This is a genomic window from Noviherbaspirillum aridicola (genome assembly GCF_019656455.1).
Taxonomy (GTDB): domain Bacteria; phylum Pseudomonadota; class Gammaproteobacteria; order Burkholderiales; family Burkholderiaceae_D; genus Noviherbaspirillum; species Noviherbaspirillum aridicola.
This window is the reverse complement of record NZ_BPMK01000010.1, coordinates 1-113,143: the sequence shown is the minus strand read 5'-3', so window position 1 is coordinate 113,143 and position 113,143 is coordinate 1. Positions and strand designations below refer to the sequence as shown.

Genomic DNA, 113,143 nt, shown 5'->3' with positions numbered 1-113,143 from the left:
TTATTGGTGATTAACCCTTGAGCGTGTCGAGATCCTGCACATTGATGGTGTCCAGGTTACGGAACATCACCACCAGGATGGCGAGACCGATTGCGGCTTCCGCTGCAGCGACAGTCAGGATGAAGAAAACGAAAATCTGGCCCGCGGCGTCGCCGAGGTAATGCGAGAAGGCGATGAAGTTCATGTTTACCGCCAGCAGCATCAGCTCGATGGCCATCAGCAGGACGATAATGTTTTTGCGGTTCAGGAAGATGCCAATGACGGCGATGGCGAACAGGATCGCGCCCAGTACCAGGAAGTGTGCAAGTGTGAGAGCCACGGCGGTATCCCCTTATTGTTTTTCGGCGCTTGCCGCCGCGGTTGCGGCAGTGCCGTTGGCGCGGTTGGATTCCGCTTTCATGCTGACCATGCGCACGCGGTCATTGCGGCGCACCTTGACTGCCTGTGCCGGATCGAAGTACTTCGTGTCCTTCCGGCGGCGCAGCGTGAGCGCGACGGCGGCGACGATGGCCAGCAGCAGGATCACGGCGGCGATTTCGAATGCGTAGATGTACTCGGTGTAGATCAGCAGGCCGAGTTCCTTGGTGCCGCCAATGTTGGCGGCTGCCGCCGGCGCCTGCGCGGACGGATCCCAGAAGCCGTGCAGCAGCACGGCTGCCATCTGCAGCGCGATCAGCACGCCGACCACCGCAGCGAGCGGGAAGTGGCTCCAGAACCCTTCGCGCAGCTTGCCGATGTCGATGTCGACCATCATCACCACGAACAGGAACAGCACCATCACCGCGCCGACGTAGACCAGCACGAGCACGATGGCGAGAAACTCCGCCCTCAGCAGCAGCCAGACCGCGGCCGCCGAAAAGAACGACAGCACCAGGAACAGCGCCGCATGTACCGGGTTGCGCGCGGTGACGACGCGCGTCGCCGCGAACACCAGAATCAGCGAAAACGCATAGAAAAGAACAGTTGTGATATCCATAGTCGACCAGAAGAGTCAGCGCACCGGCTTGCCGGATCAGCGATAAGCGGCATCCACCGCACGGTTGGCGGCGATGTCCTTCTCGTAGCGATCGCCGACTGCCAGCAACATCTCCTTGGTGAAGTAGAGGTCGCCGCGCTTTTCGCCGTGATACTCGAGAATGTTCGTTTCGACGATCGAGTCGACCGGGCAGGATTCTTCGCAGAAGCCGCAGAAGATGCACTTGGTCAGGTCGATGTCATAGCGGGTGGTACGGCGGGTGCCGTCGTCGCGCTCTGTCGATTCGATGGTGATCGCCATGGCCGGGCAAACCGCTTCGCACAGCTTGCACGCGATGCAGCGCTCTTCGCCGTTCGGATAGCGGCGCAGCGCATGCAGTCCGCGGAAGCGAGGTGACAGCGGGGTCTTCTCTTCCGGGAACTGCACGGTGATCTTCCGCGCGAACATGTAGCGGCCGGTAAGAGCCAGTCCCTTGACCAGCTCCTTCAGCATCAGGCTGCCGAAAAAGTCTTTGATGGCTTCCATGATTTACTTCCAAATATTCCAGGGTGTCTGAATCCAGGCAGCCACGATCACCAGGTAGGCCAGGGTCAGCGGAATGAATACTTTCCAGCCGAGGCGCATGATCTGGTCATAGCGGTAGCGCGGGAACGAGGCGCGCGCCCAGATGAACAGGGAAACGACGAAGAAGGTCTTGAGGCCGAGCCAGATCCATCCCGGGATGAACTCCAGGAAGCCGAACGGCGCCGACCAGCCGCCGAGGAACATCAGCGAGGCCAGCATCGAGATCAGGATCATGTTCGCGTATTCGGCGAGGAAGAACATCGCGAACGACATGCCGGAGTACTCGACCATGTGGCCGGCGACGATTTCCGATTCGCCTTCCACCACGTCGAACGGATGGCGGTTGGTTTCGGCGATGCCCGAGATCACGTAGATCACGAAGATCGGCAGCAGCGGCAGCCAGTTCCAGGACAGGACGTTCAGGCCCATGGAAGCGAAGCGGCCCTGGGTCTGCTGATTGACGATGTCGAGGAAGTTCAGGCTGCCCGACACCATCAGCACGATGACCAGGGCGAAGCCCATCGCGATCTCGTACGACACCATTTGCGCCGAGGCGCGCATCGCGCCGAGGAAGGCGTACTTCGAGTTGGACGCCCAGCCGGCGATGATCACGCCGTAGACTTCCATCGAGGTGATCGCCATCACGAACAGCAGGCCGGCATTGACGTTGGCCAGCACCGTCTCCGGGCCGAAGGGCACGACCGCCCAGGCAGCCAGCGCCGGCATGATGGTCATGATCGGTGCGATCACGAACAGCGCCTTGTTGGCCTTGGCCGGCACCACGATTTCCTTGAGCAGCAGCTTGACCGCGTCGGCGATCGGCTGCAGCAGGCCGGCGGGACCGACACGGTTCGGGCCGAGACGGATGTGCATCCAGCCGATCATCTTCCGCTCCCAGAGCGTCAGATAGGCCACGCAGCCCATCAGCGGCAGCACCACCGCGACGATCTTGACGAGGTTCCAGACGAGGGGCCAGACGCCGCCGAAGACGTCGGTGCCGGTCGAGTTGATGGTAGCAAGCAGGTCCATTAGGCTTTCTCCACGCTGATCGGGCCGAACATCGCGCCGAGCGATGCGGTCGACGGATGGGCGGCCGACACGCGCACCGTGCTGGCGGGCAGCCTGGCGTCGATGGCGGCTTCGAGCACGGCACTGCCCTGCCCCTGCACGACCTTGATCTTGTCGCCCGCGGCAACGCCGAGCTTTTCAGCCAGTGCCGGCGACAGCGCGGCCTTGGGCGCGCGGGCATCGGTGGTCAGCTGCAGCGACTCGGCGCGGCGCACGATGGCGTCGCTGAAATAGATCGGCACATCGGCGATCCGCTCGACACCGTCCGCAACAGTCTTGCCCGCCTGCGGGGCCAGCCTGGCCAGGTTGTTCAGGCGCGGCAGCAGGTCAGCCTCTTCCGACACCTTGGTGCCGAGCACTTCGGCGCGGATCTCTTCCGATGCTTCGTAGTTGAAGCCGGACAGGTCGAGCAGGTTGCCGAGCACGCGCAGCACCTTCCACGCCGGACGGGTTTCGCCGAGCGGCTTGACGGTGCCGTTGAAGCCCTGGGCGCGGCCTTCGCAGTTGACGAAGGTGCCGGCGGTTTCCGAGAATGGCGCGACCGGCAGCAGCACGTCGGCGTAGTCCAGGCCATGCTTGTACGAGCTCATCATTACCACCATCGATGCCTGCTGCAGCGCTGCGCGTGCAGCCTGCGGGTCGTGGCAGTCGAGTTCCGGCTCGGCATGCAGCACGACATATGCCTTGCGCGGCTGAGCGAAGAACTGCTGGACGTTGGCGCCATTGGACGGCAGCGCGTTGGCGATGTAGCCGCCGACGCTGTTGGCCGCTTCGGTCAGGTAGCCGAAGCTGGCACCGATCGTCTGCGCGATCCATTCGGCGGCGGCATGCAGCTGCGCGGCCTGCGGATGCTGGGCGGCGGCGTTGCCGAGGAAGATGCCGCGACGCTCGCCCGACAGCAGGCTGTCGGCGACGCGCTTTGCAGCCTCGCCCGCTTCAATGCCTTCGAAGCCGGCCGGCGCGGCCACGCCCTTCATCTGGGCGACGGCCACCACGACTTCGGACAGCGCGGACAGCCACTCGGACGGGGCCTTGATCAGGCGGTTGGCGACAGGCATCAGCTGGTCGTCGTCGGTCGCGTGCAGGATGCTGATCCTGCTGCCGCGCTTGGCGGCATGGCGCAGACGGGCGGCCAGCAGCGGGTGGTCCTTGCGCAGGAAGGAGCCGATCAGGAACGCGCGCTCGAGCTTGCCGAAGTCGTCGATCGACAGACCGAGCCAGGGCGCGACCTTGCCGGTCAGGCCGAAATCGGACTGGCGCAGACGGAAGTCGACATTCTCCGTACCGAGGCCGCGCATCAGCTTCTGCAGCAGGGTCAGCTCTTCCAGGGTCGAATACGGTGCGGCCAGGGCGGCCAGCGCGTCGGCGCCGTGGTTCTTGCGGATGTCGTTCAGGCCGTGGGCGACATACTCCAGCGCGGTCTGCCAGTCGGTCTCGATCCATTTGCCGTCCTGCTTGACCATCGGCACGGTCAGGCGATCGGCGCTGTTGAGGCCTTCATAGGAGAAGCGGTCGCGGTCGGAAAGCCAGCATTCGTTGACGTTTTCGTTCTCGAGGGGCAGCACGCGCATCACCTTGCCGCCCTTGACCTGCACCATCAGATTGGCGCCGAGGGCGTCGTGCGGGCTGACCGAACGGCGGCGCGACAGCTCCCAGGTGCGGGCGGTGTAGCGGAAAGGCTTGGAGGTCAGCGCACCGACCGGGCACAGGTCGATCATGTTGCCCGACAGCTCGGAGTCGACGCTGTTGCCGACGAAGGTGGTGATTTCCGAATGCTCGCCGCGGTTGAGCATGCCGAATTCCATCACGCCGGCGATCTCCTGGCCGAAGCGCACGCAGCGCGTGCAGTGGATGCAGCGGGCCATCTCGCGCATGGAGATCAGCGGGCCGGCGTCCTTGGGCGGCACCACGCGCTTGTCTTCGTCGTAGCGCGAGGCGGACGGGCCGTAGCCGACCGCCAGATCCTGCAGCTGGCACTCGCCGCCCTGGTCGCAGATCGGGCAATCCAGCGGGTGATTGATGAGCAGGAATTCCATCACGCTCTTCTGCGCCTTGATCGCCTTGTCGCTGGCGGTGCGCACGATCATGCCGTTGGTGACGGGAGTCGCGCAGGCCGGCAGCGGCTTGGGCGCCTTCTCGACCTCGACCAGGCACATGCGGCAGTTGGCCGCGATGGACAGCTTCTTGTGGTAGCAAAAATGCGGGATGTAGGTGCCGAGCTTGTTGGCAGCTTCCATCACCATGCTGCCTTCTTGCACCTCTACCTTCTTGCCGTCGATTTCTAATTCAACCATGGCTTCTGCCTGAGTATCCTGTAGGGTTCGCTGGCCGGCTCAAACGTATGCCGGGACCAGGCAATGCTTGTGTTCGATGTGGTATTCGAACTCTTCGCGGAAGTTCTTCACGAATGCGCGCACCGGCATCGCGGCGGCGTCGCCGAGCGCGCAGATGGTGCGGCCCTGAATGTTGTCCGCGATCGAGTTCAGCATGTCGAGGTCGTCCGCCCTGCCCTGGCCGTGCTCGATCCTGTGCACCATGCGGTACAGCCAGCCGGTGCCTTCGCGGCACGGCGTGCACTGACCGCAGGACTCTTCGTAATAGAAGTAGGACAGGCGCAGCAGCGACTTCACCATGCAACGGGTCTCGTCCATGACGATGACCGCGCCCGAGCCGAGCATGGAGCCCGCCTTGGCGATCGAGTCATAGTCCATGTCGGTGTTCATCATCACTTCGCCGGTCAGCACCGGCATCGACGAACCACCCGGGATGACGGCCTTGATCTTCTTCCCGTCGCGCATGCCGCCGGCGAGTTCAAGCAGCTTGGCGAACGGCGTGCCGAGCGGGACTTCGTAATTGCCCGGCTTGGTCACGTCGCCGGAGATCGAAAAGATCTTCGTGCCGCCGTTGTTCGGCTTGCCCAGCGCCGCGTAGGCTTCACCGCCCATGCGCATGATGAACGGCACCGCGGCAAAGGTCTCGGTGTTGTTGATCGTGGTCGGCTTGCCGTACAGGCCGAAGCTCGCCGGGAAAGGCGGCTTGAAGCGCGGCTGCCCCTTCTTGCCCTCGAGCGACTCCAGCAATGCAGTCTCTTCGCCGCAGATGTAGGCGCCATAGCCGTGGAAGGCGTGCAACTGGAAGTTGAAGTCGCTGCCCATGATGCCGTCGCCGAGGAAGCCGGCGGCGCGCGCCTCTTCCAGCGCCTGCTCGAAGCGCTCGTACTCGGCCCAGATCTCGCCGTGGATGTAGTTGTAGCCGGCCGAGATGCCCATCGCGTACGCGCCGATCGTCATGCCCTCGATCAGGGCATGCGGGTTGTAGCGGATGATGTCACGGTCCTTGAACGTGCCCGGCTCGCCCTCGTCGGTATTGCAGACCAGGTATTTCTGACCCGGGAACTGGCGCGGCATGAAGCTCCACTTCAGGCCGGTCGGGAAACCCGCGCCTCCGCGGCCGCGCAGCGACGATGCCTTGAGCTCGGCGATGACCTGCTCCGGTGGAATCTTTTCGGTCAGGATGCGGCGCAGCGCCTCGTAGCCACCACGCTTGACGTAGTCGGCCAGGTGCCAGTTGTTGCCGTCCAGTCCGGCCAGAATCAGCGGATTGATGTGACGGTTGTGCAGGCTGGTCATTTCTTCAATTCCTCCACCAGCGCATCGAGCTTCTCTTTCGACATGTGGCTGCACATGCGCTTGTTGTTCACCAGCAGAACCGGTGCATCGCCGCAGGCACCCATGCACTCGCCCTCGATCAGGGTGATCTTGCCGTCGGGCGTGGTGTCCTTGAAATCGATGCCGAGCTTCTGCTTCAGGTATTCCGCGGCGCGTTCGCCGCCGGAGAGCGCGCAAGGCAGGTTCGTGCAGACCGACACCTTGTGCTGCCCTACCGGCTTGGTGTTGTACATGTTGTAGAAGGTCGCGACTTCCTGCACCGCGATCGGCGCCATGCCGATGTAGTCGGCCACGTCCTTCATCACTTCCGGCGACAGCCAGCCCTTCTCGTCCTGGGCGATCGCAAGCGCCGCCATGACGGCGGACTGACGCTGGTCGGCCGGGAATTTCGCGAGTTCGCGATCGATCTTCTTGTACGCTTCTTGACTTAACAGCATATGCTCAGCCATTCATGCGCGAGTTACGCGCGGGTTATCGGTCAATCTCACCGAACACGATGTCTTGCGTGCCGATGATGGTCACGGCGTCGGCGATCATATGGCCCTTGGCCATTTCGTCGAGTCCCTGCAGGTGCGCGAAGCCGGGCGCGCGGATCTTCAGTCGGTACGGCTTGTTCGCACCGTCGGCGACGATGTAGATGCCGAACTCGCCCTTCGGATGTTCGATGCCGACATAGGCCTCGCCTTCGGGCACGTGCATGCCTTCGCTGAAGAGCTTGAAGTGGTGGATCAGCTCTTCCATGTTGGTCTTCATGCTCACGCGGTCGGGCGGCGCCACCTTGTGGTTGTCAACCATGACCGGACCCGGATTATTGCGCAGCCACTCGATGCACTGCTTGATGATCCGGTTGGACTGACGCATCTCTTCGACGCGCACCAGGTAGCGGTCATAGCAGTCGCCGTTGACGCCCACCGGGATATCGAAGTCGAGCAGATCGTAGACCTCGTACGGCTGCTTCTTGCGCAGGTCCCACTCGATGCCGGAGCCACGAAGCATCGGGCCGGTGAAACCCATTGCCATCGCACGCTCGGGCGAGACCACGCCGACGCCGACGAGACGCTGCTTCCAGATGCGGTTGTCGGTCAGAAGGGTTTCGTACTCGTCGACATAACCGGGGAAACGATTGGTGAAATCCTCGATGAAGTCCAGCAGCGAGCCCTGGCGGTTTTCGTTGAGCTGACGGATCGCCTTCTCGTTGCGCACCGACGATGCCTTGTACTGCGGCATGCGGTCCGGCAGATCGCGGTAGACTCCGCCCGGACGGTAGTAGGCCGCGTGCATGCGGGCGCCGGACACCGCCTCGTAGCAATCCATCAGGTCTTCGCGCTCGCGGAAAGCGTAGAGGAAGACGGCCATGGCGCCGACGTCGAGACCGTGCGCACCGATCCACAGCAGGTGGTTCAGGATGCGCGTGATCTCATCGAACATCACCCGTATATATTGGGCGCGCAACGGAACTTCAATACCGAGCAGCTTCTCGACTGCGAGCACATAGCCGTGCTCGTTGCACATCATCGACACATAGTCGAGACGGTCCATGTAGGGCACGGACTGCAGGAATGTCTTCTGCTCGGCGAGCTTTTCGGTCGCACGATGCAGCAGACCGATATGCGGGTCCGCGCGCTGGATGACTTCACCGTCCAGCTCAAGCACGAGACGCAGCACGCCGTGCGCTGCCGGATGCTGCGGACCGAAGTTCAGTGTGTAATTCTTGATCTCTGCCATTTATTTCATCCCGTATTTCTCTTCGCGGATCACGCGCGGAATGATTTCGCGCGGCTCGATCGTCACGGGTTGGTATATCACGCGCTTCTGCTCGGCGTCGTAACGCATTTCCACGTAGCCGGAGACCGGGAAGTCCTTGCGGAACGGATGCCCGATGAAGCCGTAGTCGGTAAGGATGCGGCGCAGGTCGTTGTGTCCTTCGAACAGGATGCCGAACAGGTCGAAGGCTTCGCGCTCGTACCAGTTGGCCGAGGGCCAGATCTCCGTCACCGACGGCACCACCGGCATCTCGTCGTCCGGGGCGAATACACGCACGCGCAGGCGCCAGTTATGGGTAATGGACAGCAGATGGGACACCACGGCGAAGCGCGGACCGTCCCAGAGGCCGTCGCCATAGGTCGAGTAATCCACGCCGCACAGGTCGAGCAGCTCTTCGAAACGGAGCTCGGCGTGGTCGCGCAGCACGCTCATGGCGGAAAGATAGTCGGCGTGACCCACCACCACGGTGATTTCACCGAGCGCCACCTTGATGTCGCGCAGCCGATCTCCGAGGGCGTTCTTCAGTGCCGCTTCGAGAACTTCAATTTTCGTCGTCATATCCTGGCGCCCCTTCGTCAGCGGGCGATGGTATTGGTTCGCTTGATCTTGTTCTGCAGCTGCATGATGCCGTACAGCAGAGCCTCGGCAGTCGGCGGGCAGCCCGGCACGTAGACGTCGACCGGCACGATACGGTCGCAGCCGCGCACGACGGAATACGAGTAGTGGTAGTAGCCACCACCGTTGGCGCAGGTGCCCATCGAAATCACCCAGCGCGGCTCCGCCATCTGGTCGTAGACCTTGCGCAGCGCGGGGGCCATCTTGTTGCAGAGGGTGCCGGCCACGATCATCACGTCGGACTGACGCGGCGAGGGACGAAACACGACGCCGAAGCGGTCCAGGTCGTAGCGCGACGCGCCGGCATGCATCATCTCGACGGCACAGCAGGCCAGACCGAAAGTCATCGGCCACAGCGAGCCAGTACGGGTCCAGTTGATCAGCTTGTCAGCTGTCGTCGTGATGAAACCCTCATTCATTACACCTTCAATTGACATGACTTACTCCAGTCCTTTACTCCCAGTCGAGAGCGCCCTTTTTCCAGATGTACCAGAAGCCAACGAGGAATTCGGCAATGAAGATCATCATCGTCACGAAGCCCGGCCAGCCGAGGTCGCGCATGGCGACGCCCCAGGGGAAGAAAAATGCGGTTTCCAGATCGAACAGAATGAAGAGGATGGCCACCAGGTAGTAGCGCACGTCGAACTTCATGCGCGCATCCTCGAATGCCTCGAAGCCGCACTCGTACGGCGAGAGCTTCTCCACATCGGGCTTGTGCGGCGCGAGCACGCGACCCAGCACCTGAGGCACGACCCCTACGCCGATGCCGACGAGGATGAAGAGAAGAATGGGGAAATAGTTTGCGAGGTTCACGATGTGGGCCTGAGGTTGGTTAGTTGAATGATTTGCAAATCAAACCAAAATTCCTCGTTAAAAAGCCAGCTCGGGGAACCCCTTGCTGGCTCTTTATGATTTGGTGCCGACGGCGAGACTCGAACTCGCACAGCTTTCGCCACTACCCCCTCAAGATAGCGTGTCTACCAATTTCACCACGTCGGCTAAAGACTGCTATTGTACTCTGAACTCCCCTCTTTGTTCAATGCACAATTACCATCACACAAGCATTAAAACGAAATTATTTGGGGATCTGGTTCGCCTGCCCGCCCTGACCACCTTGGTTGGCGGGAGCAGGTGCGGTGGGAGCCGCGGGCGCACCTGCAGCCGGAGCCTGCTGCTGCGCCGGCGCGGCGGGCAGATTCTCCATCACACCACCGCTGGCGGGCGCGCGATTGTTGCCGATGAAAGCCAGGCCCAGGGTCGCCGCAAAGAAGACGGCGGCGGCAACACCGGTGGTCTTCGACAGGAAGTTGGAAGAACCGGAAGCGCCGAACAGGCTGCCGGACGCGCCGGAGCCGAAAGCCGCCCCCATATCCGCACCCTTGCCATGCTGCAGAAGCACCAGGCCGATGATTGTGAGTGCGGACAGCACCTGGACGACTACGATGACGGTGGACAATGCGTTCATGAATAACCTTTAAACTAAAAAATTCTTTCCGCTCACGCGGCAGCCACGATGGCAAGGAAGTCGGCCGCCTTGAGCGAAGCGCCGCCGATGAGGCCGCCGTCGATGTCGGCCATGGCCAGCAGGTCGCGCGCATTATCCGGCTTCATGCTGCCGCCGTAGAGGATCTGGACCCTGGCGGCCGCCGCGGCGTTTTTTGCGGCGAGTCTCGTACGCAGCATCTGGTGGACATCCTGCGCCATCTGCGGAGTGGCGGTCTTGCCAGTGCCGATCGCCCATACGGGTTCGTAGGCCACGACGATGCGCTCGACTTCAGCTTCGTTCAGTTCGGACAACACCGCATCGATCTGGCGCCCGACCACTGCATCGGTCTGCCCCGCCTCACGCTCTTCGAGCGACTCGCCGACGCAGACGATCGGGATCAGGCCCGAGCGCAGCGCGCGCACCGTCTTGAGCGCGACGATTTCATCTGATTCGCGATGATAGGTGCGGCGCTCGGAGTGACCGACGATCACGTAGGCACAGGAGAAATCCTTGAGCATTGCCGCGGACACCTCGCCGGTGTAGGCGCCGGCCTCATGCACCGACAGGTCCTGCCCGCCCCACTTCACCCCGGTCGAGGCAAGTGCGGACTGGCACTGGGCGAAATACGGGGCCGGCACGCACACGGCCACCTCGCAGGCGGCGCTGCCGAGTCCGGCCTTGATCCCATCCAGCAAAGCCGCGTTGGTGGTCGTGCTGCCGTTCATCTTCCAGTTACCTGCAATCAGTTTGCGACGCATATTGGGCCGGGAATAAAGAAAACCCTTGATTCTAGCGTCTCGCGCCAAGTACGGTCAAACCTGACGAACGCACTTCGACCTTGCGCAAAGCGGAAACGTTCCCGCTTCCCGGAGGCTCACGCATCGCTCACCGAGAGAATGATCTTGCCGGTATGCGTGCTGCTTTCCATCAGCTGGTGCGCCTGTGCCGCCTGCTCGAGGGGGAATACCTTGTAGATGACCGGCTTGATGCGACCTGCCTCCAGCAGGGGCCAAACTTTTTCCTGCAGCCGGGCTGCAATGGCGGCCTTGAACTCGATCGGACGCGGGCGCAGCGTCGAGCCGGTGACGGTAAGCCGGCGGCGCAGTATCTGGCCGAAATCGAGCTCGCCTTTCGCACCGCCGAGCACTGCGATGATGACCAGGCGACCGTCGTCGGCGATGCATTCCAGCTCGCGGCCGACGTAGGAACCGGCGACCATGTCGAGCACCACGTTGACGCCGCGGCCTGCGGTTTCCTCCTTGATCACCTTGACGAAGTCCTCGGTACGGTAATTGATGCCCCGTTCCGCGCCGAGCGCTTCGCAGGCCCTGCATTTTTCATCGCTGCCGGCGGTGGCGAAAACCCGATGACCGAAAGCGGAGGCCATCTGGATAGCGGTCACGCCGATGCCGGATGTTCCGCCCTGCACGAGCAGACTCTCTCCCGGCTTCAGGCCGGCACGATCGAACACATTGCTCCACACCGTAAAGAAGGTCTCGGGCAGCGAGGCGGCCTCGACCGCGCTCAAGCCTTTCGGCACCGGGAGGCATTGGGCGAGCGGCGCGGTGCAATACTCGGCATAACCTCCACCCTGAACGAGCGCGCAGACCATGTCGCCCTTGCGCAGATGAGAGCCGGTCAGATCGCCGTCCACAATCTCGCCGGCGATCTCGAGACCGGGCAGGTCGGAGGCGCCCGGCGGCACCGGGTAATGGCCGAGCCGCTGGATCACGTCGGGACGATTGACGCCGGCAGCCAGCACGCGGATGAGGACCTCGCCTGCCTTCGGTTGCGGCACGGGCCGCTCGCACATTCTCAGGACTTCCGGGCCACCGGGCTTCTCGATCTCGATCGCTTTCATCGTCGCCATCCTTATAGGGAGAAAACGCGATTGTACGCGAGCTGAGCAAGCCCATCCGGCGCGCCCGGTCCCCTTGATTATTGGCAAGAAGAGCAGTTCGATGAGGGCCGAGAATGCATCCCACTTTTATTGCCCCTACGCAAAATTTGTAACGAGGAAACCTTTCCGAAGTTACAAAATTGCCGGGAACTAACTAGCAGAATGCATTTTCCAAAGGGAAACGCATTACTCACGCACAAGACCATGCGCCACGACACCCTTTCCCCTTCTATCCGCGGTACAAACCAGGATGATGAGCCTTCGCGCTCGTCCACATCCCTGCCCGCAAGTCTCTCTTACCTGGGCGCGCTCGGCGCCGCGCTGCGCGCCGTGCGTCGCCTGTGCAGCGGTTCCCGGGACCAGGACCTGAACACCGTGCTTGAGCAGGCTTGCCGGGCGGTCGTCCAGGAAGGCGGCTTCGCCTCGGCCACGGTGATCCTCCTCGACCACGGCACGAGCAGGTCGGCGGGGGCTTTCGGTGCGGGTGTCGAGTGCGCCGACGATTGCTGCGCGAGTTTCCCCTTCCCGCTGTCGGCCGCCGCCGCCGGGGCGCTGGTGCTTCGCGCCCGGTTACCCGATGGCTTCGAGGGTGCGGCGCTGGGCTTCATCGCCGAAATCGCGCGCGAGATTCACGGCCTCATCGACAACATGGAACGTGAATCCGAACGTCGCGCGCTCGAAGCCGATCTGGTCGACAGCGAGAAATTCACCAGCGCGGTGCTGACCGCCTCGCTCGACAGCATTGTCACGATCAATGCGCGCGGCGAGATCATCAGCTTCAATCAGGCCGCGGAGACGACCTTCGGCTGCAGCGCCCAGGACGTGATCGGCCGCCAGTTTTCCGACATACTCATCCCGCCTGCATTGCGCGAGCGCCACCGGGCGGGCATGGCAAACTACCTGGCGACAGGCACGAGCACCATGCTCAACCGGCGCGTGGAGCTTGTCGCGTGCCGAGCCGACGGCACTCTGTTCCCGGTCGAAATCGCCGTCGTACCGGTGAAGATCGAGGGCAGCACGATCTTCACCGCGTTCATCCGCGACATCTCCGCACTCAAGCAAGCGCAGACCGTACTTCAGAACCGCGCGGCCCGTTACCGGCACCTGATCGAGAAATCGCCCGAGGCCATCATTGTCTGCTGCGAAGGACTGCTCGGTTTGCTCAATCCGGCGGCCTGCCGCATGCTCGGCACGGATCAGCCGGACCGGCTGCTCGGACGCAGCGTCTACGACTTCGTCGATCCGGACTTTCGCCATCACCTGCGCAGCGCGCTCGAGGCGAAAGTGCCGCCTGCCGTGCCGAAGTTCGTCGAGCAGATCTGGATGCGCAGCGACGGGACCCGCTTCAATGCCGAACTCGGCGCCACCCACATCACATTCAACGACAAGCGCGCCATCCAGCTCGTGGTCCGCGACATCACCGAGCGCAAGCGGGCCGAAGCGGTGCAGGTCGGCCAGAACCGCATCCTCAACATGATGGCGACGGGCGCGCCGCTGCCGGAGATCCTGTCGGAGATCGCGCACTTCATCGAGGAGCGGTCGGGGCATGGCATGTGCGCCATCCTGCAACTGAGCGAAGACGGCGGCTCCCTCTCATGCCTTGCCGCTCCCAGCCTCCCGGAAGCCTATGTCGATGCGCTGGGGGACATTGCCGTCGGACCGGGTCAGGGCTCCTGCGGCACAGCCGCTCACCGGATGGCACCGGTCATGGTGACCAGCATCGCCTCGGATCCCTTGTGGCAGTCCTACCGCGAGCAGGCGCTGCTCCACGGTCTGATGGCATGCACCTCCTGGCCGATCTTCGGACGCAACCGCAAGCTCCTTGGCAGCATCGCGCTCTATTTCAGGGAAGAGATGGCACCGGCACCGGCCGACCTGCAACTCTTCAGCGTATGCGCCAATCTTGCAGGCGTGGCGATGGAAAGGCGTGCATCCGAGGAGAAGATTCGCTTTCTCGCCCATTACGACGGACTGACTTCCCTTCCAAACCGGTTCCTGTTCAAGGAATATCTCGACCTGGCGCTACGCAATGCGAAGCGGCACGGCAACAAGTTCGCGCTGTTCTTCCTCGACCTCGACAGCTTCAAGGAAATCAACGACGAACTCGGCCATGACGCCGGCGATCATGTGCTGCGCGAAATCGCCCGGAGGATGCGCGGCGTGCTGCGGCATACCGACAAGATCGCGCGCATGGGCGGCGACGAGTTCTATGTGCTGATCGAAGAATTGAGCGATGGACGCTATGCAAGCGACGTCGCGCGCAAGCTTCTGCAGGAGGCAGCGCGGCCGGTGCGTTTCGGCGCCGCCAATTGCGCGGTCAGCGCCAGCATCGGAATCAGCATCTACCCGGACGACGGGCAGGACGCGCCGACGCTGCTCAAGAACGCGGACGCGGCGATGTACCGCGCAAAGGAATCCGGCAAGAACGGTTTCCGCTTCTATTCTGACGATATGGCGGCCGTCGTGGCCGCCAACGAGCCCGTCGCGCTCCGCGGCCCGGGCAGGCCCGGGCCCGGCACGGCACTTCCTCGCTGAACCGACAAAAAAAATGCCCGCGCCATGGCGCGGGCATTCTTGCGGAGAGGCCGGCGCCGCACGGCGCCGGCAGCCCTCTTACTGCTGCTGTTGGGCCGCTCCGCCCTCTTCGGCGGCAGCTGCCTTCATCGACAGTTTCAGACGGCCACGGTCATCCGTCTCGAGGACCTTGACGCGCACTTGCTGGCCTTCCTTCAGATAGTCGGCCACCGCGTTGACGCGCTCGTTGGCGATCTGGCTGATATGCAGCAGACCGTCCTTGCCCGGCAGGACCTGAACGATTGCGCCGAAGTCGAGCAGCTTGAGCACGGTGCCGTCGTAGGTCTTGCCCACTTCGACCGAGGCGGTCAGCTCTTCGATGCGGCGCTTGGCTTCCTGGCCAGCGGATGCGTCGACCGAAGCGATCGTGACGATGCCTTCGTCGGTGATGTCGATCTGGGTGCCGGTCTCTTCGGTCAGGGCACGAATGACTGCGCCGCCCTTGCCGATCACGTCACGGATCTTTTCCGGGTTGATGCGGATGGTGATCAGGCGCGGCGCGAAATCGGAGAGTTCGGCCTTGCCCTGGGGCATGGCTTCCTGCATCTTCGCCAGGATGTGCATGCGGCCTTCCTTGGCCTGGGCCAGCGCGACCTGCATGATTTCCTTGGTGATGCCCTGGATCTTGATGTCCATCTGCAGCGCGGTGACGCCGGCAGCGGTGCCCGCGACCTTGAAGTCCATGTCGCCGAGATGATCCTCGTCGCCGAGGATGTCGGTCAGTACCGCGAACTTGTTGCCTTCCTTGATCAGGCCCATCGCGATGCCGGCCACGTGGGCCTTCATCGGTACGCCTGCGTCCATCAGCGCCAGGCAGCCGCCGCAGACCGATGCCATCGACGAAGAACCGTTGGACTCGGTGATCTCGGATACCAGGCGCACCGAGTAGCTGAACTCTTCCGGCGACGGCAGTGCTGCCTGCAGGGCGCGCTTGGCGAGGCGTCCGTGACCGATCTCGCGACGCTTGGGCGAACCGACGCGGCCCGTCTCGCCGGTGGCGAACGGGGGCATGTTGTAGTGGAGCATGAAGCGGTCGGAGTATTCACCCATCAGCGCGTCGATCTTCTGCTCGTCGCGCGCGGTGCCGAGGGTCGCCACCACCAGCGCCTGGGTCTCGCCGCGGGTGAACAGTGCCGAGCCGTGGGTACGGGGCAGCACGCTGTTGCGGATCGAGATCGGACGCACGGTACGCGTGTCGCGGCCGTCGATGCGGGGTTCGCCGTCGAGGATCTGGGAACGGACGATCTTCGCTTCGAGGTCGAACAGGATGGTGCCGACTTCAGCGGAATTGGGTGCCTCGGTGCCGGCGGCTGCGGCTTCGGCTGCCAGCGCTGCGCCGACTTCCGCGCTCACGGTATTGAGCTTGGCGGTGCGCGCCTGCTTGTCCTTGGTCTGATACGCATCGCGCAGGCCGGCTTCGGCCAGTTGCGTCACGCGCGCGATCAGCGCTTCGTTCTTGGCGGGCGGCGCCCACTGCACTTCAGGCTTGCCACCGTCGCGCACCAGTTCATGGATGGCGTCGATGACCACCTTCATCTGCTCATGGCCGTACACCACGGCGCCCAGCATGACTTCCTCGGACAGCTGGTCGGCTTCGGATTCGACCATCAGGACGGCCTGCTCGGTGCCGGCCACCACCAGGTCCATCTTGGACTGCGCCATCTGCGAGGTGGTCGGGTTCAGCACATACTGGCCGTCGACATAACCGACGCGGGCGGCGCCCAGCGGGCCGTTGAACGGAATGCCGGCGACGCAGATCGCGGCGGAGGCGCCGATCATCGAAGCGATGTCGGGATCGATTTCGGGATTGACCGACAGCACGTGGATGATCACCTGGACTTCATTCAGGTAGCCTTCCGGGAAAAGCGGACGGATCGGACGGTCGATCAGACGGGAAGTCAGGGTTTCCTTTTCGGAAGGACGACCTTCGCGCTTGAAGAAACCGCCGGGGATACGGCCTGCGGCATAGCTCTTCTCGACATAGTCGACGGTCAGGGGGAAAAAGTCCTGGCCGGGTTTTGCTTCCTTGCGTGCGACCACGGTTGCCAGCACCACGGTATCGTCGATCGATACCATCACGGCGCCGGATGCCTGGCGAGCGATCTCGCCGGTTTCCAGGGTAACGGTGTGTTGACCGTACTGGAAGGTCTTCGTAACTTTATTGAACACGGTGTTTCCTTTCTATTTTTGCCGACAGATTTTCAGGCGCTGTCGTTCACCTCACCACGGACGCTTGCCACGCATGACAACTCGTCTTTACTGCCTGCAACGCTTGCGAATACAAAACCTCAGAATGGCAAAATGCCTGCATCAGGGGACTGACGCAGGCATTTCATCTATAAGCCGGACAGCTGGCGCAATGAATTACTTACGCAGGCCGAGCTTTTCAATCAGAGCGCGATAACGGTTCGCGTCCTTGTCCTTCAGGTAGGACAGCAGGCGCTTGCGGCGATTGACCATCTTGATCAGGCCGCGGCGGGAGTGGTGATCCTTGGCGTGGGCCTTGAAGTGGGTGTTGAGCTCGTTGATGCGTGCGGTCAGCAGTGCAACCTGGACTTCCGGAGAACCGGTGTCGTTGGCGCCGCGGGCGTTTTCCGCAATGATTGCGGCCTTGTTGATGTCTTCTACGGACATGGTTTACCTTTCACATGCGGTGGCCGGAGTCGCAACCCCTCGCTCACCGTGATCGTTGACAAAAAAAACCTGGCTCCGAAGAGCCAAGACGCGCAGTATAGCGGAATTAAATCGGCAATTCAAACACTTAGATAGAAGGACGCCGACTTGCCGGCGGCCATGAAAATTCCTAGAGAGGTAGAACATGATCACCACGGTCCGCGCCTTCCTGCTCACCCTGCTCGTCCTGCTGTCCGGCTGCGCGACGGTGTTGCCGCAGTCGGTCAGCGTGGGCGACAGCGAAGCCGACGTCATCCAGAAGCGCGGCCAGCCGACAAACCGTTACAAGGATGGCAACGTCGACCTGCTCGAGTACATGACCGGTCCCTGGGGCCAGCGAACCTATATGGCGCGACTGGAAAACGGACGCGTCGTCTCGTTCGAGCAGGTGCTGACGGTTCAGAAGTTCGGCACCATCAGGGTGGGCGAGGCCACCAAGGATACGGTGCTGAAGACCATCGGCACGCCGAGCGACACGTCCTACCTGCCCCTGCGCGACCTCGAGGTATGGTCGTATCCCTACAAGGAAAACGAGGTCTGGGACTCGATCATGCATGTGCATTTCGACCAGGCCGGCGTGGTACGGCAGATGCTCAACGGTCCCGATCCGCGTCGCGATCCGGACGTGCGGTTTCCCTTCGGCGGATTCGGCTTCGGCTTCGGACGCCTGTGACGGGCGCGCCGCGCGCGCCCGTCGCTGCCTTACAGCTGCGGATTGAGCCTTTCAGCTTTTGAGTACAGCTTGTTGAGTGCCGACAGGTAAGCCTTGGCCGAGGCCACGACGATGTCCGGGTCCGCGCCGACGCCGTTGACGATGCGGCCGTTCTTCGACAGGCGCATCGTCACCTCGCCCTGCGACTCGGTGCCCGTGGTGATCGCGTTGACCGAGAACAGAAGCAGCTCCGCACCGCTGCGGGCCTCCGCCTCGATCGCGTTCACCGTCGCATCCACCGGGCCGTTGCCTTCGCCGTGGCAGCTCAGCTCCTTGCCGCCCATGCTGAAGACGACCTTGGCGGCCGGACGCTCGCCGGTTTCCGAGTGCTGGGACAGGGAAACGAAACGGTAGTGCTCGTTCTCATGCGAGTGCTGTTCGTCGGAGACCAGTGCCATGATGTCTTCGTCGAAGATCTCGGCCTTGCGGTCGGCCAGCTCCTTGAAGCGCGCAAAGGCGGCGTTGACTTCCTGCTCCGACTCGAGTTCGATGCCGAGCTCTTCCAGGCGCTGCTTGAACGCGTTGCGGCCCGACAGCTTGCCGAGCACGATCTTGTTGGCGGTCCAGCCCACATCCTCGGCGCGCATGATTTCATAGGTGTCGCGCGCCTTGAGCACGCCATCCTGGTGAATGCCGGAGGCATGCGCGAAGGCGTTGGCGCCCACCACGGCCTTGTTCGGCTGCACCGCGAAGCCGGTGATCTGGGATACCAGCTTGGAAGCCGGGACGATCTGGGTGGTGTCGATGCCGACGTCCAGCTTGAAGTGATCCTTGCGGGTCTTCACCGCCATCACGACTTCCTCGAGCGCGGTATTGCCCGCGCGCTCGCCGAGACCGTTGATCGTGCATTCCACCTGGCGCGCCCCGCCGATCATCACCCCGGCGAGGGAATTGGCGACCGCCATGCCGAGGTCGTTATGGCAGTGCACCGACCAGATCGCCTTGTCGGCATTCGGAACGCGTTCGCGCAGGCTCCGGATCATGGCGCCGTACTGCTCCGGGATGCCGTAGCCGACCGTGTCGGGGATATTGATGGTGGTCGCCCCCTCGGCGATGACGGTCTCCAGCACGCGGCAGAGGAAATCCACGTCGGAGCGGCTGCCGTCTTCCGGGCTGAATTCCACGTCGTCGGTGAACTGGCGCGCGAAACGTACCGACAGCCTTGCCTGCTCGAGCACCTGTTCCGGCGACATGCGCAGCTTCTTCTCCATGTGCAGCTTGGACGTGGCGATGAAGGTGTGGATGCGACGGCGGGGGGCCGCGGAGAGTGCTTCCGCCGCGCGCGAAATGTCGCGGTCGTTGGCGCGCGCGAGCGAGCAGACGGTGGAATCCTTGATCACGCTGGCGATGCTCTTGATCGATTCGAAGTCACCGGGCGAGGCGGCGGCAAAGCCGGCTTCGATCACGTCGACCCGCAGTCGCTCGAGCTGGCGTGCGATGCGGATTTTTTCCTCCCTCGTCATCGAGGCGCCCGGGGACTGCTCGCCATCGCGCAAGGTGGTATCGAAGATGATCAATTTGTCGGCCATGCTGCACTCCTTGGTGGTAAGTCGGTAATCGAAGCGTTGATAAATGGTCTTCCGCCTGCCCTTGCCTTTTGGGGCATGAGCGTGAAACTGCACGGATTGTGGGGGTATGGGGATTAGCGCGCGTTAACGCACTAGTAGAAGCAGCGACAGCAGCAGGCCGGACGGCGTGCTGCTGGAGAAAGCGGAGGCGGAAATGTGAATTTCGCGGAACATGCGAAAGAATATAAGCGCAAACGTGGAAAAGTGCAACGACTTGATTCACCGCCGGTTTTCCACGCTTGTCGCCGGCAAGACAGCCTTACTCTTTCGAATCGCTGCCGTCGCCTTCGGTGGTTTCGACAATGCTCACCGGCTTGCCCTTGAACAGGCGCCAGAAATACACGCCATAGCCGGACAGGCCGTACAGCACGAAGATGCCGAACAGGACTTTGGGCGGGTCGCTCGAAATCAGCACGATCACCAGCACGATCAGGAACACCGCGATGAACGGCACCGACTTGCGGAAATTGATTTCCTTGAAACTGTAGAACGGCACGTTGGTGACCATGGTGAGCCCGGCATAGAGCGTGATGGTCCAGGCGAACCAGGTAAGCTCGGTTCCGACCAGGCCTAGGTCTTCCATCAGCCAGATGAATCCGGCCACGAGGGCGGCTGCGGCCGGACTGGGCAAACCCTGGAAGTAGCGCTTGTCCACCACCGCGATGTTGGTATTGAAGCGCGCCAGCCGCAGCGCGGCGCCGGCGCAGTAGACGAACGCGGCCAGCCAGCCCAGCTTGCCCATGCCGCGCAGCGACCATTCATAGACGACGAGCGCAGGCGCGGCGCCGAAGGAAAGCATGTCGGACAGACTGTCGTACTGGGCGCCGAACTCGCTTTGCGTGTTGGTCAGGCGTGCCACCCGTCCGTCGACCGTGTCGAGCAGCATGGCCGCGAAAATGGCGACCGCCGCCACGTCGAACTTCAGGTTCATCGCCATCACGATCGCGAAGAATCCGCAGAACATGTTGGCGGTGGTGAAGGCATTCGGCAAGAGATAGATGGCGCGCGGCCGCGGCGCGGCGGCCGCGGGGTCGGCAGACTGCAGGGAGCGGCGCTGCAGGCGCCGCGCGAACAGGCCGGAACTGCTTTTCGCCTTGCGACGATTGAAGGTGGCCATACGCTTACAGCTCGGCCAGGATGGTCTCGGTCGCCGATACTTTCTCGCCGACCGCCACCTTCGGCGTGGCGGTGAGCGGCAGGTAGACGTCGACGCGGGAGCCGAAGCGGATGAAACCGTAGCGCTGCCCGCGCGCGAGCGTGTCGCCCGCCTTCACGTAGCACAGGATGCGGCGCGCGATCAGACCAGCCACCTGTACGCAGGTGATCGTCTGCCCGTTGCTGGCGGTGATGGTCAGCGCATTGCGCTCATTCTCGATGGAGGCCTTGTCCAGGTCGGCATTGACGAACTTGCCCGGGAAATACTTTGCCGCCTCCACCCGGCCGTCGACCGGCGAGCGATTGGAGTGGACGTTGAACACGTTCATGAAGACGCTGATCTTCAGCGCCTCGCGGTTGGCATAGGGGTCCTGGGTTTTTTCGACCACGACGATGCGCCCATCCGCCGGCGACAGAACGGCGTTGGCCTTCTGCGGCACGGTGCGCGCGGGATCGCGGAAGAACTGCAGCACGAACAGCGCGATGATCCAGAACGGGATGGACCACAGTCCGGCCAGGAGCGTGACGACGACAGCCAGGGCAACCGCGATGCCAAGGAAAGGCCAGCCCTCGCGGGCAATGATGGGATGCGGATAATTGTTCAACTTCGCTCCGAGAAATGATGAAAGATAAAAAGCGTGGCTATTCTAGACGAGGCTTTCACAAAAGTAATCCCTGTGGCGGCCTTCGCGCTCTCCCACGGTATAGGACTTCGTCTGCAATGCTTCGTTTCGGACCGGCTACCTGAAGCGTATCCTGCCGACCAGCCGCGTACCGAGCGTGGTTTCGCCGGGTTCGAAGCTCGGCTCTTCCACCGGAGCATCCATCGCCGATGCGCGCATGGTTTTCATCGCGGCTTCAGGCTGCGGCGCGTAGCTGCCCGACGCTTCGAAATCGATGGTGTCGAGCACCGCCTCACCCGGGTTGCGGCCCATGGCCTTGGCGATCGCGGCGATCTTTTCCTGCAGGTTCTGGTACGCGGCCGCGATCCTCTGCTCTTCCAGCTTGCGCGCGCTGGCCTCGGTCAGGCCGAACTGCAAGCCGTTCAGCGCGAGCAGCTTCTGCGCGGCGGCGACAGTCGCGGGCAGCTTGTCGAGACTGCCGGTCTTCATGTCGAGATACTGGCCCACGCGCCAGCCGGTGGGCTGACGGATCCTCGCCGCCTGGCGCGGCTGCACCGGCTCGTCCGCGTACACCGGGTACGTATAGTAACCGCGGGTCTGGAACACAGCCGCCGGGTCGGCGCGCCTGAGCAGTTCCGTGCCCTGCTTCATCCTCAGGTTGACGCGCGAGGCGGCGGCTGCACGGTCCTTGTCCTGCTCTTCGACCATGAAGACCGCTCGCGCCTCGTCGTTCGGCTGTCTGACTTCGCCGTATGCGGGCACGATCACCAGGGTGCCGGCGGGCTGCGGGGGTTGCGGCGCCTGGGTGGACTGCGCATGGGCGCTGCCGAGGGACGCGGCAAGAGCGAGGATCAGGCTGGCAACGGTCGAACGTGGCATTCGGCTCTCCAAAGAAAAAAGGGTCTGCACGGGCAGACCCTTTATTTTACTCAAGCAGCGTTGCCGATCAGTTCTTCGACTGGTCGACCAGCTTGTTCTTCTTAATCCACGGCATCATCGCGCGCAGCTTCTCGCCGACCTGCTCGATCTGGTGCTCGGAGGTCAGGCGGCGACGCGAGATCAGGGTCGGGGCGCCGGCCTTGTTCTCGAGGATGAAGCTCTTTGCGTATTCGCCGGTCTGGATGTCCTTCAGGCACTGACGCATCGCGTTCTTGGTGTCTTCGGTGACGATGCGCGGGCCGGTCACGTACTCGCCGTACTCGGCGTTGTTCGAGATCGAGTAGTTCATGTTACCGATGCCGCCTTCGTAGATGAGGTCGACGATCAGCTTGAGCTCGTGCAGGCACTCGAAGTAGGCCATTTCCGGCGCATAGCCGGCTTCGACCAGGGTTTCGAAACCGGCCTTGATCAGCTCGACGGTACCGCCGCAGAGCACTGCCTGTTCGCCGAACAGGTCGGTCTCGGTCTCTTCGCGGAAGTTGGTCTCGATGATGCCGGCACGGCCGCCGCCGTTGGCCATCGCGTACGACAGGGCGATGTCGCGGGCGCTGCCGGACTTGTCCTGGTAGACGGCGACCAGGTGGGGCACGCCGCCGCCCTGGGTGTAGGTGCCGCGCACGGTGTGGCCCGGCGCCTTGGGGGCGACCATGATGACGTCGAGGTCGGCGCGCGGCACGACCTGGCCGTAATGGACGTTGAAGCCGTGGGCGAAGGCCAGCACTGCGCCCTGCTTGGCGTTCGGTGCGACGTTTTCGTTGTAGACCTGGGCGATGTTCTCGTCCGGCAGCAGGATCATGATGACGTCCGCGGCCTTGACGGCTTCATTGACTTCGGCAACGTTGAGGCCGGCGTTCTTCGCCTTTTCCCACGATGCGCCGCCCTTGCGCAGGCCGACGGTGACCTTGACGCCGGAGTCGTTCAGGTTCTGCGCGTGCGCATGGCCCTGGGAGCCGTAGCCGATGATGGTGACATTCTTGCCCTTGATGAGGGACAGGTCGCAGTCTTTGTCGTAGAAAACTTTCATGGATCTTCCTGAGGTGTGATTTGCTGGTTGCTTGATTGTTGATCAGACTTTGAGAATGCGCTCGCCGCGGCCGATGCCGGAACCGCCGGTACGGACGGTCTCCAGGATGGCGGTGCGGTCGATCGATTCGATGAAGGCGTCGAGCTTGGATTTGTTGCCCGTCAGTTCGATCGTGTAAGTCTTCTCGGTGACGTCGATGATGCGGCCGCGGAAGATGTCCGCGGTGCGCTTCATTTCTTCGCGTTCCTTGCCGACCGCGCGCACCTTGATGAGCATGAGCTCACGCTCGATGTGCGCGCCTTCGGTCAGGTCGACGACCTTGACCACCTCGATCAGGCGGTTCAGATGCTTGGTGATCTGTTCGATCACGTCGTCCGAGCCGCTGGTGACGATGGTCATCCGGGACAGGGTCGCGTCTTCGGTCGGCGCGACGGTCAGGGTTTCGATGTTGTAGCCGCGGGCGGAAAACAGGCCGACCACGCGCGACAGGGCGCCCGCTTCGTTTTCGAGCAGTACGGAAATGATATGACGCATTACAGATCCTCCGAACCGAGCAGCATTTCAGTCAGACCCTTGCCGGCTTTCACCATCGGCCAGACGTTTTCGGTTTGATCGGTAATGAAGTTCATGAACACCAGCCTGTCCTTCATGCCGAAGGCTTCGCGCAGCGCGCCCTCGACATCGCCCGGCTTTTCGATCTTCATGCCGACATGGCCGAAGGATTCCGCCAGCATGTTGAAGTCGGGCAGCGAGTCCATGTAGGACTCGGAATAGCGGGAGCCGTAGTCGATCTGCTGCCACTGCCGCACCATGCCGAGGAAGCGGTTGTTGAGCAGGATGATCTTCGGCGTCAGGTGGTACTGCTTGCAGGTGGCGAGCTCCTGGATGCACATCTGGATCGAGGCTTCGCCGGTGATGCAGGCAACGGTCGCGCCCGGGTTGGCCATCTGCACGCCCATCGCGTACGGCAGGCCCACGCCCATGGTGCCCAGGCCGCCGGAATTGATCCAGCGGCGCGGCTTGTCGAAGCCGTAGTACTGCGCGGCCCACATCTGGTGCTGGCCGACGTCGGAGGTGATGAAGGCGTCGCCCTTCGTCACTTCCCACAGCTTGCGCACGACTTCCTGCGGCTTGATCACTTCATTGGACGGCGCGAACTTCAGGCATTCGCGGCCGCGCCACTCATTGATCTGGCGCCACCAGGCAGCCAGTGCCGTCTGATTGGGTTTGGTCTCGGCAGCGTCGAGCTGGGACAGCACTTCGACCAGCACGTCCTTGACGTTGCCGACGATGGGAATGTCGACCTTGACCCGCTTGGAGATCGAGGACGGGTCGATGTCGATGTGGATGATCTTGCGCGGATGGCTGCCGAAATGCTTGGGATTGCCGATCACGCGGTCGTCGAAGCGCGCGCCGATGGCGATCAGCACGTCGCAGTGCTGCATGGCCATGTTGGCTTCATAGGTGCCGTGCATGCCGGGCATGCCGACGAACTTGTCGCTGCTCGACGGATACGCGCCCAGTCCCATCAGCGTGTTGGTGCAGGGGTAGCCGAGGCGGTCGACCAGCTTGTTGAGCTCGGCCGAGGCGTTCGCCAGGATCACGCCGCCGCCGGTGTAGATCATCGGACGCTCGGCCGACAGCAGCAGCTGCACCGCCTTGCGGATCTGGCCGGAGTGTCCCTTGTCCACCGGACGATAGGAGCGCATCTCGATCTCCTTCGGATAGGAGAACGCGCATTTCTGGATCGTGATGTCCTTGGGGATGTCGACCAGCACCGGGCCGGGACGGCCGGTGGTGGCGATGTAGAACGCCTTTTTCATCGTCTCCGCGAGGTCGCGCACATCCTTGACGAGGAAGTTGTGCTTGACGCAGGGACGGGTGATGCCGACGGTGTCGCACTCCTGGAATGCATCCTGGCCGATCGCGGTCGACGGCACCTGGCCGGAGATGACCACCATCGGGATGGAATCCATGTAGGCGGTGGCCAGGCCGGTCACCGCATTGGTGACGCCGGGGCCGGAGGTGACGATGGCCACGCCGACCTTCTGCGAGCTGCGCGAGTACGCGTCGGCCGCATGAATGGCCGCCTGTTCATGGCGCACCAGGATGTGCTGGAATTTTTCCTGATTGAAGATCGCGTCGTAGATGTAGAGCACCGCGCCGCCGGGATAGCCGAACACATGTTCGACGCCTTCCTCGGCCAGGCAGCGCACCACTATTTCCGCGCCTGTGAGTTCTGCAGACATTGCTAGTCCTTTCAAGGTCCATTGGAGATTGATCGGATGCTCTCTCCTGTCGAAACCGCTGGGGGGACGTCAGCGCCTGGGCTTCCCTTCTTTGTGCGGTCACGCCGGTTCGTCGCGCACCCGTAGATGCGGTTCAAAGCGGCGCTAAACGCGACTCGTTCAGCCGGGGGATCTGAAGTGCCGGAGCGGACTTCTCACGCTTGTGGCGTGGGTTAGAGCAAACAGCCTTTTACAGCGCGCCTGATCGGTGCGGCATGATGGGCCGCGTCGACGAGACAGTCCTTCGAGGTGCGAAGGGAGTGATAAGTTAATGCGTCGCACAATTTTGGTCAAGTTAAATTCCTCTGAAAATCAAGCGGTTTGCGCAAGCCGAAGGGGCGTTTGCGGCGGTTTTTTGCTAGGATTCGCTGTTTTCATTGATGCCCGGCTTCAATACCCCAGCCCGGAAACCCTTCGTCCGCTTGCATGGCCACTGACAAAGAACTGTCCGACTTTCTCGAGAGCGTGGAGCGCCGAGCGTTCAAGCAGGCGGTTTACGCGGTGCGGAAGGACGAGGCGGCGCTGGATATTGTTCAGGATGCAATGATCAAGCTGGCGGAACGGTACGGCGACAAGCCGGCGCCGGAGCTTCCCCTGCTCTTCCAGCGCATCCTGCAGACCACGATCACCGATTACTTCCGGCGCGAGAAGGTGCGCAGCGGATGGCTCAGCCTGTTCTGGAATTCGGGGCGGGAGGACGACGACGGCGAGGGTCACGACCTGCTCGAGACCTGGGAGCCGGAGGAAGGCACCGCCGCCGCCGAGTCGAGCGCCGACAAGGTGGAACGCAAGCAGGTGCTGGCGGCCATCGAGGCGGAGGTGCAAAAACTCCCGCTGCGTCAACGGCAGGCCTTCCTGCTGCGTTACTGGCAGGATCTGGACGTGGCCGAGACGGCAGCCGCCATGGGCTGCTCGGAGGGCAGCGTGAAAACGCACTGTTCGCGCGCGACCCACGCCCTGGCTGACGCACTGCGCGCAAAGGGGATCACTCTATGAATACCGGACAAGTCAATTTCGCCTACAAGATTCGGCACGCTCTCAACGAGAACCTGGATTCGATCCCGGCACCCGCCGCCGTACGGCTCGCGGCCGCGCGGCGCCTGGCGCTGTCGCGCAGGAAGCCCGACGCAGGCGCGCGGGTACTGGCCTGGCTGCCGCTGCCGGTAACGGCGCGCGGCTTCGCCTCCCGCCCTCACCCCTGGCTGGCGGCCGCGGGCGCGGCGCTGCCGGTGCTGGCGCTGGTGGCGGGACTGGCCGGCATCTTTCACTTCGAGGAACAGCGCAGAATCGACGAGATCGCCGAGATCGACGCCGAGGTGCTGGCCGACGACCTGCCCCTGTCCGCCTATCTCGACAACGGTTTCCATACTTTCCTTTCGCAGCGGGGCGACTGAGATGCGCGCGGCCGCGGCGATCGCCCGTCTGGTTCGGGCAGCATGCTTTCCGCTCCTGCTGGCCGCGATGTCGGCGTCGGCGTCGGCTGTGGCGCAGCCGGCCAATCCGCGCTGGCATGAACTGAGCCCGGCGCAGCAGCAGGCCCTGGCGCCGCTGGCCGAGGAATGGAATCAGCTGGACGCCTACCGCAAGGGTAAATGGCTCGCGATCGGCAACCGCTATGCATCGATGAAGCCCGAGGAACAGCAGCGCGTGCAGGAGCGCATGCGCGAGTGGGTGCGGCTGACGCCGGACGAGCGGCGCCAGGCGCGCGAACGCTTCACCCAGGCCAGGCGCATTGACCGCGAGCAGAAATCCGCGCAATGGGAGCAGTACCAGCAGCTGCCCGAAGAAGAGCGGCAGAAGCTGGCCGAAGAGACCGCCCGTCGCAAGCGGGTGGCCAACCTGCCCCCGCCCGCCAGCCAGCCCCAGCCCCTGCCGCCGATCAAGTCGGCGCCCAAGCCGGTGCTGGAGCAGTCCGTCACCCCGCGCGGCGCCGGCAACTCCGCCCTGCGCCCTCCTCCCCAACCCGGCAAGCAAGGTCAGCCTTGAACATCTCCGACGCAGCAAACCCAACCGCCACGCCTACCCTCAAGAGCCGTCTCGCCAGCATGGTCTATGAATCCATGCTGCTGTTCGGGGTGATCTTTGTCACCGGCTTCCTGTTTTCCTGGCTCTTCGGACAGCGCCATGCGCTCTATCTGCGGCATTTCATGCAGGGCTGGCTGCTGTTCGTGCTGTGCTCGTACTTCGTCTGGTTCTGGACGCACGGCGGTCAGACGCTGGCGATGAAAACCTGGCACGTCAGGCTGGTCGCCGCCGACGGCGGGCCGGTGGGGATCGGCCGCGCGCTGTATCGCTTCCTGCTCTGCTGGCTCTGGATACTGCCCGGCCTGGCGCTGGCCTGGATGTTCGGCGCCAGGGCCTGGATGCTGGTGTTGATTCCCGCCCTGAACATCCTGCTGTGGGCGCTGGCCGTCAGGCTCGATCCCCAGCGCCAGTTCCTGCATGACCGCATCGCCGGCACCCGCCTGGTGCGGATGGAAGACGAATCGGGCAAATCCGTGACCGCCTGACGCCGCGCGCATGGTCGCCCGCATCACCCGGCTGCTGCTGCTGTTCCAGGCGATCGTCGCCGGTGCATTCGGCTGGCTGGTCGCGCAGGCGCTGCCGCCAGGGTCCGGCTGGCTGGGCGCGCCCGCCGCGCTGGCGCTGGTCGTCCTGGTGCGCGGCGCCATCGTCGCCAACAACTTCATGATCGCCGCGCGCACCCGCAGCCACTTGCCAGAGCACTTCCGGATTTCCCGGCCGGCGTTCATCCGGCTGTTTCTGACCGAGTTCGCGGCAAGCATGTGGAGCTCCTCCTTCACCATGCCGTTTCGTGCCTTCCTGCGCCGCATTCCGGAGCAGCCGGAAGGGCTGCCGGTGCTCCTGGTGCACGGCTACGGCTGCAACAGCGGCTACTGGGATGCGATGAGCCGCGCCCTGCTGCACGCGAACATCCTGCACCATGCGGTGAGCCTGGAACCGGTCACCGCCGGGATCGACGATTATGTGCCGCAGGTGCACGAGGCGCTCGAGCGCCTGTGCCGCGAGACAGGCAGCGCGCGCGCCGTGCTGGTCTGCCACAGCATGGGCGGGCTGGTGGCGAGGGCATACCTCCGTGCCCACGGCGCCGGGCGGGTGGCGCGTGTAATCACCCTCGGCACGCCCCATCGCGGCACCGCGCTCGCGCATTTCGGCGTCGGACTCAACAGCCACCAGATGCGCTGGACCGCGAGCGAGCAGGAAGGACTGTGCAGCGAATGGCTGCGCAAGCTGGCCGCCGGCGAGGATCCGGCACTTTACCGCCGCTTCGTGTCGATCTGGTCCCACCACGACAACATCATCTCTCCGCAGTCGTCGTCGCGGCTGGAACGCGCGAAGAACATCGAACTGCATGCCGTCGGCCACGTGGCGCTCGCCCTCGACCGGCGCGTCCAGCGGCTGGTGATCGACGAAATCCGGGCCAGCTCCCGGACGGCTGCGCAAACGGACGTGCAATGATTTCGTTCAACCTCTCGTTTTGAACTTTTACGGCACTTGCGGCACCGAACCGGGTGACCCGCGGGGAACGCGGGCGCACCCCTTTCTACCCGACAAGGAGCCTCCGATGAAAGCTTTGGCCATGGCAGTCGCCGGATTCTGCGGCCTCTTCGTGTCCCTGCCGGCCGCCGCTGCCGATCTCGTGGAGACCGCCCGGACCTCGGGCGGCATGAAGACTTTCATGGCGGCGGCCGAAACCGCCGGCATGGCCGACAAGCTGAAGAATTCCGGTCCGTACACCGTCTTCATTCCCAGCGATTCCGCATTCCGGCAGCTTCCGCAGGAAACACGGGACGCACTGCTCAAGGACAAGGAAAAGGCCGCCGAACTGGTCGCCTACCATGTGATCCCCGGTGCCCTGACCGTTGCCGACGTCAAGCCGGGCAAGGTACAGACCGTGCAGGGCAGCCAGGTCATGCTCACGTCCGACAATGGCAGCGTGACGATGGAGAACGCCAAGGTGATCCAGAGCGACCTGAAGGCCGACAATGGCGTGATCCACGAAATCGACCAGGTGGTGCTGCCGCCGAAATAAAGCGGCCGCCCCGGATTTTCCCGTCCCGTCGCCCGGCGCGTTTCGGCCGGGCGGACAACGGTGTTATGCTTGGCCGCTTCCCCGCCACTGCCGGCGGGCAAGAACAAGACCAATGCTGATACGGGAGGCAGCCAGCATGCAGCAAAAGGCACCGCGCCGGACGCGGGAGCGGATACTCGAACTGTCGCTACGACTGTTCAATGAATTCGGCGAACCCAATGTCACCACCACGGTGATCGCCGAGGAACTGAACATTTCGCCGGGAAACCTGTACTACCACTTCCGCAACAAGGACGACATCGTCGATTCGCTCTTCGCGCAGTTCGAGGCGGAGATCAGCCGCATGCTGTCGGTGCCCGCCGACCGCCGCCCGACGATGCATGACGTCTGGGTCTATCTGCATCACTCCTTCCAGCTGGTGTGGCGCTACCGCTTCTTCTATCGCGACCTGTCCGACCTGCTGTCGCGCAACCGCAAGCTGGAACTTCACTTCAAGGAGATCCTGGCGCACAAGACCAAGGTCGCGCAGCAGCTGTGCGTGGGCCTGCGGGAAGACCGGGCGCTGGAAGCGAGCGACAAGGAAATCGACGCGCTCGCCACCAATATCGTCGTCGTCGGCACCTACTGGCTGTCCTATGAATATGTGCGCAATCCGCGGCGTTATACGGAGCAGGAAGTCATGGCCGACGCCCTCGCGCGCGGCTGCTACCAGATCCTCTCGCTGATCGGCCCTTATCTGCGCGGCGAGACGCGCAAGGTGTTCGAGCAGCTCGTCGAAGAAAACCTGAAGAAACTGAAATGAAATCGCTTTGCGTGTATTGCGGCTCCTCGGTGGGCGCCTCCCCCGCCTATGCCGACGCTGCCCGGGAGCTGGCGCAGCTGATGGTCGGCCAGGACATCGCCCTGGTGTATGGCGGCGGCAATGTCGGTCTGATGGGCGTGATCGCCGACGAGGTGATGCGCCTCGGCGGACATGTGACGGGCGTAATACCGCAGGCCCTGATGGACAAGGAAGTCGGCCATCGCGGCCTGCCCAGGCTGCACATCGTCAAGGACATGCACGAGCGCAAGGCGCTGATGGCGGAGCTGTCGGACGGGTTCGTCGCGATGCCGGGCGGGATCGGCACGCTGGAGGAACTGTTCGAGGTCTTTACCTGGGCGCAGCTCGGCTTCCATGAAAAGCCGATCGGCCTGCTCAACGCCGCGGGTTTTTACGACGGGCTCATCGCCTTCCTCGACCATGTGGTCGCGCAGCGCTTCCTGCGCCGCGAGCAGGCCTCGGTGCTGCTGCACGACGCCTCGCCGCCGGCGCTGCTGCAGAAGATGAAGGACTTCCGGCCGCAGTACTTCGAGAAGATCGTCGATCGCGCCACCGCGGCAAAAATCATCTGATCAGCGCAGCTGCGCCAGGCGGCCGTCGACGAAAGCCTGCAGCTCCGGGCTGAGCGCGCCGCTCGCCTTCGCGCGCCTGAACGCCTCGGCGGCTTCCGCCTTGCGCTGGTCGGCCTGGAGGGAGATGGCCATGCCCATCCACCAGATGCCGTTCTGGGGGGAACGTTGGAGGGCTTTCACATACAGCTCGACGGCTTGCTTGTGACGTTCCGCTCGCTGCTGCAAAGCGGCGAGGAATGCGAGGTAGTCCGGCTGTTCCGACGCATGGGAAAGCGAGTGCTCCAGTGTCTCGACCGCCGGCTGCAATTCTCCTCGCTCCACCTGAATACGGGCTGCAATCATCGCCAGTCCCGCCTGGGAAGGATCGCGAGCCAGCCCTTCCCGGGCAAGACGCAGCGCTTCGTCGCGCCGCGCGGCGTCCAGCAGTATGCTAATCAGCGCCTGGCGCGCCCCGACATGATGAGGGTCGAGATTTAGCGACTGCTCAAGCATAATCGCCGCATCCGTCCCCTTGCCCTGCTGAAGCAAGCCGAGCGCCTTGCGGTATTCATTCTCTGCGCGCTGCGGCGGGGTCAGTTCCTTGACCTGCTTGGCACCCGTGGCGACAGGAGCGGCTCCGGTCTGCTCTGCCCAGGGTGCCGCGACCGACTGCGGCGACTGAGACACGGTGGGGTTCCGCGGCTCGACAACCGGTTCGATGGGCAACGGACGGGCGGGCTCCGGTGGCGCCGCCCTCGGCGCTACCGCCGGTGCAGGCGTTGCGGGCGCAGGAGCCTGCACGACCGGCACGACAGCATCAGGCGCCGATGCCGCAGATGCTCCGGGGACGGACGGCGGCGTCTCTGCACCTCGCACCGGTACCGCAGCCGCCTGGTCAGCCGGAGGCGGCTCCAGCCGCACGTCGAGACGCAACGGCACGCCGGCGACAGCCGGAGATGTTGCGGCGACGGGCGCCGGCCTCAGCAGCATCCAGCCTGCGAGGCCGGCGGACACGATGGCCAGGGCAAGACATACCCACCATGCGGGATGAATGCCGCGCCGTTGAGGGACCGCGCGGATTTGCATGCCTAGTGCATCGTTGCCCGCGACTTCGGACCGGCGTGCATCCAGGTCCTGCAACATCTTGTTGATGAGGCTCATTTCAGGAAAAACCATCCAGTTCCGGTCGCCGCGACGACGACCGACAAGCTGGCCAATGCCCATGGCCAGGCAAACGCGGGGCGCCGGGCAGCGCCGGTATCAGATGCGGCGGCGCGTACGTGACGCGCACACACTCGTTGCTTGCCTTCCCCATAGGCAAGCATCAGTGCCTTGTGACAGAGAACGTTGACCAGGCGGGGGACACCCTTGCTGCACCGGTGAAGCCACTTCAGCGCACCGCGATCGAACAGCCTGCCGCCGCTATAACCCGCCACCGCGAGCCGGTGCGAGACGTAATATTCCAGCTCCTCGGTCCCGAGCGGCCCGAGATGGTATTGGAACGTGATCCGCTGGCGCAACTGGCGTATGGATTCCACATCCAGTTTGCGGTCGAGTTCAGGCTGGCCGAACATGACGATTTGCAGCAGCTTGCGCTTCTCGGTTTCGAGGTTCGTCAACAGTCGCAGCGCCTCAAGGGTGTCAAGCGGCATCGCCTGGGCTTCGTCGAGACAGAGAATGGCACGCTTGCCCTCCCGCGCCAGCGCAAGCAGCCGGAGATTGATTGCCTTGAGCAGTTGATGCTGATCGACGTCCTTTTCCTGCGGAATCTCCAGTTCGTCGGCCAGCGCCAGCATCAGCGTCCTTGGCTCAAGCATCGGATTCGGGATGTAGGCAGTGACGAAATCCGTCCCGAGCGTTGCCATGAACTTCCGGCACATCAGCGTCTTTCCCGTGCCGACCTCGCCGGTGATCTTGATGAAGCCTTCACCGTTCCGTGTCGCCACCAGCAGGGTGTTGAGCGCTTCCTGGTAGCTGGCACAGGCGAAGAAATAGCTCGTGTCGGGGGTGATTCCGAACGGCTGTTCGCGCAAACCGAAATGAGCCTGGTACATGACTGACCGTTATTGCATCGGCGCGGCGCGCGGATCCAGCCTTTGCATGCGCTGCTGACTCTCGAGGATATCCTGCGACCAGTTGCCGCCGCCCTGCACGATGGTGGGTTTGAGCAGGATGACGAGTTCACGCTTTTGCACCGTCTGACTGGTATTCCTGAACAGGTTGCCAACCCCCGGCACGTTGCCGGCTCCGGGTATCTGCGACCGATCCGAAACGGTGGCCTGCCGCATCAGGCCGCCGATCGCGACGATCTGACCGTCCTGTCCGCGCACCACGCTATCGGTTTCAGAGGTATTGCTCGACGCCAGCGGCAGGTTGAGCGAGCCCCCGAGGCTGCCGAGGTCGATCGACTTGTTGACGGTGCTGACCTGGCTGACCGAGGGATGCACATGCAGAATGATATTGCCGCGGTCGTCGATCTGCGGCGTCACATCGAGTACGACGCCGGAAAAGAACGGCTGCAGCGTAACGCTCGGCGTTGTCGTGGTCGAGGTGCCGGTCGTCGTCGTCGCACTGACGTTGGTGACGAAGAACTCGTCAGTGCCAACCTTCAGGACTGCCTTCTGGTTATTGAGCGTTGCGATGCGAGGGCTGGAAAGCACGTGCACGGTGCCCTGGGTCTCCAGAAAGGAGATCAGGGCGGCGAAATTGCTGGTCTGGAAGGCCAGGCCGAACATGGATCCGGCCGCCGCGACCGGGGCGACCAGGCTCGTTCCCGGCACTGCCCCGATGGCGGTGCTGCCGGCGCTGGTTATTGCATTGGGCGTGCCGCCGGCGCCCAGCGTCGTCAACCCTGCGCCTGGAGAAATTAGGCCGAGCGAACCCCGGCTATTACCGTGCGTCCGGAACGCCGCCCAATTGACTCCGGTCTGGTAGCTGTCGTTCAGCTGGACTTCCAGAATCTTCGCTTCCAGTATGACCTGGCGATCGACCGACAACTGGGTAGCCTTGAGGTACGAGGCCACGTTGCGCAGTTCATCTGGCATCGCCCTGACGACCACTACGCCCGCCTGAGGACTTACCACGACACTGCGCCCCTCGGTGCTGCCTCCGACAATCGCTTCCAGGGACGCGCGCAGTTCACCCCAGAAGTCGCTGACCAGCGCCGTCGACACCTTTGCGCTCTCGACGGTACGAGCGGTGCCGCCACCGGCACTGGTCGAGGTATTGGTGGCGTTGCTGGTCGTGGACGAAGGCTGGACATCCCCTACCGACCCGGAACTGACGCGCGTGTCCGAACTACCACGCCGTGCACCCGTGAGGTAATTGACGTGGAAGACTTTAGTCTGCAGCGTCAGCGGCTTGATCACGATGCGTCTTCCATCCACCGTGTAGTCATAGCCATAAAGCTCGCGGATCGCGTCGAGCGCCTCGAACAGGGTCACGTCCTTGAGATTGGCCGATATCGTTCCGCTCACCTCCGGGTGAACCAGCATGTTATACGGTGTGCCGGACACCAGGGACATGAAGAACTGGGCGGCCGGGACGTTGTTGAAAGCGAGGCTGAACCGCTCTTCCAACGGCTGCCTGGGTTTCGGAACCTCAATCTGCATCGGCGGCAGCAGGGCAGCAGCAACCGCATCGGGTTGAGCGGGTGCGACCTTGGCCGCCTTGCTCATCTCGTCGTTGATGAGATCGAACGTCGCCGTACCCGGGGGTTGCGTGGCGCAACCCGTCAGGCTTGCAATCAGTATCGCCAGGATTTTTCTTTGCACGCTGCACCTTCAATCTTTATCTTTCCGGCCGGGCCGGAGGCTACCCGCCGCCGCCGGACGCTTCTCAAGCGTCGGAAACAGCCGCAGGATCTGCGTATCTTTTCCACTACGGAGGACAACTTCCGTTTCGGTTATCCGGACTACCCGGGCATCGCCGACGCGATCGCCGAGCTTCACTGCATGGCCATCGATCACTGCTTCCCTGCGTCCGGATCCAATGATGACGGACTGCAGGACGGGGACGGCGGACATCGACGGCGCGTTATCGGCGGGGGTTTGGCCGGGGATCGAGGCTGGAGGACGGGTGGGGTCCAACAGCACCTGGGCGTGCGTGGCTGACACTGCAGCGGTCAACGCGAAACCAAACAGGCACGATAAAAGCCGCGCGGTCCGGGTCACAGTTTCATCCATTTCGCGTCCAGGCTCAGTGTGAAGATGGTCAGTGTCAGGGTCGACTCGGGTTGCTGGTCGACGCTGAGCCGCGCTTTGCTCCAGAAGAGTTGCGAGGGCATGGCTTCCAGTTGCGCAAGGTAGTTCATGATGTCGAGGTATTGCCCGCGCACGACGATCTCGACACCGTGCCTGTAGACGCCTGCGCCTGGCTGTCCGGCCGTTGCAGCCGTGGACGCGGGCTGACCGGGCAGTAGCGAACTGGCCGGCAGCGTATTCAGGGATACAAGACGCAGCTTGCCATGCCGGCGCAGCATATCCTCCAGCAGCCCCGCCATTTTCTCCGGAGCGATCAGCCCCTGCTGCATGTTCCCCAGCGCGCTTCGCACCTGGCCGAGGTCCTGCTGCAATTGCCGTAGCCGGTCTTTGCTCCCCTGGTCGGGATCGTTCTGCTGCGCCAGGGCCAGCTCCCGTATCTGCGTCTGGATCGCGGCGGTCTGCGTCTGCTCCTGGCGTATGCGCTCGGACAGCTGCTTCTGTGCGCGATACTGCGGATCGAGCAGTAACTGGTTAACCAGCACGATGAGGATAGTCGCGGCGAGCACAAAGATGATGGCCCGCTCGCGCAGACTCCGCGCGTCGAGCTTGAGAGCGATGCGTTCCAGGTGCTGCTTCATTTGCGCCCCGCGTCTGTTGTTTCTTCCTTGCCGCCGCCGGGCTGAGATCGCAGGCTGAACTCGTGCCACCCCAGCGGGCGGCCCGCACGTTCACCCTCACCCGGCGCAGTCGCTTCGCGCATTTCCAGTGCCGAGAAGGACTTGCCCTGCAATACCGGCTCGCGTGCCAGCTGAGCGATATAGGCGGGTACCAGTTCCGGCTGCAGCGTGCGTCCCTGCAGCGCGATCTCGCGACCGGCGCCCTCCAGGGCGAAGCCGGTAAGCCAGACTCCGTTGACCGACTGACGGGCGAATGCGGCCATGTATTCCGAGTACCCGCGAGTATTTCCGAGGTCGCCGCTTCGCAAGATGTCGAACACTTGTTGAAGCGCTTTGAGTTCCGACTCGCCCGCACGGACCTCCTCCTCGAGGACGCTGCTTTTCTGCCTCGTCGATGCCTGGGCGGTGAGTTGGGTGAGCTGAGACTTCGCCAAAGCCAGCTGCGCCGCGCTTGCCTCGGCCTCGCCGCGCAGCATGCGCGCCTGGTAGGCCGCCCATACCGACAGCACAAGGGTGCCGGCGAGCAGCAATCCGAGCGCCTGCAACATCGTGATCGCAGAGAAGTACTTCTTTTGCTTCAGGAAGATCGGATTGAAGAGATTGATCTGCTGGCTCATAAAGCCTTCTCCTCGTGACGCAGCGCGGCGCCGATCGTGAGGAAATGGCGCTGCTGCTCCGATGCTGACCGCAGGGCGGGAACGGCCGACAAGTCGAGGATCTTGTCGAGCGCGACGTGCTCTACCGGAAGATAGAGGTTTGACGAGAGATAATCCCGCAGCTCGCTCGCCGAAGTCGCAAGTGGCGCGAGCATCAGGCTCGACATCGTGACGTAATGGTACTGGCGGTCGAAATGATCGAGCGAGCGCTGAAGTTCGAGCGTAACGCGGTCGTAGGCGCGCTGCCGGGCGTCAGGGCTGTCGTCGGCAAGCTGGTCCGCCGACACATCGATCCGACGCGACAGAAAGAGCTCGCCCTCGTGCGTGATGGTCAGCAAGCCTCCTTCATCACTGAACGAGAGCATCGCCAGTCCACGCGCCTCGGGTTCGAGCAGTGCCGCGATATTTCGTTGCGCCATCTCGGGAATGTCGATCACCCGCAGTGGTACGCGAGCCGTTTCGAAAAGCTTCTGCCTGTCCTCGATCATCTGATTGCGGGCGGCGATCGCATACATCTGGTGGTTCCGCGCCGGCGCGTTCTTGTCTACCGGGATGTCGAGCACATCGACCGTTGCGTCGTCCACCCGATAGTCGAGCATGTCTTTCAGGCGCCAGCGAATCGCCGTCTTCAATTCATCGGGCGCGACGTTCGGAGCATCGACGGACAGGATCTGGTACTCGTCCGCCGCGAGCAAGTTGGAGCACTCGTATCGCGAGGCATGCTGCTCCTTGGCGAGGCGCTCCAGCAGCTCGGCATGTGAAGGGCGTGGGCCGGTTGCGTACCCGACCGCTTCCAGGACCGGAAGTGCCGAAGGCGGCCGTCGAACGCACGCGAAGCTGACGCCTTGTTGCTGCAGGCGGAACGCCAGCCAGCCAGAGATTTTCCTGGCTCTCGTGAAGAAACCCATACGCTCGGATCGATTATGAAGTGCGTCGAAATTAAGTGATTCAACTATTGCTGTCAATCACTTTCTCCCTGAGATAAGTGACTAATTTCCTTGAGGAAAAATTCTCAGATCGCCTAGTACATCTCGCGAACATAAATCACCGGCCCTGCCTTGTAGATTCCGAACGTTGCACGCCCTTTTGTGCTCGGCAACCAGGGCGGCGAAGTCACGCTGACATCCACGCTTCCATGCTGGTTGGGAGCGGCAAGCGCGAAGCACCCGGCCTGCGGACACTTGCCACTGGCAAGTGCGATTGTTGCCGGCGAAGCCGGCGACGCGCCGCTGATGCTGACGTTCGCGGCACTGAGATTCTTGTAATTGGAAAAAGCGACACCGGTAGGCACGACCAGCTGCGTCATGCTGTCCGTCGTGCTCGTGACCCAGCGTGTGCCGTTGAAGAATTGCGCGCTACCGAAGACAGGCAGACGCAGGCGCTCGGAGCCGTAAGCATGGTCGACCAGGAAACGGCCGTTGACGACGGCAATCCCTCCTTCCACCGATGCTGCGCCCCGAAGCGAAGTGATCCCTGCTTCCTCTTCTGCCGTGTCATTGTCGGTTGCGCGCAGGTAGATGTTGGCGGGCGCGGCCGGCGTCGTGCTGGGATAGGGATTGGGCAAGGCGTAACTGGTGGTGCTCACGCTCGCCACGCCCCCGCTGAAAGCGCTTGCGGCGACAACCGGCGGGGACGCCGTGCCGCTGCGCAGCACGCCGCCGCCCGGGTTCTCGGTCGTTATGCTGCCACTCGCATTCCACGCACCCAGTGTCACCGCACGTGCGTAATGACCGCTGTAGTTTTTCGTGATGTTGCCGTGCAGGTTGTAGGCTTTTACCGTCGTGGTGAAAGGCTGGCCAGCGTACACGAATCCATTGAAGGCGGCGGGGCAGCTGATGCCGGTCGGACAAGGCATGCCGCCTGATACCTCCGTATTGAACCAGCTTGGCCGGAATCGCCCGACGTTGCCGCTGCTGCCCCGGATGTCGACCGACACCCCTTGAAAGCTGCTGCTCTGCGCGAGTAATTCAATGACGCCGACTTCGCTCCAGCTGATGTTCGCGTAGTTCGCCACGCCGCTCGAGAAACTGGCGCGGGGCAGCGATAGTGTCCCGCTCAGGTCTCCCGCGCTGGCGTCGGCGTGCGTCGGTGCTTTCAAGACGTATCCAATCCGCACCTCCTCCGCGGGGAGGTCCTTGCCATTGCCCAGACCAAAGCTCGGCGTGACGGGGCCGAAGTCCCCCTGTTCCGGCGTAGGATAGGCGTGTGCGGACACCGTGACGTTGAAGTTTTGGCCCGCCCTTGCAAACTCCGGCCCTCCCCCCTCCAGCCCAGGATCGGCCGGCTCGCTCCCGCACACCGTCGCATTGATGCACGGCTTTACCGAGAAGTTGTAGGGACGGAAAAGAATGTCGTTGCTTGATCCACGAGTGATGATGACGTTGTCGCCGCTGCGCGGATCGGGCACAAGCGCCTTCGCGTAGAGCCTGATCCGGCCACTGTCCAGATACCGCAGATCGATCTTGCCGTGGCCGTTCGCATCAAAATCCACCGCGACGCTGGTGCCGATCTGGCCATCCGTGGGCGCGGCGCCGTACCCGGTCACCGCGCTGCCATTGACTTCAAGCCCTTTCTCGAGCTGGCAGGTGCCCGGGTCGGTGCACTGGTACGCGAATTGAACCGTCTTCCTCGCGGGCGTTCCCGCAAGCAGCGATACGCAGCGGGCAGGGGCGCTTTCCGAAGCTTTCAGCGCGCGAATCGTGATCGCCCTGGGTTCAGGGTGCTGGCTCGCCAGCATGCCGGCGATGAGCGGGCTGGGAGTACCGATCTGATCGACCTGATTGTCCGCATAGAAGCGAATCCCGGTATTGCTGAATGCGATATTCGCGTCTTCCGCCGTTGATTCGGACACCTGGCCGTCGCTGACGGAAATGTTCTGCGTGATGGCGGCGCTTTGCTTCAGGCACAGCCGGATGCCCGATTCATTGCTGGCAAAGGTGTAAGTCGCCACGCCATTGTTACCGCTGTTGGGTGTAAACGTATTGCCGCAGGCCTTCTGGGCACCGCTCGTATCGAAGCACGCGACACTGCAGCTATCGCCACTTGCCAGCCAGCTGCCGCTCGCCGTCGCGCCTGCTGCAGCGGTCACGGTAATGGTGCGGCCATTGGCGGAGACACGGCCGTGGTTGTCATCATGTGCGGTGACCACGACCGGCTCCGCTTCGCAGGTCAGGCCGCTGCCGCTGTGGCTGATCGCATAGTGCTTGATCGTCGACGCGCAGGCGCCGGAGCCGAACGGCGCGCCGACGATCTGTGCAGCAGTCAGCGTAATACCGCAGCTGCCCGTCCCGCCGCTGGTCGCGCCATAGCTGCCCGAGACTGCGGTGGTGCCGGGAGCGCCGCCGGCGGCGCTGCAAGAATTCAGCCGGTCGTTGGCGAGAACGAAGCCGCCGCCGCCGCCGCCGCCCGGGCCGTGCGGGGAGCCGCCACCTGTGTTGCTTCCGCCGTTACCGCCATTCGCCACTATGCTGAGGCCGCCCAATCCGCCTGTGGCAAAAACCATTGCCGCGCCGGCGGCCCCTCCACCGCCGCTGCCGTCATTGAGCACCGAGCTGTTTGCGTTAGCACCACTGACGTTGAAGGTACCGGCGCCGGAAAGCGTTCCCGCGCGCAGCATGATGATGCCGCCGCCCGCGGCGCCGCTGCTGGCAAATCCGTTGGCCGGGGAGCCGGTGCCGTTGTTGGTGGTGCCGGCGCCGCCGCCGCCGCCCATCGTAAGCTGTGAAGCACTCAGGCCTCCTGTCGTCCGCCCTCCCAGACCGCGTCCGAACGAGGCGGCATTGCTCCAGGCATACCCACCGCTCCCGCCAGCGCCGCCGTTGCCGCCGCCGCCGCCGCCGGTGTTTTCATCATTCGCAGTAGGATTGTCGTCAGTGCCGCCTCCGCCGGCATTGGCCGGCGCACCGCGCGCATAACTGCCCTCGGGATAACCTTCAACAGCCGTATCGCGCAGGACGCCCTCGTTGTTGACATAGCGCGGGGTACCGGCGATGCCTTCTCCCTTGGAGCCGTTGGCATTGATCGTAGCGGGAGTTACATAATCGCTGCTGCTTCGGTTAGTTCCGGAACCGACGCCGCCAAGGGTTCTGCCGGCACCACCACGAAAGCCCTTGCCCGTCAGATCAACCGACTGGCCGTTCAGGTTGAGGTTGCCAGCGACATCGAATGCCAGCACCCCGCCAGCACTCCCGTTCCATGGCAGCGCGGATAAGCCAGCGGCGATGGTCGCGGACGAGTAGCTGGGAACCCGGATCAGTTGCGCGGTTTTCTGCCCGGTGGAGCCAAAACCCTGAGCAGTATAGGAATTGACAAGCCCGCTCGTGAGCCCGACCGTATTGCCCGCGACCCAAGCAACCGTCGCATACTCGTACCTTCCTGCATTTACCTGGCTGGCGGCACCGTAGCCGTCGCTGTTGACAGTGCTGATCGTCGCATCCTGCATCTGCATGACAAGCACCAGATCACCACTCGCGAGTGCGGCATTGGCGCCCGCGGCACTGCCGATGCTCACGGTCGTCGAACCCGCTGCTACGCTCTGGGTAAGCGGATAGTAGGTATTGATCACGCCACTGATCGTACCGCTGGCACAGATAGCGGGAGCGCACGCAGTGAAGGTCATCTGGCAGGAACTTGTGCCCCCGGTACGGCACTGCGTCGCCCCGGTGGGGGTGGGAGAAACCGCGCTTGCACCAAGCGTCACCGTTCCCGCGGTCGACCTCGCCAGCGTCGCCGTGGTGCTTCCGCCGGAGAAGGTGAGCGGATTGCTGTTCCAACCCGACGGTGAGAGCGTCAGGCTGACCGACCCGGCGTAAAGTGAACTGCAGTCGGCATTGGCACAAGCCTTCACAGTCACCGTCTCCGGCATGCACGTCTGACCATTCCCATCATGCTCGATGCGGATATGGTTGGGCGGCTGGACTACTGTCGTGGTATCGCTCGCGACGTTGTTTGCCATGACATTGTCGAAACGGGTGCCGGCCGCCTGTGCGCTAACCGTCACGCTGCCCGAGGCATTGGATGCCACGGCGACAGTAAGGGTCAGGGGCGGTGTCGTGGCGTCGACAGCGAGGTTGCCCGTGTAGCTGCATCCGCTCGACGTACATGCCCAGCCTGTACCGGATCCGGACACAAGGGTAATCGATGAGGGCCAGGTCCCCGCGTTGCCCACTGTGATGGGACCAGGCTCGTTGTTCGGCCCGTTATTCGTTACCGACAGCGTGTACGTCGCCGTGCTGCCCGCCACGAGTGGCGTATCGCGGGTCAGGCGAAGCGCGATGTCTGCCGTCGGGACATTTGGCACCGCGATGATCTCCGCCGACAGCAGCACGAGGTCCTGACTGGTGCGATAAATCGTGCGAGCCGAGGTCTGCCCGCCTGCGAGATGCGTGCCGTTGAGTGTGTACGCGTCGAAATCAATACCGTGGGAATTGTCGTCAGAATTGATGTTACTGGCGGAGTTGAACTGATTGTTGGTCGGATTCATGCCGTCGGTCAGAACGACATTGTTGAAGATTAGGCTTTCCGGCTCCGAGCCGCCGCCGATGTCGGGATCGCCCTCCCAGGTAATGTGTCCATGCTTGCCGGTGGCGGTACCGAGCGGATTCGGTGTTCGGAAGTTACCGACGTCCAGGATGATGCTGCTGTCGCTGTAATACTGAAAGCCTTCGTACAGATTGAGCACCCTGAACGTTTCATTCGGATGAGAGTAGACCACCAGCAGAGCCCAGCCGCCGAGAACCGTCGAACTGTCGCACCAAGTGCTGCCATTGCTGACGGTGAGGTTGGCGAGACTGAAGGTGGCGTAAGGATTTGCGGCGACGATGGACGTTACATCGGCGACCCCGCTGAAGAAGTTCCGACTGCCCCCGGTATTGGATGTATAGCGCCGGTTCGTGGCAGCACTGACCGCAGTGCCGTTGAAGGTCACGTTGTAGTCAGGAGTGCTACCCGAACCCGCCCAGTAGAGATATGCCTTCAGCACAGTGGCTCCTGACGGGAATCCGGCAAGCGCAGCAGAGGTCGCCTCCGATCCGGCGGAGGTGGTCGCGCCGCCTACGAGGCGACAGGCGTGGTCGTTGTTTCCGTTGCCGCGGGTACGAAGCGTCTTTTGCGTACCGACGAAGCTGACATTGCCCGCAAAGCTTTCTTTCAAAGCCACCGGCGTGTCGGCAAGCGCCGGCCGCAAGCCAAGCAGGAGTGCCATCAGCGACAGAAACAGCAGGAACCTTTGATATGTCATCCTGTAGATCCTTGAGTCTCGGCGTGGGCGTGCGCCATCAGAAGTCCACCTGCATCGTGCGCTGCACATAATCCGGGGCGCCCGACTGGTTCGGGCAACTGGGCGGCGTCGTCGAGGTTGGCAGATTGCAGGCGATTGCGCGGATACGAAAGCGGTCGGGCATGCCTGCGGTCGCTGCCGGCGTACGCGTGCAGTTGACGGTCACCGTGAACTGGTTCAGGGTGGACCCTTCCGGCAACTGGAACGATACGTCCCCGCCTGCGCAGACCCCTTCGCGGATCTGCCGGTACAGGCCCCACTCGATGCCCGCCCGGGCGGCCTGGTAAGCCCGCGCGCCCTGCACGTCGAGCGCGGACCCCGCATGCTGAACCGAGGAGATGTTGACCATCGCGACCCCGAGCGCGGCGAGCACCACGAGCAAGAATATGGCGCTCACCAGGCTGAATCCGGCGTTCGCCCCGGTCCGCGCGATATGGCTATGCTTCATGGCGTGTTATCCACATGAACCTGGTGAAACAGCGCGATCTCGCCAGCATTGCTGCCCGCGGGCGCAGTCAGGCGCAATGTCAGTCCGACGAGCGCGCTCCGTACATTGGCCAGCTGGTTGTACTCGAAACTGCATCCAGCGACGTCGGTCGCGAGCAGTGCGGAGGTGTTACCCAGCGCCGCCGCCGACGTCGGCTGGTTCTTGCTGATCGCATAGCCCCAGTAGCGGGTCAGCCTGCCGCCGGCGCAGGTATAGGTGACAGGCGTGCTCACCACCTGGAAGCGACGGGTCGGCGAAGTCATCGCGGGCTGCTGCACGGCGAACGGGTTCGAGGCGAGTGTAATGATCCGGTTGCTGTCGTCCACTCCCGCCACCGCCGCGCGGTTGCAGCCAGAAGCGCCGCAGTCGTAGGCATTCGCCGGCTCGAGGTTGGGTCCCAGGTTGTACACCACGATAGAATCGGCGCCGGCGATCACCGGCGGGTTCGGCATCGGGCCAACCACGGAAAACCTGCAGTCCGTCGGCGTGGCGGCACAATCGACCGCGGCTTCGAACTTCAGCGGCCAGCGGTTCGGATTGCCGGCGTCCGCATCTTCTTCCGACAGGTAGCGCCCGCCGGACTTGGTCAGCAAGAGTTCGAGATACTGATTCCCGGTACCGTCCACGGCGATCCGCACGCTATTGGGCAAGGCCAGCCGGAGATCGCGCGACATCCGCCGCAAGGCGATGTCGGCCACGTCGGTCAGGTCCGCCCGCGCCACGCTGTCGGCGTAACCCTGCACGGGCACGCGGATGAACACGGCGATAACGGCGCCAATGATGGCGGTGATGACGATGACCACCACCATCTCGACCAGCGTAAATCCGGATGGCTTTCTGCTTCTGCGCGTCGTCATGGCAGGGCCTGCGGTGCGTAGCGGGTGCGATAGCCGTCGAGAACGACGCTGTCGTTGCCGTTGTTGTATCTGACGGTGACCGTAATGCGCAGCACTTCCATCTGCGCGGGTGTACTGCCTGAGGCAATCCGCCCGCCGACCGGGCCGAGCGCGGCATCCGGCCGGATAGTGACGCTGGCGGTGTAGGCGCCGATCGTGCCGGCATGAGGATTGCCTGCCGCATCGGCCGAATACGGCTCGTCCTTGTCGAACTCGGCCACATAATCGTTGACGTTGTCGAACGGACGGGCATTGCCCGCCTCCGGTCCGGCCTGTTCGGCGGTCGCGCATCCCGCCGCGCTGGTGGCCGTGGCAGCGGCCGGGTCTGCAGGATCGCAGTAGGTAAAGCGCGCAAGCCTCACCTCTTCCATCAGACCTTCCGCAATCGCCAGCGCCTGCTTGCGTTGCAGCGGGTCGGCGCTGCGCTGGGTCGTCAGGCTCAGGACCTGGAGGATGCCCGCAACGCCTATGCCGATGATCACGATGGATATCACCAGCTCGACCAGGGTCACCCCGGACTGCCGGCGAGCGGGTTCGCGGCGGCTATGGCTGAGCATGGACATAGCCGGTTTCCCGCTCGATGTGGAGGTTGCGCGTGAGGCCGTCGCCGCTAACGGCGATCGTCAGCCGATGGTTGAAGCTCGAAGCCGGCGGCACGTCGCCGCTATTGAACGGCGTGCCGAGTGCATCGAAGAAGAAGCGCGGCGTCGGCCCGACATAGCTCGTTCCACCGGCACTGGCGGTATAGCTCACGCCGGAGGGGACGGCCTCGCAGAACCAGGCTGCGTTATTCCCGCAGGCCGCCATGGTGGCTGCGCTGCCGCTGTTCCTGCGCGCGGGCGCGACGACGGGCCGTGCGCAAGCCGCATCATGGCAGAGCGCGATGCTTGCGCCGTCCAGGCGAACGTACACCGGTGCGTTCTGTGCCACCGCCTGTTTTTGCGCGTGGCGAAGCATGGACAGGGTCTGGTCGGACCAGGCCCGGGAATCGAACGTAGTGCGATTGAAAAAACGCGGGACGGCAACGATCGCCAGGATGCCGACGATGATCAGGACGCCGACGAGTTCCACCAGGGTGAAACCCTGGAGGCGTGCATCGCGGGGCCGATACCGTGCTGTGGTCGTCGCATTGCGCATGCTGGGTCGGATGCGGGTCGTGGTCAGCTTGAAAACAGCCGGGCCCGAAACGAAAAAGTCGTGAGCGGTAATGCTCACGACTTTCGTTGGGTTGCAGGGGCTGCGTGAGCTTGCTGTTATTTCGCGCCGATCAGTGTGAACGTGGCAGAGTACTCGTTGTCATCGTTGCTAATCACTGTGCAGTCTATCGATGCACCGCGATTGCCAATCGAGCCTACGCCGGATAGCTTATAGGAGCCTTTTTCAAAAGGGCTAGTGGAGTCAAAGGTGACGCCAGCCTGCAAGAGTTCCGTTGCAACGGCATCATTACAGCCACGGCTCGTATCCACAATCCCTACAACGGAGGTGGCGCTTGCGCCGGTGATAGGACCATTGCTCGCTCCACCCTTAGCGATATTGCCCGCGTAATTCACCGAACTTGCAGAACCGAGCGCACCCGCCACACCTTTTACTGCCGCCGTGCGAGCTTCACCCGACATATCAACAAACTTCGGCAGCGCCGTCGCCGCCAGAATGCCGAGAATGACGATCACCACAACCAGTTCGATCAGAGTAAAACCGGATTGTCCGTGCTTGGTATTTTTCATGTTGACTGCTCCAATATTTGAGTAGAAATCTTGCTTAACCGAACCAGCTGTAAGTAGTCGCCTGCTCAAGGTGGACACCCCCGATCGATTCGCACTGTCCGTCACCGGGCGCCGCTTTTTCGCAGACCAATCTCACGCGAAAAACTATTTTCTTCGGGTCATTATTTCCGCCCCGAAAGTGCCTGTCATTATGCACCACGTAAATGAGATTTTTGGTGATTTTATTGTAGAACCATCGCTTCTCAGCAACGTTTCCGACCGGCAATTCGGTGATCTCGCCGCCGTAATTTTCGGGTCTGCCCGACAGCCAATCCATTGGATTCTGTTCAGCGAACAGACCCAGTTCGTGCTGGCGGCCCTGGGCGATCAGGGACGCGGCCTGCAGGTAGAGCGAGGCGCGCAGCGTGGCGACGGTTCGCTCCATGTCCGCCTTCTCGGCCAGCTCGATGGTGTAGACGATGCGCTCAAGCAGAACCGCGATCAGGATGCAGATCATGGCGACCGCCACCGCCAGCTCCAGGCGTGTGAATCCATGGGGGCGCCGATGCGCCCTTCCGGATAACGCTTGAGCCTCCCGTCTCATGACGACTTCGTTGCCACCTGCGCCAGATCCCAGATCGGCAGGAACACACCGAGCGCGAGGATCAATACCAGAATCCCGAGGCCGATGATAAGGATGGGCTCGATGCGGGCGGACAGGGTCTTCAGCTCGTAGTCAACCTCGCGTTCGTACATGGCCGCGATTTCATTCATCAGTTCGTCCAGTTCACCGGTCTCCTCGCCGACGGCCACCATCTGCAGCACGATGGGCGTAAACACGCCGGCGGTGACCGCCGTACGGAGGATGCTTTCGCCTCTTTCCACGCCGTCGCGCATCTGCTCGACGCGGGCGGCGATGTAAGCGTTGTCGACGGTGTTCGCGACGACGGAGAGCGCCTGCACTACCGGCACGCCGCTTCGGCTGGAAAGGGAAAAGCTGCGCGCGAAACGGGCCAGCGCTCCCTTCTGGATGATGGTGCCGGCAATGGGCAGCCGGAGCTTGATCCGGTCCCAGCGATAGCGCCCATTCGCGGTTCCGACCCAGCCCCGGAATGCGAGCAAGGCCCCGGCAATCCCGGCGAGCAGATACGGCCAGTAGCTGACGGTGAAGTTCGAGGCGGCGATCAGCATCCGCGTCATGATCGGCAGCTCCGCCTTGAAGGCGGCGAACACCTGTGAAAACGCGGGAATCACCCAGATGTTGATCACGGCGATGGCAACCGCCATGGCGATCACCACAAACATCGGGTACCGCATCGCCGACTTGACCCGCGCCTTCATCTCTCGCTCGAATTCAAGATGGTCGTGCAGTCGCAGGAACACTTCTTCCAGCCGGCCCGTCATCTCGCCCACGCGCACCATGCTGACGTAGAACGCGTTGAACACGGCCGGATGCCGGCGCATGGCCGCCGACAGTTCGCGTCCCGATTCCAGTGCATCGCGTATGTCCTTGATCACTCGCGCGAACGTCTTGTTGATCGCCGACTCCTGAAGCCCGGAGAGACCGCGCATGATGGGTACGCCGGCCTTGAGCAGTGTATACATCTGCCGGCTGAAGAGCTGCACGTCGATGGAGCGGACCGGCTGCTCCGCGAGACGGCTCAGCCAGCCGCCCTCGCCGCCCGCCGGCCGCGTGGTTTCGCTGATGTCGACCGGGGTTAGCCCTGTATTGAACAATTGCGTCGCAACCGCGCCGCTGTCAGCGCTTTCGAGCACGCCCCGGACCAGTTCCCCGCGTGCGTCACGGGCCTTATAGGCGAAATACGGCACGGTCCCTCCCTGTCATGACTGTCCGTTTCCTGGCTGAAGCGAGGCTGCGATCCCGCCGAAGAGTCCGGGCTGATCCTGCCCGAGGCGACGAATCTCCTGCGCCACCTCTTCGTATTCATCCGGCGCGTTTTCCCGCAGTCGCTGAAGGTAGACGCTGCCTTCATGCTGGCGCCCCGCCAGTGCGAGCAATATCACATGCCGGTAGACGATATTGGGCTCGGCCCGGTGACGCAATGCCCGCGCTGAAATCGCCAGCTTTCGCTCCAGCGCGTTTTCATTGAGGGCGAAGTTGAAGCAGAGGAGAAACTCGGCAGGACCATCGAAGACGCTTCGTCTTTCGAAATTCTCAATGCTGGCCAATGCGCCGGGATCAACCTCGCTCACGAGCCGGTTCTTCATGTAATGGTGGCTGTAGAGCTGTTCGAGCTGCTGGTACTGTACGAAAAGCACGGCGCTCAGCCCCAGGCCATACACGACCGCGACCGGGGCCGCGATGCGCGCCAGCAGATGCTGGCCGGGCGCGATGATTTTCGTTTCGACGGCACCGAACAGGAATGCGGCGGGCAGCAGGAAATAGGCGTACCACTGCGGGAATTCGAGCAAAGTGTGAATGCCAAACACGGCCAGCATCAGCACCGCGCAGACCCGTTCCAGCGTGACGGCGCCATGCAGAATGCGCATCAATGCCGGCAACAGGATGGCCGCGAACAGCAGTGTCCCGGCCAGTCCCGTCATCGAAAGCAGATCGAACAGCAGATTGTGGGGTGAGGATGGAAAGACGACGCCTTGCTTCGATCCCTCCAGCATGAACTGGTGATAGGCGAACTCCCCGGGTCCGACGCCCAGGATGGGATGTGCGAGAAAAATTGCCCAGGCCTGCTCGATGAGCTTTCGCCGTGGTCCGCCTACCTCTTCCGTGGCAAGTCGCCCGAGCGAGGAACGAAGCGGGTCGAACTGCGCAAGTTCCATGAGTTGGGGCAGAAGCAGGCTGACCAGGTAGTACCCGGCCGGCAGCAGAATCAGCCACTGCCAGCCGCGAGGTCTCGCGGCGGGGTCGATGCGACGCAAGAGGAGGACGCCCGCAATTCCGATACACCCTACCTGCAGCCAGGTCATCCTCGACGTGCTCATGGTCAGCCCGGCCAGAAAAACCGCCGTCAGCAGAACGGCGAGCATGGTCGGCAGGAGGCGCCGCGCGTGGAGATAGCCACAGCCGATCAGCGCCCAGCAGAGGTAGGTGGCCAGATGGTTCTGCTGCCCGAGCGCGCCGTACAGGCTGCCACCGGTTGCAAAGCGGATGAGCGGCACGCTGACGCCGTTATTGGTCAGAAGCTGGACGACCTGAAGCAGCACGTTGAGCACGCCGCCGACGACCGCGGCGGAGCAGACGAGCGGCAACAACCGGGACAGACCAATGTGACGGGCGCAGATCGTCCCGACGCAGGCGCTGAGCAGCGCCAGCAACAGGGCCATCAGGGGCAGGGTCGCGTTCGATGAATGCGTGAACAGTCCAAGCGCCCACTGCAGCGCGATCACCGCGGCCAGTGCGCCGAATACCAGTCCGACAAACGGAATCGGAAGGCTGTCCCCGTGCCGCCGCGCGACAAGCGCCCCGCCACCTGCGGCCAGCAGCATCAGCACCGCAGCCAGCCATTCATTCACAAAACTCTGTATCGGCGAGGCATGCAGCGGCCAGAGAAACGGAAAGAGAAAAGCGGCCGCCACGGCCCCTGTCGCCAGCCACGAGGCGGCCGACCGATCGACACGCGCTTCGCCTGCCGGGAAGCTTGCCCGGGCGCTCGGGATACTGTGTTCCATCAGGCGTCGATCTGGTTGCTTACCCGCATCGCCTCGGCAACCGTAGTCTTGCCGGCCACAATGAGATCGATCGCATGCGAGCGCAAGGTGCGACCGGCCATCTGCGCGTGGGCGACCCGCATGAAGTGCGCAGGGTCGTGGTTATTCGCCGCCTCGGCCACCGCCTCCGTGATCTCCAGCATCTCATAGACGCCAGTACGGCCGCGATAACCCGTGCCGTTGCAGTGAGTGCAACCGCGCCCGCGCACATACCGGTGGGCCTCCACTTGCTCGCCGAGATCGACCCGCAGCCACTCGTGCTCGGTTGGCTTCAGGGTATACGGCTCGGCGCAGCTTTCGCATACCAGGCGGACCAGGCGCTGCGCCAGGACTGCCTGCAGCGAGGTCGCGACCATGTAGCGCGGCACGCCCATGTCGAGCAGGCGCACCGGCGTGCTGGCGGCATCGTTGGTGTGCAGTGTGGACAATACGAGGTGGCCGGTGAGCGCCGCGCGCAGACCGATCTGGGCCGTTTCCTGGTCACGCATCTCGCCCACCAGCACCACATCGGGGTCCTGACGCAGGGCTGCTCTCAGGACGCGGGCGAAGGTCAGCTCGATCTTTTCGTTGACCTGCACCTGATTGACGCCGGGCAGCCGATATTCGACCGGGTCCTCGACCGTGATCAGCTTGCGTTCAGTGGTGTTGAGCTCAGCGAGAGCGCCGTAGAGCGTCGTCGTCTTGCCGCTGCCGGTCGGCCCGGTGACGAGCACCAGGCCGTTAGGCCGCGCAAGAATCGCGCGGAAGCGGTCGACCATCTCTTTCGGCATCCCGATCGAGTCCAGCTTCAGCATCCCGCCGCTCTGGTTCAGCAGTCGCATGACGACGGACTCGCCGTATTGCGTCGGCATGGTGGAAATACGGACATCGACCTGCTGCTGCTTGACCTTGATGGCAAAACGTCCATCCTGCGGCAAGCGCTTTTCCGAGATGTCCAGGCCCGACATGAGCTTGAGCCGAAGCGCCAGCGCCGTGGCGATCTTGATATCCGCCTCGGTCTGCAGATGCAGCATGCCGTCGATGCGAAAGCGGATATGCAGCCGGCTTTCCTGCGGCTCGATATGGACGTCCGACGCGCGCACCTGTGCGGCATCGTCGAAGATCGACTGCAGCAGCTTCACGACCGGGGCATCTTCCAGGCCCGGGGTCCCGCCGAGTCCGCCGAAATCCACGTAGCTGTCGCCCAGGTCCTGCTCCAGCTCGCGCGCGAAGTCGGTGATCTCATCGGTGCGGCGGTAGATGCGGTCGACGGTTTGCAGCAGCTCACCCTCGTTGACCACGGCGAGCGAAATCGGCCTGCGCAACACGCGTGCGATCTCATCGTAGGCGAACAGATCGGTGGGATCGGCCATGCCGATGACGATGTTGTCGCCCTTATCCTCCAGCGCGAGCGCACGGAAGCGCCGCGCCTGCGTCTCCGGCAGCATCCGCACGATTTCAGGGCGGATGTTGTAGAACTTGAGATTAATGTAAGGAATGTTCAGCTGCCGCGCGAGCGCGCCGCAGATCTGCTCTTCCGAGACGAAGCCGTTCTCGACAAAGATGCGCCCGAGCTTGCGCCCGGTCCGCTTTTGCTCGGCCAGCGAAAACTGCAGTTGCTCTTCCGACAGCAGTTTTTGCTGAATGAGGACTTCACCGAGGCGGACCTTCTCGGGCCGGGCCATATGCGCACCTTAACGTGACATGAAAGACCCGCGTATTTTAGCGAGAATCAATTTCCACAGCGAATTGTTTTTATTGGGAAAATTGACAATTGGGCTTAGTTTAATGCCTGACGGAAATCTTCTACCAGGTCATCGGTGTCCTCGATGCCGACCGACACGCGGATCAGCGACTCGGCGATGCCCATGCTCGCGCGCCGCTCCGCTCCCATCTCGTAGAAGATGGTGTGGGCAACGGGAATGACGAGCGTGCGGGTGTCGCCGAGATTGCTCGCCGGGACCGCCAGCGTCAGGCGATTGAGATAGTCGAAGCAGTCGATGCCGTCCCGCAGTTCGAAGCTGAACAGGCTGCCGAAGCCGGAGAACAAATCCGCCGCGAGCTTGTGTTGCGGATGCGACGGCAGGCCGGGATAGTAGACGGCCGCCACACGCGGGTCCGCTTCCAGCATGCGCGCCAGCGCCATCGCGTTGGCGCATTCCCGCTCCATCCGCAGCGCCATGGTCTCGGCGCCGACGGCGATGTGGTGCGCCGCTTCCGGGCCGAGCGAGGCGCCGAAGTCGCGCAGGCTCTTGGCGCGGATCTGGGCCATGCCCCATTGCGAGGGCACGTAGCGCTTGTAGGTGTCGATGATGTTCGGGTAGCGGGTCCAGTCGAACAGGCCGGTGTCCGTCAGCGCGCCGCCCAGCGCGTTGCCGTGGCCGCCAATCGACTTGGTCATGGCATTCACGACCAGGCCGGCGCCGACCATCTTCGGTCGGAACAGATAGGGCGAGGTCATGGTGTTGTCGACCACGTAGAGAATGCCGCGGTCGCGGCATAGCTGGCCGATGCGCTTGAGGTCGGCGACCTGGGTGCGCGGATTGGCGATGGTTTCGACGAACACGATGCGCGTGGCGGGCGTGATCGCGGCTTCCACCTGGGCGACATCGGTCGCGTCCACCATGGAGACCGCCACCCCCTGCCCCGCCACCGTCTGCCACAGGCTGTTGGTGTTACCGAACAGGAAGGCGGACGAGACGACGTGGTCGCCTTCCCGCAGCAGCGCCTGGGCGACGGCGCCGATGGCGGCCATGCCGGTGGCGAAGCAGATGGTGGCGAGACCCTGCTCCATCCGGGTGATCTTGTCCTCGAGCGCCGATACCGTGGGATTGCCCTGGCGGCCGTAGCGGTAGCCGGGCTGCTTGCCCTGGAACACCTCGGCCAGCTGCCGCGCGTCCCGGTAGCCGAAGGTCACCGACGTGTGGATGGGCTTGTGCAGCGAGCCGTGTTCGATCGGCTTCTGGCGGTCGCTGTGCAGGATGGTGGTGGTAAAGCCGTATTTTCTGGAATCGCTCATGATCAACAAAAAACCCGTCCAGCGTGAACTGAAACGGGTTGATGGGGATGTCTTCTCCGTTTAGCTGCACTTGTTCCAGGCCATGGCCCGGGCGCCCGCAAGCAGACTCAAATCGGCGCCACGCCATCCTAACGCAAAACATGGTGATCGCAAAATCGCCGGCCGGCAAAAAATTGCACTTATTCCGGCGCCGGCAATCTAGAGAATGTCAGGAGTATGGTTCCAGGGGACCGCCATCGACATGTCCATCAAGCTCGACCATCTGGCACGACTTCGCGATCTGATCGAATCGATGCCGGACGCCACCGTGGTGGCCGACGCGGCCGGCATCATCGTGCTGGCCAATACCGAAGCGGAGCGTCTGTTCGGCTATCCGGGCGGACAACTCGGCGGCCAGCCGGTCGAGGCGCTGCTGCCGGACCGCCTGCGGCACGCGCATACGCTGCATCGCAGCGGCTATTTCGACCAGCCGCGCACGCGCAACATGGGCGCGGGGCTCGAGCTCTACGGGCGCCGCAGGGACGGCACCGAATTCCCGGTGGAGGTCAGCCTGAGTCCGCTGCGCACCGAGGAAGGCCGCTTCGTGATGAGCGCGGTGCGCGACATCAGCGAGCGCAGGAAGGCGGAGCAGAAATTCCGCGGCCTGCTGGAGTCGGCGCCGGATGCGTTCGTGATCGTCAATCGCGAGGGCGAGATCGTGCTGGTCAATTCACAGACCGAAAAACTGTTCGGCTACCGGCGCGAGGAATTGCTCGGGCACAAAGTGGAGATCCTCGTGCCGGAGCGCTTCCATGCCCGGCATCCCGCCTACCGCGACGGGTTCTTCGATGAGCCGCGCACCCGCGCGATGGGCGCCGGCCTCGAGCTTTACGGGCGCCGCAAGGATGGCAGCGAATTTCCGGTGGAGATCAGCCTGAGCCCGCTGGAGACGGAAGACGGCGTCCTCGTTTCCAGCGCCATCCGCGACATCACCGAGCGCAAGCGCATCGAGCGGGCCTTGCATGAGAAGAACCTGGAGCTGGAAAACGCCAACCTGGCCAAGGACCGCTTCCTCGCCAGCATGTCCCACGAACTCCGCACGCCGCTCAACGCGATCATCGGCTTTACCGGCACCCTGCTGATGCGCCTGCCCGGCCCCCTCACCCCGGACCAGGAAAAGCAGCTGCGCACCGTCCAGGGCAGCGCCCGCCATCTGCTGTCGCTGATCAACGACCTGCTGGACCTGGCCCGCATCGAGGCCGGCAAGGTCGACCTGCACCCGGAGGACATCGAATGCCGCGCACTGGCATGGAGCATCGCCGATACGCTCGCGCCGGCGGCGCGGCAGAAGGGGCTGCAGTTCCGGCTGGAGATGCCCGAGCATCCCATCAACATCCGTTCCGACCGCCGCGCGCTGCATCAGATCATGCTCAATCTCGTCAACAACGCGATCAAGTTCACCGAACAGGGCGAAGTCTGCGTGCGCCTGGCCGAGCGGCATGCGAGCGAGCGCTGCATCGAACTGACCGTCACCGACACCGGGGCGGGCATAACCGAATCCGATCAGGCGCGGCTGTTCCAGGCGTTCACCCAGCTCGACGGCGGCAGCACCCGGCGCTACGAAGGTACCGGACTGGGCTTGTACTTGAGTCAAAAGCTGGCCGACCTGATCGGAGGAAAATTGTCGGTCAGCAGCAGCGTCGGTGCCGGCAGCGCCTTCACCCTGCTGCTGAAGACCGGCGATGCAGCCGGCGCGGAGAGAGGATGAGCGAGCGATGCAACGCATACTGGTAATCGAAGACAATCCGGCCAACATGGAGCTGATGGTCTACCTGCTCGAAGCCTTCGGTTACGAGGCGCTGCCGGCCGCCGACGGCAGACAGGGCCTGGCCCGGGCCCGCAGCGAACTGCCGGCGCTGGTGGTGTGCGACGTCCACCTGCCGCACCTCGACGGCTACGGAGTGGTGCGCGCGTTCAGGGACGACCCGCAGCTGCGCGGCATTCCGGTGATCGCGGTCACCGCGCTGGCCATGTCCGGCGACCGCGAAAAACTGCTGGCCGCCGGCTTCGACGGCTACCTCAGCAAGCCCATAGACCCCGAAGCATTCGTGCCCAGCCTGCGTGAATTCCTGTCCCGCAGGCCGCCACCCGCATTCGTTCAACCACCGGAGAGGCGGCAGGATGGCGACCATACTGATCGTTGACGATCATGTGCTGAACCGGCAGTTCCTGATGGTCCTGCTCGGTTACAGCGGCCACCAGCTGATTGAAGCAACCGACGGCATCGAGGCGCTCGACCGCACGCGCGAGCGCCGCCCCGACCTGATCATCGCCGACATCCTGATGCCGAACATGGATGGCTACCAGTTCGTCGCGCGGCTGCGCGAAGACCCGGTGGTCGGGCGAACGCCGGTGGTGTTCTATACCGCCGCCTATCACGAGCGGGAAGCCGGCAAGATGGCCGCCGCCTGCGGCGTGCGCTGGGTCTTGCCGAAGCCGTCGGAGCCGGAGCTGATCCTGCAGACGGTGCAGGAGGCGCTCGGGGCGCCCGGGACGCCGGATTCTCCGGACACGCCGGGAGAGCCGGCGCTGGCGGAGGCGGCTTTCCATGCGCCGCAGGCGGCGCCGCTCGGCGTTCTCGACAGGCAGCTCAGCACCTATCTGGCCGAACTCGAAACCAGCAGCACGCTGATGTCGCGCATGGTCGACGCCGGCGAGGATACGGATATCGAAGACCTGCAGCAGGTGGTGCGGCGGCTGTCGAACGCGCTGTCCAGCCTGCAGGCGGTGAGCCTGCGCCTGACCGCGCTGATCGACTTCGGCATGGAGCTGGCCGGCGCGCGCGACGCCGGCCGCGTGCTCGACATCAGCTGCCGGGTGGTGCAGGACATCTGCGTGGCGCGCTACGCCGCCATCGGCCTGCTCGACCAGGACCAGGGCAGCCTGCAGCACTATGTCACCCGGGGCATGGCGCGCGGCGAAGACATGCGGCCGCCGCTGGCCGACGCCGGCGTGCTCGGCATGGTGCTCGCAAGCCGCCTCCCGCGGCGCATGGCCGGCCTCGGCGGCTCGCCTGCCGCCCTCGGCCTGCCGCCGTCCCATCCGCCCGTGCACTCCTTGCTGGTGGTGCCGGTGGCGACCCAGGACCGGGTCTTCGGATGGCTCTACCTGGCCGACAAGGTGGGCGCCGAGGCATTCAACGAAGTCGACGAACGGGCGGCGGCGACCGTCGCCAGCCAGCTGGCGACGGTCTATGAAAACCTGCAGCTGTACGCCGAGATCCAGCGCCAGCATCGCCAGCTGATTTCCGAGGTCAACGACCGCAAGCAGGCACAGGACGCACTGCGGCGCACGCTGCGCGCGCGCACCGTGATGGCCGAGTGCAACCACGTGATGGTGCATGCGACCGAAGAACAGCGGCTGCTGGAAGACATGTGCCGCACGGTGGTGGAAGCCGGCGGCTACCGGGCCGCCTGGATCGGCTATCACACCGAGGACGGCAGATTGCAGACGCGCGCCTGGGCCGGCGAGGCGGCCCAGGAGGACATCGGCGGCCATGACGCCGGAACCGGGGACGGGTCCGGCCGCGCGTGGATGGTGATCGACGTCCCGCATCCCGGCGCGCGGGAACAGCCGCCTTCATCGGTCACCCTGCCGCTCAGGGCCGGCGCGCAGGTATTCGGCGTCCTGAAGATCCGCGAGCAGGCCAACGCCTTCGACGACGAGCAGCTGGCGATGCTGGAAGAACTGGCCGACGACATCTCCTTCGGCGTGACGAGCCTGCGCATCAAGGCGGCGCGAGAGAAGGCCGAGCGCGATCTGCAGGCGACCGAGGACAAGCTCAGCGGCATACTCGCCTCGATCGACAACATGGTGTGGTCGGTCGGCGAAGCGGGTTTCATCTTCCTCAATCCGATGGTGGAAAAGGTGTTCGGCCGCCCGGCCGCGGATTTCTATCGGAGCCGCGATCTGTGGTTCAAGGGCATCCATCCGCAAGACCGCGCCAGGGTGAAGGCCGCGCTCGACGACCTGCCCCGCACCGGCAGCTGCCGGCATGAATACCGGGTATGCCGGCCGGACGGCGCGGTACGCTGGATCGAAGAGCGCGCGCGTGCCGTCACCGACGACGGCGGCGCCCTGCTGCGCATCGACGGCACGGCGATCGACATCAGCGAGCGCAAGGACTATGAGGCCCGGATCGAGCATCTCGCCAGCCACGACGCGCTGACGGGCCTCGCCAACCGCAACCTGCTCGGGGACCGGATCGCGCAGGCGCTGGCGCAGGCCCGCCGCAGCGGCAAGCTGCTCGGGCTGCTGTTTCTCGACCTCGACCGCTTCAAGGGCATCAACGACAGCCTCGGGCACGAGATCGGCGATGCCCTGCTGCTGCAGGTGGCGGCCCGCCTGCGGGAGGTGGTGCGCGAGGGCGATACCGTGGCGCGCCAGGGCGGGGACGAATTCATCATTCTGCTGGCTGCCATCCAGAGGCCGGAAGACGTGGTGGCGGTGGCCAACAAGATTTTCGAGGTGTTTTCCGTGCCGTTCATGGTGCGCGGGCATGAACTCTTCATCAGCACCAGCATCGGCGCGACACTGTATCCGGACGATGGCGACGACATGAAGGCCCTGCTGCGCAACGCCGACACGGCAATGTATCGGGCCAAGGAAGAGCGCGGCAATTCCTTCCAGTTCTACTCCCGGGAGATGAGCGTGCGGGCGCTGGAGCGCGCCGAACTCGAAATCGCCCTGCGGCGCGCGCTCGACCGCAAGGAATTCGAACTCCACTACCAGCCCAAGGTCGATGGCGTCAGCGGCCGCATCATCGGCGCCGAGGCACTGATCCGCTGGCGCCACCCGGACAGGGGCCTGGTCTCGCCTACCCGCTTCATTCCGATGGCCGAGGAACTCGGGCTGATTGTCCCGATCGGCGACTGGGTGCTGCGCACCGCCTGCGCGCAGAACAAGGCCTGGCAGAACGCCGGCCTGCCGCCGATCTCGGTGGCGGTCAACCTGTCGGGGCGCCAGTTCAAGCAGGAAGACCTGGTGGAGTCGATCGCCCTGGTGCTCGCCGAGATCGCGCTCGAGCCGCGCCACCTGGAGCTGGAGCTGACGGAAAGCGTCGTCATGAGCAGCGCCGAGCAGTTCATCAGCAAGCTCGAGGCGCTGGAGGATCTCGGCGTGCAGCTGTCGATCGACGATTTCGGCACCGGCTATTCCAGCCTCAGCTACCTCAAGCGCTTTCCGCTGCATCATCTGAAGATAGACCAGTCCTTCGTGCGCGACATCGTCACCGACCACGACGATGCGACCATCACGAGCAGCGTGATCTCCCTCGGGCACAGCCTCAACCTGAAAGTGATCGCCGAGGGCGTGGAAACCGAGGAGCAGGTTGCCTTCCTGCGCGACCACCACTGCGACGAGATGCAGGGCTATTTCTTCAGCCGCCCGCTGCCGGCGGGCGAGTTCGCACAGCTGTTGCGGATGCAGTAAGTCCGGGCCGACGCCGCCCCGCGGCCTTGCCGGCAGAGCGTGCGACGCCGCGGACGTAAAAAAACCCGCGGCCCGAAGGCGGCGGGTTCTTGCGGGGACGACGCCCGATTCAGTCCACGCGGGCGAGGTTCAGATTGAGCTGGGAGCGCACCGCGTCTTCCACCACCGGCTTGGGATTGCGGCGAGCCGACTCGATGCGGTCGAGGTAGTCGCGCGAGATGTCGTTGGTGATGTAGCAGCCGTCGAAGCAGGACGCCTCGAAGTTCTTCAGCATCGGATTGACATCGGAGATCGAGCGCTTGAGCGCTTCCAGATCCTGGTAGACCAGCGCGTCGGCGGTGATCTCCCGGCACACTTCTTCCTCGCTGCGGCCATGGGCGATCAGCTCGTTGCGGGTCGGCATGTCGATCCCGTACACGTTCGGGAACTGCACCGGGGGCGCGGCCGACGCGAAGATCACGCGCTTGGCGCCGGAGTCGCGCGCCATCTGCACGATCTCGCGGCTGGTGGTGCCGCGCACGATGGAATCGTCGACCAGCAGCACGCTCTTGCCCTTGAATTCGCTGCCGATGGCATTGAGCTTCTGGCGCACCGACTTCCGGCGCAGGGCCTGGCCCGGCATGATGAAGGTGCGGCCGATGTAGCGGTTCTTGATGAAGCCTTCGCGGTACTGCAGGTTGAGCTTGAGCGCGAGTTCCATCGCGGCCGGGCGCGACGAGTCGGGGATCGGCATCACCACGTCGATGTCGCCGGAGGGAATGGTGCGGCGGATCTTCTCGGCCAGGTACTCGCCCATCTTCAGGCGCGACGCGTACACGGAGGCGCCGTCGATGATGGAGTCCGGGCGGGCGAGATAGACGAATTCGAACGCGCACGGGGTGAGCACCGGGTTGTCGGCGCACTGCTGGTTGTACAGCTTGCCGTCGAGGTCGATGAAGATCGCCTCGCCCGGCAGCACGTCGCGCAGGAAGCGGAAACCGAGGCCTTCGAGCGCCACCGATTCGCTGGCCAGCATGTATTCGGTGCCCTGCTCGGTCTCGTTGAAGCCGATGCACAGCGGCCGGATGCCGAACGGATCGCGGAAGGCGAGCAGGCCGTAGCCGGCGATCTGCGCCACCACCGCGTAGGAGCCGCGGACCCGCTTGTGCAGCACCGTCACCGCCTTGAACAGCGCCGACGGGTCGAGCGAGTAACCGGTGGTCGCCTGCTGTATCTCGTGCGCCAGCACGTTGAGCAGCACCTCGGAGTCGGAATCGGTGTTGATGTGACGGCGGTCGTTCTTGAACATCTCGATCTTGAGCTGTTCCCAGTTCGTCAGGTTGCCGTTGTGGGCGAGGATGATGCCGAACGGCGCGTTGACGTAGAACGGCTGCGCTTCTTCCTCGCTGGAAGAACCGGCGGTCGGATACCGGACCTGCCCGATGCCCGCGTTGCCGGGCAGCGAACGCATGTTGCGTGTACGGAAGACATCGCGGACCAGGCCATTGGCCTTGTACATGGAAAACGTATTGCCATGATTGGTCGCGATACCGGCCGCATCCTGGCCGCGATGCTGCAGCAGCAGCAATGCGTCATAGATCAGCTGGTTGCAGGGACCCTGGGAAACAACGCCAACAATGCCACACATGGTGGGCTCCTCAACAGAACGATTTAAAACTGTACATGCCGGGCGACATCGCCAGGCAGGAAAGGTTTGACGGTACGTGCCGCCGTTTCCGCCAATGGACTGAGCAAGGCTTCCTTCCAGAACGGCTGCTGCGGCAATGCCGTCATTCCGCACATCAGCACCACCGCCAGCACCAGCACCAGTCCGCGCCCGAGGCCGAACAGCCCGCCGAGCCCGCGGTCGGCGAGCGTCAGCCCACTGGCCTTGATCAGCGCGTCGACCGCCATGGTCAGCAGCGCCATCAGCAGCCGGGTGCCGATGAACAATGCGATGAATGCCACGATCAGCCGCAGGGTATTGCCGGGCACCAGGTCCGGCAGCAGCACCGCGAGCGGCTCGCCCCATGCGTTGGCCACCACGAAAGATATGATCCAGCTCAGCAGGGACAAGATCTCTTTCACCAGGCCGCGCAGGGTGCTGATGATGATCGAGCAAAGCAGCACGAACAGCACCAGGTAGTCGAAGATCGTCATCAGGCGGGAACGAGGGTTCCGTTCAGGCCAAGGTTGACGATCCTGGCACGTACTTTTTCCGCCTCATCCCTGCTGGCGAACGGGCCGACCCGGATACGGGTGCGTTCGCCGGATGCGGTGGACACCGTCTGGGTGTAGGACTTGATGCCAGCGCTCTTCAATTTCGATTGCAGCTCATTGACCTTTTCTTTGGTCGCAAGTGCCGCCACCTGGATTACATATTTTCCCGAATCTTTTTTGTCCGCGTTCGGATCGCCCTTGCCTTCGAGCAGGGCGCGTGCGCGCGCGTCATCCTGCGGCTCGGCCGGTTTGGCTTCGGGTTTGGCCTGCTGCCTGGGTTCGGGCTTCGGTTCGGGCTTCGGTTCGGGCTTCGGTTCGGGCCTGGCCTGGGCGACGGGCGGCTTGACGGCCTCGGGCTTTTCCGGCGCCGGCCTGGCGGGCGGCGTTTTCTCGGCGGGGGCGGCGGGGGCGGCGGGCGTGGCCGGAGCGGCTGCCGGCTCGACGACCTCTTCCTTCTCGTCCAGCGCCGCCTGGTGGTCGCCGGGCTTGGCCGCGGCGGGCGGCGGCGGCGCGGCCTTTTCGCGGGAGGGGATGCGGATGTCGATGTCGTCGGCCAGCGGCTTGGGTTCGGAATCGAGAATCATCGGCAGGCCGACCACCGCCGCCAGCACCAGCGCGACTGCGCCGATCAGGCGCCGGCGGGCGCGTTTCTTCTCGGGCAACACGGGATCCGCGGCCGCCTCGCCCTTGCCCCGCGGGCGGCGGCGCGAGCGCACCGCCTTGGAGTCTTCCTCGGCGCGGGAATAGAACGTGCTGTCATCCGTGTCGGAATCCTGCTTGTTTTTGCGGAGGAACGATAACAAGCTCATGCGAGGGGCTGCCAGGGTGCTGGTGGTGATCGAAAAACCGTCGGATCAGAGCGGACGCTTGGACCGCATGCCTTCCATGACGCCTGCTACCGTCAGGAAGGATCCGAAAACCGCAATTCTATCATTCTCCCCCGCCCTGTTTCTTGCATGGACGAATGCTTCCCAGGGGCTGTCGAAGGCCTGGACCGTGCGTTCCGCACCCGGCGTATTGCTCGGCGCCACGCCGGCGTCCGCCAGCGCCTGGCGCAGGCGCTCCGCGGTGGCGGCACGCGGCAGCGGCAGGCCGGTCAGGCACCAGTGGTCCACCCGGTCCTTGAGCTGGGCGACGACGCCGGCGACGTCCTTGTCCTGCATCGCGCCGAACACGGCCCAGGTGTAGGGAAAGAAACCCATGTTGTCGAGATTCTGACCGAGCGTTGCGGCCGCGTGTGGATTGTGCGCCACGTCGAGAATCACGCTCGGCCGTCCGGGCAGTACCTGGAAGCGTCCCGGCAATTCGACCAGCACCAGGCCATTGCGCACTTCCTGGGCGCCGACCGGCAGGCGGTGGCGCAGCGCTTCGAGCGCGGCCAGCGCCGCCGAGGCATTGAGCAGCTGGTTGGCGCCGCGCAGGCTGGGATAACCGAGCGAATTGCGCCGCTGCCCGCGGCCGCCGTAATTCCATTGCTGCTTGTCGCCCGAATAATTGAAATCCCGGCCGAACAGCCAGAGATCGGCGCCGATGGCCTGCGCATGGTCGATCAGCGACTGCGGCGGCACCGGGTCGCCGCAGATCGCCGCCCTGCCCGGCCGGAAAATGCCCGCCTTCTCGAAGCCGATCTTGTCGCGGGTATCGCCCAGGTATTCGGTGTGGTCGATATCCACGCTGGTGACGATGGCGACGTCCGCGTCGATGGCATTGACCGCGTCCAGCCTGCCGCCGAGGCCCACCTCGAGGATCACGGCATCCAGCCCCGCCTGCGCGAACAGCCTCAGGATGGCCAGGGTGGTGAATTCGAAATAGGTCAGCGATACCTCGCCGCGCTGCGCTTCCACCGCGGCAAACTGCTCGACCAGCGCGTCGTCGCTTACCGGCTCGCCATTGATCCTTGCCCGCTCGTTGAAGTCCAGCAGATGCGGCGAGGTGTACAGCCCGACACGATAGCCGGCCTGAAGCAGGATGGATTCGAGCATGGCGCAGGTCGATCCCTTGCCATTGGTGCCGCCGACGGTGATGACGGGGCAGTCGAAGTGGATGCCGAGGCGGTTCTTGACCTCGCTGACCCGTTGCAGGCCGAGGTCGATCGCCTTCGGATGCATGGTTTCGAGCCTGGCGAGCCACTCCTGCAGCGTGCTGGGTAGGGTTTGCATGATGAGATCCGGGTTCGTATCAAAGCAAAAAAGCCCGGACCAGGCCGGGCTCGATGGTGTGCGCGCGTCCTGTCAGGACACGACTTCGGCCGCCTGGTTCTGCAGCAGCGCGAGCAGCCGGGCGATTTCCTCGCGCATCTTGCGGCGGTCCACGATCATGTCGATCGCGCCCTTCTGAAGCAGGAATTCTGCCCGCTGGAAGCCTTCCGGCAGTTTTTCGCGCACCGTATTCTCGATCACGCGCGGGCCGGCAAAGCCGATCAGCGCCTTCGGTTCGGCGATCACCACGTCGCCCATGAAGGCGAACGAGGCCGACACGCCGCCCATGGTCGGATCGGTCAGGACCGAGATGAACGGCAGCTTCTTCTCCGACAGCTTGGTCAGCATCGACGTGGTTTTGGCCATCTGCATCAGCGAGAGCAGGCCTTCCTGCATCCGCGCGCCGCCGGTGGCGGTGATGCAGATGAACGGGACCTTCTGCTCCAGCGCGGTCTGCGCGCCGCGGGCAAAACGCTCGCCGACCACCGAACCCATCGAGCCGCCCATGAACTCGAACTCGAAGCAGGCCACCACGACCGGCACGGTCATGATCGCGCCGCCCATGACCACCATGGCGTCGGTTTCGCCGGTGCCGTCGATGGCATCCTTGAGGCGATCCGGATACTTCTTGCTGTCCTTGAATTTCAGGGTATCGACCGGCAGCACTTCCTGGCCGATCTCATACCGGCCGCCGGCGTCGAGCAGTGCGTCCAGGCGGTCGCGCGCGCGGATGCGCATGTGGTGATCGCACTTCGGGCACACATGCAGATTGCTCTCCAGGTCGGTGCGGTAAAGCACCGCTTCGCAGGACGGGCATTTGACCCACAACCCCTCGGGCACCGAGCGGCGGTTCGCGGACGAACGCTGTATGCGCGGGGGTAGCAGTTTCTCAAGCCAGCTCATGGAGTCCTCTTAACGGTTTTTCGGGTTGCGGCATTGTACCCGGCTGCCTTGCTATGCGCCAATAACAGCCGGCAATGCACTTGTCGCAACAATTACGCGTCCAGCGCCTTGCGGATGCCGGAGATGAAAGTCTGTACAGCCTGTACCGCGTTCTCGCGCTGCGTGTTTTCCAGTTCCTGGATGATGCGGCTGCCGATCACGACCGCATCCGACACCGACGCGATCGCCCTCGCGGTCTCGGCGTCCCGGATGCCGAAGCCGACGCCGACCGGCACCTTCACATGCTTCTTGATCTCCGGGATCTTGCCGGCCACCGCCTCCAGGTCGAGATGGCCGGATCCGGTGACACCCTTGAGCGACACGTAGTAGACATAGCCGCTGGCAATCTTGCCGACCTGGGCGATCCGTTCCTCAGTGGAAGTGGGCGCCAGCAGGAAGATGGGATCGAGCTTTTGCCGCGCGAGCAGGCCGGCGAACTCTTCGCATTCTTCGGGCGGGTAATCGACGACCAGCACACCGTCCACGCCCGCCTGCGCGGCCGCGTCGACGAATTGCTGCGCGCCCATTCTTTCTATCGGGTTGGCATAACCCATCAGCACGACCGGCGTCTCCTGGTCGGTGCCGCGGAATTCGCGCACGAACTGCAGCACCTGTTTCAGGCACACGCCGTTGGCCAATGCACGTTCGGAGGCGCGCTGGATGACCGGTCCGTCAGCCATTGGATCGGAAAAAGGGACGCCCAGTTCGATGATGTCGGCACCGCCGGCCACGAGCGCATGCATCAGCGGCACGGTGAGTTCGGGCGCCGGATCGCCGGCGGTGATGAAGGGGATCAGGCCTTTGCGGCCGGCGGCGGCCAGCGCTTGCAATCTGGATTGGATGCGGGACATGGGTGTGGACTCGACTTGTTGGGCGGCCGGCGCTCCTGCCGGCCGCTGACGGTTGTTATCGGATAAGAACGGCTTGCGGATCAGAATTTTTTCTTCATCCGTTCCGCCACCGTGTGCATGTCCTTGTCGCCGCGACCGGACAGGTTGGCCAGCACGATCTTGTCCCGGGGCAGCGTGGCCGCCAGCTTCGCGGCATGGGCGAGCGCATGGCTGGATTCGAGCGCCGGGATGATGCCTTCGATGCGGCAGCAATTGTGGAAGGCTTCGAGCGCCTCCTCGTCGGTCACCGCGACATAGCTGGCGCGGCCGGAATCCTTGAGCCAGGCATGCTCCGGCCCGACGCCCGGATAATCGAGGCCGGCCGACACCGAGTGGGTCTCGATGATCTGGCCGTTCTCATCCTGCAGCAGGTAAGTGCGGTTGCCATGCAGGACGCCGGGCGTGCCCGCGATCAGCGAAGCGGAATGGCGGCCGCTTTCCAGCCCCTCGCCTGCCGCCTCGACCCCGACCAAGTGCACCTGCTGCTCGTCGATGTACGGATAGAAGATGCCCATCGCATTCGAGCCGCCGCCGATGCAGGCCACGACATAGTCGGGCTGGCGGCCCGTCATCTCCGGCATCTGCACCAGGCATTCCTTGCCGATCACCGACTGGAAGTCGCGCACCATCATCGGGTAGGGATGCGGCCCGGCCACGGTGCCGATGATGTAGAAAGTGTTCTCGACGTTCGTCACCCAGTCGCGCATGGCTTCGTTGAGCGCGTCCTTGAGCGTCTTCGAGCCGGATTCCACCGGCACCACCTTCGCGCCGAGCAGCTCCATCCGGTAGACGTTCTGCACCTGGCGCTTGACGTCCTCGGCACCCATGTACACCACGCATTCCAGGCCGAAGCGGGCGCAGATGGTCGCGGTGGCGACGCCGTGCTGCCCGGCGCCGGTCTCGGCGATCACGCGCGGCTTGCCCATGCGCTTGGCCAGCAGCGCCTGTCCGATCACGTTATTGATCTTGTGGGCGCCGGTATGGTTGAGATCTTCGCGCTTGAAGTAGATCTGCGCGCCGCCCATCATCTCGGACCAGCGCCTGGCGTGGTAGATCGGGCTGGGACGGCCGACGAAATGCTTGAGCTCGTTGTCGAATTCGGCCAGGAACTCCGGATCGGTGCGGAACCTGGCGTAGCCTTCCTTCAGCTGCGTCAGCGCATGCGTCAGCGTCTCGGAAACGAAACTGCCGCCATAAGGCCCGAAATGGCCGCGCGAGTCGGGAAGATGATAATGGGCGGATTGGTAGATGGCGGTTTGCGCCAGGGGCTGGCGCTCGGAGAAATGCTCCAGCGCATTCAATTCTTTCATGGTCTGACTCTCTGTGTTCGCTGCACTCGCAGCCTGCGCTCATGGACGGGCGTCTGCCCGCCGGACCGCTGCGATGAAATCCCGGATGCGTGCCGGATCCTTGATGCCCTTTGCGCGCTCGACGCCGCTGCTGACGTCGACCCCGTAAGGGCCTACCTGGCGGACCGCTTCAGCCGCGTTTTGCGCGTTCAAGCCACCACTCAAAACGACCCGAGGCGCGAGCTCTTTTGGAATGAGAGACCAATCGAATACCTTTCCACCGCCGCCATACCCCTCGACGAATGCGTCGAGCAGCAGGCCGGAAAAATGCCGGCCGGTAGCGCGGCAGTTGCGCTCGTATTCTAGCAAATCGTCCGCCTGCATATCGGGCGTCACCCGCAGCGCGCGCATGAAGGGCCGGTTCAGCGCTTCGGCGAGCGTCGCGCATTCGGCGGGGGTTTCATCGCCATGGAACTGCAGCAGCGAAACCGGCACCTGGCGCAGCACCGCGCCGACCTCCTCCGGCGTCGCGTTGACGAACAGTCCGGTCACCGTCACATAGGGAGGCAGGCCGGCCAGCAGCGCCGCGGCGGCGGCGGGTTCGATATGGCGCGGGCTGGCAGGATAAAAGACCAGCCCGATGGCGTCGGCGCCGCCGTCGACGGCGGCGCCGATGTCCTCGACGGTGCGCAGGCCGCAGATCTTTATTCGGGTTCGCTTGCTCATGTTGACTCCCGTGAGGTGGCCATGTCCGTGACATCGGCGTGGTCGCGTTGCAGCCACGGGAACATGGCGGGCTGCTCCTGCGGCAGTCCCCATGTTCCTGCGTAGCCGATGCGTCCGAGGTACAGGCCGTCCGGCATGAAGGTTGGCGCCGCCTGGCTGCGGTCGCGCCCGGCAAGGATGGCGGCGATCCACTCCGGCGGCTGGTTGCCGTTGCCCACGACGATCAGCGAGCCGACGATGTTGCGCACCATGTGATGCAGGAAAGCGCTGGCCGTCAGCGTGATGACGATGATATCCCCCTGCCGTGCCAGCTCGATCGAATGCATCTGCTTGACCGGCGACTTCGCCTGGCACTCGGCCGCCCGGAAGGCGGAAAAATCATGCGTGCCGATCAGATGCGCGGCGGCTGCGCGCATGCGTTCGATGTCGAGCGGGCGGAATACCCAGCCTGCTTTCCCGCTCAGCAGCGGCGACCTTACCGGATGATTGTAGAGGACGTAGTGATAGGTGCGGGAGGTCGCCGAAAAGCGGGCATGGAAACCGTCGCCGCCGCCCGGCACGCCGGTCGCCCAGCGCACGGCGATCGACGGCGGCAGGAACGCGTTCACGCCGCGCACCCAGGAAAACATCTCGCGATCGAGCGCGGTGTCGAAATGAACCACCTGCTCCAGCGCATGCACCCCGGCGTCGGTACGTCCGGCGCAGGTCGTCGCGACCGGCGTGAGCGCGAAGCGCTGCAACGCCGCTTCCAGCGTGTCCTGCACGGTGCCGCCGCCGGGCTGGGTCTGCCAGCCGCGCCACGACGAACCGTCGTACTGCACTCCGAGAGCTATCCTTCTCAATTCATCTCCAGCTTTGTCTGATTCGGAAGATGCGCATCATACCCGGACCGCGCCGGACCGGGCCGATCGGGGGCCGAACATGGGGCGAGCACCATACGTGATGCGGGATGCGGGCCGGGACGCTCTCCCGTCTGCTCATCGTCACTTCGATTCCGCCGCGCAAATGAAAACGGGCGCAGGCATTTCGCCGCGCCCGTTTCCAGGGATGCCGCCTGCTCAGGCGAGTTCGTGCAGCAGGGACTTGGCCCGCTCGCTCTGCTCTGGCGTGCCGCCCTTGAGAACTTCGTCCAGCAGTTCGCGCGCGCCTTCCTTGTCGCCGATCTCCTGATAGGCGATCGCCAGGTCCAGCTTGGTCGCCATCTCGGCCACTGCGGAGGCCGACGCGTCGCCGAGCGCGCCGATATCGGCCAGGCCGAAGTCGGCCGCACCATCGGTCTTGCCGTCCGACGAGCCGAGTTCGAGGCTGATGCCGGAAAGGTCGAAGTCCAGCGGATTGGTGGCCGCAGGCTCCTGCCGGGTCTGCGCGGCGGTCTCGTCCAGCTCCGGAATCGACATGTCCAGCGGCGCCTTGTCGAATTTCGCGTCGAAGCTCGTGTCGAGGGGCATCGCGAAGTCAGCGGCGGCAGGCCTGGATTCCAGTTCCGGGATGGCCGGGATCTCGGGCTCGGCCAGCGGTGCCTCATCCTTCAGCGTGAACTCGAGATCCTTGATTTCGGGGATCTGTACGGGCTCGGGCTGCAACGGTGCCTCGGACTGCAGCGGTGCCGACGATTGCGAGAATCCGGGGATATCGAAATCGATCTGCGGCTCGGCTGCCGCCGCGGGCGTCGCGTCGCCGGCTCCTTCCTGCTGCGCCTTCGGGGTCAGCGGCTCGTCCAGGAAGTTGAAGTCGATCGATGCGATCTCCGCCGGCGGTTCGGCCGGCATCGGGCGCGGGATCGTGTTCGGCACCTGCATGTCGGCCAGGTTCATGCCGTCCAGGTCGAAATCCAGGTCGTTGGAGGAAACGCCGGCTGCCGGGGCAGGCGCGTCGGCTTGCAGTTCCGGCACGCTTTCGGCCGTCTGCGCGACGGTATCGGCACCCGGCTTCGTGTTGCTGAAATACGACGAATCGGCATCCAGCGGACTGTCCGCATCGAGCGCGCCGGTATCGGCCTGGGTATCGGCGAGCAGTGTCGCCAGCCCCTGCTCGTCCAGCGGCTGCGTCGGCGCGGCCAGCACGGTCGAGGGCTCCGCTGCCGGGCGGCCTTCGCGGGCGCCGCCGTAGAGCGGGTTGTTCGGGTCGATGGCCGCGCCCATTGCGGCCGCCTGCGCCCATTCCTCGCCCTCGCCCTTGGTCATGCCATACAGCTCGGTCGCCAGCACCTCGAATGCGCGTAGGTCCTTGCGGTTGGAATAGATCTCGAGCAGCTTGACGCGTACCGCGTGGCGTTCCGGCTGGGTGCGCAGTGCCTCCTTGAGGATTTCCTCCGCCTGCGCGTCGCGACCGTAAGCGATGTAGACATCCGCTTCGGCTACCGGGTCGACCTCGTTGGTGTCGAGCTGGCTCGCCGACGGCGAGAAGCTGGAGTTGAAGACGCTGTTGCTGGTATCGACGCTCTGTCCGCCGGTGGAGCCGAACAGCGAATTGGCCTTGAGGTTGGAATCGGTGATCAGGCTGTCTTCGAACTGTTTGCTCTGCTTCTGGCGACGGGCCCGGTAGATGCCGAGACCGCCGAGCGCGACGAGCAGCGCGCCGAGGCCGGGCATCACCAGCGGGTTGTCGAGCAGGCTGTCGACGAAGCTCGGCTCGGGAGCCGGCGCCGGTGCCGGCGCCGGTGTTTTCGCGGCGGGCTTGGCGGGCGCTGCCGCAACCGGCGGCGCGGCCGGCTTTTCGGCCTCCGCGCTTGCCGCGGCATTGCCTGCTTCCGCCTTCTCCGCCGGCTTGTCGGCTTCCTTCGGGCTGGTTCCCGCATCGGCTGCGGCGGCGCCTGCCGGGGGGCTGGCGGCGGCAGTCTTGTCCGCGGCCGCAGACGGAGCCGGCGCGGACGCGGCGGCTGCGGGCGCTGCGGCGGCTGCAGCAGGCGCGGCCGTCCTGGCGGCGTCCGCCTGCTTCTGCTGCTCGGCGAGATTCTTGTTCTTGATCTCGAGGAGCTTCTGGAGCTCGCTCACGTTGCGTTCCAGTTCCTTGACGCGGGCATTCGCCTCGGCCAGGGCCTTTTCCTTCGCGATCACGTCTTCCGCGCTGGCAGCGGTGCCGGCGGGTGCCGCGTTGGACAGCTTGAGCTTGTCTTTCGCCTCCGACGCCGGCGTTGCCCTTTCCTCGACCTGCGCGGTGATCTTGCCGCCGCCGGCCTGGCGCGCGCCGGCGCTGGTCTGCGCGGTCGCGTCGGCCACCTGGCCGGCCAGCTTGCTGCGGTAGTTCTGGAAATCGGCCGACTGCGCGAGCACGACGCGACGCGCTTCATCGGCGCTCACGCCGCGCGCGGCTTCCGCGTCGGGGACGGAGAGAATCTGGCCGGCGCGCAAGCGGTTCATGTTCTGACCGGCGAATGCGTCCGGGTTGTTGCGATACAACGCCACCAGCATCTGGTCGAGCGAGATGCCGTTCGGCTTGACCTGGCCGGCGATCTTCGCAAGCGTGTCGCCCTTGCGGACCTGATACTGCTCGCCGGCGGCGCCGCGCTCTGCCGCAGGCGCGGCCGGCGCTGTCGGCGCGGGACGCTCGGCGCGCTGGGCTGCGGGAGCAGGCTGGGCGGCAGGGGCTGCGCTGCGCTGGGCAGGCGCCGCCTGGGCGCCACGTTGCGCGGGCGCGGGCACCGGCGCTACCTGGGCCGACTGGCTGTTGCGCAGATCCGCGGGATCCAGCAGGAAGGTGTATTCACGGACGATACGGCCATTCGGACCGGACAGCTCGAGCAGCATGTCGACGAAAGGCTCGTTCAGAGGCTGGGTCGAGGTGACGCGCACGAACTGGCGGCCGCCGCGCTGGTCCACCGCGAACTGCAGCGAGTTGAGCACGCTGCTGTAATCGATGTTCGCCTGCCGGAAGGTCTCCGGCGAAGCCAGCTTCGCCACGAGATTGCCAGCCTCCTCCTTCGATACCGAGGTCAGCTCGATCTCGGCGCGCAGGGGCTGGCCGAGAGGGGAAAGGACGGTGAGCTTGCCAAGGCCTGCCGCGTATGCGTTGGAAAATACGAGCGCCGATACAACAGCCGCGCTGAGCGTCTTCAAGCAGAACGTGCCGCGTGCCGGGCGTTTTTGCAGTTTGGATGGCATAGGGGGCATTCCGTGTGCGTTTCTGGGGTAGGCAGAAGGTCCGCGCGTACAAATTGACGAGTGAACTTTCACCATATCATCATGAACTTAGCCGTGCAAGTGTATCCAGAGTAGCAAAAGTTATACAAGTGACATGGCGTTCGGCCGTCTCTGAACAAAGGGTCAACGTCGTGTCTGGACAACGTGACAAGGGCCTGCTGCGCATTCTTGTCGAGATGTCCGCAGCAGGCCCCCGGCCCTGATTTGTCGAATCGATTACTTGTCGAGCACGATGCGCAGCATGCGGCGCAGCGGTTCTGCGGCGCCCCACAGCAACTGGTCGCCGACGGTGAAGGCCGACAGATACTCGCCGCCCATCTGCATCTTGCGCAGGCGGCCCACCGGGATGGTGAGGCTGCCGGTGACGGCCGCCGGGGTCAGGTCCTTCATCGATGCCTCGCGGGTGTTCGGCACGACCTTGGCCCACTGGTTGGTCTCGGCGATGATGCCTTCGAGCTCGTCGAGCGGCACATCCTTGCGCAGCTTGATGGTCAGTGCCTGCGAGTGGCAGCGCATTGCGCCGATGCGGACGCACAGACCGTCGACCGGCACCGCGGACTTCGCCGCCGCGCCGAAGGCTTCGCCGCGCCCGAGTATCTTGTTGGTTTCCGCGCCGGCCTTCCATTCCTCGCGCGAGACGCCGTTGCCGAGGTCCTTGTCGATCCAGGGAATCAGGTTGCCGCCCAGCGGCACGCCGAACTGCCGGGTCTCTTCCGCGCTCATCGAATGCTGCTTGGCCAGCACCTTGCGGTCGATCTCGAGGATGGCCGACGCCGGATCGTCGAGCAGCGCCTTGACTTCGGCGTTGATGGAGCCGAACTGGGTGAGCAGCTCGCGCATGTGCTGCGCGCCGCCGCCCGACGCTGCCTGGTAGGTCATGGACGTCATCCACTCGACCAGGTCCTTCTGGAACAGCCCGCCCAGGCCCATCAGCATGCAGGAGACGGTGCAGTTGCCGCCGATGTAGTTCTTGACGCCGCGCGACAGCGCGTCCTTGATCACGTCGAGGTTCACCGGGTCGAGCACGATGATGGCGTCATCCTTCATGCGCAGGGTCGATGCGGCGTCGATCCAGTAGCCGTTCCATCCCGCGGCGCGCAGCTGCGGGAAGATCTCCGTGGTGTAGTCGCCACCCTGGCAGGTGAGGATGATGTCGCACTTCTTCAGCTCGTCGATGTTGTTGGCATCCTTGAGCGTGGTTTCGTTCTTCGCCATCGCCGGCGCCTTGCCGCCCGCGTTGGAGGTCGAGAAGAACACCGGCTCGATATGGGCGAAATCGCCCTCTTCCTGCATGCGCTGCATCAGGACCGAGCCCACCATGCCGCGCCAACCCACCAGACCCACTAACTTCACGATAATCTCCCTCGGTTCAATTCAATAAACAGTTCAGGCCAGCGCCCTGACGACCGCGTCACCCATTTCGCGGGTGCCGACCTTCGTGGTGCCTTCCTCATAGATGTCCGGCGTGCGCAGCCCCTGCGCAAGCACCCGCTTGACCGCCGCCTCGATGCGGTCGGCCTGTTCGGCCTTGTTCAGCGAATAACGCAGCATCATCGCCGCCGACAGGATGGTCGCCAGCGGATTGGCGATACCCTTGCCCGCGATGTCGGGCGCGGAGCCGTGCGACGGCTCGTACAGTCCCTTGTTGTGCGCATCCAGCGAGGCCGACGGCAGCATGCCGATGGAACCGGTCAGCATGGCGGCGGCATCCGACAGGATATCGCCGAACATGTTGCCGGTGACGATGACGTCGAATTTTTTCGGCGCCCGCACCAGCTGCATGGCGGCGTTGTCCACATACATGTGGTCCAGCGCCACGTCCGGATAGTCCTTGTGCACGTCGGTGACGATGTCTTTCCAGAACTGGAAGGTCTCGAGCACGTTGGCCTTGTCGACGCTGGTCAGGCGCTTGCCGCGCTTGCGCGCCGCCTGGAAGGCGACGTGCGCGATGCGGCGGATTTCGGTTTCGGCGTAGCGCATGGTGTCGAAGCCTTCCCGCTCGCCCTTGAAGGCGCCGTCGGGCGCGGTCCGCACCCCGCGCGGCTGGCCGAAGTAGATGTCGCCGGTCAGCTCGCGGATGATCAGGATGTCGAGCCCGGATACGACCTCGGGCTTGAGCGTGGAGGCGCCCGCGAGTTCCGGATACAGGATCGCGGGACGCAGGTTGGCGAACAGGTTGAGGTTCTTGCGCAGTCCCAGGATCGCCTGCTCCGGGCGCAGCGGGCGCTCCAGCGTGTCGTACTTCCAGTCGCCCACCGAACCGAACAGCACGGCATCGGCTTCCTTGGCCAGTTTCAGGGTGCCTTCCGGCAGCGGATGTCCATGCGCCTCGTAACCGGCGCCGCCGACCGGCGCGGTTTCCATTTCGAACTTCTCGTCCAGGGCGTTGAGGACGCGGACGGCCTGTTCGACGATTTCGGGACCGATGCCGTCGCCCGGCAGGATTGCGATTTTCATGCTGTTCTTATCCGTTCAGATTCAGATCGTGTTGGCCAGCCAGGGATGGGAGGCAAGATGCCGCTCCTCGAAGGCGCGGATCTTGTCGGCATGACGCAGCGTCAGGCCGATATCGTCCAGGCCGTTGAGCAGGCAGTACTTGCGGAAGGCATCGACCTCGAACGCAAAGCTGGCGGCGCCGTCGGTGGTCGACACCGTCTGCGCATTCAGGTCCACGCGCAGCCGGTAGCCCGGAAACGCTTTCACCTGGTTGAAGAGCTGGTCGATCTGCGCTTCGCTCAGCACGATAGGCAGCAGGCCGTTCTTGAAGCAGTTGTTGAAGAAGATGTCGGCAAAGCTGGGCGCGAGAATGGCGCGGAAACCGTACTGCTGCAACGCCCAGGGCGCGTGTTCGCGCGAGGAGCCGCAGCCGAAGTTCTTGCGGGTCAGCAGAATGGACGCGCCCTGGTAGCGCGGCTGGTTCAGCACGAAGTCCGGATTGAGCGGACGGTTCGAGTTGTCCATGCCGGGCTCGCCGTGGTCGAGATAGCGCCATTCGTCGAACAGGTTCGGACCGAAGCCGGAGCGCTTGATCGACTTGAGGAACTGCTTGGGAATGATGGCGTCGGTGTCGACGTTGGCGCGGTCCAGAGGCGCCACGAGGCCCTCGTGTACAGTGAATTTTTCCATGGTCCTGTCTTTCGCGCCGCGCTTGCGCGGCGTCCTGTGTTACTGCCCAGCCTGCTTATCGCTTTGCGGCGTTTTCGACCGCCTCGCCCACCTTCTGCACATCCTTGCCCACGCCCTGCACCGTATTGCAGGCGGCGAGAGCGAGGACCGACATCATGAGCGCGAAGATTTTCTTCATGTTTTTCTCCCTTGCACGATCACGCCGGCGGCGTCAGCGCAGTGCGCGCACGTCGACGAAATGTCCGCTGATGCCCGCCGCGGCGGCCATCGCCGGAGACACCAGATGGGTGCGTCCGCCCTGCCCCTGGCGACCCTCGAAATTGCGGTTCGAGGTGGAAGCGCAGCGCTCGCCCGGCTCGAGCCGGTCGGCGTTCATGGCCAGGCACATCGAGCAGCCCGGCTCGCGCCATTCGAAACCGGCTTCCTTGAATATCTTGTCCAGCCCTTCGCGCTCGGCCTGCTCCTTGACCAGGCCGGAGCCGGGAACGACCATCGCCAGTTTGACGTTGGAGGCGCGGTACTTGCCGCGCACGACGGCGGCCGCGGCGCGCAGATCCTCGATGCGGGAATTGGTGCAGGACCCGATGAAGACCTTGTCGATGCGGATGTCGGCAATCGCGGTATTCGGCTTGAGGCCCATGTAGACCAGCGCCTTTTCCATCGCGTCGCGCTTGACCGGATCCTTTTCCTTGTCGGGATCGGGCACGCGGTCGTCGACGGCGACCACCATCTCGGGCGACGTGCCCCAGGTGACCTGGGGCAGGATCTCGGCGGCGTTGAGCGTGACGACGAGGTCGAAACGCGCGCCGGGGTCGGAATGCAGGGTGCGCCAGTACTCGACCGCGCGGTCCCAGTGCGGGCCGACGGGCGCGAAGGGACGGCCCTTCACATAGTTGATCGTCGTGTCGTCGACGGCCACCATGCCGGCGCGGGCGCCCGCCTCGATCGCCATGTTGCAGATCGTCATGCGGCCTTCCATCGACAGCGAGCGGATGGCGGAGCCGGCGAATTCGATCGCGTAGCCGGTGCCCCCGGCGGTGCCGATCTTGCCGATCACGGCCAGCACGATGTCCTTGGCGGTGACGCCCAACGGCAGCGCGCCGTCGACCTGCACCAGCATCGCCTTGGATTTCTTCGCCAGCAGCGTCTGGGTGGCCAGCACATGCTCGACCTCGGAGGTGCCGATGCCGTGGGCGAGGCAGCCGAAGGCGCCGTGGGTCGAGGTATGGGAATCGCCGCAGACCACCGTCATGCCGGGCAGCGTCGCGCCCTGCTCGGGGCCGATCACGTGGACTATGCCCTGGCGCTTGTCGCGCATGCTGAAATAGGTCAGGCCATACTCGCGGGTGTTGGCATCCAGCGTTTCCACCTGCAACCGGGAGACCGGGTCGGCAATGCCGCCGGCGCGGTCGGTGGTCGGCACGTTGTGGTCGGCCACGGCGAGGTTGGCGGAAACGCGCCACGGCTTGCGGCCCGCCAGTTTCAGGCCTTCGAAGGCCTGCGGGCTGGTGACTTCATGCACCAGGTGGCGGTCGATGTAGAGGATCGCCGTGCCGTCTTCTTCGGTGTGCACGACATGCGATTCCCAGAGTTTGTCGTAGAGCGTTTTGGCCATGTTGCTGGGCGCTTGAGACTGCGCAAGACAGTGAAAAGAGCCTTGGATTATGCCATAGTTGTGCGACGCAAAACACGCGCGGCGGCGCGCTCCGCAGAATGAAAAACGCCCGCTCGCGGCGGGCGTTTGCCAATTGCGCAACAGACGGCAATGCGGGATTCAGCGCTTGGCCTGCTGGTAGAGCGGCATCACGCGCTGGGAATAGTTGGTCAGGTCCTTGAGGCGGTCGGCCTGCGTGGGGTGGGTCGACAGGAACTTGATCTGCTCGCCGCCGGCCACCTGGCCCATCTTCTGCCACAAGGAGATCGCCGCGCGGGGGTCGTAGCCGGCGCGGGCGGCGAGTTCGATGCCGACGCGGTCCGCCTCGGTCTCGTGGCGGCGCGAATTGGGCAGGCCGACCAGCCCCATGTACGCGAACTCGGCGCCCTTCTGCCCGATGTCGCCGAGACCCAGCAGGGCCGCTCCGACGCTGACGACGCCGCTGGCGATCATCTGTTCCGAGGCCCGTTCGCGGGCATGCTCGCGCAGCGCGTGGGCGATTTCATGCCCCATCACCGCCGCCAGTTCATCGTCCGTGACCTGGAGTTTTTCGATCAGGCCGGAATACACCGCGATTTTTCCTCCAGGCATGCACCAGGCATTGACCTCGGGCGAGCTGAGCACGTTGACTTCCCAGTTCCAGGACCGGGCATCGGGCCGGAAATTGGCGGTCTGCGGCACCAGCCGGTTGGCGATGGCGCGCACCCGGGCGACATGGGAGGGATTCTGGTTCAGCACACCCTTTTGCTTCGCCTGCGCGATCACCTTGGCGTACTCGCCCTGCGCCGCCTCTTCCAGCGCGCCGGCGGAGACCGCCATTCGCTGCTGGCGTTCGACGCCGACCACGCCGCCCTGCGTGGTCTGCACCGTCTCGCACGCGGCCAGCAGGGACAGCGCCGCCGCGCCGGCCAGCCGCTTCAGGAACACCGGGAACACTGCCTTGGAAGCCTTCATGTCCTCTCCTCTTGATGTTGTGGGTGCCAGCGGTACGAACAGGCGGCCGCTGCCGCGCCGGCCAGCGAGAACACGGCCGCCGCCAGATAGACTGCACGGGCGCCGAAACTATCCCAGAACAGGCTCATGACCAGCCCGCCCAGGGTGCCGCCGAGGCCGTAGGAGATGCTGGTGAAAAGCGCCTGCCCGCGTGCCTGAAGCGGACCGGCGAACCAGCGCTGCAGCGTCGCCACCGATGCCGAATGGTGGGCGGCGAAGGTGGCGGCATGCAGCACCTGGGCCAGCACCAGCAGCAGCAGCGACGCCGCGCCGAAACCGATCAGCAGAAAGCGCAGCGCCGCCAGCAGCAGGCTGGCCAGCATCAGTTTCTCGACGCCGAAGCGCCGGAACAGCGGTGCCTGATAGAAAAAGAACAGGATTTCCACCGCCACGCCGAGCGACCACATCAAGCCTATCACCGTATTGCTGTAGCCGATTTGCGCAAGGTAGAGCGAATAGAACACGTACAGCGACGCATGGGCGGCGATCATCAGGAAGGTCGAGGCGAAGAAGGCAATCACTTCGCGCCTGCGCAGCAGCGCGCGCACCGATGGCGCCTCCCGTATCGACGGCGCATGCGCATCCTCGTGCATGCGCAGGCTGGCGCCGAACATCAGCACCAGCAGACCGAGCGCGATCCAGGGCATGACGCCGATACCGTAGCGGTCGAGGAAGGGGCCGGACAGCATCACCGCAAGGATGAAGCCGACCGAGCCCCAGAGCCGCAGCCGGCCGTAATGCGTGAGATCGCCGCGCATGGCCGACAGCATCAGCGCCTCGCCCAGCGGATTCTGGGCACTGGTGAACAGATTGATCGCCACCATGATGAGGAAGAACTGGACGAAGCTCTGCCCGAAGAACATGCCGATGAAGGCGACCGACGCCGCTGCCGCGGTTGCGCGCAGCACCAGGTCGCGGCGCTGGGTGGCGTCGGCGGCCCAGCCCCAGAGCGCCGGCCCGAAGATGCGCATGACCTGCATCAGCGACATGAGCACGCCCGCCTCGGCCGCGCTCATGCCGCGGTCGGTGAAGTACAGGCTGGCATACGGAGAAAAGATGCCGATGTAACCGTAATAGGCGAAATAGAACAGCGCGAAGCTGAACCACTGCCCGCTCAGGCCGGAATACTGCATAGACGGATGACGATCAGGCAAGGAAGGCGGCGGGCCGGCGGCGTTCGCCGCCCTGCCCGCTTCGGGCTATCAGCGGTCAGTGCCCGCGGGGATGCGAGGCGTATCGACGCGGACGTCGCCGCATTGCGCGCGATGGCGCAGCGCATGGTCCATCAGCACCAGCGCGAGCATGGCTTCGGCGATGGGCGTGGCGCGGATGCCGACGCAGGGATCGTGGCGGCCGAAGGTCTCGACCGGAACCGGGTTGCCAGCCTTGTCGATGGAACGGCGCGGCGTGCGGATGCTCGACGTCGGCTTGATCGCGATCGAGACGGTGATGTCCTGGCCGGTCGAGATGCCGCCGAGGACGCCGCCGGCATTGTTGCCGACGAAGCCCTCGGGCGTGAGTTCATCGCCGTGCTCGCTGCCACGCTGCGCCACGGAGCGGAAGCCGGCGCCGATCTCGACACCCTTGACCGCATTGATGCCCATCATCGCGTAGGCGATGTCGGCATCGAGCTTGTCGTAGATCGGCTCGCCCAGCCCGACCGGCACGTTCTGGGCGACCACGTCGATGCGCGCGCCGCAGGAGTCGCCGTCCCGCCGCAGCTGATCCATGTATTCCTCCAGCCGGGGAACGATGGAGGCATTGGCGGCGAAGAAGGGATTGGCAGGGACGTGGTCCCAGGATTCGAAGGGGATCGCGATTTCGCCGAGCTGGCTCATGCAGCCCCTGAACGTCGTGCCGTACTGCTGCTTCAGCCATTTCTTGGCGATCGCGGCGGCGCCCACCGCGGGAGCGGTCAGACGGGCCGACGAGCGTCCGCCGCCGCGCGGGTCGCGTATGCCGTATTTGTGCCAGTAGGTGTAATCCGCGTGACCCGGCCGGAAGGTGTCGAGGATGTTGCCGTAGTCCTTGCTGCGCTGGTCCTGGTTGCGGATCAGCAGAGCGATCGGCGCGCCGGTCGTCTTGCCCTCGAACACGCCGGAGAGGATCTCAACCGTGTCGGGCTCCTGCCGCTGGGTGACGTGGCGCGACGTGCCGGGGCGGCGCCGGTCCAGCTCCGGCTGGATGTCGGCTTCGGTCAGCGGCATGCCCGGCGGGCAGCCGTCCACCACGCAGCCGATGCCCGCGCCATGCGACTCGCCAAAGGTCGTTACCGAGAAAAGCGTACCGAAAGTATTGCCTGACATAGGAAAGGGATGCGGATTGGCGGAGGAAAGCAAGATTCTAGCGTATTGCCTGCGCGGCAAGGAATTCATTTCCGGCGGCGTCGCGCCGACGCACCGGAAAGAGGCGTAAACCGCCCGTCGCCGTCAGGCAATCTGCTGCTGCATTGCAAGACCGCGAATTATCGTGCACCATCCGCAAGGGGCAACAAGCTGCAGGTCCGCGCGTCCGGCGCGCGGGGCGCCCGCAGCAGCCGTTTTCGCACTATCCTCGACTCTTGAGATGAACCAACCCGGACGCCGGAGACAGAAATGACGGGACCCGCAGCGTCCTCCGACGATCTCGTCTTTCTAGACGAGACGACCCGCGCCGACACGGTCGGCGACCGGCACGAACAACGCCCTGCCTGGCGCGTGATGATTGTCGACGACGACGCCGACGTCCATGCGGCGACCACTTTTGCCCTGAACGGCGTGGAAATGCAGGGCAGGCCGCTCTCCTATCTGCATGCCTACTCCGCCGGCCAGGCGCGCGAACTGCTGGCGCGCGAGCGCGACATCGCGGTCGTGCTGCTCGATGTCGTCATGGAGCAGGAAGACGCCGGCCTGCAGCTGGTGCGCCATATCCGCGAGGAGCTCAAGCTGAGCGAGGTGCGCATCATCCTGCGCACCGGCCAGCCCGGCTATGCGCCGGAGCTGGACGCGATCCGCGACTTCGACATCAACGACTACAAGACCAAGTCCGAACTCACCCGGGTGAAGCTCTACACGACGCTGACGGCGGCCATCCGCTCCTACGAGCAGATCTGCGCGATCAATGCCAGCCGCCGCGGGCTCGACCGCATCGTCCAGGCCAGCACCGAGCTGATGGCGCTGCATGGACTCGACAACTTCGCCGCCGGCGTGCTGTCGCAGGTCGCCGCCCTGCTCGACTGCGAGCCGAGCGGCCTGATCTGCATGCAGGAAACCCTGGGGGGAGACGCTCCGCCGGTGGTCGTCGCCGCCGTCGGGCGGCTGGCGGAAATCGCCAGGCACGGCCTCTACCAGGATGAAAGCGGCCAGATTTCGGCCCTGCTCGCCCAGGCGCTGTCGCAGCGCCGCAGCATCTACGCCGAACGCGCGACGGTGCTCTATTTCGGCGGCGACGCCAGCCGCCGCTTCGGCGCCTATCTCGACACCCCGGCGCCCGTGCCGGAATTCGGTCAGCGTCTGCTGGACGTCTTCTGCCGCAATATCGCGGTCGGGCTCGACAACGTGCTGCTGGTGAGCCGGCTGCACAAGTCGGCCTTCTACGACTCGCTGACCAGGCTGCCCAACCGGACGCGGCTCAAGGAATTGCTCGAGCAGGCGCTCGCACCCGAACATCGCAGCGATACCACCCTGGCCCTGGTCGACATCGACCATTTCTCGGAAACCAATGACGCGCTCGGACACCAGTTCGGCGATCTGCTGCTGCTGGGCGTGGCCGGCCGGCTGCAGGCGCAGTTCGGCGACCACATGACCGTGGGACGGGTCGGCGGCGACACCTTCGGCGTCATCGGCGACGCGCGCCTGGTGACGCCGGAAAACCTGCTCGCGATGTTCGACGAGCCGTTCAGCATCGACGGCCAGCATGTGCAGGTATCGGCGACCGCCGGCCTGCTGCGGCTGGCCGAGTACGACGGCCGATCGGCCGACGCGCTCAAGGACGCGGACATCGCACTCAAGCGCGCCAAGTTGCGCCAGCGAGGCGGCCACCTGTACTTCTCGCGCAGCATGGGCGTCGACATCCGCGAGCGCGTGCGCCTGATGCACGCGCTGCGCGCCGCGGTCGGGCGCCAGGACCTGTTCGTGGTTTACCAGCCGCAGATCGATCTCGACAGCCGCCGCCCGGTCGGCGCGGAAGCGCTGCTGCGCTGGAAGATCGCCGACGGCGGATTCGTGCCGCCGGACCGCTTCATACCGATCGCCGAATACTCCGGGCTGATCATCGAGATCGGCGCGCGGGTGCTGCGCGAAGCCTGTACCCAGCTGGTCCGCCTGCACCGGTCCGGCCATGCCGGCTTCACGATGTCGGTCAACGTCTCGCAGGTGCAGTTCCGCGATCCCCATTTCCTCGACATGCTGCGCGCGGTGCTGGCGGAGACCGGCGCCCCGCCGCACTGCCTCGAGCTGGAAATCACCGAGTCGATCGCGATGGAAGAACCCGATGCGCTGATCGAGCTGCTCAACCAGATTAAAAGCACCGGCGTCAGCATCGCGATCGACGATTTCGGCACCGGCTTCTCTTCGCTCAGTCATCTGCAGCGCCTGCGCGCGGACCGGCTCAAGATCGACCGCAGCTTCGTCACCGAGATCAGCGCCTCCACCCGCGGCAGCAGCATCGCCGAGATGGTGGTGCAACTGGGCCGCAACCTCGGCATGTCCATCGTCGCCGAAGGCGTCGAGGACGAGCACCAGGCGCAGATCCTTCGCGAGCTCGGCTGTCCGCTTGCGCAGGGTTACCTGTTCGCGCGGCCGATGGCCATCGACCAGCTGATGTCCTGGCTGAGCTCCCCGCGCTGATCTTCTTTTGCGACGCGCGAAGCGCTCGAGACTCCTCTCATGGCCACCGAACGCAGTCTGACCCTCCGCAAGGCAATCGTGCTGACGGTCGTGCTCGGACTGCTCGTGCCGGTGCTGCTCATCAGCGGCTATTCCTGGCTGCGGCAGTACACCGACGGCATCCAGCGCCAGACCGAGGAGATGCTGCGCCAGAACGCCGACATCCTGTCCAACGGCATGCAGGAACCGCTCTGGAACATCAACCAGGAGAGCGGCAACGCACTGGTGGAAGCGATGATGCTGCGCAACGAGGACATCATCCGCATCGAGGTGCGCGACAGCGCGCTCGGCCTGTTCGTCGCCGGACAGCGCCCGCCCCCGCCCGGGGGCCGCAGCTTCGCGACCGAGCAGCCGGTCGTCTACAACGGCACGACCATCGGCTCGGTCAAGGTGGAGGTGAGCAGCGAACGGCTGCGGCAGCAGATGACGAGCGAGCTGCTCGGCTCGATCGCGGCCGTGCTGGCGCAGGCGGCGGTTTCCATCGCCCTGATTCTCGTGCTGCTCGAGAAACGCCTGGTGCGCCCGCTGCACAAGCTGGGCATGGGCGCCGAAAGGCTGGCCAACCGCGAACTGGAGACGCCGTTCAGCTGGCAGCGGCTGGACGAGATCGGCCTGCTGGGGCGGCGCCTGGAAGACACCCGCCTCAGCCTGCGCCGCGTGTTCGCCGAACTCGACCACAAGAACCGGGAACTGGAAGAAGACATCGACAAGCGCAAGCGGGTCGAGCAGGAACTGCATGAACGCGAGGAGCGCTACCGGGCACTGGTGGAGCGCAGCCCGATCGCCATCATCGAATGGGATGCCGGCTCCCGGGTGGCGGAATGGAATGACGCGGCCGAAAAGATTTTCGGCTATCCGCGCGAGCATGCGATGGGCCGCCACGCCAGCTTCATCATTGCCGACGGCGGCCAGGAAGGCGTGGATGTGCGCTTCCGCCGCTGGCTGGAGAACGGCGTCGGCAGCCGCTACGTCGCGGAGAACCGGCGCGCCGACGGGCGCGTGATTGCCTGCCAGTGGAGCCACGCCCGCATCACCGGCGAGAGCGGGCGGCCGGACCGGCTGCTGTCGATCGCCGAAGACATCACCGAGAAACGCCGCGCCGAGGAAGCCCTCTCGCTGTCCGAGGCGAAATTCGCCGCGGCGTTCCAGTCGAATCCGGATTCCGTCTCGCTAGCGCGGGTCGCCGACGGCGTGCTCATCGATGTCAACCAGACTTTCGAGCGGCTCACCGGCTACCGGCGCGACGAGGTCGTCGGCAAGACGGCGATCGGGCTCGGCCTGTGGGCGGAACCGCGGCAGCGCACCGTGCTGTTTCATCAGCTTGCGGCGCAGCGCACGGTGCGCAACCATGAATGGCAGATGCGGACCAAGCACGGCCATCTGCGGCGCTGCCTCACCAATGCCAGCGTGTTCGAGGTGGGCGGCGAGTCCTTCATGCTGGCCGTCATCCGCGACGTCACCGACCAGCGGCTGCTGGAAGAGCAGAAGGCCGAGGCCGACCGCGTGCTGCTGCGGCTGGCCCAGGGCACGCGCGACATCGCCGGGGAAGCGTTTTTCGACCTGCTGGTCGCCGATCTCGCCTCGGCGCTGCGCGCCGACTGCGCGTTCATCGCTCTGCGCGACAGAACCGATCAGGCCGGACTGTCGACCATTGCCGCGCATCTGCGCGGCGAATCCGTGCCCAACTTCAGCTACGCCAGCCGCGGCACGCCCTGCGAGCGGGCGCTGGGCGGCGACATCACCCTGACGGAAGGCAGCCCGCGGCACCGGTTCCCGGAGGGTGCGCCGCTGGCGGACAGCGACTGGCAAAGCTACGCCGGAGCGCCGCTGCGGGATGCGGCGGGCAATACCATTGGCGTGCTGGCCGTCATGCATGTCGATCACCTGGGCAATCCCGATCTCGTGCGCTCGCTGCTGCAGGTATTCAGCGAAAGAGCCTCAGCGGAACTGGAACGCAACCGCGCCGAAAGCGAGATCCTGGAACTCAACGCCCATCTCGAGCATCGCGTCGTGGCCCGGACCGAGGAACTGCAGCAGGCCAACCGCGAACTGGCGGCGACCCTGGAGACGCTGCACATGGCACAGGAAGAACTGGTGCGCAGCGAAAAGCTGGCGGCGCTCGGCTCGCTGGTGGCGGGCATCGCCCACGAACTCAACACGCCGATCGGCAACAGCCTGATGGTGGCAAGCACGCTGGCCGACCAGGCGCGGGCGCTGTCCGCCAGCTATGACGCCAACAGCCTGAAACGCTCCAGTCTGGAGGCGTACATCGGGGATGCCCGGACCGCGGGCGAGATATTGCTGCGCAATCTGCAGCGTGCCGCCGACCTGGTCGCCGGCTTCAAGCAGGTGGCGGTCGACCAGACCAGTTCCCAGCGCCGCAAGTTCCTGGTCGCGGAACTGGTGTCCGAGATCATGCTGACGCTCTGGCCCACCCTGAAAAAGACCAATGTCGCGGTGCGCCACGAGATCCCCGCCTCCCTGCAGATGGACAGCTATCCGGGGCCGCTCGGGCAGGTGCTCACCAATCTCGTCAACAACGCGCTGCTGCATGCCTTCGGCGACCGTGCATCCGGCGCCGTGCTGATTTCCGCGACCGCCGAGAACGGCTGGGTCGAACTCGTCGTGCGCGACGACGGTGCCGGCATTCCCGCGGCGAACCTGAACCGCATCTTCGATCCCTTCTTTACCACGCGGCTCGGCGCCGGCGGCTCCGGGCTGGGCCTGCATATCACCCACAACATCGTCACCGGCGTGCTCGGCGGCCGGATCAGGGTCCAGAGCGAGCCGGGCAATGGCAGTGCCTTCATCCTCAGCCTGCCGATGCTCGCGCCGATGCGCAAGAGCGAAGACGAGACCCTTCCCGCATCCGCCTGATTCCGGCAGCCGGCAGATGCGTGACAAACACGAAAAAGGCCGGTCGATCGACCGGCCTCGTTGCATCGTCCGCCCTACGAGCAGACGGCGGGCTTATTCATCCTTCTCGACCGGCCAGTCGCGGATGTAGGCCTTGAGCATCCGGTTCTCGAAGCTCTGGGCTTCGACCACCGCCTTGGCCACGTCGTAGAACGAGATCACGCCGAGCAGGGTACGCGCGTTGACCACCGGGACATAGCGTGCATGGTTCTCCAGCATCAGCCGCCGCACTTCGTTGATCTCGGTTTCGGGCGTGATCGTGATCGGATGGTCGTCCATGTGCCTGCGGACGGTGTCGGTGCCGATGCTGCCCTTGTTGGCGTGGACGCTCTTGATGACTTCGCGGAAGGTCAGCATGCCGACCAGTTCGCCGAACTCCATCACCACCAGCGAGCCGATATCCTTCTCCGCCATGGTATCGGCGGCCACCGCCATCGGCGTGTCGGGCGTCACGGTGTAGAGGATGTCGCCCTTGACTTGCAGGATTTCGGAGACTTTCATGAATTTTCCGGATGGAGGTATCGTTATAGCTTTGGAAATGTAGCGTAAGCGGGCACAAAAATCCAGCGCTCGTCCTCGCCGCCTGTCGCCGCGGCGACTGCCTGCACATGCTTTCGATGCTAGGATGAGCCCTCGACAAGCCCGCTGATACAGAACAAGCTCCGGAGGAGATAACGATGAGCGACCCCAACTACCCCGGGTTCGATACCCTGGCGCTGCATGCCGGCGCCGCACCCGATCCCGCCACCGGCGCCCGCGCCACCCCGATCTACCTGACCACGTCATTCGTCTTCCGGGACTCCGACCATGCCGCCTCGCTGTTCAACATGGAACGCGCCGGGCATGTCTACTCCCGCATCTCGAATCCGACCAATGCCGTGCTGGAGGAACGCATCGCCGCGCTCGAGGGCGGCGTCGCGGGCATCGCGACCGCGAGCGGCCAGGCCGCGCTGCATCTCGGCCTGTCCACCATTGCCGGCGCCGGTTCCCACGTGGTGGCGTCGCGCGCGCTCTACGGCGGCTCGCACAATCTGCTGGCCTACACGATGAAGCGCTTCGGCATCGAGACCACCTTCGTCGATCCGCGCGATCTGGACGCCTGGCGCAATGCGATCCGGCCGAACACCAAAGTGCTGTTCGGCGAAACCCTCGGCAACCCCGGCCTCGATGTGCTCAACATTCCCGAAGTGGCCGCGGTCGCACATGAGCATCACCTGCCGCTGATGGTGGACGCCACCTTCACCACTCCCTATCTGCTGCGCCCCTTCGATCACGGCGCCGACCTGGTCTTCCACTCCGCCACCAAGTTCCTGTCGGGCCACGGCACCGCCATCGGCGGTCTGCTGGTCGACGGCGGCTGCTTCGACTGGCAGCGCGCCTATGAGGCGACCGGGCATTTCGCGGAGCTCTGCGAGCCGTATGAAGGCTTTCATGGCATGGTCTTCGCGGAAGAATCGAGCGTCGCGCCGTTTTCGCTGCGCGCCCGGCGTGAGGGCCTGCGCGACTTCGGCGCCGTGATGAGCCCGCACAACGCCTTCGCCATCCTGCAGGGCATCGAGACCCTCGGCCTGCGCATGGACCGCCACGTCGCCAATACCCGCAAGGTCGTCGAGTTCCTCGCCTCGCATCCGGCCGTCGAGTCGATCGCCTATCCCGAGCTGGCATCGCACCCCGACCACGCGCTCGCGGCAAAACTGCTGCCGAAGGGCTGCGGCGCCGTGTTCTCGTTCAACATCAAGGGCGACCGCGCGGCCGGCCGCCGCTTCGTCGAAGCGCTGAAGATCTTTTCCCACCTGGCCAACGTGGGGGATGCCAAGTCGCTCGTCATCCACCCCGCCTCCACCACCCACTTCCGGGTGCCGCCCGAACAGCTCGCCGCATCCGGCATCGCGGAAGGCACGATGCGCCTGTCGGTCGGCCTGGAAGATGCCGGCGACCTGATCGAAGACCTCGGCCGCGGACTGCGGGCCGCCCAGAAAGGAGCCTGAGATGCTGCTCAAGGTACATGGCGAGGACGCCTATTGCTACACCGGCGGCAAGGAGTTCAATGCCGCGCTGCCGACCGCGGTCTTCATTCACGGCGCGCAGAACGATCACTCGGTGTGGGGGCTGCAGACCCGTTATTTCGCGCACCACGGCTTCGGCGTGCTGGCGGTGGACCTGCCGGGCCACGGCAGGAGCGGCGGCGCGCCGCTCGCCACAGTCGAAGCCATGGCCGACTGGCTGCTTGCCTGCCTCGATGCCGCCGGTGCCCGGCGCGCGGTCCTGATCGGCCACAGCATGGGCTCGCTGATCGCGCTCGAAACCGCGTACCGCGCGCCGCAGCGCGTGGCCGGCCTCGCCATGGTCGGCACCGCGTGGCCGATGAAGGTCTCGCCGGCCCTGCTCGAGGCATCGCTGGAACGCGAGCAGGATGCGATCGACATGGTCAACATCTGGTCCCACAGCACGCTGGCCCAAAAGCCGTCCAGCCCCGGCCCCGGCTTCTGGGTCATGGGCGGCAGCCGCCGGCTGATGCAGTACGTGTCGTCGCGCAACCCGGCCAGGGTCTTTCATACCGATTTCTCCGCCTGCAACGCCTACGCGGCGGGCGCAACCTCGGCCGCGGGCGTGCAATGCCCGACCATGTTCCTGCTTGGAAAACGGGATCAGATGACGCCGCCCAGGGCCGCGTCCCGGCTGATTGACGCGATGCCGCATGCGGAAGTGAACTTCATCGAGGATTGCGGCCACCAATTGATGGCCGAGCAACCCGATGCCGTGCTCGACCGCCTGTACGGCTTTTCAGCGAGGCTTGCACCGGCAATGGGCGACGCCTAATCTGAAAGCGCGGAAACAACGGAGGAAGACATGGCCGAAACCATCAAGAAGGAATTCGCATCGTTCGCCGAGTTTTATCCGGTCTATCTCAGCGAGCATTCGAACCGCACCTGCCGGGAATTGCACTTCATCGGATCGTCGCTGGCGTTGTTCTGCCTCGGCGCGCTGCTGTTGACCGGCAATTTCTGGTGGCTGCTGGGCGCGCTGGTCGGCGGCTACGGCTTTGCCTGGATCGGCCATTTCGCGTTCGAGAAGAACCAGCCGGCCACCTTCCGGCACCCGCTCTACTCGTTCATGGGGGACTGGGTGATGTACTGGCAGATGCTGACCGGCCAGGACAGCTTCTGAGCTGAGGCTCAGGCGACCGCCTTCACCCGGTCGCGCCCGAAATGGCTCGCGAGGCTCTCGTCGAGCCCGCGTTCGACGGCCGCCTCGACCTGTTTCGCCAGCCCGCCGCTGCCGGTGGCGTTGAAGACGAACAGCCGGTAGACATCGGCGAGCTTGAGCTGGTCGGGATTGGCCAGCAGCGTCCAGTGGTCCGCTCCGTGCGGCAGGGCCTTGCCTAACTGCAGGCGCTTGCCGCCATCCTGCCTGATCCGCCCTACCCAGCCCGCCTCCAGCATCTTCCCGAGCAGGGTTTCCGCCTCGTCGAAACCGATGCGCGTGCGTGCCCGCAGCGTGCGCGTGTCCACCGCCGAAGTCGCCGCATGCGTCCGTTGCTCGTGCAGCACGCGCAGGATCGCCATCGCATCCATGAAGGCACCGCCGGGACTCGGCACGTGCCACCAGCGCTCGTACTTCACGATCGGCAGCGCGGCCGCCAGCACCGCGCCCACCAGCGTGATCAGCCAGGACAGGTAGAGCCAGAGCAGGAACAGCGGCAGCGCCGCGACGGCGCCGTAAATCACCCGGTAGGCCGGCACGTTGGTGATGAAGATCATGAACACCCGCTTGGCGACCTCGAAGGCGACTGCCGCCAGCAAGCCGCCGCAGGCGGCGTCGCGCCAGTCCACGTGCCGATTGGGCACCACCACGTAAAGCAGCGTGAAGGCGGCCGTGGTCAGCAGCACCGACAGCAGCGTCGACGCTAGGGAGCCCATCACCGGAAAGCGGTCCGCAAGCCAGCTGCCCGCCGCGAACAGATCCGAAGAAAAGCTGATCGAAGCGCCGATCAGCAGCGGGCCGAGGGTCATGATCGCCCAGTAAGTCACCATCCGCTGCCAGAACGGCCGTGCGTTCTTCACCCGCCATATCTGGTTGAAGGCACGGTCTATCGTCAGCATCATCGCCACCGCGGTCAGCAGCAGCGCCGACGCGCCGAAGGCCGACAGCCGGCTGGCCTTACTGGCGAACTGGTTCAGGTAGCCGAGGATGTTGTTGGCAATCCCCTTGGGCATCAGGCTCTTGATGAAATACGCCTCGAGCGCGCCGCGAAAGGTGTTAAACAGCGGGAAGGTGGTGAAGATCGCGAACGCGATGGTCAGGATCGGCACCAGTGCCAGCACGGTGGTGAAGGTCAGGCTGGCGGCCACCTGCGGCAGCCGTTCCTCGTTGAGCCGCCGGCCCGCGAAGCGCAACAGGCCGCGCACGTCGTCGAGCGGGAAGTTGCGAAAGATCGGCAGCTTGAATGAATGCATGTTGCGGTCGTCGGAGGCAGCGGCAGGGTCGGAAGCGCGACTGCAAAAGGCCCCTATAATACCAAGCATGAAACAAGCCGAGCTCCCCATCCTCATCCTCTATTACTCCCGACACGGCGCCACGCGCAAGATGGCCGAACTCATCGCCCAGGGCGTGGAAAGCGTCCCCGGCTGCGAGGCACGCCTGCGCACGGTACCGCCGGTATCCACCGTCGCCGAAGCCACGGCGCCGCCCATTCCCAACGAAGGCGCGCCCTACGTCGAACCATCGGACCTCGAGCAATGCGGCGGGCTGGCGCTCGGCTCCCCCACCCGTTTCGGCAACATGGCGGCGCCCCTGAAATACTTCCTCGACGGCACCTCCGCGGAGTGGCTGTCCGGCGCCCTCGCCGACAAGCCGGCCTGCGTCTTCACCTCCACCGGCAGCCTGCACGGCGGCCAGGAAGCGACGCTGCTGTCGATGATGCTGCCGCTCATGCACCACGGCATGCTGATGCTCGGCCTGCCCTACACCCATCCCGCGCTGATGACCACCGCCAGCGGCGGCACCCCCTACGGCGCCAGCCACTGGGCCGGCGCCAATGGAGAAAGACCGCTGTCCGAAGAGACGCGCGCGCTGACGATCGCACTCGGCAAACGGCTTGCCGGGGCCGCACTGAAACTGAAGGAACGATGATGCAAGGCCGCGCCCAACAAGTCTTCTACTACGGCACCGCCGTCAGCCTGGTCGCGCTGATCCTGTTGTGCGTCGCCTGGGAACTGGTGCTCGCCCCGCTGCGCCCGGGCGGCTCCTGGCTGGTGCTGAAAGTGATACCGCTGCTGCTGCCGCTGCGCGGCGTGCTCAAGCGCGATCTCTACACCATGCAGTGGTCGTCGCTGCTTATCCTGCTCTACCTGGCCGAAGGCCTGGTCCGCGCGACCAGCGACCCCGGCTTTTCCGCGACCCTGGGCTGGGTCGAAACCGGGCTCGGCATTGTGTTCTTCGCCTGCGTCCTGCTGTACCTGCGCCCCTACAAGCAAGCCGCGAAAAAACTCGCGCAGCAAGCGATCCAGAAGGCTTCCAAATGACTGATTTTCTCGATGCATGCCGCGCCATCGTCGGCGCGGCCAACGTCCTGACCGGCACCGACATGGCCGGCTATCTCACCGACTGGCGCCGCCGCTTCACCGGCAGCGCGCGCGCCGTGGTCCGTCCCGGCAGCACCGAGGAAGTGGCGTCGCTGGTGCGCCTCTGCCAGGAGCACCGCGTACCCGTCGTGCCGCAGGGCGGCAACACCGGCCTCGTGCTCGGCAGCGTGCCCGACGAAAGCGGCGCCGCGATCGTCCTCTCGCTGGCCCGGATGAACCGCATCCGCGCCGTCGACACCATCAACAACACGATGACGGTCGAAGCCGGCTGCGTGCTCGAGGCCGTGCAGAATGCAGCGGCCGATGCCGGCCGCCTGTTCCCGCTGTCGCTGGCGGCCGAAGGCAGCTGCACCATCGGCGGCAATCTCGCCACCAATGCCGGCGGCACCGCGGTCCTGCGTTACGGGAACACCCGCGACCTCTGTCTCGGCCTGGAAGTCGTGACCGCCCAGGGCGAAGTCTGGGACGGCCTGCGCGGCCTGCGCAAGGACAATACCGGCTACGATCTGCGCAACCTCTTCATCGGCGCCGAAGGCACGCTCGGCATCATCACCGCCTGCGTGCTCAAGATCTTCCCGCAACCGCAGGCGCAGCTCACCGCGTTCGCCGCGATGCGCTCGCCGGACGACGCGCTCGCCCTGCTCTCGCTCACCCAGGAACGCTGCGGCGCCGCCCTCACCGGTTTCGAACTGATGTCCGACTTCTGCCTGCAGCTCGTCGCCAAGCACTTCCCCCAGATGCGCCTGCCCTTCCCGCAGTCCTATCCGCAGTACGTGCTGCTCGAGCTGTCCGACAGCGAATCGGAAGAGCACGCCAACCAGTTGCTCGAAGCCGTGATCTCGGAAGCGCTGGAGCGGGAGCTGATCCAGGACGCGGTGGTCGCCTCGTCCATCGCGCAGTCGAAGGCGCTGTGGAACCTGCGCGAGCACATCCCGCTCGCCCAGGCCGAGGAAGGCAAGAACATCAAGCACGACGTCTCGGTGCCCATCTCGCGCATCGGCGACTTCATCCGCGACACCGACGTCCTCGTCGAGCAGGCCTTCCCCGGCGCGCGCATGGTCACCTTCGGCCATCTCGGCGACGGCAACCTGCACTACAACGTCTCTCCCCCGGAGAACGGCTCCCCCGACGCCTTCATCGCGCACCAGGAGGAAATCAACCGCGTCGTGCACGACAGCGTCAACCGCTTCGGCGGTTCCATCTCCGCCGAACACGGCCTCGGCGCGCTCAAGCGCGATGAAATCCGCCGCTACAAGTCGGAGGTCGAGCTGTCCCTGATGCGCACCCTCAAGCAGGCGCTCGACCCGCATAACCTGATGAACCCGGGGAAGGTCATCTGACCGATGCGCCGGCTGCTCTGCATCCTGCTGCTGAGCGCGTGGGCACTGCCGGCGTCTGCCGCATTCAAGTGCGATGAAGGCGGCGTCACCGTCTACAGCGACACGCCCTGTCCCGGCGCCGCACCCCTCAGGCTGGAAAAGGGAAAAGCGCCGCCGGCCGATGCCGACAAGCGACTCGAGCAGGACAAGAAGGCAGTGCGTGAAATGCAGCGCAACCGCCGTCGCCACGAAGCGCGGCTCGACAAGGAGCAGCAGCGCGCGGCGCGTGCCGCGGCCGTGCGAGAGCGGCGCTGCGTAAGACTCGCGCGCGAGCTGCGCTGGGCGGAACAGGATGCCGCGGCGGCGGCGGGAAAGCGTGCGCCGCGCGCGCGGCAGAAAGCGCAGCGCGCCGCGGAAACCTATCAGGAGACATGCCGGCACCGCGAAGGACTGCAGATCGGTACCGGTACGTGAAGCGGGAGCGGAAAGATGGCCTGCCCAGCAGGAGTCGAACCTGCGACCTACGGCTTAGAAGGCCGTTGCTCTATCCAGCTGAGCTATGGGCAGATGAGCGTTGCTCACAAATGAGTAGTGAGTCGCAGGCACCGGTTCCATTGCGAGTGCAGGGGCCGGCAATGCATGCGCTGTGAGGCTTGCGGATATTACATTGAATGCAGGCGGCTTTCAATTCACCCATCGCCGCCGACTGCATCTCGCACACCCATCTCGCACACCACAAAAGATAAAGGGCTGCATCGCTGCAACCCTTTTTTTGCCTGGTCGGGGCGAGACGATTCGAACGTCCGACCACCTGATCCCAAATCAGGTGCGCTACCAGGCTGCGCTACGCCCCGAAAGAGCAGCATCATACCGGGCTATTGCAGGCGGGTCAATTTAAGCCCGCCGGCGCAAGCATGGTATCAGGCAGTAATCTTGTCCGCGATGCGGCGCGCCATCCTGCCCGCGACTTCGGCATCGCGCGCTTCCACCATGACGCGGATCAGCGGCTCGGTGCCGGATGCGCGGATCAGCACGCGGCCGTCGCCGCGCAGTTCGGATTCCACGCTTTCCTTCTCGGCGATCACCGCGCTGTTCTTTTGCCAGTCGAAACCGGGCGTGACCCTGACGTTCACCAGGCTTTGCGGGAACAGCGTGAGATCGGCGGTGGCGTCGGCCAGCGTCTTGCCGCTGCGCTTGAGCGCCGACAGGATTTGCAGCGCGGAGACGATGCCGTCGCCGGTGGTGTGCTTGTCGAGGAAGAGCAGATGGCCGGAGCCTTCGCCGCCGACCAGCCAGCCACGCTCCTGCAGCACTTCCAGTACATAGCGGTCGCCGACCTTGGCGCGCGCGAAACCGACACCCATTTCGCGGAAGGCGACTTCGAGCGCCATGTTGGTCATCAGCGTGCCGACCGCGCCCTGCACCGGCGCGCTGGCCATGCGGTCCTTCACCATCACGTACAGCAGTTCGTCGCCGTTGTACACGCGTCCGGTGGCATCGACCATGATCAGGCGGTCGGCGTCGCCGTCCAGCGCGATGCCGAGGTCGGCATTGTGCTCCTTCACCGCCGCCGCCAGCGCCGCGGGCGCGGTGGCACCGACGCCGTCGTTGATGTTGAAGCCGTTGGGCTTGTCGCCCATCGCCACGACTTCCGCGCCCAGCTCATGGAACACGTTCGGCGCGATGTGATAGGCCGCGCCGTGCGCGCAGTCGACCACGATCTTCAGGCCGCGCAGGTCGAGCTCGTTGGGGAAGGTACTCTTGCAGAATTCGATGTAGCGTCCCTCGGCATCGTTGAGGCGCCGTGCGCGGCCGAGGTGCTCGGAGCCGACGCAGACGATGGGTTCTTCAAGCTGCGCTTCGATCGCCGCCTCGACCGCGTCGGGCAGCTTGTTGCCGGAAGCGGAGAAGAACTTGATGCCGTTGTCCTGATAGGGATTGTGCGAGGCGGAGATGACGACGCCGGCCGACAGGCGCAATGCGCGGGTGAGATAGGCAATCGCCGGCGTCGGCATCGGACCGGCCAGCATGACGTCGACGCCGGCGGCGGCGAAACCAGCTTCGAGCGCGGCTTCCAGCATGTAGCCCGAAATGCGGGTGTCCTTGCCGATCAGCACAGCGGGCCGGCCGCTGGCGGTTTCGGATTGCGTGAGCACCTTGCCCGCCGCATAGCCGAGTTTCATCACCAGGTCCGGGGTGATCGGCAGCTCGCCTACCCTGCCCCTGACGCCATCCGTTCCAAAGTACTTGCGTGACATGTCTTATCCTTGATTGTTAGCCTCGACGGCCTGCCAGATCCTGAGCGCGTCCACCGTCTCCGCGACATCATGTACGCGGACGATGAAAGCGCCCCGGGCAACCGCCGCCAGAGCGGCAGCAACGCTTCCTGCCATTCTTTTTTGCACCGGCTTGCCGGTGATCGCGCCTATCGTCGACTTGCGCGACAGGCCGGCCAGGATCGGCAGACCGGTGGTCTCGCGCAGCGCACCGAGTTCGCGCAACAGGGCGAGATTATGCGCCATCGTCTTGCCAAATCCAAAACCCGGATCCACACACAAGCGCTTCCTGTCGATGCCCGCAGCTTCTGCCGCGGCGACGCGCGCACGCAGGAAGTCGTTCACCTCCGTCACCACGTCATCGTAATGCGGCGCGAGCTGCATGGTCTGAGGCGTGTGCAGCATGTGCATGATACACAGCGCACTTTCGCCCTGATTGACTGCAGTCAACGCGCCGGGAGCGCGAAAGCCGTTGATGTCGTTGATCATGTCTGCCCCGGCGTCGAGAACTTCCCGCATCACTTCCGGCTTGCAGGTATCGATGGAGATCGGCTTGCCGCAGTCGCGCAGCGCGTACAACGCGGGCATCACCCGGCGCAGCTCTTCTTCCAGCGACGCCGGCTGCGAGCCGGGCCGGGTCGACTCGCCGCCGATGTCGATGATGTCCACACCATCCGCAATCATCTGTTCCGCATGGGACAGCGCCGTGTCCAGCGCCTGGAACCGTCCGCCGTCGGAGAAGGAATCGGGCGTGACATTGAGGATGCCCATCACCAGCGGTCGGGCACCCGGTCCCTGCAAGGGAAAGCGGTAACGCCCGCACTGCAAATACCTGGTCTTCATTTCCATCAGCCAAAGAAAAAGGGCGAGGATTACTCCTCACCCTTGTGATAACAAGCTTCGCGCAGGCGGATCAGGCAGGCGCGGTCGCGTTGGGAGACACGCCGCCGGAGCTGCTGTCCGACGAGGCGCGCTTGGCGGGGATGCCTGCCTTGGGCGGACGCGGCTCGTGGCCTTCCATGATGTCATTGATCTGGTCGGCGTCCAGGGTTTCCCACTCGAGCAGCGCATTGGCCATCACTTCGACCTTGTCGCGGTTTTCTTCGAGCAGCTGGCGTGACAGCGCATACTGGCGATCGAGGATCGCGCGAATCTCGGTGTCGACCTTCTGCTGAGTCGCTTCCGACACGGTCTTGGCGCTCATGCGGCCGAAATAGGCATCCTGCTCGCTGTCTTCGTAGACCATGGTGCCGAGGGTCTCGGACATGCCGTAGCGGGTCACCATCGCGCGCGCCAGCTTGGTCGCACGTTCGAAGTCGTTGGACGCGCCGGTGGACATCTGGTGCATGAAGATTTCTTCCGCGATGCGACCGCCGAACAGGATGGCGATCTCTTCCAGCATCTTGTCCTTGTACATGTTGACGCGGTCATGCTCGGGCAGCTGCCAGGTCAGGCCGAGCGCATAGCCGCGCGGCATGATGGTGACCTTGTGCACCGGGTCGGCCTTGGGCAGCAGCTTGGCGACCACCGCATGGCCGGACTCGTGGTAGGCGGTGTTGCGGCGCTCTTCCTCGCGCATGACGGCGGACTTGCGCTCCGGGCCCATCACGATCTTGTCCTTGGCGTCCTCGAAGTCCTGCATCTCGACGAGGCGCTTGCTGCGGCGTGCCGCGAACAGCGCGGCCTCGTTGACGAGGTTGGCGAGATCGGCGCCGGAGAAGCCGGGGGTGCCGCGCGCCAGGATGTCGGCCTTCACGTCGGGCGCGATCGGCACCTTGCGCATGTGGACATACAGGATCTGTTCGCGGCCCCGGATGTCGGGCAGGCCGACCATCACCTGGCGGTCGAAACGGCCGGGACGCAGCAGCGCCTTGTCCAGTACGTCGGCGCGGTTGGTGGCGGCGATCACGATGACGCCGGAATTGGCTTCGAAGCCGTCCATCTCGACCAGCAGCTGGTTCAGCGTCTGTTCGCGCTCGTCGTTGCCGCCGCCCATGCCGGCGCCGCGATGGCGGCCGACGGCGTCGATTTCGTCGATGAAGATGATGCAGGGCGAGTGCTTCTTCGCATTCTCGAACATGTCGCGCACGCGGGAGGCGCCGACGCCGACGAACATCTCGACGAAGTCGGAACCGGAGATCGTGAAGAACGGCACCTTGGCTTCGCCGGCGATCGCGCGCGCGAGCAGGGTTTTACCGGTACCCGGGGGGCCGACCATCAGCACGCCGCGCGGGATGCGGCCGCCGAGCTTCTGGAACTTGGTCGGGTCGCGCAGGAAGTCGACCAGCTCCTGCACCTCTTCCTTGGCTTCGTCGCAGCCGGCGACGTCGGCGAAGGTGACGGTATTGCTGGCCTCATCCAGCATGCGGGCCTTGGAGCGGCCGAACGAGAAAGCCCCGCCCTTGCCGCCGCCCTGCATCTGGCGCATGAAGAAGACCCAGACGCCGATCAGCAGCAGCATCGGGAACCAGGAGATGAAGACCTGCGACAGGAAGGACTGCTCTTCCGGTTGCTTGACGTCGAACTTGACGCCGTTGTTGATCAGGTCGCCGATCAGGCCGCGGTCGAGGTAAGTGACCGCAGTCTTGATGCGCTTGCCATCGTTGGTGACCGCGACGATCGTACGGTCCTCGATAGTGGCTTCGCGTATCTGCTTGTTCTTGACCTCGTCCAGGAAGTCCGAGTACGGAATCGGGGTCGCGCCTCCGGCCAGCGTGCGTCCGTCGAACTGCTTGAAGACGGTGAAAAGCACAAGGGCGATCACCACCCAGATCGCAGCCTTCGAAAACATGTTGTTCACTAGAACTCCTTAGACGCGCGCGCGCCTATTTACATAGCTTGTAAAATTGATTCTACCCGCATTGGCGGGCGCTTGCTAGGCTGCACGTGGGGACGCCAGCGCGGGAATCAAGGATTACCAAGAAAATAATTGACTGAGTATCAAGCTGGGTTCTTCAGGCCCTTCCCGAGCAAGAACACTTCGGAGGACTTGTCGCGACTCGCCTGGGGCTTCTTCTGCGTGACCGTCTTGAACTCCTGGCGGAATTTCTCGACCAGCTGAGCGAAGCCCGTGCCGTTGAAACATTTGACGAGCAGCGCACCTGAAGGTTTCATGTGCGCTTTCGCAAAGTCGATCGCGAGATCGATGATAAGCTCTACGCGGGCCGCGTCCGTCACGGCGATACCGGACAGGTTGGGCGCCATGTCGGACAGCACGAGGTCCACCTTGCGCTCCCCCACCACCTGTTCCAGCTGTTCCAGCACCTCCTGCTCGCGAAAGTCCCCCTGTATGAAATGCACGTCGGCGATCGGCTCCATCGGCAGCATGTCGAGTCCGATGATGACACCATTGATGCCGCCGCCGGCCTTGCCCGCCAGCTTGTTGCGCGCGTACTGCGACCAGCTGCCCGGGGCGCAGCCGAGGTCGACGATGATCTGGCCGGGCTTGATCAGCTTTTCGCTCTCGTCGATTTCCTTGAGCTTGTAGGCGGCTCGCGCGCGATAGCCCTCCTTCTGCGCGAGCTTCACATACGGGTCGTTGATGTGGTCGTGCAGCCAGTTTTTGTTGAATTTGTTCTTAGCCATTCGCGTAGAATACCGCTTTTAAGGAATCGTTAAACATGTTGAAACTCACCCCCGCGGAGCGCAGCGCGCTTCGTTCCGAAGCGCATGCACTCGACCCGGTGGTCATCGTCGGCGACGCCGGCCTGACGCCGGCGGTGCTCAAGGAAATCGACGCCAGCCTCAATGCCCACGGACTGATCAAGGTGCGCGTATTCGGCGACGACCGCGAAGCGCGCATCGAGATGTACGAGCATATCTGTGCGGAACTCGACGCCGCCCCCATCCAGCACATCGGCAAGCTGCTCGTGCTCTATCGCCCGAGGAAGGAAGCGGCGAAGGAGCGGAGTACCCGGCGCGGCAAGGGACTGCGGGAAGTCACGATCGTCAAGCCGAGCCCGAGCGGCACCAAGCGGCCGACCGTCAAGAAGGTGGTCCTGAAAGGCAACGAGCGGGTAACCGCGGGCGGGAACATCAAGCGCGCCAAGCCGCGTCAGACCAGCAGCAAGAAATCGGCCCTCGGACGCGGCTGACCGGACGGGCGCAAGCCCGTCATTCTCATCTCATCGCAGACGCCAGATCAGCGCCACGCCCAGCAGGCTCTGCACCAGGTAGAACAGGCTCGACACGCCGTGCAGCATGCCGAAGCGTGCGCGCGCATCCGGCTCCCATGTCCCGCCGGCGGCGGCTGCCGCCTCCCTCAATTCGGCCATGAAGGGATTGAGCGCAAAGTAACCGAGTACGGTACACGCCAGCATGCCGAGCACGATGTACCGTATCCACCGCCTGCCCTCTTCCGGCACCGCCCCGGGCATCCGGAGCAGACCGAGCATCAGCAATCCGCACACCAGCGCAAGCCAGGCTTCGATCCGGAACAGACGGCCGGCAATGCTGCCGGCCAGCGTGCTTTCCGCGAGCGTCGCGAACAGGGTCGGCGCCACCAGGTAGCCGATGGTCCACATGCTGCCCACCCAGACCACGGCGAGCAGCAGGACGACGCGCGCGGCAAGCATCGGGATCAGATGTAGCGGACTTCGAGGATTTCGTATTCGCGCACACCGGAGGGCGCATTGACCTCGACCACGTCCCCCGCATACTTGCCGATCAGGGCGCGGGCGATCGGCGAGGTCACCGACACCTTCATGAGCTTGAGGTCGGCCTCATCCTCGCCGACGATCTGGTAAGTGACTTTCTGACCGCTTTCGAGGTCTTCGAGGTCGACTGTCGATGCAAAGACGACGCGCCCCTCGGCGTCGAGCACGGTGGGATCGATGATCTGTGCCGCGCTCAGCTTGCCTTCGAGCTCGGCGATGCGGCCTTCGATGAAGGCCTGGCGTTCCTTGGCGGCGTCGTATTCGGCGTTCTCGGACAGATCTCCCTGCGCGCGGGCCTCGGAAATCGCGTTGATGACGGCCGGGCGGTCCTTGGTTTTCAGGCGGTGCAGTTCTTCTTTCAGCTGCTCGGCGCCACGTTTCGTTATGGGAACAGTGCTCATGGATTTTTCTTGGACAAAATGAAAACCACAGAGGTCACATACGACCCCGGAAAATCTCCGGAATCTTTTGTGACCTCTGTGGCGGACGTCGAATTGTGGGACTTAGTGTAAAGACTTATGGAGGCCTTGTAAATCGTAGACATGCAGTTCATCGAGATGACGCATGCCTTCGACCGCAGCTTCCGCGCCGGCGATGGTGGTGTAGGTCGTCGCCCGTGCCAGCAGCGCCGAGGTACGGATCGCGCGGGAATCGGCGATCGCGGTGCGCTTTTCCTCGACTGTGTTGATGACCAGGACAATCTCGTTGTTCTTGATCATGTCGACCACGTGCGGACGTCCTTCGACGACCTTGTTGACGGTCTCCACCGGGATGCCGGCGGCGCTGATCGCGCTGGCCGTGCCCTTGGTCGCCGCCAGCGAGAAGCCGAGTTCGACCAGGTCTTTCGCGACCTGCACCGCGCGCGGCTTGTCGCTGTTCTTGACGCTCAGGAAGACCTTGCCGGACTTCGGCAGCTTGACGCCGGCGCCTAGCTGCGACTTGACGAAGGCTTCGCCGAAGGTCTTGCCGACACCCATGACCTCGCCGGTCGACTTCATCTCCGGGCCGAGGATGGTATCGACACCCGGGAATTTGTTGAACGGGAAGACTGCTTCCTTGACGCTGTAGTACGGCGGCACGACTTCGTTCTTGATGCCCTGGCTGTCGAGCGACTGCCCCACCATGCAGCGGGCGGCGATCTTCGCCAGCGGCAGGCCGGTGGCCTTGGACACGTAGGGCACCGTGCGCGACGCGCGCGGGTTCACTTCCAGCACGTAGACGATGTCCTGCACCTTGCCGTCGACTTCCTGCTGCTGGATCGCGAACTGCACGTTCATCAGGCCGACCACGTTCAGACCCTTGGCCATGGCCGCGGTCTGGCGCTTGAGCTCGTCGATGGTTTCCTGGGACAGCGAGTACGGCGGCAGCGAGCAGGCGGAGTCGCCCGAGTGCACGCCGGCCTGTTCGATGTGCTCCATCACGCCGCCGATGAAGGTGCGCTGGCCGTCCGACAGACAGTCGACATCGACTTCGATCGCATCGTTGAGGAAGCGGTCGAGCAGCACCGGGGAATCGTTCGACACCTTGACCGCCTCGCGCATGTAGCGCTCGAGGTCGCGCTGCTCGTGCACGATTTCCATCGCGCGGCCGCCCAGCACATAGGACGGACGCACCACCAGCGGGTAGCCGATTTCCTGCGCCAGACGCAGCGCTTCTTCTTCGGTGCGCGCGGTGCGGTTAGGCGGCTGGCGCAGGCCGAGGTCCTGCAGCAGCTTCTGGAAGCGCTCGCGGTCTTCGGCGGCGTCGATCATGTCGGGCGAGGTGCCGACGATGGGCACGCCGTTGGCCTCCAGGTCGAGCGCCAGCTTCAGCGGGGTCTGGCCGCCGTACTGGACGATCACGCCGGCGGGCTTTTCCTTGTCGACGATTTCCAGCACGTCTTCCAGCGTCAGCGGCTCGAAGTACAGGCGGTCGGAAGTGTCGTAGTCGGTCGAGACGGTCTCCGGGTTGCAGTTGACCATGATGGTCTCGTAGCCGTCCTCGCGCATCGCCAGCGCCGCGTGCACACAGCAGTAGTCGAACTCGATGCCCTGGCCGATGCGGTTCGGACCGCCGCCGAGGACCATGATCTTCTTCTTGTCGGTCGGCTGCGATTCGCACTCTTCGTCATAGGACGAGTACATGTAGGCGGTACGGGTGGCGAACTCGGCGGCGCAGGTATCGACGCGCTTGTACACCGGGCGCACGCCCAGCTCGCGGCGACGCTCGCGGACCGCCTTGTCGGTGGTCTTGAGCAGCTTGGCGAGACGGCGATCGGAGAAGCCCTTCTGCTTGAGCTTGAACAGCACCGACTTTTCCAGCTCGGCGAGGTTCTGGCTTTCCAGCCACAGCTCGATGTCGACGATTTCCTTGATCTGCACGAGGAACCACGGGTCGATGTGGGTCAGCTGGTGCACTTCCTCCAGGGAGAAGCCCTGGGCGAAGGCATCGCCGACGTACCAGATGCGTTCCGGTCCGGGTTCGCCCAGCTGCTCCTCGATCGTCTCGCGGTCGGTGGTCTTTTCATTCATGCCGTCGACGCCGACTTCGAGGCCGCGCAGCGCCTTCTGGAAGGATTCCTGGAAGGTGCGGCCGATGGCCATCACCTCGCCCACCGATTTCATCTGGGTGGTCAGGTGGCTGTCGGCGGTCGGGAATTTCTCGAAGGCGAAGCGCGGCACCTTGGTGACGACATAGTCGATGCTCGGCTCGAAGGACGCCGGGGTGGCGCCGCCGGTGATTTCGTTGCGCAGCTCGTCGAGCGTGAAGCCGACCGCCAGCTTGGCCGCGACCTTGGCGATCGGGAAGCCGGTGGCCTTGGACGCCAGCGCGGAAGAACGCGACACGCGCGGGTTCATTTCGATGACGATCATGCGGCCATCCTTGGGATTGACCGCGAACTGCACGTTGGAGCCGCCGGTATCGACGCCGATCTCGCGCAGCACCGCCAGCGAGGCGTTGCGCATGATCTGGTATTCCTTGTCGGTCAGGGTCTGCGCCGGGGCGACGGTGATCGAGTCGCCGGTATGCACGCCCATCGGGTCGAGGTTCTCGATCGAGCAGACGATGATGCAGTTGTCCTTCTTGTCGCGCACGACTTCCATCTCGAACTCTTTCCAGCCGATCAGGGATTCCTCGATCAGCAGTTCGGAGGTCGGCGAGGCTTCCAGGCCGCGCTTGCAGATGGTTTCGAATTCTTCCGGGTTGTAGGCGATGCCGCCGCCGGTGCCGCCCATCGTGAACGAGGGACGGATGATGACGGGGAAGCCGATCTCGCGCTGCACGGCCCAGGATTCGTCCATCGTGTGGGCGACGCCGGAACGGGCGGAGCCGAGACCGATCTTGGTCATCGCTTGCTTGAACTTGGAGCGGTCCTCGGCCTTGTCGATGGCTTCCGGGGTGGCGCCGATGAGTTCGCAGCCGTACTTGGTCAGCACGCCGTTGCGGTGCAGGTCGAGCGCGCAATTCAGCGCGGTCTGGCCGCCCATGGTCGGCAGGATCGCGTCCGGACGCTCCTTGGCGATGATGCGCTCCACCACCTGCCAGGTGATCGGCTCGATGTAAGTAACATCGGCCATCTCCGGATCGGTCATGATGGTCGCCGGGTTGCTGTTGACCAGCACCACGCGGTAACCCTCTTCGCGCAGCGCCTTGCAGGCCTGCGCGCCGGAGTAGTCGAATTCGCACGCCTGGCCGATGATGATCGGGCCGGCGCCAATGATCAGAATGCTTTTGATGTCTGTGCGCTTAGGCATTTTTGTGTTTCTCCATCATCGCCACGAAGCGATCGAACAAGGGGGCGACGTCGGTCGGGCCGGGCGATGCCTCGGGGTGGCCCTGGAAGCAGAATGCGGGTTTGTCGGTGCGCTCGAAGCCCTGCAGCGAACCGTCGAACAGCGACACGTGGGTGACGCGGCAGTTGGCCGGCAGCGTGTCGACATCGACTGCGAAGCCGTGGTTCTGCGAGGTGATCATGACCTGTTTGGTATCAAGGTCCTGCACCGGGTGGTTGGCGCCGTGGTGGCCGAACTTCATCTTCACGGTCCTGGCACCCGAGGCCAGCGCCATCAGCTGGTGGCCGAGGCAGATGCCGAAGGTCGGAATGCCGCGCTCGATCAGCTCGCGGCTGGCCTTGATCGCATAGTCGCAAGGCTCGGGGTCGCCCGGGCCGTTGGCCAGGAAGATGCCGTCCGGGTTGAGTTTGAGCGCATCCTCGGCGGTGGACTGGGCCGGCAGCACCGTCACCTTGCAGCCGCGCGAGGCGAGCATGCGCAGGATGTTGCGCTTGACGCCGTAGTCGAAGGCGACCACGTGGTACCTGGGATCCTTCAGTTCGCCGCAGCCTTCGCCCAGCTGCCACTCGGTCTGGGTCCAGACATAGGGCTCCTTGGTCGACACCACCTTGGCCAGGTCCATGCCGGCCAGGCCGGGGAAGGACTTGGCCAGCGCGAGGGCTTTTTCGACATCGGCTTCGCCGGCGAGGATGGCGCCGTTCTGTGCGCCCTTCTCGCGCAGGATACGGGTCAGCTTGCGGGTGTCGATGCCGGCAATGCCGACGACGTTCTCGGACTTGAGGTAATCGGACAGGCTCTGCTTGCTGCGGAAATTGGACGTCAGCAGCGGCAGATCCTTGATGATCAGGCCCGCGGCGTGAATCTTCGACGCCTCGGTGTCTTCGTCATTGGTGCCGACATTGCCGATGTGCGGGTAAGTGAGCGTGACGATCTGACGGCTGTAGCTCGGGTCGGTCAGGATTTCCTGGTAGCCCGTCATCGCCGTGTTGAACACGACTTCACCGATCGTATGACCGGGAGCACCGATGGAAAAACCCTGGAAGATCGACCCGTCTGCGAGCGCAAGGATGGCCGGAACTGAATGGCCAGAAAAAAATGGCAGCAAGGGTAACTCCTGAGATGGTTACCGCCGCTGCGCCGCGCCAGAACGACCGTCAACCAAACGGCATTGCGCTGGGTGTGGTGGGGTCTTTTTGGGACGTGTTGGAAGGGGTATGCGCTACGGCGGGGTGATTTAGTTAAACCCCGAGATTATAGCGAAGAAGACTCGTCGCTGCAATCCTGTAAGCCCGCCGTAAGCCGACCGGCGGCGCCGGCCGGAAGCGCTCAGAGACCGAGCGCGGCGATACCGGCGCGGGCGATCTGCGCGTCTTCGGAGGACTTCACGCCGGAGACGCCGACGGCGCCGACGCAATGGCCTTCGACGATCACCGGCACACCGCCTTCGAGCATGCCCTCGAGTACCGGGGCGGACAGGAAGGACGCCCGGCCGTTGTTGATCATGTCTTCATAGACCTTGGTCTCGCGGCGGCCCAGCGCGGCCGCGTTTGCCTTCGCCGGCGCGATGTGGGCCGAGACCGGTGCTGCGCCGTCGAGACGCTGCAGCCACAGCAGGTGGCCGCCGGCATCGACGATGGAAATCGTCACCGCCCAGTTGTGCGCCAGGGCTTCCGCCTCGGCGGCCGCGGCGATCTTCTTTACGTCGTCCAGGGAAAGGATGGGTTTGGATTGCATGCTTGCTCCGTCAAAAGAAGGCTGGATTGTACGTGAGGCTTGACGCCTTCGCATGACGGTCCGTCATCCTGCGCCCTGCTGCAGCAGCAGACTGACCAGCGGCTGGAGTTCCGTGGACAGCTTGGCAATATGCGGCATCACCTCTTCGCGCCGACCTTCCTTGAGCCACTGCAGCAGCGTCGCGACGTCGGGCTCGCCCGCCGGCGCGTCCTGGGATGCGGCCAGGCTTTCGCCATGCAGAAGCGCCGCCTCTTCGGCCGCGCCGATCACGCCCGTGAGCCCGCGCGTCAGCCCGAGCATGGCACGGCGGCGGGCGACGTCATGCATCGCCGCAAGCGCCGGCTCGCCGCCCTGCTCTTCCTGCGTCACCAGTCCGCAGCTGGCGACGATGGAGACGGCCGGATCGCCGGCAATCGGCGCGCGCGAAATCGCGTGCGCCACGCGCTGGCCGAAGGTACGCGCGGCGTCCACGCCTATGCCGCCTGCGGCAAGACTGAACTCGTCGTCGCCGGTGCGTCCGACGTGATCGGTCTGGCGCACGGTACGCTGAAGCAATTGGCCGATTGCCTGCATCATGGCCGAAGGCGGCAGGCGCATGCCGCCGCTGCCCGCGTCGCGCAGACCGACGCTGACGGTCAGCAGCACGAAATGGCGGCGCGTCCTGCGCGTCTGCTGCAACTGGATGTCGGCCTCCGTGAAAAACTCGGCGGGCATCATCGCCTGGCTGGCGGACGCACCCTGTCCGCCGCTGACCAGGACCTGCAGACCGCGCTCCAGGTCCGCCTGCCTGCTGACGAGCCTCGACAGCACGTCGAGGCGCGACAGCAGCTGCGCGGTGCCGATGCCTTTGACGATGAGGTCGTTGGCCCCCGCGGCCCGCGCGCGTTCGCGTTCTTCCGCGTCGTCGCTGCCGGAAACCACCACTACCGGGATGTCGCGGATGCGACTGATGCGGGATGCGCGTATGCGCTCGAGCAGGCCGTAGCCGTCGAGGCGCGGCATGGTCAGGTCTGTGATCACCACCCGGATGCTGTGGTCGAGCAGCAGCGCTTCCCAGGCCTGCTCGCCGTCTACCGCTTCGCGGAATTCGAACATGCCCTCGATCTGCTTGATGAGGGCGGCGCGCACAATGCGCGAGTCGTCGGCGATGAGAATGCGCGGCCTGACGGGAATGTCGGTAACGGTAAGCATCGTGCGACCGAGTATAAGTATGTCCAGAGAGAAAGGATACGACTGAACAATAATTTTTGACAGGTCCGTCCCGGAGGCAGTAAATTCACCTGTCCGAGGCTGAAACTTTCAATAATGGCAACACGCATCCACAACGCTGCTCAGTGCGCTCGCCTCCGGGCCGCTGCGTTGCTGCTGGCGGCCGCCTGCATCGCGCCCGCTGCCGCGAACGATCTGGCCCAGCCGGAAGCCCCCGGCACCAGGCCGCCGACCCGCCTCCAGAATTTCACCAACCGCGCCTCGGACCTGGCAATGCAGGCGATGACGATGCTCGGCATCCGCTACAAGTATGGCGGGGACGCACCCGAGAACGGACTGGATTGCAGCGGCCTGGTGCGTTATGTATTCAAGGAAGTGCTGGGCAGGGAATTGCCGAGGACGTCGCAGGAGATCAGCCGCGTCGGCAAGCAGATCGATCGCGAGGAGCTGCAGCCGGGCGACCTCGTGTTCTACAACACCCTGCGCCGCGGCTTTTCCCATGTCGGCATCTACCTCGGCGACAACAAGTTCATCCACTCGCCCTCCGCCGGCGGCCAGGTGCGGATCGAGAGCATGGACATCCAGTACTGGAAGCAGCGCTTCAACGGCGCGCGCCGCATCACCGAAAACGAATAACTACTCTCCCCGCAGCGCGGCCAGCTTGCGCCGGATCTCGGCCAGGTGCGCCGATGCTTCCTGCTCGCCGGCGAGGATCGCCGTGTTCCGTCCCGGGAAGTCGTTTCCTTTCATCGTGCCGAGGCGCGGCTGTATCACCACGTCGGCCTCGCGCAGCTCGTAGCGGTTGATGCTCTGACCCATGATGGCGAAGGTCTGGAGCAGGACATCGAGCGTCGTTTCCGACGGCTGGGCGTCGGGCTGCGCCGAGATGTTGACCGCGATGACGAAGTCGGCGCCCATCTCGCGCGCGAAGCGGACCGGCACCGGCGACACCAGGCCGCCGTCCACATAGGAGCGCTCGCCGATGCGCACGGGCTGAAACACGCCGGGCACCGCCGACGAGGCGCGCACGGCGGCGCCGGTATTGCCGCGGCGGAAAAGGATGGGCTCGCCGCTGCGCAGGTCGGTGGCGACCGCGCCGAAGGGTTTCTTCAGCTTTTCGATCGGCTGGTTGTTCAGCGCGCGGTTGACGTAGTTCTGCAGCGCCTCCCCCTTGAGAACGCCTGTGGCTTTGGCAAACAGCGGCACCGACCAGTCGGAGATCGCGGCTTCATCCATGGCCAGCGCCAGCCGCTGCAGGGCGAAGCCGTCGTTGCCGGCCGCGTAGAGCGCGCCGACGAGACTGCCGGCACTGGTGCCGACGACGATGTCGGGGACGATGCCCTGGGCCTCGAGCGTCTTGATCACGCCGATATGGGCGAAACCGCGGGCGGCGCCGCCGCCGAGCGCGAGGCCTATCTTGACGGCGCGCGCCGGGCGCGTGGCGGGCGCGGGCTGCTCGGGCGGCGCGAGGGTGGTGCAGCCGGGACCGAGCAAGAGCACGGCGGTCAGGAAAGCAAGGGCAAGGCGTTTCATGCGATACGGCAAAAAGCTGCGGAGAGCGGCATTGTACCGATTGCCGCCGGCTTGATCTCCCACGAGTGAGAATGATTCCTGTTCCGGCCGGAAGTCTATATACTTGACGCTTTGTAAAACCGACCTGGAGCATTCATGAAAGCTGCGATCAACAAGAAAATACTGCTTGCCGTACTCGCCCTTGCCGCCTCCTCCGGCCACGCCCAGGAGAACGTGCTGAACCTGTACTCGGCGCGTCACTATCAGACTGACGAACAGCTTTATGCGAACTTCACCAAGCAGACCGGCATCAAGATCAACCGCATCGAAGCCGACGACAACGCGCTGCTGGAGCGGCTGAAGAACGAAGGCAAGAACAGCCCGGCCGACGTGATCCTGATGGTCGACGCCGCCCGCCTGTGGCGCGCGCAGATCGAAGGCCTGTTCCAGCCGGTGAAGTCCAGGGTGCTCGACAGCCGCATCCCCGACAACCTGCGCGGCAAGGACGACGGCAAGGGCGCGGAATGGTATGGCTTCTCGACCCGCGCGCGCGTCATCGTCTACAACAAGGCGAATGTGAATCCGGCCGACGTGCCGACCTATGAATCCCTGGCCGATCCGAAGAACAAGGGCAAGGTCTGCACCCGTTCCGGCTCCCACCCCTACATGCTGTCGCTGATCGGCTCGCTGATCGAGCGTAACGGCGAGGCCGCCACCGAAAAATGGGCGCAGGGCATGGTCGCCAATTTCGCCCGTCCTCCGCGCGGCGGCGACACCGACCAGATCAAGGGCGTGGCCAGCGGCGAATGCGGCGTGGCGCTCGCCAACAGCTACTACTATGCGCGCCTGCTGCGTTCGACCAAGCCGGAAGACAAGGAAATGATGAGCAAGGTGGCGCTGGTATGGCCCAACCAGAACGGCGCGGGCACGCATGTCAACGTGTCCGGCGGCGGCGTGGCGAAGAATGCGCCGCATCGCGAGGCCGCGGTGAAGTTCCTCGAATACCTGGCCAGCGATGAAGCGCAGGGCTACTTCGCCAACGGCAACAACGAATGGCCGGTGGTCGCGTCGGCGGTAGCGAAGAATGAAACCCTGGAAGCCATGGGCAAGTTCAAGACGGAGAAGATCTCGATCGCCACCATCGGCAAGAACCAGATCGCGGCCCAGAAGATCCTCGACCGCGTCGGCTACAAGTAATGCGGCAAGGGCGGTTACGGAGTCCGCGCCAGCGGATTCCGCCCCGCCCCGTCAGCCTTCCTGGCTGTAGATGCTGGCGGCCGGAAAACGGGCGGCAAAGGTGCTGCCCTTGTCCGGCACCGAGGCGATCGCCAGCGTCGCCCCGTGGCGCAGCAACACATGCTTGACGATGGCCAGTCCGAGCCCGGTGCCCTGGGTCTCGCGTGAGCGGCTCTTGTCCACCCGGTAGAAACGCTCGGTGAGCCGCGACAGGTGTTCGGGGCCGATGCCGATGCCGTTGTCGACCACCGCGAATTCCGGCTTTCCTTCCACCACCCGCCAGACCAGGCGGATGCTGCCGCCATCCGGTGTGTAGCGCACCGCGTTCGATGCGAGATTGCCGAAGGCGCTGCGCAGCTCATCGGTGCTGCCCTTGATGTCCGGCCCGTCCGCCTCGAGCGTCACCGTGTGTCGGCCGCCGGACAGCGCCTGCGTCTCCTGCAGTATCTGCTCCAGCAGCGGCCGCATCGGCACTCTCTCTGGACGCAGCGGATACTCGATCGACTCCAGGCGGGTGAGCGTGAGCATGTCTTCCACCAGGTTCTGCATGCGCCGCCCCTGCTCCGTCATCAGCCGCAGGTGCGCCATGCGCGTCTGGACATTGAGGTCGGGCTGGCTGAGCGCGATTTCCAGGAAACCGTTGATGACGGTCAGCGGGGTGCGCAGCTCGTGCGAGGCGTTGGCGATGAAGTCGCGCCGCATGCGCTCGATCCGCTCCGACTCGGTGGCGTCGTGCGTGACCAGGATCTGGCGGCGGTTTTCGAAGGGGATGATCTGCACGATCAGCTTGCGGTCGCGCAGCGTCAGGGTCAGCGGCTGTTCATAGCGGCCGAGGATGATGTAGTCGATGAACTCCGGGCTGCGCACCAGATTGGTCACCCGCATGCCCTTGTCGCGCTCGAGCTGAAGTCCGAGATGCTGCTCGGCCGCCGGGTTGCACCATTCGAGGAACAGCACATCGTCCATGATGGCCACGCCGTCCGGCAGCAGCGTCATCGCCTGCCGGAAGCGGGCAAGCCATTCCGCGAGTTCGGCCTGGTTCCGCTCGTCCTCGCGCCGCAGCTTGTAGAGACGGGAGAAGATGTCGGTCCAGGCGCCCCACCCGTCCGGCAGGCGCGCGGAGCGCGGATCGTGCAGCCAGTCCGACAGCTGATACAGATACTGCAGCTGCACCACCAGCATGCCGCACACGCCGATCAGCGCGACCACCAGGCCGGCGAACATGCCGAAGAAATGCCAGACCAGCGCGCCGCCGGCGAGGACGAGCGCCAGGCGCAGTCCCGCCGGGACCCAGAAGACCAGATGTGGATTCATGGTTGCCGCTTTATTTCACGGAAAGCATGTAGCCTACACTACGCACGGTCTTGATCAGCGACTCCGCTTCCTTGAGCGCCTTGCGCAGCCGCAGCACGTGCACGTCCACCGTGCGCTCCTCGATCACGACGTGGTCGCCCCAGACCTTGTCCAGCAGCTGGCTGCGCGAGAAGACGCGTTCCGGGTGGGCGAGGAAGAACTTGAGCAGCTTGTACTCGGCGTGGCCGATGTCGATCTTCTGCTCGTTGAGCATCACCGTGCAGCTGACCGGGTCCAGGCTGACCGGCCCCGCGCTCATCACCGACTGCGCATGCTCGGGGCTCTTGCGGCGCAGGAGCGCCTTGATGCGCGAGGTGAGCTCGCGCGGCGAGAACGGCTTGGTGATGTAGTCGTCGGCGCCGTTGTCGAGGCCGGCGATCTTGTCTTCTTCCATGCTCTTGGCGGTCAGCATGATGACCGGGATGGCCTGGAAATGCCGGTCGCCGCGGATGCGGGTCAGCAGGCGCAGGCCGCTCTGGTCGGGCAGCATCCAGTCGAGCAGCACCAGGTGCGGCGTGCGGCGCTGCAGGAATTCCCAGGCCTCGGTCGCGTTATGCACGGCGACCGGGTTCCAGCCGGATTCGCGCAGGGTGAAGCTGACGAGCTCGACGATGGCCGGCTCGTCTTCTACGATCAGGATGGTGGTCTTGTCCAGCGCCATGTTCAGGCAGGGGTATCGGGTTGGTCGGGAGCGAAATCGGTATGCCGTATGTCCTTGCCGCCGACGACGTAGATCACGTACTCGGCGATGTTCTTGGCGTGGTCGCCGATGCGCTCGATCGCCTTGGCCGCCCACAGGCAGTCCAGCGCGGCCGAAATTGTACGCGGATCTTCCATCATGAAGGTGATCATCGAGCGCATCACCGAGCGGAATTCATGATCGATCACGCGGTCGCCGGCGATGATTTTCGCCGCCTGCTTGTCGTCGAGCCGGGCGAAGGCGTCGAGCGCATCGTGCAGCAGATCCGAAGCGCCGGCGGCCATCACGCGGATCGCCTCGTAGTGGTTGAGCACGCCGATGGTGCCGCGCTCGTGCAGGCTGCGGGCGCTGCGCGCGATCTTGGTCGACTCGTCGCCGATCCGTTCGAGGTCGGTGATGACCTTGAGGGTGGCGACGACGGTACGCAGGTCGTTGGCCGCCGGCTGGCGCTTGACGATGAGGTGGCTGCAGGTATCGTCGAGCACCACCTCGAGGCGGTTGACGGCCTCGTCGGCCTTGATCACCTGTTCGGCAAGCGCGACATCGGCGTGGCGGAAGCTGCTGACCGCGTCGTTGAACTGGCTTTCGACCAGACCGCCCATCTGCAATACCTTGGAACGTATCGCTTCGAGGTCCATGTCGTACTGTTTGGAAGAATGATCGCCTGGCATGGCTTCTCCTGATGTCGTGTGGGTTGCGGCGGTCAGCCGAAGCGGCCGGTGATGTAGTCCTGGGTTTCCTTCTTCGCAGGATTCATGAATATCTGGTCGGTCTCGCCGAACTCGACCAGCTCGCCGAGGTACATGTAGGCCGTGAAGTCGGAGCAGCGGGCAGCCTGCTGCATGTTGTGGGTGACGATCGCGATCGTGTAGTCCTGCTTGAGCTCGTGGATCAGTTCCTCGATCTTGACGGTGGAGATCGGGTCGAGCGCGGAGGTGGGCTCGTCGAGCAGCAGCACTTCGGGCTTGACCGCGACGCCGCGCGCGATGCACAGGCGCTGCTGCTGGCCGCCGGACAGCGACAGGCCGCTCTTGTTGAGCTTGTCCTTGACCTCGGTCCAGAGCGCCGCCTTCTTCAGCGCCCATTCGACGCGCTCGTCCATCTCGCCCTTGGAGAGCTTCTCATAGAGGCGCACGCCGAAGGCGATATTGTCGTAGACCGACATCGGGAACGGCGTCGGCTTCTGGAACACCATGCCGACCTTCGCGCGCAGCATGTTCACGTCCTGGCCCGGGTCGAGGATATTGCGGCCGTTGAACATGATGCTGCCCTCGGCGCGCTGGCCGGGGTACAGGTCGTACATGCGGTTGAGCGTGCGCAGCAGCGTCGACTTGCCGCAGCCGGACGGGCCGATGAATGCCGTCACCTTCTTCTCATAGACATTCAGGCTGACGTTCTTCAGGCCCTGGAAATTCCCGTAGTAGAAGTTCAGGTTGTCGATGGCGAGCGTGGCCCTGGCGTTCACGGGAGCGGTCGTTTCGTTGGCTATGGTCTGGGTCATCATCTTATTTCGGCGTCTTTTGACGGAACAGGGTACGCGACAGGATATTCAGGCCGAGCACGCTGAAGGTGATCAGCAGCGCGCCGCCCCATGCGAGCGAGCGCCAGTTGTCATAGGGGCTCATCGCGAACTGGTAGATCACGACGGGCAGGTTGGCCATCGGCGCATTCATGTTGGCGCTGAAGAACTGGTTGTTCAGCGCGGTGAACAGCAGCGGCGCGGTTTCGCCCGAGATGCGGGCGACCGCCAGCAGCACGCCGGTGACGACGCCCGCCTTGACCGCGCGCAGCCGCACCATCATCGCCACCTTCCAGCGCGGCGCGCCGAGTGCGAAGGCCGCCTCGCGCAGGCTGGCAGGCACCAGCTTGAGCATGTTGTCGGTGGTGCGCACCACCACCGGCACCGCGATCAGGGAGATCGCGAGCGCACCCGCCCAGCCGGAAAAATGCTTCACGTGGGCGACGTAGATCGCATAGACGAACAGGCCGATCACGATCGACGGCGCCGACAGCATGATGTCGGTCACGAAGCGGGTGATCTGGGCCAGCCAGCTCTCCTCGCCGTATTCGGCCAGATAGATGCCGGCCAGGATGCCGATCGGGGTGCTGACCAGGGTGGCCGCGCCGACCATCAGCAGGCTGCCGACGATGGCGTTGAGCAGGCCGCCGCCCTCGCTGCCGGGCGCCGGGGTGGTTTCGGTCAGCATGGCGAAGCTGAGCGCGCCGAAGCCCTTGATCAGCAGGGTGAACAGGATCCAGGCGAGGAAGAACAGGCCGACCGCCATCGCGGCGATCGACAGCGCGATGCCGACGCGATGGCGCAGCAGCCGGCTGCGATATACGGGGTTCATGACTTGACTCCTTCCCTGCGGGCCATGCCGAGCAGCATGATCTTGGCGGCGGCAAGGACGATGAACGTGATGACGAAGAGGATCAGGCCGAGCGAATACAGCGACGACAGGTGCAGCGCGGATTCGGCTTCGGCGAATTCATTGGCCAGGGTCGAGGCGATGCTGTTGCCCGGCGCGAACAGCGACCAGGACAGCTTGTGGGCGTTGCCGATGACGAAGGTGACCGCCATCGTCTCGCCGAGCGCGCGGCCGAGGCCGAGCATGACGCCGCCGACCACGCCGGTCTTGGCATACGGCAGGACGATCTTGCGCACCACTTCCCAGCGGGTGCAGCCGAGGCCGTAGGCGGATTCCTTGAGCACCGGCGGCACGATCTCGAACACGTCGCGCATCACGGAAGCGATGAAGGGAATGATCATGACCGCCAGAATCAGGCCGGCGGTCAGGATGCCGATGCCCATCATCGGTCCCCTGAACAGCTGGCCGATGACCGGCAGCTGGCCGAGGGTCTGGCTCAGGAGCGGCTGGACATGGTCGCCGAACAGCGGCGCGAACACGAACAGGCCCCACATGCCGTAGATGATGCTGGGAACGCCCGCCAGCAGTTCGACCGCGGTGCCAAGCGTGCGGCGCAGGCCGACCGGGCAGATCTCGGTGAGGAACAGCGCGATGCCGAAGCTGATCGGGAACGCGATCAGCAGCGCGATCAGCGAGGTGGCGACGGTGCCGACGATGGCGATCAGGGCGCCGAACTTGTCGTTGACCGGATCCCATTCCACCGTGGTGATGAAAGCCGGGCCGAATTCGCGGAAGGCGGGCCAGGCATTGATGATCAGCGAGACGATGATCCCGGCCAGCACCAGCAGGACGCTGAGCGCGAACACCAGGGTGACCTTGTGGAAGATGAAGTCTTCCAGGCGCTGGCGGCGCATCACGGACATCAGCGCGCGCTCGTCGGCCTGGGCCTGGTCGGCGGCGGACATCGTCGCGCTCGGTGCGGCTATCGTTGAGGAGTGTGCATTCATAACGTTTGCCCCGCGGGCAGGATGCGGCCGCGCCCCGGGGGACTCATGGATGCCCCCGGGACGCCGGCCGGTTCAGGACGCCTTGCGGCGTCCGCTCATTACCAGACTGCCTTGCCCGAACCGTCCTTGATCTGGGACTTCCAGGCATCCTGGACCAGCTTGACGACCTGCGGCGGCATCGCGACGTAGTCGAGTTCGGCAGCCATGTTGCCGCCGTTCTTGTACGCCCAGTCGAAGAACTTCAGCACTTCCTTGCCCTTGGCCATGTCGGCCTGCGCCTTGTGCATCAGGATGAAGGAGGCGCCGGTGATCGGCCAGCTTTCCTTGCCGGCGGAGTCGGTCAGCACCACGGCGAAGCCCGGGGTCTTGGCCCAGTCGGCGCCGGCCGCGGCGGCCTTGAAGGT

At 64.4% G+C, this 113,143-nt stretch carries 103 protein-coding genes, 3 tRNA genes and 1 pseudogene; 25 read left to right on the top strand and 82 right to left on the bottom strand.

Going from position 1 to position 113,143, the window contains the following annotated elements; genetic code table 11:
- Positions 1-10 precede the first annotated feature (10 nt).
- The 15 genes from nuoK to NCCP691_RS12545 form a co-directional block, all read right to left on the bottom strand.
- On the bottom strand, positions 11-319 hold the full coding sequence (gene nuoK / locus NCCP691_RS12615; RefSeq protein ID WP_220808798.1) for an NADH-quinone oxidoreductase subunit NuoK: 309 nt from the start codon (positions 317-319) through the stop codon (positions 11-13).
- Between the two features lie 12 nt (positions 320-331).
- Positions 332-976 carry an NADH-quinone oxidoreductase subunit J gene (locus NCCP691_RS12610; protein WP_220808796.1) on the bottom strand — a complete coding sequence of 215 codons (645 nt, stop codon included), beginning with the start codon at positions 974-976 and terminating at the stop codon, positions 332-334.
- A 36-nt stretch (positions 977-1,012) separates the two neighbouring features.
- Positions 1,013-1,501: an NADH-quinone oxidoreductase subunit NuoI gene (nuoI, locus tag NCCP691_RS12605; RefSeq protein WP_220808795.1), complete on the bottom strand. Its 489-nt coding sequence runs from the start codon at positions 1,499-1,501 to the stop codon at positions 1,013-1,015.
- A 3-nt stretch (positions 1,502-1,504) separates the two neighbouring features.
- Positions 1,505-2,569 carry an NADH-quinone oxidoreductase subunit NuoH gene (gene nuoH, locus NCCP691_RS12600; RefSeq protein ID WP_220808793.1) on the bottom strand — a complete coding sequence of 355 codons (1,065 nt, stop codon included), beginning with the start codon at positions 2,567-2,569 and terminating at the stop codon, positions 1,505-1,507.
- Entirely contained in the window at positions 2,569-4,902 is a 2,334-nt protein-coding gene (nuoG, locus tag NCCP691_RS12595; protein ID WP_220808791.1) for an NADH-quinone oxidoreductase subunit NuoG, read from the bottom strand. Before nuoG ends, nuoH begins: the two co-directional genes overlap by 1 nt.
- A 39-nt stretch (positions 4,903-4,941) precedes the next feature.
- Positions 4,942-6,237, bottom strand: coding sequence for an NADH-quinone oxidoreductase subunit NuoF (gene nuoF / locus NCCP691_RS12590; RefSeq protein WP_220808789.1), 1,296 nt, complete (start codon positions 6,235-6,237; stop codon positions 4,942-4,944).
- Positions 6,234-6,713, bottom strand: a complete 480-nt coding sequence (nuoE, locus tag NCCP691_RS12585) for an NADH-quinone oxidoreductase subunit NuoE (RefSeq protein ID WP_220808787.1) — start codon at positions 6,711-6,713, stop codon at positions 6,234-6,236. The genes nuoF and nuoE overlap by 4 nt, the downstream gene beginning before the upstream one ends.
- Before the next feature lie 34 nt (positions 6,714-6,747).
- Positions 6,748-8,001, bottom strand: a complete 1,254-nt coding sequence (locus NCCP691_RS12580; RefSeq protein ID WP_220808785.1) for an NADH-quinone oxidoreductase subunit D — start codon at positions 7,999-8,001, stop codon at positions 6,748-6,750.
- On the bottom strand, positions 8,002-8,598 hold the full coding sequence (locus tag NCCP691_RS12575; RefSeq protein WP_220808784.1) for an NADH-quinone oxidoreductase subunit C: 597 nt from the start codon (positions 8,596-8,598) through the stop codon (positions 8,002-8,004).
- A gap of 17 nt (positions 8,599-8,615) precedes the next feature.
- Complete coding sequence (locus tag NCCP691_RS12570; RefSeq protein ID WP_220808783.1) at positions 8,616-9,092, bottom strand: NuoB/complex I 20 kDa subunit family protein; 477 nt, start codon at positions 9,090-9,092, stop codon at positions 8,616-8,618.
- Between the two features lie 16 nt (positions 9,093-9,108).
- Positions 9,109-9,468 carry an NADH-quinone oxidoreductase subunit A gene (locus NCCP691_RS12565; protein WP_220808781.1) on the bottom strand — a complete coding sequence of 120 codons (360 nt, stop codon included), beginning with the start codon at positions 9,466-9,468 and terminating at the stop codon, positions 9,109-9,111.
- A 101-nt stretch (positions 9,469-9,569) separates the two neighbouring features.
- A tRNA-Leu gene (locus tag NCCP691_RS12560) sits at positions 9,570-9,654 on the bottom strand.
- 76 nt (positions 9,655-9,730) lie between these two features.
- Complete coding sequence (secG, locus tag NCCP691_RS12555) at positions 9,731-10,120, bottom strand: preprotein translocase subunit SecG (protein ID WP_220808779.1); 390 nt, start codon at positions 10,118-10,120, stop codon at positions 9,731-9,733.
- Between the two features lie 32 nt (positions 10,121-10,152).
- Positions 10,153-10,899, bottom strand: a complete 747-nt coding sequence (gene tpiA, locus NCCP691_RS12550; protein WP_220808777.1) for a triose-phosphate isomerase — start codon at positions 10,897-10,899, stop codon at positions 10,153-10,155.
- Positions 10,900-11,015: 116 nt separating this feature from the next.
- On the bottom strand, positions 11,016-12,002 hold the full coding sequence (locus NCCP691_RS12545) for an NAD(P)H-quinone oxidoreductase (RefSeq protein WP_220808775.1): 987 nt from the start codon (positions 12,000-12,002) through the stop codon (positions 11,016-11,018).
- A gap of 243 nt (positions 12,003-12,245) precedes the next feature.
- On the opposite strand from NCCP691_RS12545, the gene NCCP691_RS12540 reads away from it, so the two are divergent.
- Positions 12,246-14,576, top strand: coding sequence for a diguanylate cyclase domain-containing protein (locus tag NCCP691_RS12540; RefSeq protein WP_220808773.1), 2,331 nt, complete (start codon positions 12,246-12,248; stop codon positions 14,574-14,576).
- Between the two features lie 78 nt (positions 14,577-14,654).
- On the opposite strand, the gene pnp is transcribed toward NCCP691_RS12540, so the two are convergent.
- A complete protein-coding gene (gene pnp / locus NCCP691_RS12535; protein WP_220808771.1) occupies positions 14,655-16,784 on the bottom strand; it encodes a polyribonucleotide nucleotidyltransferase in 2,130 nt (709 codons plus the stop codon).
- A gap of 195 nt (positions 16,785-16,979) precedes the next feature.
- Positions 16,980-17,249, bottom strand: coding sequence for a 30S ribosomal protein S15 (gene rpsO / locus NCCP691_RS12530; protein WP_220808770.1), 270 nt, complete (start codon positions 17,247-17,249; stop codon positions 16,980-16,982).
- Positions 17,250-17,433: 184 nt separating this feature from the next.
- On the opposite strand from rpsO, the gene bamE reads away from it, so the two are divergent.
- The gene (gene bamE / locus NCCP691_RS12525; RefSeq protein ID WP_220808768.1) at positions 17,434-17,961 is read left to right on the top strand and encodes an outer membrane protein assembly factor BamE domain-containing protein; all 528 of its coding nucleotides are present in this window, start codon (positions 17,434-17,436) and stop codon (positions 17,959-17,961) included.
- A 29-nt stretch (positions 17,962-17,990) separates the two neighbouring features.
- Here the strand turns inward: bamE and NCCP691_RS12520 are convergent, their stop codons facing one another.
- The 7 genes from NCCP691_RS12520 to NCCP691_RS12490 all read right to left on the bottom strand — a co-directional run bounded on the left by NCCP691_RS12520 (position 17,991) and on the right by NCCP691_RS12490 (position 25,558).
- The gene (locus tag NCCP691_RS12520; RefSeq protein ID WP_220808766.1) at positions 17,991-19,529 is read right to left on the bottom strand and encodes a 2-isopropylmalate synthase; all 1,539 of its coding nucleotides are present in this window, start codon (positions 19,527-19,529) and stop codon (positions 17,991-17,993) included.
- A gap of 298 nt (positions 19,530-19,827) precedes the next feature.
- Positions 19,828-20,685 (bottom strand): CDP-diacylglycerol--serine O-phosphatidyltransferase, encoded by an 858-nt coding sequence (pssA, locus tag NCCP691_RS12515; protein ID WP_220808764.1) that lies wholly within the window; start codon positions 20,683-20,685, stop codon positions 19,828-19,830.
- A 4-nt stretch (positions 20,686-20,689) separates the two neighbouring features.
- Positions 20,690-21,328: a phosphatidylserine decarboxylase gene (locus NCCP691_RS12510; protein ID WP_220808763.1), complete on the bottom strand. Its 639-nt coding sequence runs from the start codon at positions 21,326-21,328 to the stop codon at positions 20,690-20,692.
- Between the two features lie 135 nt (positions 21,329-21,463).
- Positions 21,464-22,225 (bottom strand): SIMPL domain-containing protein, encoded by a 762-nt coding sequence (locus NCCP691_RS12505; RefSeq protein WP_220808761.1) that lies wholly within the window; start codon positions 22,223-22,225, stop codon positions 21,464-21,466.
- Between the two features lie 67 nt (positions 22,226-22,292).
- Positions 22,293-23,309, bottom strand: a complete 1,017-nt coding sequence (gene ilvC, locus NCCP691_RS12500; RefSeq protein ID WP_220808759.1) for a ketol-acid reductoisomerase — start codon at positions 23,307-23,309, stop codon at positions 22,293-22,295.
- 42 nt (positions 23,310-23,351) lie between these two features.
- On the bottom strand, positions 23,352-23,843 hold the full coding sequence (gene ilvN / locus NCCP691_RS12495; protein ID WP_119738913.1) for an acetolactate synthase small subunit: 492 nt from the start codon (positions 23,841-23,843) through the stop codon (positions 23,352-23,354).
- Positions 23,843-25,558: an acetolactate synthase 3 catalytic subunit gene (locus NCCP691_RS12490; protein WP_220808757.1), complete on the bottom strand. Its 1,716-nt coding sequence runs from the start codon at positions 25,556-25,558 to the stop codon at positions 23,843-23,845. The genes ilvN and NCCP691_RS12490 overlap by 1 nt, the downstream gene beginning before the upstream one ends.
- Positions 25,559-26,023: 465 nt before the next feature.
- Between NCCP691_RS12490 and NCCP691_RS12485 the strand changes: the two genes are divergently transcribed.
- The 8 genes from NCCP691_RS12485 (at position 26,024) to NCCP691_RS12450 (ending at position 31,043) form a co-directional block, all read left to right on the top strand.
- Positions 26,024-26,593: an RNA polymerase sigma factor gene (locus NCCP691_RS12485; protein WP_220808755.1), complete on the top strand. Its 570-nt coding sequence runs from the start codon at positions 26,024-26,026 to the stop codon at positions 26,591-26,593.
- On the top strand, positions 26,590-26,991 hold the full coding sequence (locus NCCP691_RS12480; RefSeq protein WP_220808753.1) for a DUF3619 family protein: 402 nt from the start codon (positions 26,590-26,592) through the stop codon (positions 26,989-26,991). The genes NCCP691_RS12485 and NCCP691_RS12480 overlap by 4 nt, the downstream gene beginning before the upstream one ends.
- A gap of 1 nt (position 26,992) precedes the next feature.
- Positions 26,993-27,583 (top strand): DUF3106 domain-containing protein, encoded by a 591-nt coding sequence (locus tag NCCP691_RS12475; RefSeq protein WP_238482413.1) that lies wholly within the window; start codon positions 26,993-26,995, stop codon positions 27,581-27,583.
- 59 nt (positions 27,584-27,642) lie between these two features.
- Positions 27,643-28,107, top strand: a complete 465-nt coding sequence (locus tag NCCP691_RS12470; protein ID WP_220808936.1) for an RDD family protein — start codon at positions 27,643-27,645, stop codon at positions 28,105-28,107.
- 10 nt (positions 28,108-28,117) lie between these two features.
- Positions 28,118-29,077 carry a lipase family alpha/beta hydrolase gene (locus tag NCCP691_RS12465; RefSeq protein WP_220808751.1) on the top strand — a complete coding sequence of 320 codons (960 nt, stop codon included), beginning with the start codon at positions 28,118-28,120 and terminating at the stop codon, positions 29,075-29,077.
- Between the two features lie 106 nt (positions 29,078-29,183).
- Positions 29,184-29,651: a fasciclin domain-containing protein gene (locus tag NCCP691_RS12460; RefSeq protein ID WP_238482412.1), complete on the top strand. Its 468-nt coding sequence runs from the start codon at positions 29,184-29,186 to the stop codon at positions 29,649-29,651.
- 136 nt (positions 29,652-29,787) lie between these two features.
- Positions 29,788-30,453: a TetR/AcrR family transcriptional regulator gene (locus tag NCCP691_RS12455; RefSeq protein WP_220808749.1), complete on the top strand. Its 666-nt coding sequence runs from the start codon at positions 29,788-29,790 to the stop codon at positions 30,451-30,453.
- Positions 30,450-31,043: an LOG family protein gene (locus NCCP691_RS12450; RefSeq protein ID WP_220808747.1), complete on the top strand. Its 594-nt coding sequence runs from the start codon at positions 30,450-30,452 to the stop codon at positions 31,041-31,043. The genes NCCP691_RS12455 and NCCP691_RS12450 overlap by 4 nt, the downstream gene beginning before the upstream one ends.
- Here the strand turns inward: NCCP691_RS12450 and NCCP691_RS12445 are convergent, their stop codons facing one another.
- From NCCP691_RS12445 to NCCP691_RS12360, 18 genes are all read right to left on the bottom strand, one after another.
- Complete coding sequence (locus tag NCCP691_RS12445) at positions 31,044-32,183, bottom strand: tetratricopeptide repeat protein (RefSeq protein ID WP_220808745.1); 1,140 nt, start codon at positions 32,181-32,183, stop codon at positions 31,044-31,046.
- Positions 32,180-33,076, bottom strand: a complete 897-nt coding sequence (locus NCCP691_RS12440) for an ExeA family protein (protein WP_220808743.1) — start codon at positions 33,074-33,076, stop codon at positions 32,180-32,182. Before NCCP691_RS12440 ends, NCCP691_RS12445 begins: the two co-directional genes overlap by 4 nt.
- Before the next feature lie 9 nt (positions 33,077-33,085).
- Positions 33,086-34,795: a pilus (MSHA type) biogenesis protein MshL gene (gene mshL / locus NCCP691_RS12435; RefSeq protein WP_238482411.1), complete on the bottom strand. Its 1,710-nt coding sequence runs from the start codon at positions 34,793-34,795 to the stop codon at positions 33,086-33,088.
- A gap of 9 nt (positions 34,796-34,804) precedes the next feature.
- Positions 34,805-35,206, bottom strand: coding sequence for an MSHA biogenesis protein MshK (locus NCCP691_RS12430; protein WP_238482410.1), 402 nt, complete (start codon positions 35,204-35,206; stop codon positions 34,805-34,807).
- Positions 35,191-35,862: a type II secretion system protein GspM gene (locus tag NCCP691_RS12425; protein WP_220808741.1), complete on the bottom strand. Its 672-nt coding sequence runs from the start codon at positions 35,860-35,862 to the stop codon at positions 35,191-35,193. The genes NCCP691_RS12430 and NCCP691_RS12425 overlap by 16 nt, the downstream gene beginning before the upstream one ends.
- Positions 35,859-36,518 (bottom strand): PilN domain-containing protein, encoded by a 660-nt coding sequence (locus tag NCCP691_RS12420; RefSeq protein WP_220808739.1) that lies wholly within the window; start codon positions 36,516-36,518, stop codon positions 35,859-35,861. Before NCCP691_RS12420 ends, NCCP691_RS12425 begins: the two co-directional genes overlap by 4 nt.
- Positions 36,515-37,522 (bottom strand): type IV pilus biogenesis protein PilM, encoded by a 1,008-nt coding sequence (locus NCCP691_RS12415; RefSeq protein ID WP_309295121.1) that lies wholly within the window; start codon positions 37,520-37,522, stop codon positions 36,515-36,517. The genes NCCP691_RS12420 and NCCP691_RS12415 overlap by 4 nt, the downstream gene beginning before the upstream one ends.
- A 56-nt stretch (positions 37,523-37,578) precedes the next feature.
- Positions 37,579-42,795 (bottom strand): DUF8613 domain-containing protein, encoded by a 5,217-nt coding sequence (locus NCCP691_RS12410; protein ID WP_220808738.1) that lies wholly within the window; start codon positions 42,793-42,795, stop codon positions 37,579-37,581.
- 37 nt (positions 42,796-42,832) lie between these two features.
- Positions 42,833-43,282 carry a pilus assembly PilX N-terminal domain-containing protein gene (locus tag NCCP691_RS12405; RefSeq protein WP_220808736.1) on the bottom strand — a complete coding sequence of 150 codons (450 nt, stop codon included), beginning with the start codon at positions 43,280-43,282 and terminating at the stop codon, positions 42,833-42,835.
- Positions 43,279-44,178: a prepilin-type N-terminal cleavage/methylation domain-containing protein gene (locus NCCP691_RS12400; protein WP_220808734.1), complete on the bottom strand. Its 900-nt coding sequence runs from the start codon at positions 44,176-44,178 to the stop codon at positions 43,279-43,281. Before NCCP691_RS12400 ends, NCCP691_RS12405 begins: the two co-directional genes overlap by 4 nt.
- The gene (locus NCCP691_RS12395; RefSeq protein ID WP_220808733.1) at positions 44,175-44,774 is read right to left on the bottom strand and encodes a type IV pilus modification PilV family protein; all 600 of its coding nucleotides are present in this window, start codon (positions 44,772-44,774) and stop codon (positions 44,175-44,177) included. The genes NCCP691_RS12400 and NCCP691_RS12395 overlap by 4 nt, the downstream gene beginning before the upstream one ends.
- The gene (locus NCCP691_RS12390) at positions 44,761-45,432 is read right to left on the bottom strand and encodes a pilus assembly FimT family protein (RefSeq protein WP_238482409.1); all 672 of its coding nucleotides are present in this window, start codon (positions 45,430-45,432) and stop codon (positions 44,761-44,763) included. The genes NCCP691_RS12395 and NCCP691_RS12390 overlap by 14 nt, the downstream gene beginning before the upstream one ends.
- A gap of 38 nt (positions 45,433-45,470) precedes the next feature.
- Positions 45,471-45,941, bottom strand: a complete 471-nt coding sequence (locus NCCP691_RS21525) for a type II secretion system protein (RefSeq protein WP_220808731.1) — start codon at positions 45,939-45,941, stop codon at positions 45,471-45,473.
- Positions 45,942-45,975: 34 nt separating this feature from the next.
- Positions 45,976-46,524, bottom strand: a complete 549-nt coding sequence (locus NCCP691_RS12380; RefSeq protein WP_220808729.1) for a type II secretion system protein — start codon at positions 46,522-46,524, stop codon at positions 45,976-45,978.
- Positions 46,521-47,750 carry a type II secretion system F family protein gene (locus NCCP691_RS12375; protein WP_220808727.1) on the bottom strand — a complete coding sequence of 410 codons (1,230 nt, stop codon included), beginning with the start codon at positions 47,748-47,750 and terminating at the stop codon, positions 46,521-46,523. Before NCCP691_RS12375 ends, NCCP691_RS12380 begins: the two co-directional genes overlap by 4 nt.
- A gap of 12 nt (positions 47,751-47,762) precedes the next feature.
- The gene (locus NCCP691_RS12370; protein WP_220808725.1) at positions 47,763-49,568 is read right to left on the bottom strand and encodes a PglL family O-oligosaccharyltransferase; all 1,806 of its coding nucleotides are present in this window, start codon (positions 49,566-49,568) and stop codon (positions 47,763-47,765) included.
- On the bottom strand, positions 49,568-51,271 hold the full coding sequence (locus tag NCCP691_RS12365; RefSeq protein ID WP_220808723.1) for a GspE/PulE family protein: 1,704 nt from the start codon (positions 51,269-51,271) through the stop codon (positions 49,568-49,570). The genes NCCP691_RS12370 and NCCP691_RS12365 overlap by 1 nt, the downstream gene beginning before the upstream one ends.
- 95 nt (positions 51,272-51,366) lie before the next feature.
- Positions 51,367-52,605: a cystathionine gamma-synthase family protein gene (locus tag NCCP691_RS12360; protein WP_220808721.1), complete on the bottom strand. Its 1,239-nt coding sequence runs from the start codon at positions 52,603-52,605 to the stop codon at positions 51,367-51,369.
- Between the two features lie 205 nt (positions 52,606-52,810).
- Here NCCP691_RS12360 and NCCP691_RS12355 point away from each other — a divergent pair, with 205 nt between their 5' ends.
- Genes NCCP691_RS12355 through NCCP691_RS12345 form a run of 3 tightly spaced genes read left to right on the top strand, consistent with a single transcriptional unit; the run spans position 52,811 to position 58,074 of the window.
- Complete coding sequence (locus tag NCCP691_RS12355; RefSeq protein ID WP_220808719.1) at positions 52,811-54,352, top strand: PAS domain-containing sensor histidine kinase; 1,542 nt, start codon at positions 52,811-52,813, stop codon at positions 54,350-54,352.
- A 7-nt stretch (positions 54,353-54,359) separates the two neighbouring features.
- Positions 54,360-54,788, top strand: coding sequence for a response regulator (locus tag NCCP691_RS12350; protein WP_220808717.1), 429 nt, complete (start codon positions 54,360-54,362; stop codon positions 54,786-54,788).
- Positions 54,766-58,074 carry an EAL domain-containing protein gene (locus NCCP691_RS12345; RefSeq protein ID WP_220808715.1) on the top strand — a complete coding sequence of 1,103 codons (3,309 nt, stop codon included), beginning with the start codon at positions 54,766-54,768 and terminating at the stop codon, positions 58,072-58,074. Before NCCP691_RS12350 ends, NCCP691_RS12345 begins: the two co-directional genes overlap by 23 nt.
- A gap of 109 nt (positions 58,075-58,183) precedes the next feature.
- On the opposite strand, the gene purF is transcribed toward NCCP691_RS12345, so the two are convergent.
- The 18 genes from purF to aroC all read right to left on the bottom strand — a co-directional run bounded on the left by purF (position 58,184) and on the right by aroC (position 78,536).
- The gene (gene purF, locus NCCP691_RS12340; protein ID WP_220808714.1) at positions 58,184-59,701 is read right to left on the bottom strand and encodes an amidophosphoribosyltransferase; all 1,518 of its coding nucleotides are present in this window, start codon (positions 59,699-59,701) and stop codon (positions 58,184-58,186) included.
- Positions 59,702-59,724: 23 nt separating this feature from the next.
- Positions 59,725-60,213, bottom strand: coding sequence for a CvpA family protein (locus tag NCCP691_RS12335; RefSeq protein WP_220808713.1), 489 nt, complete (start codon positions 60,211-60,213; stop codon positions 59,725-59,727).
- Complete coding sequence (locus tag NCCP691_RS12330) at positions 60,213-61,082, bottom strand: SPOR domain-containing protein (protein WP_220808711.1); 870 nt, start codon at positions 61,080-61,082, stop codon at positions 60,213-60,215. Before NCCP691_RS12330 ends, NCCP691_RS12335 begins: the two co-directional genes overlap by 1 nt.
- A 45-nt stretch (positions 61,083-61,127) precedes the next feature.
- Positions 61,128-62,432 carry a bifunctional tetrahydrofolate synthase/dihydrofolate synthase gene (gene folC, locus NCCP691_RS12325; RefSeq protein ID WP_220808709.1) on the bottom strand — a complete coding sequence of 435 codons (1,305 nt, stop codon included), beginning with the start codon at positions 62,430-62,432 and terminating at the stop codon, positions 61,128-61,130.
- 72 nt (positions 62,433-62,504) lie between these two features.
- On the bottom strand, positions 62,505-63,374 hold the full coding sequence (accD, locus tag NCCP691_RS12320) for an acetyl-CoA carboxylase, carboxyltransferase subunit beta (RefSeq protein WP_220808707.1): 870 nt from the start codon (positions 63,372-63,374) through the stop codon (positions 62,505-62,507).
- Positions 63,375-63,466: 92 nt separating this feature from the next.
- Positions 63,467-64,264 carry a tryptophan synthase subunit alpha gene (trpA, locus tag NCCP691_RS12315; protein ID WP_220808705.1) on the bottom strand — a complete coding sequence of 266 codons (798 nt, stop codon included), beginning with the start codon at positions 64,262-64,264 and terminating at the stop codon, positions 63,467-63,469.
- Between the two features lie 80 nt (positions 64,265-64,344).
- Complete coding sequence (gene trpB / locus NCCP691_RS12310) at positions 64,345-65,613, bottom strand: tryptophan synthase subunit beta (protein ID WP_220808703.1); 1,269 nt, start codon at positions 65,611-65,613, stop codon at positions 64,345-64,347.
- Positions 65,614-65,652: 39 nt separating this feature from the next.
- Positions 65,653-66,318 carry a phosphoribosylanthranilate isomerase gene (locus tag NCCP691_RS12305; protein WP_220808701.1) on the bottom strand — a complete coding sequence of 222 codons (666 nt, stop codon included), beginning with the start codon at positions 66,316-66,318 and terminating at the stop codon, positions 65,653-65,655.
- Positions 66,315-67,160: a tRNA pseudouridine(38-40) synthase TruA gene (gene truA / locus NCCP691_RS12300; protein WP_220808699.1), complete on the bottom strand. Its 846-nt coding sequence runs from the start codon at positions 67,158-67,160 to the stop codon at positions 66,315-66,317. Before truA ends, NCCP691_RS12305 begins: the two co-directional genes overlap by 4 nt.
- A 216-nt stretch (positions 67,161-67,376) precedes the next feature.
- Positions 67,377-70,418, bottom strand: coding sequence for a FimV/HubP family polar landmark protein (locus tag NCCP691_RS12295; RefSeq protein ID WP_220808697.1), 3,042 nt, complete (start codon positions 70,416-70,418; stop codon positions 67,377-67,379).
- Between the two features lie 255 nt (positions 70,419-70,673).
- Positions 70,674-71,810: an aspartate-semialdehyde dehydrogenase gene (gene asd, locus NCCP691_RS12290; RefSeq protein ID WP_220808695.1), complete on the bottom strand. Its 1,137-nt coding sequence runs from the start codon at positions 71,808-71,810 to the stop codon at positions 70,674-70,676.
- A 33-nt stretch (positions 71,811-71,843) separates the two neighbouring features.
- Positions 71,844-72,914 (bottom strand): 3-isopropylmalate dehydrogenase, encoded by a 1,071-nt coding sequence (gene leuB / locus NCCP691_RS12285; RefSeq protein WP_220808693.1) that lies wholly within the window; start codon positions 72,912-72,914, stop codon positions 71,844-71,846.
- Positions 72,915-72,935: 21 nt separating this feature from the next.
- On the bottom strand, positions 72,936-73,583 hold the full coding sequence (gene leuD, locus NCCP691_RS12280) for a 3-isopropylmalate dehydratase small subunit (RefSeq protein WP_220808691.1): 648 nt from the start codon (positions 73,581-73,583) through the stop codon (positions 72,936-72,938).
- A 55-nt stretch (positions 73,584-73,638) separates the two neighbouring features.
- Positions 73,639-73,761, bottom strand: coding sequence for an entericidin A/B family lipoprotein (locus NCCP691_RS12275; protein ID WP_220808689.1), 123 nt, complete (start codon positions 73,759-73,761; stop codon positions 73,639-73,641).
- Between the two features lie 33 nt (positions 73,762-73,794).
- Positions 73,795-75,198, bottom strand: a complete 1,404-nt coding sequence (gene leuC, locus NCCP691_RS12270; RefSeq protein ID WP_220808687.1) for a 3-isopropylmalate dehydratase large subunit — start codon at positions 75,196-75,198, stop codon at positions 73,795-73,797.
- A 159-nt stretch (positions 75,199-75,357) separates the two neighbouring features.
- Complete coding sequence (locus NCCP691_RS12265) at positions 75,358-76,191, bottom strand: M48 family metallopeptidase (protein ID WP_220808685.1); 834 nt, start codon at positions 76,189-76,191, stop codon at positions 75,358-75,360.
- On the bottom strand, positions 76,188-77,363 hold the full coding sequence (locus tag NCCP691_RS12260; RefSeq protein ID WP_220808683.1) for an MFS transporter: 1,176 nt from the start codon (positions 77,361-77,363) through the stop codon (positions 76,188-76,190). The genes NCCP691_RS12265 and NCCP691_RS12260 overlap by 4 nt, the downstream gene beginning before the upstream one ends.
- Positions 77,364-77,432: 69 nt before the next feature.
- Positions 77,433-78,536 carry a chorismate synthase gene (gene aroC, locus NCCP691_RS12255; protein ID WP_220808682.1) on the bottom strand — a complete coding sequence of 368 codons (1,104 nt, stop codon included), beginning with the start codon at positions 78,534-78,536 and terminating at the stop codon, positions 77,433-77,435.
- 288 nt (positions 78,537-78,824) lie between these two features.
- On the opposite strand from aroC, the gene NCCP691_RS12250 reads away from it, so the two are divergent.
- Together NCCP691_RS12250 and NCCP691_RS12245 are read left to right on the top strand one after the other, a co-directional pair.
- Entirely contained in the window at positions 78,825-81,056 is a 2,232-nt protein-coding gene (locus NCCP691_RS12250; protein WP_373870355.1) for a putative bifunctional diguanylate cyclase/phosphodiesterase, read from the top strand.
- Positions 81,057-81,095: 39 nt separating this feature from the next.
- Entirely contained in the window at positions 81,096-83,972 is a 2,877-nt protein-coding gene (locus NCCP691_RS12245) for a PAS domain S-box protein (RefSeq protein ID WP_220808679.1), read from the top strand.
- A 93-nt stretch (positions 83,973-84,065) separates the two neighbouring features.
- Here NCCP691_RS12245 and NCCP691_RS12240 read toward each other — a convergent pair whose 3' ends face one another.
- Complete coding sequence (locus tag NCCP691_RS12240) at positions 84,066-84,512, bottom strand: CBS domain-containing protein (protein ID WP_220808677.1); 447 nt, start codon at positions 84,510-84,512, stop codon at positions 84,066-84,068.
- A gap of 176 nt (positions 84,513-84,688) precedes the next feature.
- On the opposite strand from NCCP691_RS12240, the gene NCCP691_RS12235 reads away from it, so the two are divergent.
- Genes NCCP691_RS12235 through NCCP691_RS12225 form a run of 3 tightly spaced genes read left to right on the top strand, consistent with a single transcriptional unit; the run spans position 84,689 to position 87,179 of the window.
- A complete protein-coding gene (locus NCCP691_RS12235) occupies positions 84,689-85,999 on the top strand; it encodes an O-acetylhomoserine aminocarboxypropyltransferase (protein ID WP_220808675.1) in 1,311 nt (436 codons plus the stop codon).
- Position 86,000: 1 nt separating this feature from the next.
- Positions 86,001-86,831 carry an alpha/beta fold hydrolase gene (locus NCCP691_RS12230; protein ID WP_220808674.1) on the top strand — a complete coding sequence of 277 codons (831 nt, stop codon included), beginning with the start codon at positions 86,001-86,003 and terminating at the stop codon, positions 86,829-86,831.
- A gap of 30 nt (positions 86,832-86,861) precedes the next feature.
- Entirely contained in the window at positions 86,862-87,179 is a 318-nt protein-coding gene (locus NCCP691_RS12225) for an Mpo1-like protein (RefSeq protein WP_220808673.1), read from the top strand.
- Positions 87,180-87,187: 8 nt separating this feature from the next.
- On the opposite strand, the gene NCCP691_RS12220 is transcribed toward NCCP691_RS12225, so the two are convergent.
- Complete coding sequence (locus NCCP691_RS12220; protein ID WP_220808671.1) at positions 87,188-88,468, bottom strand: YihY family inner membrane protein; 1,281 nt, start codon at positions 88,466-88,468, stop codon at positions 87,188-87,190.
- Between the two features lie 67 nt (positions 88,469-88,535).
- Between NCCP691_RS12220 and wrbA the strand changes: the two genes are divergently transcribed.
- From wrbA to NCCP691_RS12200, 4 genes are read left to right on the top strand one after another with little or no spacing between them, the layout of a single operon-like run.
- Positions 88,536-89,144 (top strand): NAD(P)H:quinone oxidoreductase, encoded by a 609-nt coding sequence (wrbA, locus tag NCCP691_RS12215; RefSeq protein WP_220808669.1) that lies wholly within the window; start codon positions 88,536-88,538, stop codon positions 89,142-89,144.
- A complete protein-coding gene (locus NCCP691_RS12210; RefSeq protein WP_220808923.1) occupies positions 89,144-89,536 on the top strand; it encodes a DUF2069 domain-containing protein in 393 nt (130 codons plus the stop codon). The genes wrbA and NCCP691_RS12210 overlap by 1 nt, the downstream gene beginning before the upstream one ends.
- Positions 89,533-90,936 carry an FAD-binding oxidoreductase gene (locus NCCP691_RS12205; protein WP_220808667.1) on the top strand — a complete coding sequence of 468 codons (1,404 nt, stop codon included), beginning with the start codon at positions 89,533-89,535 and terminating at the stop codon, positions 90,934-90,936. The genes NCCP691_RS12210 and NCCP691_RS12205 overlap by 4 nt, the downstream gene beginning before the upstream one ends.
- A 3-nt stretch (positions 90,937-90,939) precedes the next feature.
- Complete coding sequence (locus tag NCCP691_RS12200; protein ID WP_220808665.1) at positions 90,940-91,389, top strand: DUF4124 domain-containing protein; 450 nt, start codon at positions 90,940-90,942, stop codon at positions 91,387-91,389.
- A gap of 16 nt (positions 91,390-91,405) precedes the next feature.
- On the opposite strand, the gene NCCP691_RS12195 is transcribed toward NCCP691_RS12200, so the two are convergent.
- The 6 genes from NCCP691_RS12195 to NCCP691_RS12170 form a co-directional block, all read right to left on the bottom strand.
- Positions 91,406-91,482: transfer RNA gene (locus tag NCCP691_RS12195), tRNA-Arg, on the bottom strand.
- A gap of 210 nt (positions 91,483-91,692) precedes the next feature.
- Positions 91,693-91,769, bottom strand: a tRNA-Pro gene (locus NCCP691_RS12190).
- A 66-nt stretch (positions 91,770-91,835) separates the two neighbouring features.
- A complete protein-coding gene (gene glmM / locus NCCP691_RS12185) occupies positions 91,836-93,173 on the bottom strand; it encodes a phosphoglucosamine mutase (protein ID WP_220808663.1) in 1,338 nt (445 codons plus the stop codon).
- 3 nt (positions 93,174-93,176) lie between these two features.
- On the bottom strand, positions 93,177-94,034 hold the full coding sequence (gene folP, locus NCCP691_RS12180; protein ID WP_220808921.1) for a dihydropteroate synthase: 858 nt from the start codon (positions 94,032-94,034) through the stop codon (positions 93,177-93,179).
- A 70-nt stretch (positions 94,035-94,104) separates the two neighbouring features.
- On the bottom strand, positions 94,105-95,991 hold the full coding sequence (ftsH, locus tag NCCP691_RS12175) for an ATP-dependent zinc metalloprotease FtsH (RefSeq protein WP_274387234.1): 1,887 nt from the start codon (positions 95,989-95,991) through the stop codon (positions 94,105-94,107).
- Between the two features lie 140 nt (positions 95,992-96,131).
- Entirely contained in the window at positions 96,132-96,776 is a 645-nt protein-coding gene (locus NCCP691_RS12170) for an RlmE family RNA methyltransferase (RefSeq protein ID WP_220808661.1), read from the bottom strand.
- A gap of 35 nt (positions 96,777-96,811) precedes the next feature.
- Here NCCP691_RS12170 and yhbY point away from each other — a divergent pair, with 35 nt between their 5' ends.
- Positions 96,812-97,285 carry a ribosome assembly RNA-binding protein YhbY gene (gene yhbY, locus NCCP691_RS12165; protein ID WP_220808659.1) on the top strand — a complete coding sequence of 158 codons (474 nt, stop codon included), beginning with the start codon at positions 96,812-96,814 and terminating at the stop codon, positions 97,283-97,285.
- A 30-nt stretch (positions 97,286-97,315) separates the two neighbouring features.
- Here the strand turns inward: yhbY and NCCP691_RS12160 are convergent, their stop codons facing one another.
- The 6 genes from NCCP691_RS12160 to NCCP691_RS12135 all read right to left on the bottom strand — a co-directional run bounded on the left by NCCP691_RS12160 (position 97,316) and on the right by NCCP691_RS12135 (position 104,544).
- Positions 97,316-97,765: a DUF4149 domain-containing protein gene (locus NCCP691_RS12160; protein ID WP_220808657.1), complete on the bottom strand. Its 450-nt coding sequence runs from the start codon at positions 97,763-97,765 to the stop codon at positions 97,316-97,318.
- 5 nt (positions 97,766-97,770) lie between these two features.
- On the bottom strand, positions 97,771-98,247 hold the full coding sequence (gene greA / locus NCCP691_RS12155; RefSeq protein ID WP_220808655.1) for a transcription elongation factor GreA: 477 nt from the start codon (positions 98,245-98,247) through the stop codon (positions 97,771-97,773).
- 102 nt (positions 98,248-98,349) lie between these two features.
- Complete coding sequence (carB, locus tag NCCP691_RS12150) at positions 98,350-101,580, bottom strand: carbamoyl-phosphate synthase large subunit (protein ID WP_220808653.1); 3,231 nt, start codon at positions 101,578-101,580, stop codon at positions 98,350-98,352.
- The gene (gene carA, locus NCCP691_RS12145) at positions 101,573-102,724 is read right to left on the bottom strand and encodes a glutamine-hydrolyzing carbamoyl-phosphate synthase small subunit (RefSeq protein WP_220808651.1); all 1,152 of its coding nucleotides are present in this window, start codon (positions 102,722-102,724) and stop codon (positions 101,573-101,575) included. The genes carB and carA overlap by 8 nt, the downstream gene beginning before the upstream one ends.
- 221 nt (positions 102,725-102,945) lie before the next feature.
- The gene (locus NCCP691_RS12140; protein ID WP_220808649.1) at positions 102,946-103,353 is read right to left on the bottom strand and encodes a heme-binding protein; all 408 of its coding nucleotides are present in this window, start codon (positions 103,351-103,353) and stop codon (positions 102,946-102,948) included.
- Between the two features lie 63 nt (positions 103,354-103,416).
- On the bottom strand, positions 103,417-104,544 hold the full coding sequence (locus tag NCCP691_RS12135; protein WP_220808648.1) for a response regulator: 1,128 nt from the start codon (positions 104,542-104,544) through the stop codon (positions 103,417-103,419).
- Between the two features lie 114 nt (positions 104,545-104,658).
- Between NCCP691_RS12135 and NCCP691_RS12130 the strand changes: the two genes are divergently transcribed.
- Positions 104,659-105,198, top strand: a complete 540-nt coding sequence (locus NCCP691_RS12130; RefSeq protein ID WP_220808646.1) for a C40 family peptidase — start codon at positions 104,659-104,661, stop codon at positions 105,196-105,198.
- Here NCCP691_RS12130 and NCCP691_RS12125 read toward each other — a convergent pair whose 3' ends face one another.
- Positions 105,199-106,095, bottom strand: coding sequence for a patatin-like phospholipase family protein (locus NCCP691_RS12125; protein WP_220808644.1), 897 nt, complete (start codon positions 106,093-106,095; stop codon positions 105,199-105,201). It abuts the gene before it with no gap.
- A 135-nt stretch (positions 106,096-106,230) separates the two neighbouring features.
- Between NCCP691_RS12125 and NCCP691_RS12120 the strand changes: the two genes are divergently transcribed.
- On the top strand, positions 106,231-107,271 hold the full coding sequence (locus NCCP691_RS12120; RefSeq protein WP_220808643.1) for a Fe(3+) ABC transporter substrate-binding protein: 1,041 nt from the start codon (positions 106,231-106,233) through the stop codon (positions 107,269-107,271).
- Positions 107,272-107,322: 51 nt separating this feature from the next.
- Here NCCP691_RS12120 and phoR read toward each other — a convergent pair whose 3' ends face one another.
- From phoR to NCCP691_RS12085, 7 genes and pseudogenes are all read right to left on the bottom strand, one after another.
- Positions 107,323-108,624: a phosphate regulon sensor histidine kinase PhoR gene (gene phoR / locus NCCP691_RS12115; RefSeq protein ID WP_220808641.1), complete on the bottom strand. Its 1,302-nt coding sequence runs from the start codon at positions 108,622-108,624 to the stop codon at positions 107,323-107,325.
- Positions 108,625-108,634: 10 nt separating this feature from the next.
- On the bottom strand, positions 108,635-109,324 hold the full coding sequence (gene phoB, locus NCCP691_RS12110; RefSeq protein WP_220808639.1) for a phosphate regulon transcriptional regulator PhoB: 690 nt from the start codon (positions 109,322-109,324) through the stop codon (positions 108,635-108,637).
- A gap of 2 nt (positions 109,325-109,326) precedes the next feature.
- Positions 109,327-110,034, bottom strand: coding sequence for a phosphate signaling complex protein PhoU (gene phoU / locus NCCP691_RS12105; protein WP_220808638.1), 708 nt, complete (start codon positions 110,032-110,034; stop codon positions 109,327-109,329).
- A gap of 32 nt (positions 110,035-110,066) precedes the next feature.
- Positions 110,067-110,864: a phosphate ABC transporter ATP-binding protein PstB gene (gene pstB, locus NCCP691_RS12100; RefSeq protein ID WP_373870356.1), complete on the bottom strand. Its 798-nt coding sequence runs from the start codon at positions 110,862-110,864 to the stop codon at positions 110,067-110,069.
- A gap of 4 nt (positions 110,865-110,868) precedes the next feature.
- Positions 110,869-111,714 carry a phosphate ABC transporter permease PstA gene (pstA, locus tag NCCP691_RS12095; protein WP_220808634.1) on the bottom strand — a complete coding sequence of 282 codons (846 nt, stop codon included), beginning with the start codon at positions 111,712-111,714 and terminating at the stop codon, positions 110,869-110,871.
- On the bottom strand, positions 111,711-112,697 hold the full coding sequence (gene pstC, locus NCCP691_RS12090) for a phosphate ABC transporter permease subunit PstC (RefSeq protein WP_238482408.1): 987 nt from the start codon (positions 112,695-112,697) through the stop codon (positions 111,711-111,713). The genes pstA and pstC overlap by 4 nt, the downstream gene beginning before the upstream one ends.
- A gap of 140 nt (positions 112,698-112,837) precedes the next feature.
- Positions 112,838-113,143, bottom strand: a pseudogene (locus NCCP691_RS12085) (phosphate ABC transporter substrate-binding protein PstS); the annotation flags it as partial.

What these genes read in the sequence shown, in the direction of transcription:
- NCCP691_RS12475 (WP_238482413.1), top strand. Translation starts at nt 26,993, where the DNA reads ATGCGCGCGGCCGCGGCGATCGCCCGTCTGGTTCGGGCAGCATGCTTT.
- NCCP691_RS12240 (WP_220808677.1), bottom strand. Translation starts at nt 84,512, where the DNA reads ATGAAAGTCTCCGAAATCCTGCAAGTCAAGGGCGACATCCTCTACACC.
- ilvC (WP_220808759.1), bottom strand. Translation starts at nt 23,309, where the DNA reads ATGAAAGTTTTCTACGACAAAGACTGCGACCTGTCCCTCATCAAGGGC.
- NCCP691_RS12225 (WP_220808673.1), top strand. Translation starts at nt 86,862, where the DNA reads ATGGCCGAAACCATCAAGAAGGAATTCGCATCGTTCGCCGAGTTTTAT.
- NCCP691_RS12245 (WP_220808679.1), top strand. Translation starts at nt 81,096, where the DNA reads ATGGCCACCGAACGCAGTCTGACCCTCCGCAAGGCAATCGTGCTGACG.
- NCCP691_RS12260 (WP_220808683.1), bottom strand. Translation starts at nt 77,363, where the DNA reads ATGCAGTATTCCGGCCTGAGCGGGCAGTGGTTCAGCTTCGCGCTGTTC.
- NCCP691_RS12250 (WP_373870355.1), top strand. Translation starts at nt 78,825, where the DNA reads ATGACGGGACCCGCAGCGTCCTCCGACGATCTCGTCTTTCTAGACGAG.
- NCCP691_RS12305 (WP_220808701.1), bottom strand. Translation starts at nt 66,318, where the DNA reads ATGAGCAAGCGAACCCGAATAAAGATCTGCGGCCTGCGCACCGTCGAG.
- nuoI (WP_220808795.1), bottom strand. Translation starts at nt 1,501, where the DNA reads ATGGAAGCCATCAAAGACTTTTTCGGCAGCCTGATGCTGAAGGAGCTG.
- trpB (WP_220808703.1), bottom strand. Translation starts at nt 65,613, where the DNA reads ATGAAAGAATTGAATGCGCTGGAGCATTTCTCCGAGCGCCAGCCCCTG.
- trpA (WP_220808705.1), bottom strand. Translation starts at nt 64,264, where the DNA reads ATGTCCCGCATCCAATCCAGATTGCAAGCGCTGGCCGCCGCCGGCCGC.
- NCCP691_RS12480 (WP_220808753.1), top strand. Translation starts at nt 26,590, where the DNA reads ATGAATACCGGACAAGTCAATTTCGCCTACAAGATTCGGCACGCTCTC.
- aroC (WP_220808682.1), bottom strand. Translation starts at nt 78,536, where the DNA reads ATGTCAGGCAATACTTTCGGTACGCTTTTCTCGGTAACGACCTTTGGC.
- nuoF (WP_220808789.1), bottom strand. Translation starts at nt 6,237, where the DNA reads ATGACCAGCCTGCACAACCGTCACATCAATCCGCTGATTCTGGCCGGA.
- nuoH (WP_220808793.1), bottom strand. Translation starts at nt 2,569, where the DNA reads ATGGACCTGCTTGCTACCATCAACTCGACCGGCACCGACGTCTTCGGC.
- phoU (WP_220808638.1), bottom strand. Translation starts at nt 110,034, where the DNA reads ATGCCAGGCGATCATTCTTCCAAACAGTACGACATGGACCTCGAAGCG.
- NCCP691_RS12360 (WP_220808721.1), bottom strand. Translation starts at nt 52,605, where the DNA reads ATGAGCGATTCCAGAAAATACGGCTTTACCACCACCATCCTGCACAGC.
- NCCP691_RS12430 (WP_238482410.1), bottom strand. Translation starts at nt 35,206, where the DNA reads ATGGATGAAACTGTGACCCGGACCGCGCGGCTTTTATCGTGCCTGTTT.
- NCCP691_RS12140 (WP_220808649.1), bottom strand. Translation starts at nt 103,353, where the DNA reads ATGCAATCCAAACCCATCCTTTCCCTGGACGACGTAAAGAAGATCGCC.
- NCCP691_RS21525 (WP_220808731.1), bottom strand. Translation starts at nt 45,941, where the DNA reads ATGAAAAATACCAAGCACGGACAATCCGGTTTTACTCTGATCGAACTG.
- NCCP691_RS12170 (WP_220808661.1), bottom strand. Translation starts at nt 96,776, where the DNA reads ATGGCTAAGAACAAATTCAACAAAAACTGGCTGCACGACCACATCAAC.
- nuoG (WP_220808791.1), bottom strand. Translation starts at nt 4,902, where the DNA reads ATGGTTGAATTAGAAATCGACGGCAAGAAGGTAGAGGTGCAAGAAGGC.
- NCCP691_RS12210 (WP_220808923.1), top strand. Translation starts at nt 89,144, where the DNA reads ATGCAAGGCCGCGCCCAACAAGTCTTCTACTACGGCACCGCCGTCAGC.
- NCCP691_RS12520 (WP_220808766.1), bottom strand. Translation starts at nt 19,529, where the DNA reads ATGGCCGACAAATTGATCATCTTCGATACCACCTTGCGCGATGGCGAG.
- leuC (WP_220808687.1), bottom strand. Translation starts at nt 75,198, where the DNA reads ATGGCCAAAACGCTCTACGACAAACTCTGGGAATCGCATGTCGTGCAC.
- folC (WP_220808709.1), bottom strand. Translation starts at nt 62,432, where the DNA reads ATGCAAACCCTACCCAGCACGCTGCAGGAGTGGCTCGCCAGGCTCGAA.
- NCCP691_RS12125 (WP_220808644.1), bottom strand. Translation starts at nt 106,095, where the DNA reads ATGAAACGCCTTGCCCTTGCTTTCCTGACCGCCGTGCTCTTGCTCGGT.
- NCCP691_RS12380 (WP_220808729.1), bottom strand. Translation starts at nt 46,524, where the DNA reads ATGAGACGGGAGGCTCAAGCGTTATCCGGAAGGGCGCATCGGCGCCCC.
- tpiA (WP_220808777.1), bottom strand. Translation starts at nt 10,899, where the DNA reads ATGCGTCGCAAACTGATTGCAGGTAACTGGAAGATGAACGGCAGCACG.
- NCCP691_RS12580 (WP_220808785.1), bottom strand. Translation starts at nt 8,001, where the DNA reads ATGGCAGAGATCAAGAATTACACACTGAACTTCGGTCCGCAGCATCCG.
- NCCP691_RS12235 (WP_220808675.1), top strand. Translation starts at nt 84,689, where the DNA reads ATGAGCGACCCCAACTACCCCGGGTTCGATACCCTGGCGCTGCATGCC.
- pssA (WP_220808764.1), bottom strand. Translation starts at nt 20,685, where the DNA reads ATGGCCACCTTCAATCGTCGCAAGGCGAAAAGCAGTTCCGGCCTGTTC.
- NCCP691_RS12370 (WP_220808725.1), bottom strand. Translation starts at nt 49,568, where the DNA reads ATGGAACACAGTATCCCGAGCGCCCGGGCAAGCTTCCCGGCAGGCGAA.
- leuD (WP_220808691.1), bottom strand. Translation starts at nt 73,583, where the DNA reads ATGGAAAAATTCACTGTACACGAGGGCCTCGTGGCGCCTCTGGACCGC.
- NCCP691_RS12505 (WP_220808761.1), bottom strand. Translation starts at nt 22,225, where the DNA reads ATGCCACGTTCGACCGTTGCCAGCCTGATCCTCGCTCTTGCCGCGTCC.
- NCCP691_RS12395 (WP_220808733.1), bottom strand. Translation starts at nt 44,774, where the DNA reads ATGCTCAGCCATAGCCGCCGCGAACCCGCTCGCCGGCAGTCCGGGGTG.
- NCCP691_RS12205 (WP_220808667.1), top strand. Translation starts at nt 89,533, where the DNA reads ATGACTGATTTTCTCGATGCATGCCGCGCCATCGTCGGCGCGGCCAAC.
- NCCP691_RS12420 (WP_220808739.1), bottom strand. Translation starts at nt 36,518, where the DNA reads ATGAGCCAGCAGATCAATCTCTTCAATCCGATCTTCCTGAAGCAAAAG.
- NCCP691_RS12345 (WP_220808715.1), top strand. Translation starts at nt 54,766, where the DNA reads ATGGCGACCATACTGATCGTTGACGATCATGTGCTGAACCGGCAGTTC.
- NCCP691_RS12130 (WP_220808646.1), top strand. Translation starts at nt 104,659, where the DNA reads ATGGCAACACGCATCCACAACGCTGCTCAGTGCGCTCGCCTCCGGGCC.
- NCCP691_RS12545 (WP_220808775.1), bottom strand. Translation starts at nt 12,002, where the DNA reads ATGAAAGCGATCGAGATCGAGAAGCCCGGTGGCCCGGAAGTCCTGAGA.
- NCCP691_RS12425 (WP_220808741.1), bottom strand. Translation starts at nt 35,862, where the DNA reads ATGAAGCAGCACCTGGAACGCATCGCTCTCAAGCTCGACGCGCGGAGT.
- pstC (WP_238482408.1), bottom strand. Translation starts at nt 112,697, where the DNA reads ATGTCCGCCGCCGACCAGGCCCAGGCCGACGAGCGCGCGCTGATGTCC.
- NCCP691_RS12295 (WP_220808697.1), bottom strand. Translation starts at nt 70,418, where the DNA reads ATGCCATCCAAACTGCAAAAACGCCCGGCACGCGGCACGTTCTGCTTG.
- NCCP691_RS12465 (WP_220808751.1), top strand. Translation starts at nt 28,118, where the DNA reads ATGGTCGCCCGCATCACCCGGCTGCTGCTGCTGTTCCAGGCGATCGTC.
- bamE (WP_220808768.1), top strand. Translation starts at nt 17,434, where the DNA reads ATGATCACCACGGTCCGCGCCTTCCTGCTCACCCTGCTCGTCCTGCTG.
- NCCP691_RS12350 (WP_220808717.1), top strand. Translation starts at nt 54,360, where the DNA reads ATGCAACGCATACTGGTAATCGAAGACAATCCGGCCAACATGGAGCTG.
- NCCP691_RS12490 (WP_220808757.1), bottom strand. Translation starts at nt 25,558, where the DNA reads ATGTCTGCAGAACTCACAGGCGCGGAAATAGTGGTGCGCTGCCTGGCC.
- carB (WP_220808653.1), bottom strand. Translation starts at nt 101,580, where the DNA reads ATGCCTAAGCGCACAGACATCAAAAGCATTCTGATCATTGGCGCCGGC.
- NCCP691_RS12410 (WP_220808738.1), bottom strand. Translation starts at nt 42,795, where the DNA reads ATGACATATCAAAGGTTCCTGCTGTTTCTGTCGCTGATGGCACTCCTG.
- pstA (WP_220808634.1), bottom strand. Translation starts at nt 111,714, where the DNA reads ATGAACCCCGTATATCGCAGCCGGCTGCTGCGCCATCGCGTCGGCATC.
- leuB (WP_220808693.1), bottom strand. Translation starts at nt 72,914, where the DNA reads ATGAAAATCGCAATCCTGCCGGGCGACGGCATCGGTCCCGAAATCGTC.
- NCCP691_RS12230 (WP_220808674.1), top strand. Translation starts at nt 86,001, where the DNA reads ATGCTGCTCAAGGTACATGGCGAGGACGCCTATTGCTACACCGGCGGC.
- wrbA (WP_220808669.1), top strand. Translation starts at nt 88,536, where the DNA reads ATGAAACAAGCCGAGCTCCCCATCCTCATCCTCTATTACTCCCGACAC.
- NCCP691_RS12540 (WP_220808773.1), top strand. Translation starts at nt 12,246, where the DNA reads ATGCGCCACGACACCCTTTCCCCTTCTATCCGCGGTACAAACCAGGAT.
- accD (WP_220808707.1), bottom strand. Translation starts at nt 63,374, where the DNA reads ATGAGCTGGCTTGAGAAACTGCTACCCCCGCGCATACAGCGTTCGTCC.
- NCCP691_RS12355 (WP_220808719.1), top strand. Translation starts at nt 52,811, where the DNA reads ATGTCAGGAGTATGGTTCCAGGGGACCGCCATCGACATGTCCATCAAG.
- yhbY (WP_220808659.1), top strand. Translation starts at nt 96,812, where the DNA reads ATGTTGAAACTCACCCCCGCGGAGCGCAGCGCGCTTCGTTCCGAAGCG.
- NCCP691_RS12485 (WP_220808755.1), top strand. Translation starts at nt 26,024, where the DNA reads ATGGCCACTGACAAAGAACTGTCCGACTTTCTCGAGAGCGTGGAGCGC.
- NCCP691_RS12120 (WP_220808643.1), top strand. Translation starts at nt 106,231, where the DNA reads ATGAAAGCTGCGATCAACAAGAAAATACTGCTTGCCGTACTCGCCCTT.
- NCCP691_RS12265 (WP_220808685.1), bottom strand. Translation starts at nt 76,191, where the DNA reads ATGAAGGCTTCCAAGGCAGTGTTCCCGGTGTTCCTGAAGCGGCTGGCC.
- ilvN (WP_119738913.1), bottom strand. Translation starts at nt 23,843, where the DNA reads ATGCGTCATATCATTTCCGTACTGCTCGAAAACGAAGCGGGCGCCCTG.
- NCCP691_RS12440 (WP_220808743.1), bottom strand. Translation starts at nt 33,076, where the DNA reads ATGTACCAGGCTCATTTCGGTTTGCGCGAACAGCCGTTCGGAATCACC.
- NCCP691_RS12455 (WP_220808749.1), top strand. Translation starts at nt 29,788, where the DNA reads ATGCAGCAAAAGGCACCGCGCCGGACGCGGGAGCGGATACTCGAACTG.
- NCCP691_RS12220 (WP_220808671.1), bottom strand. Translation starts at nt 88,468, where the DNA reads ATGCATTCATTCAAGCTGCCGATCTTTCGCAACTTCCCGCTCGACGAC.
- NCCP691_RS12445 (WP_220808745.1), bottom strand. Translation starts at nt 32,183, where the DNA reads ATGAGCCTCATCAACAAGATGTTGCAGGACCTGGATGCACGCCGGTCC.
- NCCP691_RS12275 (WP_220808689.1), bottom strand. Translation starts at nt 73,761, where the DNA reads ATGAAGAAAATCTTCGCGCTCATGATGTCGGTCCTCGCTCTCGCCGCC.
- NCCP691_RS12450 (WP_220808747.1), top strand. Translation starts at nt 30,450, where the DNA reads ATGAAATCGCTTTGCGTGTATTGCGGCTCCTCGGTGGGCGCCTCCCCC.
- NCCP691_RS12460 (WP_238482412.1), top strand. Translation starts at nt 29,184, where the DNA reads ATGAAAGCTTTGGCCATGGCAGTCGCCGGATTCTGCGGCCTCTTCGTG.
- rpsO (WP_220808770.1), bottom strand. Translation starts at nt 17,249, where the DNA reads ATGTCCGTAGAAGACATCAACAAGGCCGCAATCATTGCGGAAAACGCC.
- secG (WP_220808779.1), bottom strand. Translation starts at nt 10,120, where the DNA reads ATGAACGCATTGTCCACCGTCATCGTAGTCGTCCAGGTGCTGTCCGCA.
- NCCP691_RS12575 (WP_220808784.1), bottom strand. Translation starts at nt 8,598, where the DNA reads ATGACGACGAAAATTGAAGTTCTCGAAGCGGCACTGAAGAACGCCCTC.
- NCCP691_RS12400 (WP_220808734.1), bottom strand. Translation starts at nt 44,178, where the DNA reads ATGACGACGCGCAGAAGCAGAAAGCCATCCGGATTTACGCTGGTCGAG.
- pstB (WP_373870356.1), bottom strand. Translation starts at nt 110,864, where the DNA reads ATGACCCAGACCATAGCCAACGAAACGACCGCTCCCGTGAACGCCAGG.
- nuoE (WP_220808787.1), bottom strand. Translation starts at nt 6,713, where the DNA reads ATGCTGTTAAGTCAAGAAGCGTACAAGAAGATCGATCGCGAACTCGCG.
- NCCP691_RS12610 (WP_220808796.1), bottom strand. Translation starts at nt 976, where the DNA reads ATGGATATCACAACTGTTCTTTTCTATGCGTTTTCGCTGATTCTGGTG.
- purF (WP_220808714.1), bottom strand. Translation starts at nt 59,701, where the DNA reads ATGTGTGGCATTGTTGGCGTTGTTTCCCAGGGTCCCTGCAACCAGCTG.
- NCCP691_RS12330 (WP_220808711.1), bottom strand. Translation starts at nt 61,082, where the DNA reads ATGAGCTTGTTATCGTTCCTCCGCAAAAACAAGCAGGATTCCGACACG.
- folP (WP_220808921.1), bottom strand. Translation starts at nt 94,034, where the DNA reads ATGAAGACCAGGTATTTGCAGTGCGGGCGTTACCGCTTTCCCTTGCAG.
- NCCP691_RS12365 (WP_220808723.1), bottom strand. Translation starts at nt 51,271, where the DNA reads ATGGCCCGGCCCGAGAAGGTCCGCCTCGGTGAAGTCCTCATTCAGCAA.
- glmM (WP_220808663.1), bottom strand. Translation starts at nt 93,173, where the DNA reads ATGTCACGCAAGTACTTTGGAACGGATGGCGTCAGGGGCAGGGTAGGC.
- phoR (WP_220808641.1), bottom strand. Translation starts at nt 108,624, where the DNA reads ATGAATCCACATCTGGTCTTCTGGGTCCCGGCGGGACTGCGCCTGGCG.
- NCCP691_RS12470 (WP_220808936.1), top strand. Translation starts at nt 27,643, where the DNA reads ATGGTCTATGAATCCATGCTGCTGTTCGGGGTGATCTTTGTCACCGGC.
- NCCP691_RS12335 (WP_220808713.1), bottom strand. Translation starts at nt 60,213, where the DNA reads ATGACGATCTTCGACTACCTGGTGCTGTTCGTGCTGCTTTGCTCGATC.
- NCCP691_RS12200 (WP_220808665.1), top strand. Translation starts at nt 90,940, where the DNA reads ATGCGCCGGCTGCTCTGCATCCTGCTGCTGAGCGCGTGGGCACTGCCG.
- phoB (WP_220808639.1), bottom strand. Translation starts at nt 109,324, where the DNA reads ATGGCGCTGGACAAGACCACCATCCTGATCGTAGAAGACGAGCCGGCC.
- NCCP691_RS12405 (WP_220808736.1), bottom strand. Translation starts at nt 43,282, where the DNA reads ATGAAGCATAGCCATATCGCGCGGACCGGGGCGAACGCCGGATTCAGC.
- NCCP691_RS12135 (WP_220808648.1), bottom strand. Translation starts at nt 104,544, where the DNA reads ATGCTTACCGTTACCGACATTCCCGTCAGGCCGCGCATTCTCATCGCC.
- greA (WP_220808655.1), bottom strand. Translation starts at nt 98,247, where the DNA reads ATGAGCACTGTTCCCATAACGAAACGTGGCGCCGAGCAGCTGAAAGAA.
- NCCP691_RS12160 (WP_220808657.1), bottom strand. Translation starts at nt 97,765, where the DNA reads ATGCTTGCCGCGCGCGTCGTCCTGCTGCTCGCCGTGGTCTGGGTGGGC.
- NCCP691_RS12570 (WP_220808783.1), bottom strand. Translation starts at nt 9,092, where the DNA reads ATGTCAATTGAAGGTGTAATGAATGAGGGTTTCATCACGACGACAGCT.